Raw genomic sequence first — 113,700 nt, 5'->3', positions numbered from 1 at the left:
AGGCCGAGGCCGCGCGACGCCTGCGTTCGGAGGTGTCAGGCGGCGACGGCGCGAGCGCGGTCTGTGCCTGGAACCACTTCGAGAACATCCCGACGTTCTACAACTGGAACAATCGCCCGCGCTGAGGGGGCCGTGAACAGGGGCCTGTCGAGCGGCCGGAGTGTTTCCGGTCGGGTCAGGCCCCTGATCGTCGGCGACTGCACCTGCACGGGACGTGCGTGAGCACGCGGGGATCACCGCGTGCTCAGCTGCGTCGAGAGGTCAGCGGGTCGGACGGACCCAGGGATCCGGATCGTCGTCCGCGTGATCCTCATCATCGTCGTCGACGAACTCTTTAGAGTCGTCGTCGAAGTGGTGCTCAGACTTACCAGCACCCGCCAGTTCGCGCTGCAAGGCGGTGAGGTCGGTGTTCGGGGAGTGGTACTTCAACTCCCGGGCCACCTTCGTCTGCTTGGCCTTAGCACGGCCGCGCCCCATGGCTCGACCCCCTCGCACAGAATGCGGGGCAGCCCGAAGGCGGGCCCCGATGACGTCAGGCATCTCTCGTGGCTCTTACGGTACATGGGGATGCCACCGTTCGGCACCTCGGGTTACCGTCAGCCGGCTCTGCGCGTCGCGTCGATCCGGCCGTCACCCAGTGTACCGGGTAAGGAGCGGAACGGTTAGCGCCCGTGACACCGGACAAACCGCACCAAAATTCGATCCGGCCTCAGCTTACCCAGCCGCGCCCACACGGGTGGCCCGGAGGCGGATCCCGTCGACCCGCCTCCGGGAAGGCTCAGCGCAGGTGGATCCCGCGGAGCCGGCCGATGTCCGCCATCCGCCGCTCGGCCAGCCGGTCCGCGGCCACCGCGGGCGGCACGCCCTCGGCGTCCGCGAGACGCAGGATCTCGCGGGTGGTGTCGTAGATCCGGGTCGCCCGGAGCTTCGCCCGGTCGAAGTTGAAGCCCTCGATCTCGTCCGCGACCTGGATCACGCCACCGGCGTTGACCACGTAGTCCGGCGTGTAGAGGATGCCCCGGTCGGCCAGCAGCTTCTCGATGCCCGGGTGGGCGAGCTGGTTGTTCGCCGCGCCGGCCACCACCTTGGCGCGCAGCACCGGGACGGTGTCGTCGTTCAGGGCGCCGCCCAGCGCGCACGGCGCGTACACGTCGATGTCCGCAGCGACCAGCGCGCTGGCGTCGTCCACCAGGGTGACCTGCGGGTGGTTGCTGCGCACCCACTCCAGCGCCTTCGGGTTGACGTCGGTGGCCACCACCTCGGCGCCGTCCTCCAGCAGGTGCCCGGTGAGGTACTTGCCGACCTTGCCCAGGCCGGCCACGCCGACCCGGCGGCCACGCAGGCTCGGGGTGCCCCAGACGTGCTCGGCGGCGGCCCGCATGCCCTGGAAGACACCCCAGGCGGTGAGGATCGACGAGTCGCCCGCGCCGCCGTGCTCGACGCTGCGACCGGTCACGTAACGGGTCTCCCGGGCCACGACGTCCATGTCCGCCACGTACGTGCCGACGTCGCAGGCGGTGTAGTAGCGGCCGCCCAGCGACTCCACGAAGCGCCCGTACGCGCGCAGCAGCGCCTCGCTCTTGACCTGCTCCGGGTCACCCCAGATGACGGCCTTGCCGCCACCCAGGTCCAGGCCGGCGAGCGCGTTCTTGTACGCCATCCCACGGGACAGGTCCAGCACGTCGGCGAGGGCGTCCTCCTCGCTGGCGTACGGGTAGAAGCGGGTGCCGCCGAGCGCCGGCCCCAGCGCGGTCGAGTAGATCCCGATGATCGCCTTCAGGCCGCTCTGCTTGTCCTGGCAGAACACGACCTGTTCGTGACCTGTCGATACCGGGTCGTCGGTGCTCGCGAATACGCCCATGATTGGCTCCTGGAGTGGTGTGCGCCCTTGTGGGACGCGGACCTGGTGGACCCCGGCGGGGATGCTGCCGGTGTGATCGAGCCTAGTATCGGCCGCCGTGTGGGTGCTCGACGCGCCGCCGCCGTCCCACGTTGCGGCGCGCGTGGTCCGGCCGCTGACCGCGTACGGCTGTGGTTCGTGGGAGGATCGCGCCGTGCCGTCGCTCTTCGCTTCTTACCTGCGCGTGTACGAACCGTTGACCGCCTTCGACCGGGACCGGCAGAGCTACTGGCGCCGATACGTCTCGGAGGGGCGGGCCATCGCCCCCGTCGAGGGGCCCGGCCGGCAGCGGACGGCGGTGATCGAGGCGCTGGGCGCCGGTTGGACCCGGTTGCCCGACCTGCCGGAGGAGGCGTACGTCCTGGAGACGGACGACAGCCTCCTGGTCTGCCCGTGGAACCTGCGGATCCGGGTCGCTGAGGCGGCGCTCAGCGCTCGGGACGGCGTGCCCTCGGTGCTCGCCGACGCCTTCGTGCCACCGGTGCTCGCCGGGCAGGCCAGGGCGGTCGTCGACGACTGGCGCAGCGGTGCGCGGGTGCTGGAGCACGGCGTACCCCGCGTGCACGAGCAGATCGCCACCTGGGGCGTGCCGCTGCGGTGGTTCGTGCTCTTCGACCCGGCGGAACGGGATCTGGTCACCCAGCCGGGGCGACGTGCGTTGCGCTACCGCACGGAGATCTCGAAGGCCCGCCGTCGGTCCTCCCGTGCGCTGTCGGTGTTGCGCAAGTCGGTGGGTGACGCGCCGATCACCGAGGCGGTGGAGGAGGCGGCTCGCTGGTTGGAGGAGTTCCATCCCCGCTCGGTGGTCGAGTTGGACTATGGCGGCCTGGTGGACCTTCTGTCCGACGAGACGCTCGAAGCCGACGACTCTCCCGAGTTGGTCGCCGCAGGCCTCGCGGGGCTGTCGCGCGGTGAGGCCGACGAGGCGTCGGCCGCGTACGACAAGTTGGTGGCCCGCTGGCGCGCGGTGCAGTTGCTGGAGCGGTGCAACTAGGGGCAAATCGCCGTAGGAGCGCTCCCAAGGTGAGGTGTGCTCGTAGTTGACGCATCACGAACCGTGATCATGAGTCCGAATAAGGTACTTTCTGCCGTGTAAAAGTCGTAAAAATCGGGCATGGTTCATCCGTCCGTCTAGGGACCTTCATCCGTTCGGCCCATGTCGGACATCGGGGACTAGCCGGACCATGGGAGACGCGTCGGCCGGCGGGACCCCGGCCGATGTCTATACATGTGGAGGAGTGACCGATGGCATCGCGAACGCACGAACCAGAGCCGCTACTTACACCGGCCGAGGTGGCGTCGATGTTCCGTGTCGACCCGAAGACGGTGACCCGGTGGGCCAAGGCTGGCAAGCTCAGCGCCATCCGCACCCTGGGTGGCCACCGTCGCTACCGCGAGTCGGAGGTCAGGGCGCTGTTGCAGGGTCAGATCCCGCAGCAGCGACAGGGCGACTGAGTCGGCACCAGTTTCTTTCCGGTCAGGGGCGGTGGATCTCGATCCGCCGCCCCTTTCCACGCCCGCGTCGAGTCGACTCAGCGCCGCGACTCGGCCAGCGTCACCCGGATGCCGACCGTGCCGCCCTCGCCCCGGCGAAGCCGGCTGCCCAGCAGACTGAGCCGACCGATCAGGCGGTACTTGTGCTTGAGCAGGTCACGGACCCGACCGGTGTCGCCGCTCCCATAGATCGTCGCGTGCGCCGGCACCTCCGCGCCGTGTGGCCGACCCCGTACGTCGCACGGAGCCACCGTCACCTCGCCGTTGTGGCGGATCCGCTTGACCTTGCCCGAGTCGGCCCGGGTCCAGACCGCCAACGCGTCACCGTCGCGTACCGACCAGACCGGGGTCGGCACCGCCCGACCGTCCTTGCGGAAGGTCGTGAGCAGGATGTACTTCTCGGCCGACAGCCGGTCCAGCATGGTCACGCCGCCAGGATACGACCGCTGCGGCTACTGAGTGGCCGGATAGCGTGAACGCCGTGATGGTGCAGCCTCAAATCGGTGACGTGGTCGGTGAGCTGCTGCGGGACACTCTCGCGGTGGCCAGCGGGGTGGGCCCCCGGCCACTGGTGGGTGGACGACTGCCCCGGCCGGTCATCGAGATCATCGAACGGGACGACGGGCTGATCAACGGCGCGCCGGCCGCGCACTACCTCGACGGGCCGCAGGACTGGCAGCCGTACGACCACCGCGCGGTGGACCGGGCCCGCGGCGAGACACTGGACATCGGCACCGGCGCCGGCCGGATCGCCCTGCTGCTCCAGGAGCGCGGCGTACCCGTCACCGGCCTGGACACCTCTCCCGGTGCGCTGGCGGTGAGCCGGCGTCGCGGTGTCCGGCGGCTGGTGCACGGCACCGTCGACACGCACGTGGCCGATGGTCAGCGGTACGACACGTTCCTGCTGCTCGGCAACAACCTCGGGCTGTTCGAGGGTCGGGAGCGTGCCCCCGAGTTCCTGGCCGCGCTCGCGGCCCTGGCCCGGCCGGGTGCGCAGATCATCGCGCACGGCACCGACCCGTACGGCACCCGCGACCCGGTGCACACCGGTTACCACGAACGCAACCGCCGCCGGGGTCGGCTCGGCGGTCAGCTCCGGCTCCGGCTTCGTTACCGGGAGCTGGGCACCGAGTGGTTCGACTACCTGGTCTGTTCGGCGGACGAGTTCGCCTCGCTGGTGCACGGCACCGGCTGGCGGCTGACCGATGTGGACGACCGGGACGCGCCCTACTACCTCGCCACCCTGCGCCTGGCAGAGTGAGCGACGGCCCCTGCGCCTCACCTGCGCAGAGGCCGTCGTACAGCTCAGACCTGGACGGTCGGGGGAAGCTGCTCGGGCGGCAGACCGCCGTCGCCGTCGACCACCTCGTCCGGCTGGCCGTCCTCGTCGATGTCGACCATGGTGATGTCCACCTTGCCGTCACCGTCGGTGTCGAACTGGAACAGGTCGGCCTTGCCGTCGCCGTCGGTGTCCACCACCCACACGTCGGTCTTCCCGTCGTTGTTGGTGTCGGCGCGCAGCAGCTCGACCCGCTCGTCGCCCCGGGTCTCCACGATCTCCCCGTCGGTGACGCTCTCCGGTGCCTGGCTCATGTCGATGCGGTCCTTCCCTCGGTTGACGGGCCGTCATTACCCGATCTCGCGCTCCCCCACGCATGGCGAGGATCGGCGTGCTGCATAGGGTCGCACCATGAGCGAGCGGAACGGGCGGGACACCCGGGTCGGCGTGGCGGAGACCCCGCGCGCCGAGGGGTCGGACAGGGAGGCGTGATGAGCGATCGTTTCGTGGTCGTCGGTGCCGGCACGATGGGCCTCGGCATCGCGTACGTGGCGGCCGGAGCCGGGCACGCCGTGGAGTTGGTCGAGGTCGACCCCGCGCGGGGAGCCTCCGCGCTGAACCGGCTCGCCGACCTGTGGGAGCGGGCGGTGCAGCGCGGGAAGCTGAGCGCCGACGAGGCCGCCTCGAACCGGCAACGGATCGCGCTGCGGCCGACGCTCACCGACGTCGCCCCCGCACCCGAAGTGATCGTGGAGGCGGTGCCGGAGCGGCTGGACCTGAAGCGGGCGGTGCTGCGGGAGGCTGCCTCGCTGCGTCCGGCTCTGCTGGGCAGCAACACGTCCAGCATCGCCATCGGTGAGCTGGCCGCCGGGCTGGACGCACCCGAGCGCTTCCTCGGTCTGCACTTCTTCAACCCGGTCTGGGCGATGACGCTCCTGGAGATCGTGGTCGGCCCGGCCACCGCCGAGGAGACCACCGCCGCGGCCGTCGCGCTCGCCGGCCGGTTGGGCAAGGACCCCGTCGTGGTACGCGACATGCCCGGCTTCGCCACGTCGCGACTCGGCGTCACCCTCGGGTTGGAGGCGATCCGGATGGTGGCCGACGAGGTGGCCAGCCCGGCCGACATCGACAAGGCCATGGTGTTGGGCTACCGGCACCCGATCGGCCCGCTGGAACTCACCGACCTGGTCGGTCTGGACGTGCGGCTGGACATCGCCCGCACCCTCCAGGCCGCGTACGGGGACCGCTTCGCGCCGCCGCCCCTGCTCGTGGAGATGGTGGCCGAGGGGCGGCTGGGCAAGAAGTCCGGGCGGGGCTTCTACCGGTGGGAAGGCGGTGTCAAGCAGTGAGCGGTCTGCGGATCGAGGAACGGCCGGACCGGCTGGTGGTCACCCTGGACCGGCCGGAGAAGCGCAACGCCATCGACGCCGACCTGATCGCCGAGCTGCACCAGGTCTGCGCCGAACTGGAGGCGCACCCTCGGCTCCTGCTGCTGACCGGTGGCGCGGCGGGCATCTTCGCCGGTGGCGCCGACATCGGCCAACTGCGCGAACGAGGCCGCACGGACGCCCTCGCCGCGATCAACTCCGCCGCCTTCGCGCGGATCCGGGCACTGCCGATGCCGACCGTGGCCGCCGTCGACGGCCCGGCGCTGGGCGGTGGTGCGGAGCTGGCGTATGCCTGCGATCTGCGGGTGTGCACGGCCCGGGCGGTCTTCGGCCAGCCGGAGGTGCGGTTGGGCATCCTGGCCGGCGCCGGTGCCACCCACCGGCTGCCCGCGTTGGTCGGTGAGGGCCGGGCCAAGGAACTGCTCTTCACCGGACGACGGGTGGACGCCGCGGAGGCGCTGCGGATCGGTCTGGTGAACCGGGTCGTGGACGAGCCCGCCGAACTGCTGACTGTGGCGCACGCCCTGCTGGACGAGATCGCCCTGGGATCGCCGCTGGCGGTGCGGCTGACCAAGCTGGCGGTGGACGCGCCCGTCGCCGCGCACCCGCATCTCGACCTGGTCAGTCAGGCGGTGCTCTTCGAGGACGAGGAGAAGCACCGGCGGATGACCGAGTTCCTGGAGCGCCGCCGGCCGCGGTGATCCCCCGATACGAAACGGCCGCACCGGCGAGAGCGCCGGTGCGGCCGTCGTGGCTCTGTGGTCGTGCTACTGGCGGATCTGCACCCCAGCGTCGGCCAGGCCGCGGATCACCTGGGCGGACTCACCGAAACCGATGATGAGTACGGCGTCCGCGCCGAACTCCTTGATCTCCTTCGCCCCGCTGCCGAAGTCGACAGCCGGCGCCTGGGCGTCGGCCGGCGGCTCGTACGTCATCAGCTTGAGCCGGTCGGCGGCGACGCCGGCCTTCTCCAGCTCGTCGCGGACGGTGTTCTGGAGGCCCTCACCGTAGGAGTCCTTACGCGCGACGATCACGATCTTCTGCGAACCGTCGCGGAGGATCACGTCGGCCAGCGCGCGGCCCTGGAGGCTGTCCGGCGGCGCGGTGCGGAAGTAGAGGCCGTTGTCCTCCGCGTCGGTCAGGCCGGCGTCGGTGTTGGACGGCGAGAAGAGGATCTTCCCGGCCCGCACCACGTCCGGCAGCACGGCCCGGGAGATGCCCGAACCACCCGCGCCGATGATCACGCTGACGCCGTCCGTCACGTGCTTGGCAACCGTCGCCTTGGCCACCGCCGGGTTCGTGCCGTCGTCGCCCTCGACCCAGGTCACCGGCTTGCTCAGCGCGCCACCGGCGGCGTTGATCTCCTTGATCGCCAGCGCGGCGCCGGCGGCCATCGGCGGGTAGGCGATCGCCAGGTCACCGGTCTTCGGCAGCAGACCACCCAACTTCAGCGGTTCCTGGTCGGGGTCACCACCCGCACGCTGCTTCTTCGGCTTCGGCGGCGTCTTGGTGCTCGCCGCCGACTCGATGCCCGCGCCGACGAACTCGGTCTTGCCGTCGTTGATCTGCTGCCCGTCGAAGGTCAGCGTGGCGTAGCTCGCGGTGGCCGGCTCGCCCTTGTCGGTGAAGCCCGCGCGGCTCAGCGACACACCGCGGTACTCGATGTCCTGCCCGTTGCGGGCCAGCGCGAGGCAACTCGCCGGGTCCTCACAGCGCTGCCCGTCGTTGGTCACCGCGACGATCTGCTTCGCGATGGCCGCCGGGTCGGTGCTCCCGGCCAGTTGGGCGGCGAGCACGGCGATCACCACCGCGTCGTACGACTCGGCGGAGTACACGAAGTCCGTCAGCGCCGGATTGACGGTCCGCAGTCGGTTCTTGAAGTCTTCGGGCAGCGGGACGAGTGGCGTGGTGCCCTTCATCCCGTCCACGAGGCTCGCGCGTTCCTTCAACTCCGCAGGATAGGAGTTGAGCATGTTGCCGTCCGTGCCGTAGAGGCGCACCTGTTGGGCGCTGGTCTCCTTGGCCTTGTCATCCCCGCAAGCGCTTGTGGCGAGCAGGATCGTCGCGCAGGCAGCCAGTGTGGCCACCCGCGATCGGCGTGATACGAGCATGGTCGTCCTTCCTCCGGCGAAGGTCCGCTGCGCACATTAGCGTGCCGAGGCCGACGGTGGGACCGTGGAGGTGGCGTAAAGCGCAGGTAGCTCGCATTGAACACGGAGAGTAGCGATTGGTGGGGGTGCTTGACCGCCCGTCCTACTGTGCGCTGGGTGACGGACCTACCACAGCAGACGTTCGACGACGCAGCCGCCGTGCTCCGCTCGGCGCTGACCGGGGATGGAGACGCGGTGGTGGGAGCGTTCGACGCGGTCGTCGACCGGGCCGGCCTGAGCGGCGCGTACGGGGTCGCCTGGTGCCTCGCCGCGACGATGCTCGGTGACACCCCGGCGGCCAGCGGGGCGGCGCTGGACTTCCCGGGAATCGACCAGGCGGAGTACGACACCCGGTGGGTGGCCCGCTTCGTCAGCGCGTACGCCAATCGGGACGAGCCGACCGGCGAGGCGCTCTTCGGGGCTGCGGCAGCCGACGGTCTGCTGCCCGACTGCCTGCTCACCCTCGCCGGCTCCACGATCGCCACCCTGCGCAGCCGCGCCGGGTGACAGCGGTCGCGGCGTCCGTCGGGGGGCGGACGCCGCGACCGCGCGCGGCACTCAGAACGCGTGGTACGCGATCAGCGGCTCGGTCTCGTACCGCAGGTTCTCGAAGCGGACCCGGAAGTTGACCCCGTCCTTGACGTTGGTCGCCACCGTGATCCAACCCGAGTTGGCCGGCAGGTACGTCCAGTAGTTGCAGGCGCTCGTCTTGTCGACGAAGATCACGCACGCCTCGGTGGCGTACACGCTCGCGTTGCGGACGTTGATGTCCCGACAGCGGGTCGTCGTGCGGTACTGGCCGGCGGAGCCGCCGTAGCGGCCGCTCGCGAAGTACGACCGGACCGCCCCGCCGTAACACGTCGCGAGCGGTTCGAAGGCGTTGGTGCCGGGGGCGGCCGGCGTGACCGGCGCGGATGGGGCAGCCTGTGCGGGTGCGCCGGCGATGAGCAGCGCGGTGGCCGTGGCGACGGCGAACAGGCGTGCGGTCGGGGATGGCATGCGGACAAGCCTCCGGAAACAGGTAGCTGACCGTCCGGATTGGACTGATCATCGGACGGTGACGATGATACGTATCGATCGATGCTGTCGTGGCCCCGTTGATGTCCGCCCCGTGTGGTAGCTCTGTAGGCATGTCCGAGGCCATGCTCAGCAAGGTGCGCAAGCTGCTGGCCCAGGCCGAGGACCCGGCCTGCACGCCCGCCGAAGCCGCCGCGTTCACCGCCAAGGCGACCGAGTTGATCGCCCGCTACGGCGTGGACCGAGCGCTGCTGGCCGTCCACGACCCGACCACCGATCCGGTCGGCGACCGGGTGCTGGACGTCGTCGCCCCGTACGCCCGCGACAAGGTCGGTCTGCTCGCCGCCGTCGCCGAGCCGCTGCGCTGTCGCTGCGTACGCCGCCGGCAGGGCAACGGCTTCGCGCTGCACCTCTTCGGCTTCGCCAGTGACCTGGAGCGGGTCGACCTGCTCTTCACCTCACTGCTCGTGCAGGCGGCGCACGGCCTGGCTGCCACCCCGGTGCCGGAGGACGACCATCCCGCGGCCTTCCGCCGCTCCTGGCTGGCCGGTTTCGCGGAGGTGATCGGAGGTCGACTCTGGGCGGCGGAGACGGCGGCGGCCAGTGAGTCGGGCACGCCGTCGGTGGCGCTGGTGCTGGCCGACCGCTCCGACCGGGTGCAGCGACGACTCAGCGAGGAATACCCACGGCTGCGCACCGCCCCACCGCGTCGACTGGGCGGCACCGGATTCGGTTCGGGTGCGGAGGCCGGCCAACGCGCGAACCTGGGTGGCCGAGACCTGGCTGGTCATTCCGCTGCTGACCGGCGACTCGGCCGGTGAGCCGACGCGCTGTTCCCTGCTGATCGGCGCGTCGGTCGGTGGGCCGGTCAGGCGGAGACGCCGGGGTGGCGCGACAGCGTGCCCACATAGCGGGTGAGCAGCTCGTGCCAGCCGGCGGTGAGCGCCTTGCGGTAACCCTCAGCAGCCTCGCCGTGCCTGTCGAAGTGCCGGTGCTCCAGCTCGATCCGTGTGCGCTCCGGCCCTTCCGGTAGGAACAGCACCTCGACCTCGCTGGCCCGGGCCGGATCCGGCACCGGCGCCCGGTCGGGGCCGATCTGCCAGGCGAAAACCAGCCGCCGTGGCGGGTCCCAGGTGAGCACCCGACCCCAGTCGGCGCGGAAGCCGTATGGGCCGATCTCGTAGAGCATGCCGCCGGCCCGTGGCTCCATGCCCAACTCGTCGAGAGCGTCCGGGCCGGACCAGGTGTATTCGGTGACCCACCAGTCAGTCAGCTGGGCCGTGAAGACCGCGAACGCGTGCTCGGCCGAGCTCGGGACGAGGAGACTGCACCGCAGAGAGAACTGGTCGACGTCCTGCCGGATGTCGGCCGGATCAGTCATTTCCTGTCCCATAGGCCCGGACCATACCGGCTGATGCCCGGGTGTGCAGCTTCGAGCGGTGCCCGGTTCCAGACAGAGGGTTGCCGAGCCGTCACGCACGGGATGCCCGGCCGGAAAGCGGGTAACCGCGCCGATGACCGGGACTCTGTGCAGGCGGGGCGGTAAATCATGAGCGAGAACGGGCAGCAACGGGCGGCGGACCGGAGCGTCGACAACGTGGACCCTGATGTCCTGCTCGACATTCCGAAGGTGTCCGTCGACTCGATCCGGCTGGCGGTCGACGGCTTGGACGCCGACCTGTCGCTGCGAGCCCGGGTGGCCAACCTCCTCCAGGTCGACGCCGGCGTACGGGTGCACCTGAGCGGCGTCGAACTGGACGTCAACGGGGTGCACGCCGAGGCGCAGCTACGGGTGCGGTTGGAGCAGCTGACCAGGATCCTGGGGCGGGCGCTGGACACCCTCGACAGCAACCCGCAGATCATCGAATCGCTCGCGCGTACGGCCACCGCCGTCGACGACGTGAACCGCAGCGCGCAGCAGTTGGCGGCGGGTGCGGCGGAGGTCCGGGCGTCGGCGCGGCGCTCGGACGGCGTACTCGACGAACGGACTGCGGTCGCCGACCGAGGGCTACCCGGTGTCGCCCAGCCCGGTCCTGACCGCTCGGGTCCCGAGCGACCGGGTCCTGCGCGACCGGCTCCCGAGCGACCGGGTCCGGTCAGTTCAGACCCGGGGCGGAGTCGTCCGGAACCGGGTCCGGTCGGTTCGGAGCAGATGGCTGCGGGCCCGGGGACGCGCACTGGCGGGCCCGGGCAGGCGCGACCGGCGGAACGGCGTCCGGAGCACGAGGCGCCGCGTCGCCCCGAGAGGGAGCGATCGGGCGGTGGGGAGCGGCCGGAAGGCACAGCGGGGCGACCCGGTGACCAGCCCGACCAGGCAGCCCCGTCCGGTCAGGGTCCGTCTGGTCGTGGCTCGTCTGGTCCTGGTTCGTCTGGGGCGGCCCCGTCTGGTCGTGGCTCGTCTGGTCCTGGTCCGTCTGGGGCGGCCCCGTCTGGTCGTGGCTCGTCTGGTCGTGGCTCGTCTGGTCCTGGTCCGTCTGGTGACGGTGATGGCGGTCTGTCGGCTGCGGCGCAGGCTGCCGCCCAGAACGCGGCGCAGTTCGCCGAGCAGGCCGGGGAGACGTTGCGCCAGGCCGGACGCGGCGTGTGGGAGGCGATCCAGGGTGGCATCGCGCAGCACCGCCCCCAGAGCCACCGCGACGAATGAAGCCCCGACCAGGGCCGGCCACCTCGCCCCCCGGCGATCCGGCGTCCATCTCGCCCCCGCCCCGCCCCGGCGATACGGCCCCGCCCCGGCGATCCGGCCCCGCCCCGGTGCGCCGCCCCGCCCCGGGGTCCCGTCTCCGCCCCCGGGATCCGGCCTCCGCCCCGCCCCGGGGTTCCGTCTCCGCTTGATCCACACGGGTTCGGGGAAATTGCGGTGTCGGAGGTCCTGGGATACCGCGATTTCGGGGAGCTAGTTGCATCTTGTTTGTGCTGTTCAGCGGGTCTTGACGGGTTGGGGTGGGGGTGTCTTGGGGCTGGCCGGAGGTCTTTTGATCTTTGGTGTGATCGTTTGCCGGGTGGGTTCAGCGGGTGATCTCGGTGTGGGTGAGGACGAGGAGGGCCCGCACGAGGGTGGTGGCGTCGCGTCGCCAGTCGTGGCGTAGTCGGTGCAGGATGCGCCAGTTCTTGAGGTGGGCGTGGGCGTGTTCGTTGGCGACGCGTTCGCGGGCGATGAGCGCGTTGGTGTTTCTCTCGGCGGGGGTGAGTGTGTGGTTGCGGCAGGCGCGGCGGCCGACGATGACGCTGGGGTTGGTGTCGGGTTGGTCGTCGAGGCGGGTGTGGAAGCGGTCGCAGATGACGGCGAGGTGGTGGCGGCGTAGCCGTGGCGGTAGGTGCAGGCGTTTGGCGTGGGTGGCTTCGTGAAGTCGGGCTGGTTGCGCTGCGGAGGCCCAGAGCAGTCGGCCGTGGTGGTCGGTCAGGGTGATGACGCGCAGGTGGTGGGCTTTGTGTTTCGGGCACCAGAGCTGTCTCTCGGCCCGCCCGGTCGGGGTGTGCACGGGGATGCAGGTGCCGTCGAGTAGCACGATCGGGTCGTCGGTGCTGGTGAGCGCGCGTTGGCGGGCGGCGAGGACGCGGTCCAGCCGTGGTGCCATCCGGGCGAGAACGGTGACGATTTGCTTGACCCAGCGGCGAACGCTGTGGTGTGACACTCCATAGGCGGCGGCCAGGTCGGCGGGTCGTTCACCGTGACGCAGGACGGCTAGCACGATCAGGGCGGTGCTCAGGTCGGGCAGTTTGCGCCAGCGTGACTTCACCGTCGTGCGGTGGATCCTCAGTGCTTGACCGGCGAGGGTGAGGGTCTGGGTCGACAACGGCAGTCGGACTTGGTAAACCAGTGCGTGGCCCTCGGCGGGCGCATTGATGTGTGTCACGACCTGAGATCCTCGCCGAGGGTCTACTCATGCCCGATGCCGCCACGCCGCACCCACGGCCCTGTCCTGGCAGATGATCACGTCGTAGATCAACAGGCGCGCGGCCAGCGGCCGGACCACCACCACCAACCCCGTCAACACCCACCCACCAGCACAAACAGGATGCAACTAGCTCGGGGAAGTCGTGTTGATCACGCCGAGGGTGGAGGCCGTCGGCGGGAGCGCGGGGCGTACCGGCCCAAACAGCAAGATCCCCACCTGCGTATTCGCTGGTGGGGACCTCTGTAGCCCGGCGAAAGGCTATGTGGCCAGGGGCGGGGTCGAACCGCCGACCTTCCGATTTTCAGTCGGACGCTCGTACCAACTGAGCTACCTGGCCGTGTCGCTCGGCTCATGCTACCCGGCTACCGGACGAACCGGTGGCAGGGCGACCTGCTCCGATACGCAGAACGCCGCGCGGGGCGCGGCGTCAGCGCTGCGGTCCTGACGGGACTTGAACCCGCGACCTCCGCCTTGACAGGGCGGCGAGCACTCCAACTGCTCCACAGGACCTAGCTTGTGTTGCTCCGGCTTGCGCCGGTCGTGCCCCCAACGGGATTCGAACCCGTGCTACCGCCTTGAAAGGGCGGCGTCCTGGGCCGCTAGACGATGAGGGCGGCCCCGCCATCATTGCACACTCGCAACTTCAAGCGGACTTGCTCCCATCCGGCCCCGCCGGAGGCTTCGAAAGCATACGTGATGCCTGGTCGGTCGACAAAATCGGTATCGGCGAGGGCTGGGAATGGGGCATAACAGCAGGTCAAAGGTGGTCTAGCTGAGTTTGGTGATGCCGAAGCGCTTCTTCAGGTCGGCGATCAGGTGAGGGCAGGCGGCGAGGGTCGCGGCCCGGTTGCCACCCCCGTCGTGCAGCAGCACGATGGCGCCGGGGCGGGCGGCGGCGTGGATGCGCTTGCCGATCGTGGCCGCGTTGGGCTTGTCCCAGTCCTGTGGGTCCACCGACCAGTGCAGTGGGCGCATGCCGAGACCCTTCGCGACGGTCAGCACCTCCGAGGTCCACCGGCCGCCCGGCTGCCGGTAGAACGGCACCGTGGCACCGGGAGCCGCCTTCTGGATGGCCTTGTTGGTGCGGGCCAGGTCGGCCTGGATCTCGTCGACCGGCCGCCGGGCCAGGTCGAGGTCGTGTCGCCAGCTGTGGTTGCAGAGCTGGTGCCCCTCGCGGACGATCCGTCGGACCAGGTCCGGGTGGCGCTGCACCTCGCGACCGACGACGCAGAAGGTGGCGGTCACCTTGGCGGCACGCAGTTGGTCGAGCACCTTGGGTGTCCAGGCCGGGCTGGGCCCGTCGTCGAACGTGAGGACCACCGGGCGTTCGCCGGTGTTGCGTCGCAGGCCGGCCGGGAGCTTCGCCGGCAGCGGACGCAGCGGAGGCTTGGGTGGCTTGCTGACCGTCGGATGCGGTGACGGTGATGTGCTCGGCGTCACCGGCTGCGGCGCACTGGCGGGCGCGATGGTGCGTTCCGGCTGCGCACAGCCGGACAGGACCAGCGCCACAGCGAGGACGGACGCCAGAACGGCGCGCGCTTGCATCTGCTTGCTCCCGGGGGGTCGGGGTAGGGCGGACCCGCCCGACGGTAGTTCACGCGGTCAGCGGGCGACAGTGCGATCAGTCACGCGCCGACTGGTCCAGGGAGTCACGGACGGCGGCGGCGAGCGAGACCGCCTCGGCCAGGTCCACCGGCCGTACGACCCCGGCGGGCAGGCTGTCGGCTCGCCAGCCGGGGCCGGCGGCGAGCGCCAGCAGCGGGCGGCGGGGTGCGGCGAGCAACGCGCTGAGCTGGGCCGGGTCGGCGGTGGCGCGGGTGTGGGACCAGAGCACCACGGCAGCCGGTCCGGTCCGGTTGACCGCCTCGACGAGAGCGGTCGCCGGCACCCGGGCGCCGAGCATCCGGTAGCTGACCCCGGCCTCCGCGAGAGCCGCGGCCAACGCCTCCAGCGGCAGGGTGTGCTGCTCCTCGTCGGCGCAGGAGAGCAGGATGCGGGCCGGGCCGGTGGGCACCCGGGCCCGACTGGCCGCCGCGAGGGCCTCCGAGACGCAGCGGGAAACCAGGTGTTCCACCTCGATCAGGCCAGCGGTCGCGGCGTGGCGTTCGCCGATGCCGGCGAGCACCGGACGCAGCAGGCCCTCCCAGGTGGCGACGACCCCGTTCGTGGCCAGGGCGTGCGCGATCGTCTCGCTGATCGCCGCCGCGTCCAACCGCATGGCGGCGCGGGCCAACCCACGGGCTGCGGGGCCGGCGCGGCCCACCGGGATGCTTCCACCGCCGTCGCGGCTGGGTGGCTGGGTACGGCGGAGAGCGACGGTGCCGTTGGGTGGCGAGTCCGGTGCCTGGCGGGCCCAGCGGGCCGCCTCGGCGGGGCTCACCCCCTCGGCGGTGAGCCGTCGCATGATTTCGAGACGGGCCAGATCGGCCGGCGTGTAGCGGCGATGGTGGCCGGGGACGTGTTCACTGGGCCCGAGCCCGTAGCGCTGGTGCCAGGTGCGAAGGGTCGTGACCGCGACCCCCAGCCGGCGTGCGACCGCACCCGCGCTCAGCGCCTCATCGACCACCCGACCGCTCCGCCGTGTCGTCCGCCGGGCCGGGCGGGGTCACGGCCAGGCCGGGCGCGCCGGACGTGGACCCCGAGGGGCGCAACAGCCGGTTCACCACCCCGCCCAGCCAGGGCGCGTACGACCGGGGGTCGCGTTCCAGTTCGGTTTCCAGCGCGGTCGGGTCGGCCCACCGCAGCTCGGCCACCTCGCTGGGGTCCGGCAGCAGCGGAGCGGAGGGAAGGAAGTCACCCCGCAGCACGTGGTCGTACTCGAACTCGACCCGACCGGTCGCCGGATCCTCGGCGTAGTAGACGTAGACGCCGACCTCGGTCAGCTCGACCGGGCCCGCGCCCAACTCCTCGCGGAGCCGACGGTTGGCGGCCTCGGCGAGCGACTCACCCGGTTGCGGGTGGCCGCAGCAGGAGTTGGCCCAGCGCAACGGGAAGCGGGTCTTGACGGCGGCGCGGCGTTGGAGCAGCACCTGACCGTCCGGGTCCACCAGCAGCACCGAGAAGGCCCGGTGGAGCTGCCCCGGCGGCTGGTGCGCGGCGGAGACTGTCGTCTCGCCGTGCGCCTTGCCGGTCTCGTCGACCAGTTCGACGAGGTGCCCCTCGCGACTGCTCATCGGCCTTCCCCGGTGATCCGGCCGGCGGCGAGCTTGCCGGAGATGAGCACCATCGGCACGCCGACCCCGGGCTGTGTTCCGGAGCCGACGAAGACCACGTTCGACAGGTCGCGGTGCAGGTTCGACGGGCGGAACGGGCCGGTCTGGAAGAGGGTGTGGGCGGCGGCGAAGGGCGTGCCCGCGGCCATGCCCTGCTCCTCCCACTCGGCCGGGGTGATCGCCCGCAGCACCTCGACGCCGGCGCCGAAGCCGACGTAGCCGCGCTCCTCCAACGTGCCGATCAGTTGGTCGCTGTAGCGCTGGGTCAGGTCGCCCCGCCACTCGAACGGGGCCCGGTGCAGGTTGGGCACGGGGGCGAGCACGTAGTAGGTGTGCCGGTCCGCGGGGGCCACCGACGGGTCGGTCCGGCTCGGGTTGGTCACCAGCAGCGACGGGTCGGTCATCAACTCACCCCGCCGGATGACCTCATCGAAGGTGCCCTTCCACGCGCGTCCGAAGTGGATGTTGTGATGGGCGATCTTGTCATATGCCTGTCGGGAGCCGACGTGCAGAACGACGCAGGACGGTGAGTAGGTGAGCCGTCGTGCCGGGGCGGCCGGGAGTAGATCCCGGTAGGCGACCGGCAGGTCCGGGTTGAGCACCACGACGTCCGCCCGGATCAGTTCGCCGTCCGCGGTGAGCACACCGGTGGCCCGGCCGTTCGCGGTCTCCACCCGGGTCACGGTGGTGTCGTACCGGATCTGCACGCCGTGCTTCTCGGCCGCGCCGGCCATCGCCCTAGAGACCGCGTGGATGCCGCCGCGCGGGAAGTAGACCCCGGCCACCGAGTCGAGGTACGCGATGACTGTGTAGATGGCCAGCGCGTCGTGCGGCGCGAGGCCGGCGTACATCGCCTGGAAGGAGAAGATCCGCTGGGTACGCGGGTCCCGGAAGAACTGGTTGATCTTTGTTTGGAGACGCCGGAACGCCCCACCGGCGAGCAGCTTGAGCAGGTTGCCGGTGAGGAGGTCGGTCGGCGCGTCCAGGTTGCGCTCGATGAAGTCGGCCCGCTCCAGACGCCACAGCTCCCGCGCGTAGTCGACGAAGCGCAGGTAACCGTCGGCCTCGCGTGGCCCGCAGACCCGGGAGATCTCGGCGGCCATCCGTGTGGTGTCGGTGAGCACGTCGAGGGTCGATCCGTCCGGGTAGTACGCCCGGTAGGCCGGGTCCAGCGGGGTCAGGTCCAGCCAGTCGCGCAGGTCCTCACCGACCGCACCGAGCGCCTCGGCGATCAGGTCGGGCATGGTGAGCACCGTCGGACCGGTGTCGAACTCGTAGCCGTCCACGGAGAGTCGACCGGCGCGCCCACCGGGCACCGGCTCGCGTTCCAGCACTGTCACCTGCCGGCCGCTGCCGGCGAGGTGCAGCGCGCAGGCGAGCCCACCCAGCCCGGCTCCGACGACCACCACCCGGTCCGTCCGTCCTGTCACCGTCCGCACGTGACCACCTCCTCGAGAAAGTCGCTCATCAGGCCCGCCGGTTGGTGGCGGCGGTGGCCAGTCCGGTCAGCGCGGTCCGCGCCGTCCGGTCCACGGGTGCGGCGTCGAGCGCCGCCAGCGCGTCACTCACCCGCTCGGCGATCATCCGCTCGACCCGGGTCACGGCGCCGGTCTCGACGAGCAGCTCGGCGATCCGGTCGACCGGCCCGTCGGCGGCCCGCTCCAGCGCCCGGAGCTGCGCCGGCGTGGCCAGCTCCCGGGCCAGCATGAGCAGTGTGGTCGGCTTGCCGGTGCGGAGGTCGTCACCGGCCGGTTTGCCGGTGGCGGCCGGGTCGCCGTAGACGCCGAGGAGGTCGTCGCGCAGCTGGAACGCCTCGCCGACGGCCAGGCCGTAACGGGTGTACGCGGACACCAGCGGATCGTCGAGGGGTACGCCGGCCAGGCAGGCCCCGAAGAGCAGTGGTCGCTGGACGGTGTAGCTGGCGGTCTTGTAGCGGGCCACCCGCAGCGCCCGGTCGACCGACCAGTTGGCCGGGTCGTTTTCGCCGAGCACGTCGAGGTACTGCCCGGCGACCGTCTCCACCCGCATCTGGTCGTAGCAGCGGCGAACCTCGAACAGCCGGGCCGACGGCACCGTGGCCTGGGCCAGCAGGCGATCGGCCCAGACCATGCAGAGGTCGCCGATGAGCACGGCGACCGCCTCGCCGAACCGGCCGGGATCACCTCGGTGGCCGGCGGCGACGTGCTGCTCGGCGAGCGCGACGTGCGCGGTGGGTCGGCCTCGGCGGGTGGTGGACGCGTCCATCACGTCGTCGTGGACCAGGGCGAAGGTGTGCAGCAGTTCCAGCGCGGCCAGCGCGGGCAGCACGGGGGGCAGTGCCTCGACGCCGCCGACCGCACCGCGCCACCCCCAGTAGGCGAACGTGGACCGGATCCGTTTGCCGCCGACGAGGACGGCGTCCCGCGCGGCTGCGGCGAAGCGGCCCATCGACGTGTCGATCTCGGCGAGGGTGTCGACCTCGGCGGTGAGGAACGTGCTCAGGGTCTCGTGCACCGCCGCGATCAGGTCCTGGGTGTACGCGGCCAGGACGGCGCGGACCGGATCGTCCCCGTCCCCTGGCCCTGTCGGCGCCACGCGGGTCGCGTTGCCCGCAACTGCGTCGTTGGCCATGCGGCTGAGCGTACCCTAGGCTACGAGTTGCGTCGATTGGTGCGTCGATAATTGAGGAGGGCCGGTGGACACTGATCTCACCGCTGCCTATGACCGGTGCCGTGAGCTGCACAAACGCCACGGCCGCACCTACTATCTCGCCACCCGACTGCTCCCCGCTTGGAAACGACGACATGTGCACGCCCTCTACGGGTTCACCCGGTACGCGGACGAGATCGTGGACCGCACCGAGGACCTTCCCCAGGTCGAGCGGGCCGCCCTCCTGGACGACTGGGCCAGCCGTTTCATGTCCGGCCTGCACGGTGCCCCCGTCGACGACCCGTTGCTGCCGGCCGTCCTGCACACGATCGCCGTCTTCGATCTCGACCGGGACGACTTTGCGTCGTTTCTGAAGAGCATGGCGATGGACCTGACAGTCACCGCGTACCCGACGTACGACCACCTGCTCGACTACATGGAGGGTTCGGCGGCGGTGATCGGCACGATGATGCTGCCGATCCTGGGCAGCTCCGACCCGGCGGCGGCACGGGAGCCGGCGCGGCAGCTCGGCTTCGCCTTCCAGCTCACCAACTTCATCCGGGACGTCGCCGAGGACCTCGACCGGGGCCGCACCTACCTGCCGGACGAGGACCTGGCGAAGTTCGGCGTGACCCGCGAGGAGCTGGCCGAGGCCAGAGCCCGGGGCCGCGGCACCCAACGGACCCGTGAGCTGATCGAGTACGAGGTGACCCGCGCCCAGGCGCACTACGCCGCCGCCGCTCCGGGCATCACCATGCTGGCGCCCGCCTCGCAGGCCTGCATGCGCACCGCGTACGCCCTGTACGGCGGCATCCTCGACGAGGTGGCCGCGCAGGGCTACGACGTCTTCGCCCGCCGGGCCCTGGTGCCGCAGCGGCGGCGGATGGCGGTCGCCGCCCGTGCCCTGCTCACCTCGACCGGTACGCCGGTCACCATCCCCGGGCCGACGGTCCAACCGGAGCCCCGGTGACCGCGAGCACCGCGATCGTGCTCCTCACCCGCGACCTGCGGGTGCACGACCACCCGGCGCTGGCCACCACCTGCGCGGCCTTCGACCGGGTGGTACCGCTGTACGTCCTCGACCCGGCGCTGGCCGGCCTGTCGGCCAACCGCACCCGGTTCCTGCACCAGGCGCTCGCCGACCTGCGCGTCGAGCTGCGCGAGCGCGGCGGTGACCTGGTGGTACGGCACGGTGACCCGGTGGCCGAGACGATCCGGTTGGCCGGCGAGGTCGGTGCCACCGCTGTCGCGCTCTCCGCCGACGTCAGCCACTACGCCCGCCGTCGGGAGCGGCGGTTGCGCGCCGACTGCGACCAGCACCGGCTGCACCTGCGACTGTTTCCCGGGCTGACAGTGGTCGAGCCGGGCGCCCTCCAGCCCGGTGGCGGGGGTGACCACTACCGGGTGTTCAGCCCGTACCACAGGTCCTGGGCCGCCCGGCAGTGGCGCGAGGAGTTGGCCGCGCCGGACCGGGTGGAGCTGCCCAGCGGTGTGCGGGTGGGCGGTCTGCCGAAGCCGCCGCCGGGAGACTCGCCGGACGCCGCGGTCGGCGGGGAACGGGTTGCCCGCCAGCGGCTCAGCGACTGGCTGCCCGACCTGCACCGGTACGACGACCAGCACGACGACATGGCCGGCGACGACACGTCCCGGCTCAGCCCGTACCTGCGCTTCGGTTGCGTGTCCCCACTCGCGGTGGCCAACCGTGCCGGCGACCGGTCCGGGCCGTTCGTCCGGCAGCTCTGCTGGCGGGACTTCTACTACCAGGTCACCGCCGCGTTCCCGGACATCTCCACAGCGGCGTACCGGCGGGGCGCCACCGAGCAGTGGCGCTACGACGACGACGCGTTGGCGGCCTGGACCGAGGGGCGGACCGGGATGCCCATCGTCGATGCCGGGATGCGGCAGATGCGTACGCAGGGCTGGATGCACAACCGGGCCCGCCTGATCACCGCCGGCTACCTGACCAAGCACCTCGGGCAGGACTGGCGACCCGGGGTGGCGGTGTTCTTCCGCTGGCTGCTCGACGGGGACGTGGCCAACAACTCCGGCAACTGGCAGTGGGTCGCCGGCACCGGCAACGACACCAAGCCGTACCGGGGGTTCAACCCGGTGCGGCAGGCCGAGCGGTACGACCCGGCCGGTGACTACGTACGCCGGTGGGTGCCGGAGCTGGCGGGGGTGCGGGGCAAGGCCATCCACCAACCGTGGCGACTGCCCGAGGCGCTCCGCCGGACGCTCGACTATCCGCCGCCGCTCTCGGTGCCCGGCAGCGACCCCGTCTGGCTGCGCTGACCCGCGTCAGAGGCAGGAGTGCAACACCTCGACCAACTCGTCCACCCGGTCGTGCTCGGCCAGGTGCGCCGTGGCGTACGCGAAGACGTAACCGCGCTCCGGGTCGGCCCACGCGCTGCTGCCGCCGATTCCACCCATGCCCCAACTGCCGTCCGGCTCCCACTGCATGCCGAGCGTCCACCGGACCTGTCGGTCCAGCAGCAGGTCCGGCCCGTCGTACTGCACCCGGGTCGTCTCCGTCACCAACTCCGGGCTGAACAACCGGACCCCGTCCAGGGTTCCCCCGGCGAGCAGGCCGGCGTAGAGCCGGGCGAGACCGGACGCGGTGGCGTGCAGGTTGACAGCGGGCATCTCGGCGGCTCGCCACAGCGGACTGTTCACCACGGCCAGATCCAGCCCACCGGCCGGGTTTCCCAACGCGCGTGCCCGTAGTGACCCCGGCTCCCCGAGCTTTCGGGCCGGCCACCGCGGGTCGCCGTAGCGCATCTCCGCGCAGCGGCGTTGGTCCGCGTCGGTCAGCCCGAAACCGAGATCGAGCTGCCACCGGTCGGCGATCTCCTCGGCCAGGAACCGGCCCACCGACCGCCCGTCGACCCGCCAGACCAGCTCGCCCACCAGGTGCCCGTACGTCCAGGCGTGCTCCGCGGCCACCGAGCCCGGCGCCCACTCCGGGTCGGCCGCGGCCAGGTCGTCGGTCAGCAACGCCCAGTCGGCGACAGCGGTGGCCGGCCGGGGCACCGGGAACGCCGGGAGCCCGGCGGTGTGCGACAGCACCTGACGCACGGTGGCCGGCGTGCGGAACTCCGGCCAGTGCCGGTCCACTGGCGCGTCGAGATCGACCAGCCCCCGGTCGACGAGCATCAGCAGGCAGAGCGCGGCCACCGGCTTGCCCACCGAGTAGACGTTCGCGAGCGTGTCCGGTCGCCACGGCTCGGCGCCGGTCCGGTGACCCCCGATCAGGTCGACGACGGGCTGCCCGTCGTACCAGATGACCAGGCCGGCACCGGTCTCCCGGCCGGAGCTGAGCAGGTCGCGGAAGCAGTCCCGGACCGGGGCGAAGCGTGCGTGCATGCCGACACGGTAGGCGGCCCGGACCGGTGAGCGCGCCGACTTTTCTCCGAGCCCGGTGGTTCGGGCGGTGTCGCTGGGGGATGCTGTTCCGGTGGCAGATCCGGAGCTGGTGGATGTGGTCGTCGTGGGGCTCGGGGTGGGCGGCGAGGAGGTGGCCGAACGCCTCGCCGAAGCCGGCCTGAGCGTCGTCGGCGTCGAACGGGACCTGGTCGGCGGGGAGTGCCCCTACTGGGGCTGCATCCCGAGCAAGATGATGATCAGGGCGGCCAACGCCCTCGCCGAGGCCCGCCGGGTCGACGGGCTCGCCGGGACGGCGCAGGTCCAGCCCGACTGGGCGCCGGTGGCGAAGCGGATCCGCGAGGAAGCGACCGACACCTGGGACGACACTGTCGCTGCCGAACGGTTCGCCAGCAAGGGCGGCCGGCTCGTGCGGGGCAGTGGCCGTCTCGACGGCCCTCGCCGGGTCCGGGTCGGTGACCAGGTTTTCGAGGCCCGACACGGGGTCGTGCTGAGCACCGGGACCCGCCCCTCGGTGCCGCCGATCGACGGCCTGGCCGACACGCCGTACTGGACCAACCATCAGGCCATCGAGGTCGAGGAACTGCCGAAGTCGTTGCTGGTGCTCGGCGGCGGCGCGATCGGCCTGGAACTGGCGCAGGTCTTCGCCCGCTTCGGGGTCCGGGTGACGGTGGTGGAGGCGCTCGACCGGGTGCTGGCCGTCGAAGAACCTGAGGCGTCCGAGGTCGCCGCCGCCGCGCTGCGCGCCGACGGCGTGGAGATCCACACCGGGGTACGCGCCGAACGGGTCGAACACGACGGCACAGGGTTCACACTGCGGGGCAGCGGCGGGGCGGCGTACACCGCCGACCAACTGCTGGTGGTGACCGGGCGGAAGGCGCACCTGGCCGAACTGGGGTTGGACACGATTGGCCTGGACGCGAGTCAGCGCTACCTGCCGGTCGACGACCGGTTGCACGTCACCGACCACGTCTGGGCGGTCGGCGATCTGACCGGCGAGGGCGCCTTCACGCACATCGCCATGTACCAGGCGGGGATCGTGATCGCCGACATCCTGGCCCGCGCCCGACAGGCGAAGGCCGGGGCGGACGCCAGCGGCACGTCGAGCGTGGTCGGCGGAGCGATGGGCGCGTCCAGCTCGCTGGCCGCCAGCGGTTCGAGCGGTTCGGCCGGCACCATCCCCCGCGCCGACTACCGCGCGCTGCCCCGGGTGACCTTCACCGACCCCGAAGTCGGAGCGGTCGGGCTCACCGAGCGGCAGGCCCGCGATCGCGGCATCAACGTGCAGGTCGGTTTCACCAAGCTGAGCAGCTCCACCCGGGGCTGGATCCACCAGGTCGGCGACGAGGGTTTCATCAAGGTCGTCGCGGATGCCGACCAGGGCGTGCTGATCGGCGCGACCTCCGTCGGCCCGGCCGGCGGCGAGGTGCTGTCCGCGCTGGTGGTGGCGGTGCACGCGGCGGTACCACTGAGCCAGCTCCGACACATGATCTACGCGTACCCGACCTTCCACCGGGCCATCGGAGACGCGCTGCGCAACCTGTCCTGACGACCGCCCCCGCGCGCCGCGCCCCCGCGCGCCGGCCCAAGATCCGCGCAACTTCCCGGATGTTGCTGCCTCCGACGGGCGGGGGACACCAATATCCCTGTTGTTGCGCGGATCTTGGCAGGCAGCGAGCATTCGGCGTCAGCCGGGACGCGTCGCAAAGCACTATGACTCTGAGGCATATTTATGCCTCAGAGTCATACCGCTTGTGGCGGTGCGCGCGGCCGCCGGAGGACGACCCGAGCTGGTGTCGGGCGCTGCGCGGAGTGTGGTGTTGGGCCTGGCGCTGGCGGCGCGGGCGATGTAGGCGGCTCGACCTGGCCGCGCCCACCGCGAAGGCCTACCGCGTGGCCCTGGGGAAGCGCCTATTTGGTGGCCGATGGGAAGAATGCGGCAGCTGGACGGCAAGCGCAGGGCATTTTGCTGTTCATTTCTTTCATGAGGGCGACGTACGATTGCGCCCGTGACCAAGCGGTTGACTGAAGTTGCCAAGAAGGCGGGCGTCAGCGAGGCCACCGTCAGCCGGGTGCTCAACGGCCGGGACGGAGTCTCGGAAGCGACCCGGACGGCGGTGCTGACCGCGCTGGACGTGCTCGGCTACGAGCGACCCACCAAGCTGCGTGGCGAACGCGCCCGGCTGGTCGGGCTGGTGCTGCCCGAGTTGCAGAACCCGATCTTCCCGGCGTTGGCCGAGGTCGTCACCGGGACGCTCGCCCAGCGCGGCTACACCCCGGCTCTCTGCGCCCGGACCATCGGTGGTGTCTCCGAGATGGACTACGTGGAGATGCTCCTCGACCACCAGGTCTCCGGCGTGATCTTCGCCGGTGGTTCGTACGCGCTCGCGGATGCCCGGCACGACCACTACCGTCGGTTGACCGATCGGGGTCTTCCGGTAGTGCTCGTCAACGCGGGTGTGGACGAGTTGGGTTTCCCCCGGGTCTCGACCGACGACGCGGTGGCGGTGGAGCAGGCGTACGGGCACCTGCGCTCGCTCGGGCACGAGCGCATCGGGATGGTGCTCGGCCCGGAGGGGCACGTGCCGTCGCGCCGCAAGCTGGATGCGATGACCCGGGCCGCCGGCTGGGGCGAGGGCGACGCCGAGTGCGTCGAACGTTCCAGCTTCTCGATGGAGGGCGCGCGGGTCGCCGCGACGAAACTGGTCGAGCGTGGCGTCACCGGGATCATCTGCGCCAGCGACGTACTGGCGTTGGGCACGATCCGTGCGGCCCGGCGGCTGGGTCACTCGGTGCCGACCGACATCTCGGTGGTGGGCTTCGACGACTCCGCGTTCATGACCTGCACCGACCCGCCGTTGACCACTGTTCGGCAGCCGATCGAGACGATGGGGCAGGCTGCCGTCGACCTGCTGGTCACCCAGATCGAAGGTGTGGGTGTGCTCCAGGACGAGCTGCTGTTCGAGCCCGAGTTGGTGGTACGCGGCTCGACCGCGCCCGCCCCTGGTCGCTAGGGACCGTCGCTAGGGACCGCACCGAACGAGCCTTCCGGCCGTCGACCGCCCACGCGGTCGACGGCCGTTCTCTGTCTCCACCCCCATGATCGACGGAGCTGGGCAGGGCTTGCCGTATCGACCGGTTCGAATGGGCTGGTATGGCGGGGTAAGGCCTGTTTTGTTGGGGTGCTTTCAACGGTCTGCCAACATCTGACGTAATCACGTCGTGTCCTTTCGTCTCAGGGTCGACACCTTGCTGAAATGAGTCGGCCTCGCTACAGTGACTCCACTCACACCTGGCTCCGACGCAGCTACTGGGCGTCAGGTCGCATCACCGCAGATCAGCGAACGTCATTGGAGACACCCGTTCCCGAAGGGATGGACAGATGTCCGTACCGCAATACCGAAAGGCTGCGGCGGTCGCGCTCGTGGCCGGCCTGGGGCTCGGCCTCACGGCGTGCTCCACGAAGAGCGACGACAAGGGCGCGACCGCCGGCGGCAAGGTCACCATCACTGTCGACTGCCAGCCGGTCGGTGCCCAGAAAGAGCTGCTGAAGAACTGGAACGACGATGTCGCCGAGTTCCAGAAGCAGAACCCGGACATCATCATCAAGAGCGTCAGCGTCGGCGAGCAGTGCAACAACCCGCCGGACTTCACCGCCCGTCTCGCCGGCGGCACCGTGACCGACGTGTTCTACGGGTACATGACCGACGTCCAGCAGGTGCTCGACTCCGGTCAGGCGATGGACATCACGCAGTACGCCAACAAGGACAGCGTTCCGACCTGGGACAGCATCGACCCCGCGCTGAAGGAGGTCTTCACCGACGGCGGCAAGCTCTACGCCGTTCCGGTGAAGAACTACTCGATGGGGCTGATCTACAACAAGGTCCTGTTCCAGCAGGCTGGGCTCGACGTGAACAACCCGCCCAAGACCTGGGCCGACGTTCGGGCCGCCGCCAAGAAGATCTCCGCGCTCGGCAACGGCATCGCCGGCTACTCGGAGTACAGCGCCGGCAACACCGGCGGCTGGCACTTCACCTCCCTGCTCTACTCGCAGGGCGGCCGGGTGCTCAGCGAGGACGGTAAGAAGGCCGACTTCAACAACCCCATGGGCAAGCAGGTCCTGCAGAACCTCAAGGACATGCGGTACGGCGACAACAGCATGGGTGCCCGTCAGCTGCTCCAGTGGGGCGACCTGCTGACGAACGCCGGCGCTGGCAAGGTCGGCATGTTCATCGGAGCGCCGGACGCCACCCAGGCCATCGTCAGCCAGTTCCAGGGCAAGTTCCAGGACTGGGCGATGGCTCCGCTGCCCGGCCAGGACGGCGCGGCGAAGGGGACGCTCGGTGGTGGCGAGGGTTACTTCTTCAAGAAGGACCTCACTCCCGAGCAGGTCAAGGCCGGCCTGAAGTGGATCGCCTACCAGAAGCTCACCCCGGGCAAGGGGCAGTTCGACTACGTCCGGGCCAAGCCGCAGAACTACCCGGTGGGTCTGCCCCAGCCGCTGCTCTTCGCCAACGGAAGTGACGCGCAGAAGCAGGAACTGGAGCTGCGCAAGGCGAACGCCAACGTCGACACCGCCAACTTCGCGATCTTCGAGGCGACCCCGGTGCCGATCAAGGGCGAGCCGCGCAACGCCCAGGCCATCTACGCGGTGCTCGACGCCGCGATGTCCGGTGTGCTGACCAACCCGAACTCGAACATCGACGCACTGCTCAAGACCGCCGAGGAGAAGGTCAACCAGCTCCTCGCCGCGGAGAGCTGACCGAGCGTGTGGGGGCCGGGACGCCGACCCGGCCCCCACACACCACCCGCACCGCGTCGTCGACGTCACCGACTCACCCAGGAGTTGCCTTGGCGATCACCACCGTCCCGGAGACCTCCAGGAAACCGGGCCGCCCGCCGTCGCCGTACTCGGCGAGGCCGCAGCGCACGAGCCTCGGCCGCAAGGTACGGGACAACCTCACCGGTCACGCGTTCCTGATCGGGGCGGTGCTCTGCTTCGTCGTCTTCTCCTGGTACCCGATGATCCGCGGCATCGTCATGAGCTTCCAGCGGACCCGGCGTGGCGAGACCACCTGGGTGGGCTGGGACAACTACTCCCGCATCATCGCCGACCCGAGCTTCTGGACGGCCTGGCAGAACACGTTCTACTTCACGGTGCTCGCGCTCGTCCTCGGCTACGTGGTGCCGTTCTTCGTGGCGATCGTGCTCAACGAGTTCCGCCACGCCAAGGGCTACCTGCGGATCCTGGTCTACCTGCCGGTGATGCTGCCGCCGGCCTCCGCGCTGTTCCTCTTCAAGTTCTACGCGTACGACCCCAGCGAGGCGGGGCTCTTCAACGCGATCCTCAAGGCGCTGCACCTGCCCACCTCGCAGTGGATGCAGTCGCCCGAGATGACGATGCCGGCGATGGTGGTCGCGTCGACCTGGATGAACATGGGCGGGGCGGTGCTGATCTATCTGGCGTCGTTGCAGAACATCCCCGGCGAGCTGTACGAGGCCGCCGAGTTGGACGGCGCCGGGATCTGGCGGCGGATCGTGCACGTCACGATCCCGCAGACCCGGCTGATCCTCGCGCTCCTGGCGATGCTCCAGATCGTCGCCACGATGCAGCTCTTCATCGAGCCACTGATCCTCGCCAACGGCGCGGGCGCGGAGGACTCCGCGACCTCGGTGGCGTACCTCATCTACCAGCACGGGTTCTTCCAGAACGACCTCAACGGCGCCGCCGCGCTGGGCGTGATCATGCTCGTGGTGCTGGCCGGCTTCTCCGCCGTGTACGTGCGGCTGACTGCGAAACAGGACTAGGACGGCGAGGAATGGCACAGGATTCCGGAACCCGGACCCTCATCTCCCAGACCCAGATCAGCCGGGGACGTGGTCGGGTCATCTACTGGACGCTGCTGGTCGTGGTCGTGGCGGGGTTCACGCTCGTCTTCCTCGGACCGCTCTACTGGATGGTCACCGGCGCGCTCAAGTCCGGCCAGGAGATCGCGCAGACCCCACCCTCGCTGTTCCCGAAGGACCCGCAGCCGCAGAACTACATCGACGCGTGGAACAACCTGGCCCTCGCCAAGCTGCTGTTCAACACCTTCTACTACGCGATCGGCGCGGTGCTGTTCCAACTGGTCTTCGACACCGCCGCCGCGTACTCGTTGTCCAAGCTTCGGCCGATCTTCGGCAACGTGATCCTCGCCCTGATGCTGGGGACGCTGATGATCCCGGCGATGGTGCTCATCGTTCCGCAGTACGTGACGGTGATCGACCTGCCGATCCTGCACATCAACCTGCTCGACTCGCCGTTCGCCATCTGGCTGCCCCTGGTCGCCAACGCGTTCAACATCTTCCTGTTGAAGCGGTTCTTCGACTCGATCCCGGAGGAGTTGATGGCCGCCGCCCTGATGGACGGGGCGTCGTCGCTGCGTACGCTCTGGTCGATCATCCTGCCGCTGTCGCGCCCCATCCTCGGCGTCGTCTCGATCTTCGCCGTGACGGCGGTGTGGAAGGACTTCCTCTGGCCGAAGCTGGTCATGCCGTCGCCGGAGACCCGGACGGTGAGCGTCGGCATCTACGCCTTCGCCGGCGGTACACCGATGAACGTGGTGATCGCCGCCTCGGTCATCGCGGCGATCCCGACAGTCATCATCTTCCTGATCTTCCAACGGAACATCATGTCCGGTCTGACCACGGGCAGCATCAAGGGCTAGCCACGACCGCAACACCCCGCGCGGCGAACAACGACAGTTCGTCCGACACACATACAGGTCCGGCGAACCCGCCGACGTACTGACCCAGAAAGCAGGTGCTCGTGTCCACAGCAGACAGCAGTCCGTGGTGGCGTGGAGCGGTGATCTACCAGGTGTATCCCCGGAGCTTCGCCGACGGCAACGGCGACGGCATCGGCGACATCGCCGGCATCCGGTCCCGGCTGGATCACCTGTCCGCGCTCGGCGTCGACGCCATCTGGTTCAGCCCGTGGTACCCCTCGCCGATGGCGGACGCCGGCTACGACGTGTCCGACTACCGCGACATCGACCCGGTCTTCGGCTCCCTCGTCGAGGTGGAGGCGTTGATCGCCGAGGCGCACGCGGTGGGCATCCGGACCATCGTCGACGTGGTGCCGAACCACTGCTCCGACGCGCACCCCTGGTTCCAGGCGGCACTCGCCGGCGGGCCCGGGGCACCCGAGCGGGACCTGTTCTGGTTCCGGCCCGGCCGGGGCCCCAACGGTGACCAGCGGCCCACCGACTGGGTGGGCGAGTTCGGTGGCGAGACCTGGACCCGCACCACCAACCCGGACGGCACCCCCGGCGACTGGTACCTGCACCTCTTCGCCCCGCAGCAGCCGGACTTCAACTGGGACCACCCCCGGGTGCGGGAGGAGTTCGAGGACGTCCTGCGGTTCTGGTTCGACCGGGGCGTGGACGGTATCCGGATCGACTCGGCCGGGTTGCTGGTCAAGGACGGGACGCTGCCCGAGGTCCACCCGGACCAGCCGCACCCGTTCCACGACCTCGACGGGGTGCACGACATCTACCGGGGCTGGCGTCGGGTCGCCGACGAGTACGACGACCGCGCGTTGATCGGTGAGGTGTGGCTGCCGGACCGGCAGCGGTTCGCCAACTACCTGCGCCCGGACGAGCTGCACGCGGCGTTCAACTTCGACTTCCTGGGCTGCGCCTGGGACGCCTCCGCCCTGCGGGAGAGCATCGACGGGACGCTCAGCGCGCACGCGCCGGTCAACGCGCCGGCCACCTGGGTCCTCTCCAACCACGACGTCACCCGCCACGTCACCCGCTACGGTCGGGCCGACACCAGGTTCAGCTTCGCGGCCAAGCGCGAGGGCATTCCCACCGACCTGGAGCTGGGCACTCGCCGAGCCCGGGCCGCCGCGCTGCTCTCGCTGTCGCTGCCTGGCGCCGCCTACGTCTACCAGGGCGAGGAGCTGGGCCTCTACGAGGTCGAGGACATCCCGTACGCGCTGCGTCAGGACCCGATGTGGGAACGGTCCGGTCGGATCGACCCGGGCCGCGACGGCTGCCGCGTACCCCTGCCGTGGGGCGGCGACGAGCCGCCGTTCGAGTTCAGCCCGGCCGGTGCCGCGGCGCCCTGGCTGCCGCAGCCGGCCGACTGGAAGGACCGGACGGCCAGCGCGCAGACCGGCGACTCGGCTTCGATGCTGGAGCTGTACCGGGCCGCGATCCAGACTCGGCGCGCCGAAGCGGCGCTCGGTGACGGGGAGATGACCTGGCTGCCCGCCCCGGACGGGGTGCTGGCATTCAGCCGTGGTGGCGGCTTCGCCTGTGTCGTCAACCTGTCCGCCGCGCCGGTGCCGATGCCAGCTCAGGGGGAGTTGTTGCTGGCCAGTGGACCACTCGACGACGGGTTGCTGCCGTCCGACACCGCGGTTTGGCTGCGTACCGGCACGGCGGCGGACCTGACCTGATCCTGCTCGCCGTGGTGCCGGCGGCCCGTCCCGGCCGCCGGCACCACGCCACCGGAACGGAAGGAGGAACGAGGGGGACGCGCCGCACCGACACGGGGGGATCTGGCCTGCCTGACGAAAGGGAGAGCGCAGCTCATGGCCAACCACACCACCGGCACGCCGCACCACCTTCGACACCCGACCCGGGCAGGGTTGGCCGCCATTGCCGCCGCCCTGCTCGCCGCCACCACGTTGACAGCTCTCGCGGTCACCGGCACGGCAACCCCTGCCTCGGCGGCCGGGCTGTCCCCCTTCGACATCCCCAACCGGGGCGCGACAGTGCCGTTCATCGAGCACGAGGCGGAGAAGGTCACCCACAACGGCACGAAGATCGGCCCGGACCGGCGCTACGGCACGCTGCCGTCCGAGGCGTCCGGCCGGGAGGCGGTCACCCTCGACGCCGTCGGCGAGTACGTCGAGTTCACCCTCACCGCCCCGGCCAACGCTGTCACCTTCCGGTACAGCCTGCCGGACAACTCGGCCGGCACCGGCCGGGACGCCACCATCGACCTGCGGGCCAACGGGTCGCTGCTGAAGTCGGTCCCGGTGACGTCGAAGTACGGCTGGTACTACGGCGGCTACCCGTTCAACAACAACCCGGGTGACACCAACCCGCACCACTTCTACGACGAGACCCGGGCGCTGTTCGGCAGCACCCAGCCGGCCGGCACGAAGATCCGGCTCCAGGTCTCCTCGACCGCTCAGTCGCCCACCTTCACCATCGACCTGGCCGACTTCGAGCTTGTCGCGCCGATCGCCAAGCCCAGCGGTGTCATCGACGTGGTCACCGACTTCGGCGCGGACCCGAGCGGCGCGACCGACTCGACAGCGAAGTTCCAGGCAGCTGTCGACGCCGGTAAGGCCCAGGGCCGGGCGGTCTGGATCCCGACCGGCACCTTCACCCTCTGGGACCACGTGGTGGTCGACGGGGTGACACTGCGTGGCGCCGGTCCCTGGTATTCGGTGCTCGGCGGCCGACACCCCACCGAGCGGAACCGGTCCGTCGGCATCTACGGCAAGTACGTCCCCGGTGGCGGCTACACCGGGCCGGTCCGCGCCCACGAGGCGAACGGGCCGAGCCGCAACGTCACCCTGCGGGACTTCGCGATCATCGGCGACATCCGCGAGCGGGTCGACGACGACCAGGTGAACGCGCTGGGCGGGGCGATGACCAACTCGGTGGTCGACAACCTGTGGTTGGAGAACACCAAGGTCGGGGCGTGGATGGACGGCCCGATGGACAACTTCACCATCCGCAACAGCCGGATCCTGGACCAGACCGCGGACGGCGTGAACTTCCACACCGGCGTGACCAACTCGACGGTCACCAACACGTTCGTCCGCAACACGGGCGACGACGCGTTGGCGATGTGGGCCCAGAGCGTGCCGAACGTCAACAACTCCTTCACCCGCAACACCATCGGTGTGACGCTGCTGGCGAACCACCTGGTCAGCTACGGCGGTCGGGACATCACCATCACCGACAACGTGACCGCCGACTCGCTGACCAACGGCGGCGGCATCCACGTCGCGAACCGTTACCCGGGTGTGCAGGGCGACACCGCGGTGCGGGGCACCTGGACGATCGCCCGGAACACGTTGATCCGCAACGGCAACTCGGACTACAACTGGAACTTCGGCGTCGGGGCGATCTGGTTCTCCGCCCTCAACGAGTCGTTCCAGCAGGCCACCATCAACATCACCGACACCGACATCCTGGACAGCTCGTACGCGGCGCTGCACTGGATCGAGGGCCAGACCAGCGGGATCAACCTCTCCAACGTGCGGATCGACGGCGCCGGCACGTACGCGCTCCAGGTGCAGGCACCCAGCCAGGTGTCCTTCACCAACGTGCGGGCCACCAACATCGCGCAGAGCAACCCGATGCACAACTGCGTGGGCGGGGGCTTCCAGATCACCCAGGGCTCCGGCAACTCCGGCTGGTACACCCCGACCCCGTACTGCGGCCCGTGGCCGAACCCCCAGTGGGGTGGCGGACCCACCTCGCCGCCGCCCACCACGACCCCGACTCCCACCACCCCGCCCCCGACCACACCGCCTCCCACCACACCGCCTCCCACCGGCGGGAACCTGGCGCTGGGCCGGTCGACGACCGCCACCAGCACCAACCAGAGCTACGTGGCGGGCAACGTGGTCGACGGCAACGCGGGCTCCTACTGGGAGAGCGCCAACAACGCGTTCCCGCAGTCGGTCACCATCGACCTGGGCGCGTCCCGGTCCGTCGACCGGGTGGTACTCAAGCTGCCCAGCGGTTGGGAGCAACGCACCCAGACGCTGTCGGTGCTCGGCTCCACCGACGGGTCGTCGTACTCCACGCTGGCGTCGTCCGCCGGTCGGGTCTTCGCCCCCGGCTCTGGCAACACCGTGTCGATCGGGCTGCCCTCCGGTGACCGCCGCTACCTCCGGGTCACCGTCACCGGCAACACCGGCTGGCCGGCGGCGCAACTCTCCGAGGTCGAGGTGTACGGCGGCACGCAGACCACGCCACCGCCGACGACCACCCCGCCACCCACGACCACCCCACCTCCCAGCGGCAACCTGGCCGCCGGACGGTCGGTCACCGAGACCAGCCACTCCGACGTGTACGTCGCCGCCAACACTGTGGACGGCAACGCGAACACCTACTGGGAGAGCGCCAACAACGCGTTCCCGCAGTCGCTGACGGTGGACCTGGGCACCGAGCGTTCGGTGTCCCGGGTCGTGCTGAAACTTCCCCCGTCGTCGGCCTGGCAGACCCGTACGCAGACGCTGTCGGTGCTCGGCTCCACCAACGGCTCGACGTTCACCACTGTGAAGGCGTCAGCCGGCTACACCTTCAACCCGGCCAGCGGCAACACGGCCACCGTGACCTTCACGGCGACCAACCAGCGGTACCTGCGCCTCACCGTCACCGGCAACAGCGGCTGGCCGGCCGGCCAGCTCAGCGAGTTCGAGGTCTATTCCAGCTAGCCCCCACCTGTCGCGGACCGACGGGTGTGCCCCCGCACACCCGTCACCGGGCAACGCACCCCACACCCACCCCCGAAAGAGGTGTAGCGACCCCATGTCCAGCAACGGCACCAGACGAGGCACGCCGCCACCCGGCGCGCCCAATCCCGTCCCCCGCACCGGCCACCGCCGGCTACTGGCCGGCGTGCTCGCCGGGATGCTCCTCGCCACCGCCCCGGTCGCCGTACCCGCGGCGAGCGCGGCTCCGGCCGTCGACGCGTCGGCGGCCGCCGCGCGGGTGGCCATGCTCGCCGGGCTCTCCGCCACCATGACCGCCAGCAGTTACAACCAGAACTACGTGGCTGGCAACGCCAACGACGGCAACGCCTCGACCTACTGGGAGAGCGCCAACAACGCGTTCCCGCAGTGGATCCAGGCGGACCTGGGCGCCACCGTCAACGTGGACCGGGTGGTGTTGAAACTGCCGCCGTCGTCGGACTGGCAGACCCGCACCCAGACGCTGTCGGTGCTGGGCTCGACCAACGGCTCGTCCTTCAGCACCCTGAAGGCGTCCGCCGGCTACACCTTCAACCCGAGCAGCGGCAACACCGCCACTGTCAGCTTCACCGCCACCAGCACCCGCTACGTGCGGGTGCAGGTCACCGGCAACACCGGCTGGCCGGCCGCGCAGTTCTCCGAGGTCGAGGTGTACGGCGCCACCGGCAGCACCGACACCCAGGCCCCGAGCGCCCCGGGCAACCTGGCGTACACCCAGCCGGCCAGCGGGCAGATCCGGCTCACCTGGTCGGCGTCGAGCGACAACGTCGGCGTGACCGGCTACGACATCTACGCCAACGGCGCGCTGCGCGGCAGCGTCAACGGCTCGACGCTGGTGTACACCGACAGCCAGGCGGACAGCGCCACCGTCTCGTACTACGTGCGGGCCAAGGACGCGGCCGGGAACCAGTCGGCGAACAGCAACTCGGTGACCCGTACCGGCACCGGCAACCCGCCGACCGGGACCAACCTGGCGATCGGCAAGCCGATCACCGCCTCCGGGTTCGTGCACACGTTCGTGGCGACCAACGCCAACGACAACAACGTGGCGACCTACTGGGAGGGCAACGGCAACCCGAGCACGCTGACCGTGCAGCTCGGCGCGAACGCCAGCCTCAGCCAGGTCGTGATCAAGCTGAACCCGGACTCGGCCTGGGGCGCGCGTACGCAGAACATCACGGTGCTCGGCCGGGACCAGGGCTCGTCGAGCTTCACGACCCTCGTCGGTGCGGCGAACTACTCCTTCAACCCGGGCAGCGGCAACACGGTGACCATCCCGGTCTCCGGCGCGGCGGCCGACGTCCGGCTCTCGATCGCCTCGAACACCGGCGCACCGGCCGGGCAGGTGGCCGAGTTCCAGGTCTTCGGCACCCCGGCGCCGAACCCGGACCTGACCGTCACCGGCATGTCGTTCAGCCCGTCCGCACCGATCGAGACGAGCACCATCACCCTCTCGGCCACCGTGCGCAACGCCGGCTCAGCGACCTCCGGCGCGACGAACGTCAACTTCTACCTGGGCTCCACCCGGGTCGGCACCGCGTCGGTCGGCAGCCTCGCCGCCGGTGCGTCGACCACTGTCAGCGCCAGCATCGGCACCCGTGACTCGGGCAGCTACCCGCTCAGCGCGAAGGTCGACGAGTCGAACACCGTCGTCGAGCAGGACGACACCAACAACAGCTATACCAACCCCAGCCCGCTGGTGGTCGCCGCGGTCGCCAGTTCCGACCTGGTCGCCTCGTCGGTCGCCTGGTCGCCGGGCAACCCGTCAGCGGGCAACACGGTCACCTTCTCCGTGTCGATCCGCAACGCCGGCAACCAGGCGTCCGCGTCCGGCGCGCACGGCATCACCCTGACCGTGCTCAACGAGTCCGGCACCGTGGTCCGTACCCTGACCGGCTCGTACTCCGGTGTGATCAACGCCGGTGCGACGGTCGGTCCGATCAACCTGGGCACCTGGACCGCCGCGAACGGCAAGTACACCGTCCGGGTGGTGCTCGCCGTGGACGGCAACGAGCTGCCGGTGAAGCAGACCAACAACACGAGTGACCGCCCGCTCTTCGTGGGGCGCGGCGCGAACATGCCGTACGACATGTACGAGGCCGAGGACGGCGCGCTCGGCGGCGGTGCCAGCGTCGTCGGACCGAACCGGGAGATCGGCGACCTGGCCGGCGAGGCGTCCGGCCGGCGGGCGGTGACCCTCAACTCGACCGGCAGCTACGTCGAGTTCACCACCCGGGCCAGCACCAACACGCTGGTCACCCGCTTCTCCATCCCGGATGCACCCGGCGGCGGTGGGATCAACTCGACCCTGAACGTCTACGTCAACGGCACCTTCCACAAGGCCATCGACCTGACGTCCCGGTATGCCTGGCTCTACGGCAACGAGGCCAGCCCGGGCAACTCGCCGAGCGCGGGCGGACCACGGCACATCTACGACGAAGCCAACGTCATGCTCAACTCCACAGTCCCGGCCGGCAGCAAGATCCGCCTTCAGAAGGACCCGGCCAACACCACCACGTACGCGATCGACTTCATCAACACCGAGCAGGTGTCGCCGATCGCCAACCCGGACCCGACCCGTTACACCACGCCGGCCGGCTTCACCCACCAGGATGTGCAGAACGCCCTGGACCGGGTGCGGATGGACACCACCGGCAACCTGGTCGGGGTGTACCTCCCCGCCGGTAACTACTCCACCTCGTCGAAGTTCCAGGTGTACGGCAAGGCCGTCCAGGTGACCGGTGCCGGCCCCTGGTACACCCGGTTCAACGCTCCGTCGGGCCAGGACAACACCGACATCGGCTTCCGGGCCGAGGCTTCGGCGGCGAACTCCTCCTTCAAGAATTTCGCCTACTTCGGCAACTACACCTCCCGGATCGACGGTCCGGGCAAGGTGTTCGACTTCGCCAACGTGTCGAACATCGTGATCGACAACATCTGGAACGAGCACATGGTGTGCCTCTACTGGGGCGCCAACACCGACTACATGACGATCAAGAACTCCCGGATCCGGAACATGTTCGCCGACGGCATCAACATGACCAACGGGAGCACCAACAACCTGGTCAGCAACAACGACGCCCGGGCCACCGGCGACGACAGCTTCGCGCTGTTCTCGGCCATCGACGCGGGCGGCGCCGACATGAAGGACAACATCTACGAGAACCTGACCTCGACCCTGACCTGGCGGGCCGCCGGTGTCGCCGTGTACGGCGGCTACGGCAACACGTTCCGCAACATCTACATCGCGGACACGCTTGTCTACTCCGGCATCACCATCAGCTCGCTCGACTTCGGCTACCCGATGAACGGCTTCGGCGCCAACCCGCCGACGAGGTTCGAGAACATCTCGATCGTGCGCGCCGGTGGTCACTTCTGGGGTGGGCAGACCTTCCCGGCGATCTGGGTCTTCTCCGCCTCGAAGGTGTTCCAGGGCATCCGGGTCAGCGATGTCGACATCATCGATCCCACCTACAGCGGCATCATGTTCCAGACCAACTACGTCGGTGGGCAGCCGCAGAACCCGATCACCGACACGGTCTTCACCAACGTCTCGATCAGCGGTGCCCGGAAGAGCGGGGACGCCTACGACGCGAAGTCCGGCTTCGCCATCTGGGCGAACCCGATGCCGGAGGCGGGGCAGGGGCCGGCCGTCGGGTCGGTCACCTTCAACAACCTCCGGCTGAGCAACAACGCGGTGGACATCCAGAACCCCACCTCGACGTTCACCATCATCCGCAACTGAGTCACCCGGTAGCCGACGCCGTCGGGAGGTCCCACCCTCCCGGCGGCGTCGTGCCGTGTCGGCCCTCGCCCGCGGCGAACCGGGCCGCACCGGCCGCAGCGTCCGCGGCCAGCGAGTCCATCCCGTACGCCAACTCGGTCGCCAGCGCCTCCGCCTCTCCTCGCCCCGCGCCGGTCAGCACCGCCGCCCGGTCGTTGCGGAGGCAGGTCTGCGGGTGCCGGGCGATCGTCGCCGCCAGCTCCTCGGCCGCCGCCCGCGACTGGCCGGGTGGCACCACCCGATTGACCAACCCCATCGTGTACGCCTCGTCCGCCGACACCGGGCGGCCGGTGAGGATCAGGTCCATGGCCCGGCTCTCGCCGATCAACCGGGGCAGCCGGACGGTGCCGCCGTCGATCAGCGGCACTCCCCAGCGGCGGCAGAACACCCCGAGCGTCGCGTCGGACTCGGCGACCCGCAGGTCGCACCAGAGCGCCAGTTCGAGCCCTCCGGCCACCGCGTACCCGGAGATCGCCGCGATCACCGGCTTGCTCAGCGCCATCCGGGTCGGACCCATCGGCCCGTCTCCCTCCGGCTCCACCCGGTTGCCGCTCGGCGTGCCGATCGCCTTCAGGTCCGCCCCGGCGCAGAACGTGCCGTTGGCGCCCCAGAGCACGGCGACCGACGCGTCCGGGTCGGCCTCGAAAGCCCGGAAGGCGTCGGCAAGCGCCCGGGCGGTCGGCCCGTCGACGGCGTTGCGAGCAGCTGCCCGATCCAGCACGACAGTCGTCACCGGCCCGGAACGCTCCACCCGTACACCCATCGGCTCAGCATGCCCGCGTCGCCCGGCGCCCACAATCCCGGTCGATCTTGCGACCTCGGCCGACGTTGCGCCGGTGGTCGCCGAGCCGCAACGGCAAGATCGCACGGAGTGACAGTTTTGTCGTCCACGACCGGTTTGCGACCCCCATCGCCGGGAAGTCGGTACGGGTGCGAGCACTTTTGACGAAAGTTGAGCAGGCATCCAGGCTGGACCGGACGGGTGACCGGTTGCAGCGAGTCGTCCTCAGCACGCTGCGTCCGCGCCGGCTGCGGGACCTGCTGCACGGGGTGACCATCGGGCATCCACTACACCCGGCGATGGTGCAGGTGCCGGTCGGCGCGTGGATCAGCACCGCGGTGCTGGACCTGATGCCCGGGCAACGCCGACCCGCCACCATGCTGGTCGGCCTGGGCACCGTCAGCGCGGTGCCGGCGGCGATCGCCGGGCTGAACGACTGGGCGGCGCTCGCCCGGGACCAGCGCCGCGTCGGCCTGGTGCACGCCGCCGCCAACACCGTCGGCCTGACGCTCTACGCAGGTTCGTTGGCCGCGCGGATGTCCGGCCGGCACGGCGTCGGTCGAGCTCTCGGCTTCCTCGGCCTCTCCACCGTCAGCCTCGGCGCGTACATCGGGGGTCACCTCGCGTACAAGCAGGGCGCGCAGGTCAACCAGAGCATCTCCGAGCTGCGCCGGATGACCGACGGCTGGCACTCGCTCGTCGACATGGCGACGCTGCCGCAGCGCACCCTGATCACCCGGGAGGTGGACGACGACATCTCGGTGATCCTCTACCGGCACGGTGACGAGGTGACCGTGATGTTGGAGCGCTGCCCGCACCAGAGCGGGCCCCTCGGCGAGGGCGAGGTGCAGGAGATCGACGGTCACGCCTGTGTGGTCTGCCCGTGGCACGGCAGCGCGTTCCGCCTCAACGGCGGTGAGGTCGTGCAGGGGCCGTCCGGCAACGACCAGCAGATCCTTCCCACCCGGATCCAGAACGGTGTGCTCCAGACCCGCCTGCCCTGACGGCTGCCTCCACGTCTCGGCGGTCTGCGCCGCTCCGTGACGTGGTGGTGGTGCTCTCGACGCTTATACCTGTGAGTCATATCTATGACTCACAGGTATATCGCTCTCCAGACACCTCGCCCTCAGGGCGTGCTGCGCAGGTCGTCGGGCGACGAAGACACCAGATCGCCGGGGCCGGATTGTCCCGGGCCGGTCCGGGTCAGCTGCGTCGGTGGCGGCCTACCGGTGGCCCGTCCGGTACGGAGTCCAGACCGTGCCCGCCGGGGAACGTCGTGCTGCCGGGGGCGGCCATCCCGCTGCCGCGGGGCGTGGTGTCGTTGTCGCTCGCCGCGGCCGTCCGACCGGTCGGTGGTGTCGGAGCCTCGATTGCTGCGGCTGCTCGGCTGGCGGCCCAGGCCGCCCCGCTCCCCGCCGCTGCGCCGGTGGTCCGTCCGGCGGCGCTCGTGGTCCGGCCCCCGCCGCCGCCGCTGCCGCTGCTCCGCGACGCGCTGCCGCCGCCCGTGCTCCGCGACGTGCTGCCCCGCGGCTTGCGGGAGGACGTCGCCAACCGGGGAGCCGCCCCGGCCGTGGCCGGGCGTCGGCGCAGGCCCAGGACCGCGCCGATCTGCGCGCCGACGATGCTCGCCACGGCCAGTACAGCGGAGACCGCGAGCGGTCGGTTCACCCGGTCGTCCGCACCGGCTCGGGCTGCGCCGACAGTCATCGCGGGTGGTTGGCCCGCTGACTGCGTACCGCTGGGTGGTGTCGTCTCCACCCGCTCCGGTGCGGCCCGTTCGGGCGCCGGCCGGGGCGCGGGCGGCTTCGGGGCTGCCGGCCGGCCGACCAGTCTGCCGCTCGCGTGCTCGCGGGCCCCCTGGTCGGCGGCCTCCGACGGCAGCCGGAGCAGTTGGCCGGGGCGGATCCGATCCGGGTCGTCGAGCTTGTTCAGCTTGGCGAGCTGTCGGTAGTCGCCGAACTCGTCCAGATAACGCTCGGCCACCTCACCGAGGTAGTCGCCCCGGGCGACCCGGTAGACCGGTGCGGCCTCGCCGTTCGCCGCCGATCCGCTCGGTGCGGCCACCTCCGTCCCGGCCAACCCGAGTGGCCCGCTGCGGGCCAGCGGGGCTGCCGTGTCCGGTGTCGCGCCGGCGCGGGTCGGCGCGGCCAGGGTGGCCACCGTCGGCGTGCCCGAGCCCGTGTACGCCGGAGGGCCGTAGATCGCGGCAGCGCTGGCGGCAGCCGGGCTGGCGACGAGGATCAGCGCTACCGAGCCGACCAGCGCGGCGGCGGCCTTCTGCTGACGGCCCATCCCGGGCAACCTCGGCGCAGGACGACGCAGGGTCTGCGCGCCCAGTTCGACGACAACGGAGAAGGCGAAGGTGGCCCAGCCGAACCAACCGGCCACGGCAAGTGCGCGCAGGAAGAGTTGCCCGTCGTCCCGGCTGGTCAGGGCGGTGCCCACCTCGCTGATAGTGGGGAGGTGGTCGGGCAGGGGGTTACCGGCGAAGGCCAGCAACGCGATCGGGGCGCCGACCAGCAGCAACAGGAGCACGGCCAGCGCGCCGACGCCGGTGAGGATCCGTCCGGTCCGTCGTACGACGGACCCACCCGATGCGGGCATGGCTGCCTTCCTTCCTACGGTGCTGCGGCGGTGATGGCACTCGCGGTCGCCTCGCCGGTCACGGCGACCGTCTTGCTACTGACAAACGGTCCGAGCATCGAGCGGTGGTAGGTGATGGTGACTGTCACCCGGATCCGGGTTTCCCCGCCGACCTGCGGGAAGCTCACGGTGTGACCGGCGGTGCCGGCGACGGCCAAATAGTTGGCGACCGCCTTGACCGCCTCTTCCTGGTCGATCCGCTTCGGTCCGCCCTCGATGGCGGTGGCCCGGTCGATGGCCTGGCCGCCGGCCCGCGCCGCCTCGGCGGCCAGGTTCTGGGCGCGTTGCAGGGTGCGGAGCTGCCCGGCGCCGTCGAAAGAGAGGCCGATGATGGCCAGCACTCCGATCATCGTCACCGCGAGGAAGATGCTCACCCGGCCGTGCTCACCCGAGTGCGAGTGGTCGGGTGTGGGCCCGCTGGCGGTCATTGCCGGCTCCGGTACCGGTCCAGCGGCGAGGTGAACGTCGCGGAAACCCTCTTCTCGCCGGGCATCCCGGGCAGGATGCCGAGCAGGATGTCGTCGAACGACACCAGGCAGACGATTTCCACCGTCACTGTGGCGTCCTGACCGACATCGCTGGTGAAAGCGTGGTCGAAGCCGGCGGCTGTCACCGTGCCCACCGAGCTTTCGAACTCGGGATCCAACTCGCCCCTACAGGCCAGACCGTGCCAGTCCAACTGCTTCTGGGCGGCCTCCCGCGCTGCGGTCTCCGCGGCGCTCGACCCCCGGGAGATCGAGGCGGCCCGGGCGGCGTCGTGAGCGGCGGCCTCGACCGCCTCCGCGGCGAGCGCGGTACGCCCCGCCATGCCGGCCAGCACCATCAGCGCGATGAACGCGGGCGCGAGCACCGCCACCTCGATGGAGACCGAGCCGCGCTCGGCGGTGCGGTTCACGGCGGGGTCACCCTCTCCACCGTCCCGTGGGCGGTCTGCCGGACCGCGAAGTCCACGCCCGGTATCACCGACAGGGACCGGCCGCTCACCGTGCAGGTCACCTCGATGTCGGCGATGACCACGCAGCTCGGGCTGGTCGCCTTCCAGCCCACCAGCCAGCCGCCGGCGGCCTCCAGGAACTGGGTGGCGCTCTCCACCCCGACACCGCCCGCCGCCTGATAGGACCGCTGTGCGTTGACGCCGCTCTGCGCGGCGTTCAACGCGGTGGAGCGGGCAAGGAAGACGGCCGCGATCTGGATCGACGCGAAGAGCAGCACCAGGATCAGCGGCATCATCACGGCCAGCTCGACCGGATTGGCCCCTCGCTCCCGGTCGACGCCCGCGAGGCGACGCCGGACGGCGGTGACCGTCCGGCGTGACCTCGGGCGCGCTGCTCCGCTCATGGTGGCTACTTCGGGGCCGTCGGGTTCTCGTGACCCGGGATGTTGGTCATCCAGTCGTTGGCCTTGCTCAAAGCGAGCCCGGTGACGATCGTGGCCACGAAGACGAGCCCGAAGATGATCACAGCGGTGGGGACAGGGCTGTCGCCGCGCTCGCCGTCGCGGCGCAGCTCGGCCAGGCGCGTCGTCAGCACGACGTGCAAATAGCTGAGGATGGACATGACGTGCTCCTTCGGGTGTGGGGTCAGATACGGGCGATGAACGGATAGACGACGAAGCCGAGCAGCACGAAGACGAGAAGCGCGCCCGGGATGTCGAGCTTGCTGGTGACCGCCTCGGCGCGGGCGAGGTTGTCGGTGCGGATCTGGTCGCGCAACGAGTCGGCCCTGCTGCGCAGGGTCTCGTGCACCTGTGCGCCCTCACTACCGGAGGAACGCATGATCGCACCGACGTCGCCCAGCTCCGGGATTCCGATCTTGTCGGCGAGGTCGCGTAGCTCGTCCCAGGGCGCGTGCATCTGCATTTGGGCGATCCGCAGCGACTCCTGGAGCCGGTCGAACACCCAGCCGTCGCAGACCGCCGCGGCCCGTTCCAACGACTGCACCGGCCCGTGCGCCGCCGAGAGCTGCAACGCCACCAGATCCAGGTAGGTGCAGACCGCCTGACGGAACTCGTCGCGGGCGGCGGCGGCCTTGGTCAACACGGCACGGTGGGCCAGCAGGCCGCCGACCATCGCCAGGCCGAGGCTGCCGAGCACCGGTACGACGAGCGGGATCGAGACGCCGACCACCACCAACGCCACCCCGAGCACTGTGGGCATGGCCAGCCCGATCAGCGCGGAGAGCAGCACGGACAGCGCGTACTGCTCAGAGGTCTGGCCGATCAGGGCGAGCTGCCGGTGGGGTGGCCGCAGCCAGCGGGAGAACCCGGTCAACCAGTCCAACCGACGGGAGGTGGGCGCGGCGACCTGGCCGGTGCCCGGCGGCTGGTGCAGCCGGCGCAGCGCCGGCCCGAGCGCCGGAGTCGCCGGTACCAGCTCCCGGATCACCAGGAAAACGCCCAACCCGATGCCGGCCCCGCCACACACCGCGGTGACCAACTGCCAGTTGACCATCATGCGATCACCTCGCTCGGGTCGGGCGCCGGGAGGAACCGGGCCGGCCGCTGCGGCTGGCTCATCGACCGCACCCAGGCCAGCAGGCCGATGAAGGCGGCACCGAGGACAGCCATCACCACCTGACCGACAGGTGTGCCGTACGGCTCGATGTACTCGGTGTTGATCAGCCCGTACGCGAGGGTCGCCAGGGTCATTCCGGTGAGGAAGCGGACCGCGAACCGGGGCTGGGTGCGCTTGGCCTCGATCTCCCGGCGGGTCGCCACCTCCGCCGACGCCGCGCCGGCGATCGAGCCGAGCACGTCACCGAGCCGTTCACCCCGGTCGGAGAGGTGCAGGATCAACGCCGCGACCACCTGGTCGCAGACCGGGTCGGCGATCTCGTCGGCGAACGCCAGCAGCGCGGAGCGGGCCATCCAGCCGGCCTGTAGACGGGCGGCGAGCAGCCGTACCTCGTCCTCGATGCCGGGCGGCACACTGCCGATCGTGCCGATGATCGACTGTTGGAGGCCCTGCCCGGTGCTGGAGACGTCCTTGAGCCGGCGGGTCCACTCGCCGACCGCCTCGATCCGGGCGATCGCCCGCTGTTCGGCCTTGCCCACGCCGAACAGCCACGGGGTGCCGGGCACCGCGACCGCCACCAGGAGACCCACCACGGGCAGCCCGGTCAACAGGAACGCCAACGCGCCCGCGACCAGCGCGGCGACCAGCAGCGCCTGGTAGGACCTCTGCTCGACGGGCGTGCTGCCAGGTCCGCGCCACAGCCGACCGAGGCTGGACCCACCACCCGGCTGCGGCCCGGGGGGTCGACGGGTGCCGACCAACGCCACCACGGCCAGCAGCAGGCCCGCCACACAGGCGGCCCCGGAGATCACCGCGATCAGTTCCAGGCTGCCCATCACGTCACCGCCGGGCCAGTCGGGTCTGCCGGGGTCGCCGCCAGGCACCGGCACCAGCCTCGATCCACCTGGTCAGCAGCCGCACGTCGTACCCCACCCGCAGCAGCTGGTCACGGACCCGCTCCGGCAGGTGCCTCGGGACCGCGCGGCCGTCCGGGCCGGGCCCGAAGACGGTGGTGGTGGTGATCCGACCGGCCTCGCCGGCCCCGATCACCTCCTCGACGTGCGAGACGAACCGGTGTTTGCGTCCGCCGATCGCGGTCTCGTCCTCGACGGTGACGTAGACGATCAGGTCGAGGGCGTTGCCGGCCATCCGGCGGGCCTGGTCGACGGTCATCTCCCGGCCGTGCGCGAGCGCCAATTCGACGATCCGTTCACCCACCCCGGCGGCGGTGCGGGCGTGGATGGTGCACATCGAGCCACGGCTGGTGGTCATCGCCTGGAGCATCGGCACGATCTCCCAAGACCGCACCTCACCCACGATGATGCGCAGCACACCCATCCGCAGCGACAGCGGGATCAGGTCGGCGATGGTCACCTCGCCGGCCGGGCGGCCGTCGAAGCCACGCTCGCCGTGCCCCTCCCGGGCCTCGAAGCTCATCACCGCGCGGTGTCGCTCCCGGCGGCGGGCCGGTAGCAGCTCGCGGCTCTCCTCCAGCAGCACGTACGGCTCGTCCGGCGGTATCTCGTTCATCAGGGCCCGGATGATCGTGGTCTTACCGGCCCCCGCCAGGCCCGCGACCATGATGTTCAGGCCGGCGCGCATCGCCGCGCGGAGGAAGTCGCGCAGCAGCGGGTCGATCATCTCGTCCAGGTCGCCCCGGGCGCCCGCCACGTCGTCCAAGCCCACGTCCAGGGTGTTGTGCTTGCGGATCACCGCGTACGGACGGTGGCTGACCAGGAACACCGCCGCCAGCCGGCTGCCGTCGGGCAGTTGCAGGTCGAGGGTGGGCTTCACGGTGGACAGGGACCGCTCGGTGGCGCCCGCCCGACGGGCCGCCGCCTGGAGGATCTCCACCAACTCGGCGTCGCTGTCCGCGATCGGCTCGGCCCAGTCGACCCCGCCGCCGTGCCGGGTGATGCGTACCTGGTCGCAGCCGAGGATGTGCACTTCCTCGATGGTGTCGTCGACCAGCAGGGTCTGTAGCCGGCCGAGCCCGACCAGCTCGGCGGTCACCTGGTCGAGCAGCAGACGTTCCTCACCGGCGGCCATCGGAGTGCCGGCCCGGCGTACGGAGTCCGCGTACGCGGCGACGACAGTGACGGCGAGTCGGGCCCGCTCGGTGTCCTCCTCGTCGACTGTGAACTCCCGGCCACGCTGCCACACTGTGAGCCGCTCGGTGAGTTCCCGACGCAGTTCCCGGACCACCTGGAAGTCTATCCGGGGTCGGGGTGCCAGTTCCGGTTGCGCGGTGGCGGTGGGCTGCGGCTGCGGCACCGGGCCGTGCTGGTGGTGCCGGCCGTTCGGGCCGGCCAGTGGCGGCGCGGTGGAGGTGACGCCCGGTGGCTGTTGACGGGGGTCGGCGGAGACCGGCTCAAACCGCATCCGGCACCCCCTGCTGCACGGGCCACGCCAACCGGGCGCGCCGTCGCTCCAACAGCGCGCCGATCGGCACCTCCAGCGCGCTGGCCGCGCGCATCAGCGGCCGTCCGGCCCGCACGGTTCCACCCAGGTCCAACACCCCGGCGGTACGCGGGTCGTGCGGCAGCCGTGCGATCACCGGCAGTTTCAGGGCGCGGCTGATCTCGGCTCGTCCGTGGCCGTCACCGACCAGCAGCAGCCGCAGGGTGCCCGGCGGCACCCGGTGCTCGGCGAAGTCCCGTTCGATGGCGGTGACCACCGCGCGGGTGCCGGAGAGGTCCGGCAGGTGCGCCCGGGTCACCAGCAGCACCACCGACGCGGCCCGGAGCACCGGCCAGGGCGGCCCGTTGACGTGCAGCCGACCACAGTCGACCAGGACGTCGTAGCCGGGGGTGCCACTGTCCAGTGCGTCGAAGTAGTCGGCGAAGCGTTGCCAGAGTGGGGTGACACTGCCGCCCTGGGCGGGGTCGACGAGCCCGGGCAGCAGCAGTCGTTCCCGACGGGGTGCGTCCAGGTCGACGAGCTGCGACCAGAACGCGGTCTCCAGGTTGCCGTCGCGGAGCTCCCCGACGGCCAGCTCGCCGAGACCGCGTGGCCCGTCCAGTTGACCACCGAGGTAGCCGGCGAGGATCGAGCCGCCGGCCGGGTCGCACTCGGCGAGGACCAGCCGTCGGTGCCAGGTCAGCGCGCAGGCGAGCGCCGAGGTGGTGACGCCGGGCGAGCCCTTCGCCGACACCAGCGCGATGATCGCCATGCTCAGGCCGTCTCGGTCAGTACGACGGCGAGCCGGTTCTGTGCGGCGAGCGCCACCACCGCCGGCACGTCGCGGGTGACCAGCGCCAGGTACAGGACCTTGTCGTTGTTTGCCGGGCTGACCATGTCGATCACGGTGGCCGAGAACCTCGTGCCGGCGGCTGCTGCCGCGTCCCCGGTGGTGTTGCTGCGGTCCGGGGTGCTCACCAGCAGGACCTTGTCGCCGGGGTGCAGCTCGCGGGCCGGCACCTGGGCGGTCTTCAGGCCGAGCGCGATCTGCTGTTGGCCGGGGCCGAGCAACGGGTCGTCGGTGACCTGGCCCAGCGTGAGCAGGGTGCCCGGAACCAGCGCCACCGCGGCGCGTTTGCCGACCACCTCGTCGAGCCGCCCGGCGGGCACCGGACGCAACCCCTGACCACCGGCGACCTGCACACTGACCAGGTCGGCGGCGCTGATCTCGCGACCCACCTCCACCGGTCGGGCCACCGCCAGGTAGCTGCCGGTGGCCCGGACCGAGGTGACCGCGAACGCCGCACCGAGCCCACCGAGAGCGATCAGGAGTACGGCGAGACCGAGCAGCCCGGGGCGTACCCGCCGCTGCCGGACCACTGTCGGCGGGGTGACCGGCGGGTCGACCGGTGGGGTGCCGTTGCGGGTCGCGAGGCTCATCTGGTGACCACCTGGAGTTCGTTGATCTGGATCTGGACGACGCCGCTGTTCCGGGTCTGCGGGATCACCCGTCTGGTGGGGTCGGTGTTGGTCCACCAGGTCACCGACCAGTGCGTGGCGGCGGTGACCCGGTAGGTGTCGGCCTTCTGGTAGCCCTTGTCGTAGCCGCAGTCGGGCGAGGTGCTACCTGCCCGCTGACCCGTCGACGTGTACTCGGTTCCGGCGTCGTCGCAGGTGACCTTGTCGCCGTTGCCCATGTCCCAGACGATCCGGTCGACCTTCGCCTCGATGTAGACGGTCAAGCCACGGTCGCTTTCGTCGGCGTGTATCGGGCCGAAGTAGTTCGGCCCCGGATCCGCCCACATCCAGACCGGCAGGCCGACCAGGCCGGGGCCGATGTTCTTGCGGGGTGCGACCTTCAGGGGCGCCGGCAGCAACTTGATCGAGGCGAGGGCGCGACGGGCCAGCTCCTCCGGGTTGGGTGGTGCGCCGAAGCCGCCCGGGGGCTCGTCCAGCAACACTGTGGTCTGGTTGCCCACGTCTTCGCCGCCGTTGCAGGTCTGCACGTACCACTGCTGACCCTCGGGTGCCTCGGGCTGCGGCGTGGCCAACTTGTAGTAGCAGCCGTCCCCGCTGTTGAACCAACCCTTGAACTCGTCGTAGCAGGGGATCGTCCGCCCGTTCCACCGGCAGACGCCTCCGCCTCCGCCCCCGCCGCCGTCGTCTCCACCGTCGTCACCGCCCCCGCCCGGGTCCCCCGGGTTGCCGGGCTCGTCGTCCCAGACGTTGCAGTCCGGTTGGTCGGGCGTGCAGCCCGCTCCCGGGTCGGCGCGTTGAGCAGCGGCGGCTGCCGGCGGGGTCGCGCCGACCACCAGCAGGAGGGCGAGGCAGACCCCGGCAAGAACCCGCCGGGATGTGCCAGCGCGGCGTGGCCGTGCTCCGGACGTCAGCACGGCTGGTCCCGGTGCGTCGTGCCGGAGTTGATCAGCCAGCGCCCGTCGGGATACCGGGTCGCGGTGGCGGTGGCGAAGTGTTTGCCGCCTCCGCTGCCGGGGACCACGCGCTTGTCCTTGGCGAAGACCAGCCGGTAGCCGGTCGTGTCCAGGCAGTCCTGGATCTCCACGGTGGCCGGCTTCGCGTCCAGGCTGACCGCGATCACGGTCGGGTCGGACTTCACCGTCCCGGTACGCATAGCGCCGTGCTCCTTAGCGTCGCGAATGGACAATTGGACCCGAGTGAGAAGTGGATCAGCGAGATACCGGGTGAGTTCCGGCGCCCGTGGATCGCTGCGTCCGCTCGCCGTGCGCGAGGCCGCGAGATAACCGGAGTAAGCGTCAAGTGCCGCCTTTTCGGCGGCTTGCCGATCGATCTCGGGATCGGTCCGTTGTTCGTCCGCACGGGGTGCCACCGGTCGTTCGACCGACTCCCGTCCGCTGGCGCAGGCGGTGAGTGGCGCTGCCGCCACGACCGCCAGCAGGCAGATTGCCGCTCGTCTGAGCTGCCGTCCGCGCACCGTCGAGCCTCCTCGTGGTCGCCCGGAACGGTGAGGGGTCACCGCCGTCGGGCATGCGGAAACGCGCCCGGATCAGCACATCCGGAGCCGTTCATTGCGCTTCTGCATTCACCGTTACGGATCTTCTACAAATGCAGGGTCCTATGTCTTCCGGTTGTCGAGGTGAGGCTTGCATCACACCCAAGGGGCGAGCATAGGCTGACGCTCGCCGATGCAACAGAGGCAATTCAAGCGAACACTCTGAGTGATGACAGGTGGTGGTGGTGGGTGTCCGCACCGTGCACCGGGCGATTGCCGGGCGAGGGGCCGTCGGAGATCGGACGTCGCCGGGGCGGGCACTGTCGCCGATGCCCCGCCGTCGTCCCCAGGAGTGGGACATCGCGGCCTGATCCCGGCATCCCAACGGCACCGCCGGCCTGCCGGGGGTCTGGCTCGGGCGACGAGCTGGCCGGCCCGTACCAGGCCGACGGTGCCCTTCGACGACCGGGCGGCACTGTCGCTTTCTGCGCCATCCGCCACACCGTGACGATCGTCCAGTCACGATCCGTGTTCACCTTCATGGGGGAGTGCGCCGGCGTACCGGAGGCGACATGGCGCTGACCGGCCCCCCCGCGGCTGTCCCGGGGCGGGAGAACCCACCCGATCGGAGCCCGGCGAACCCGCCGACCGGCGGCGCGACGGAACCCGCTCGCCGGGCGTCGGATCAGGGCCGCACGACGGACCACGTTCCGGCGGCGGCCCGCATGCGGCTGTCGACGGTGCTCGCGATCCTCGCGGTCGGCCCGCTGATACGCATGGCCGCGCTGCGCTACGCCGTACCCCCGGGCATGCCCAGCCGGACCGGCTGCGACGCCTGCGGCGCGCCGATCGACCTGACCCGGTCCTGGCCGGCGCTCGGGCCGACGGCCCGGTGCGGTCGCTGCCGGGCGCGGGTCGGCCCGCCTCCCGGCGCGGTCGAGGTGGCAGTGCTCGCCGCGGTGGCGCTGCTGCTCGCTCTGGCCGGCGCCTCGGGCGGGGCGCTGCCGGCGCTGGCCTGGTGGTTGGGCTGGACGATCCCGGCGGTCCTCGTCGACCTCGCCGTGCACCGCCTGCCGGATCGGCTCACCCTGCCGGCGGCTGCCGGGACCTGGCTCCTGCTCGGCGTCGCCGCTCTCGACGCCGAGCCCGGGCACTGGCTGCGGGCGGTCCTCGCCGGGGCCGGTCTGGCGTTGTTCTTCGCCAGCACCACGTTGCTGCTCGGGCGTCGTGGCTTCGGGCTGGGCGACGCCAAGTTGGCGCTCAGCGTGGGAGCCCTGCTCGGCTGGTACGGCTGGCCCGTGCTGGTACTCGGGATGCTGCTCGCCTTCGGGCTGTCCGCACTGCTGAGCGTGGGTCTGCTCGCCGCCCGCCGGGCACGCTGGAGCACACATCTGCCCTTCGGCCCGTTCCTCCTGCTCGGCACGGTGGGGGCACTCCTGCTGTCACTCTGACCCCGGCCAGTGGATGGCGGGTCAGGGGTGGGGGCGGCCGGCCAGCTTCGGGATCGGGGTCCGGGATCGGCGACGCAGCAACTCGGTGGTGGGTCGGGCCAGCAGCGGGGTTGCCACCACGGCGACCAGAGCGCCGAACAGCACGCCTGCGATGACGTCGTGCGGGTAGTGCACACCCACGAAGACCCGGGAGAAGGCGCCGAGCGCGGCCAGCGGCAGCGCGACCAGTCCGAGCCGGCGGGAGAGCAGCAGCGTGGTGACCGCCAGCGCGCCGGCCACCGTGGCGTGGTTGCTGGGAAACGACCAGTCACCCGGGGGTGGGCAAACGCCAGCGATGATTGCCCGGCCGACCGTCCGGCAGGGGCGATCCTCGTCCACCACGGTCTTGAACCATTCGCTGCCCACGTACGCCAGGAGGGCCGGCAGCGGCGAGATCAGCGCGAGTGCCCGGTCGCGCGGGCCGCCGGAGCGGCGGCCCAGCGCGGCGATCAGCAGTAGCGCGCCGAGCAGCAGGATCACCCCCTCGGTCGCGTGCCCGACGAACCACTGCACCGGCTCTGGGCTGGCGGCGGCGGCGTCGACGACGTCGCGGTACCACTCGGCGCTGATCTCCGGAACGTCAATGCTGCCGTTGTCGGCCATGCCTCACCTCACTCCATGTTCATACCCCGTTCATCTTGGAGACACCCTAGGAACGCGGCAGAGGGCACCGCCGCTGTCGAAGGTCGGTCCGCCGGCACGACCTTCGTCCAGCATTCGTACAGCCGGCTCTGCTTGGCTGGTCAGGGACGTCGGCATCCACAGGAGGCTTCGTGCACAGCAGTTCGGCCACCGATCAACCGCCGCCCGCTGCCTTGACGGGAGACGACGAGACGTGGCGAATCCGGCGTACGGCGGCTGATCTGGACCGGCTCGGCGAGACCGAGTCAATCTTCGCGCTGGGCAACGGGTGGGTCGGTTGGCGCGGTGTCCTGGACGAGGGCGCGCCGTGCGGGATGCCGGGCAGCTACGTCAACGGCCTGCACGAGCGTCGCGAGCTGAGCTACCCCGAGCAGGGGTACGCGTTCCCGCAGGAGAGCGACGCGGTCATCAGCGCGCCGAACGCCGCGCTGATCCGGCTCTGGGTCGGCGACGAGCCGCTGGACATCCGGACCGGGACGCTGCGCAGCCACGAACGGGTGCTCGACCTGCGTACCGGTGTGCTGCGTCGGGACACCGAGTGGATTTCCCCTGCCGGAAAGGGGGTGCGGATCCGCAGCACCAGGCTGGTGTCCCTGCCGCGCCGTCCGGTGGCTGCAATCCGGTACGAGGTCGAGGCGCTGGACAGCCCCGTCGAGCTGCGGGTCTGCTCCGACCTGCTGGCCAACGAGAAGGTGCCGGAGCGCTCGGACGACCCCCGGGCGGCCTCGGTGCCCACCGACCCGCTGACCGCCGAGTCGTACGACGCGAACGGCCTCGACGGGGTGCTGGTGCACCGTACGGAGCGCAGCGGCCAGCGCGTGGCGGTCGCGGTCAGTCACCTCGTGGACGGGCCGGACACGATCACCACCACCGGCGACTGCACCCCGGACCGGGTACGGCTGACCGTGACGGGTCGCCTGCATCCGGGGGAGCGGCTGCGGCTGACGAAGTTCGCCGCGTACGAGTGGGCGGCTGTCGACGGCGTACCCGCCGACGAGTTGGCGGCCCTGGTCTCCGCCGAGGCGGACGCGGCCCGCGCCGACGGTTTCGACGCTCTCCTCACCGACCAACGGGCCGCCCTGGACGCGGCCTGGCAGGTCGCCGACGTGCAGCTCGACGGCGACCACGAGCTTCAGCAGGCAGTTCGGTTCGCGATGTTCCACCTGATCCAGGCCGGTCGGCCGGACTCGGACCGGACCATCTCGGCCAAGGGGTTGACCGGCAACGGCTACGACGGGCACGTCCTCTGGGACACCGAGAGCTACGTCCTGCCGGTGCTCACCTACCTGGCCCCGGCGGTGGTCCGTTCGGCGCTGACCTGGCGGCACGCGCACCTGCCGGAGGCCCGGGAGCGGGCCCGCGAACTGCGGCTGACCGGCGCCACCTTCCCGTGGCGCACCATCGGCGGCCGGGAGTGCTCCGGCTACTGGCCGGCCGGCACGGCCGCGCTGCACGTCAACGCCGACATCGCCGACGCGGTGCTGCGCTATCTGGCGGCCACCGACGACCAGCGCTTCCTCGCCGACGCGGGGCTGGAATTGCTGGTGGAGACGGCCCGGCTCTGGCACGGCTTCGGCCACTGGTCGGGCGACGGCGGCTTCCACCTGCACGGGGTGACCGGCCCGGACGAGTACGCCGCGCTGGTCGACGACAACGTCTTCACGAACCTGATGGCCAAGCGCAACCTGCGGGGCGCGGCGGACGCCGCCGAGCGTCACCCCGATCTGGCCGGTCGGTTCGGCGTGGACCACGACGAGGTGGTCGGTTGGCGGGCCGCCGCAGACGCGATGGCCATCCCGTACGACCACGAGCGCGGGGTGCACCAGCAGGCTGCCGGCTTCACCGAGCAGCCCGAGTGGGACTTCGCGAACACCGGCGAGGACGACTACCCGCTGCTGCTGCACTTCCCGTACCTGGAGCTGTACCGCAAGCAGGTGGTGAAGCAGGCCGACCTGGTGCTCGCCATGCAGCTCTGCCCCGGTGAGTTCACCGCCGCGGAGAAGGCCCGCAACCTGACCTACTACGAGGCCCGCACGGTCCGCGACTCGTCGCTGTCGGCCGCGCCGCAGGCCGTCCTGGCCGCCGAGGTCGGGCACCTGGACCTGGCGTACGACCTGTTCGCCGAGTCGGTCCTTCAAGACCTGGCCGACCTGGGCGACAAGACCGCCGACGGGCTGCACCTGGCCTCGCTGGCCGGCGCGTGGCTGGCACTCGTGCAGGGCTTCGGCGGGCTGCGCGACGACCGCGGGGTGCTCTCGTTCGACCCGCGGCTGCCGCGTCGGATCGACCGGTTGGCGTTCAGCCTGCGGTGGCGCGGCCACCGGCTGCGGGTCACGCTGACTCCCACCGAGGCCCGCTACGAACTGCCCGACGCCGCCTCCGACACCGAGATCGAGGTGTGGCACCACGGCGAGTCGGTACGGATCACCGGTGCCGAGGCGGTCACCGTGCCGATGCCGCAGGTGCCCGACCCCGGGCCGGAACCGGCCTCCCCGCCCGGCCGCCGCCCCACGCGTCGCTCGGCCGACTGAGCCACGCGTCGCTCGGCGACTGAGCCACGCGTCGCTCGGCGACTGAGCCACGCGTCGCTCGGCCGACTGAGCCACCCGTCGCTCGGCCGACCGACCCACCCCGGCTCAGGCCGGCACGGGACCGCCGGCCATCCGCTCGCGGACGGCCTCCAACGCCTCGAAGGCGTACGCCCAGTTGTGGCACTTGAAGCTGCGCAGGCCGTCGATCGCGGTGTGGCAGTCGGAGCAGCGCACGCCGGCGATGGCATCGGGGATCTCGGTGTTGACGTACTTGCGCTCGCCGAGGATGACCGTGGCGATCATGGCCTTGTCGTGCAGCCCGGAGAGCGCCGACGAGACGATGTCGTACCAGGTGACCCGTCGCCCGCACTTCGGGCAGTCCGGTTCGTCGCCGCTGACCCAGAGCGGCGCCCCGATGCTGCGCGCGGGCATGCCGAGCAGCTTCTCCAACCGCCGGACGTCCGACTCCGGGGTGGTCCAGCGGTGTCGGCCGGGCAGTGACGCGGGCGAGTCGTACACGGCGCGGAACAGGTCGTTGTCGACCTGCACGGTCTCGCGCTGAGCGGTCATCGGCTTACCTCCTCGTTGAGTCGGTGCCCCCACCGTGGTCAGCGACGACCATGGGCGCTGCCGGATCAACGACACGAGGGGGCGGCGGGTCGTCACCCAGCCGTTTTCGTCTCGTCGACCGGCTTCCAGTGGTACGACGGAGGCAGGGCGGGTGTGCCTCCGGGGGGAGCGCCGATGGCGAGCCGAGCTGACCGGCTGCTGCGGGGCAGCGACTCGCCACTGAGCGCCTCGTTCCTGGAGCTCTTCTTCGACCTGGCGTTCGTGCTCGCTCTCAGCCAGTTGGCCGAGCACCTGCTGCACGACCTCACCGTGGCCGGCGCGCTGCGGACCGCCCTGCTGTTGACCGGGATCTGGTGGATCTGGGTGCCCACGACCTGGTTCGCCGACTGGTACGACCCGGAGAGCCCCGCGGTGCGGTGGTTGCTGGTCGCGTCAGCGCTGGGCGCCCTGCTGGTCGGGGTGGCGATACCGCAGGCGTTGGACGGGAGGGGTCTGCTCTTCGCCGGTGCGTACGTCTCGGTGCACATCGCCCGAGGTGTGGTCACGACCTTCGCGTTACGCGGTCATCCGAGGCAGACTCGAACGCTGCGGATCCTCTGCTGGTTCAGCGTCTCCGCCGTACCGTGGCTGGCTGGCGGGCTCCTGCCGGACTGGCGGGTGCCGCTCTGGCTGCTCGCCCTCGCCCTGGATCTCACCGGGCCTCGACTGGGCTGGCCCACCCCGCTGATGGGCCGGACCCGCCAACAGGAGTTGCACCTCGCCGGTGGGCACTTCGCCGAGCGGTACCAACAGATCATGATCATCGCGCTCGGTGAACTGGTACTGGTCGCCGGCCTCTCGTACGCCGGCACCGACCTCCACCTCCGGCAGACCGCCGCCTTTCTGCTGGTCTTCGCCACCGCTGTGTTGATCGGTCTGCTCTACGTCACACCCGCTGGCCAACGCCTCGGCCCGGCCATCGAACACGCCGACCCGTCCCGGCTCGGCGTCGTCACCGGCTACGTGCACCTGGTGATGATCGCCGGGCTGGTCGTCACCTCCGTCGGCGCCGAACTGAGCATCGCCCACCCCGCGCGGACCGGCGACCTGACAGCTGTCGTCGTCATCCTCAGCGGCCCGACGCTGTTCCTCATCGGGCGGATCCTCTTCTCGGTGGCGATCCACCGACGGCTCTCCTGGCCGCGGGTCGCAGCCCTGTTCGTGTTGGCGGCCGCGGCGGGGCTCCTGCGGATGCCGCTGCTCGCGGTCAGCGCGGTCGCCACGGTGGTGGTGCTCGTGGTGGTCGTCCTGGATCACGCCGGGCTCTTGTCGTACCGCCGACGGGCCGGCGCGTAGGTGCCGCACCGCGGTCTCGGGTGGCGGCGGAACGCGCTGCCGTCACGGCCGGGCCCCGGACCGACACGGCCACGATGCGCGAAACGGCCGGCGGCCCGGCCCAGTGGGCCGGGCCGGATCGGGACGTCAGTCGGGCACCACGGTCAGGACCAGCGGACCGTTCGGAATCGGGGTGCCGGCGTTGTTCGGATAACCCCAAGCGCTGTCGTTTCCGGCCTCGTCGGTCAGCGAGAAACCGATCGTGTACTGCCCCGGCTCCATCCGGCCGGTGGACACCGCGAGACGGAAGACGCCGGTGCCGTCGTCGTGCTGACCGCCGTACATTCCGCCCTTGGGCTCCCCGTTGCTGTCGTAGATCGTCGCGCTGGACTGTTGGATCTTGGCGAACTCGTCCACCTCGACAGTGACGTCGAAGCCGAGCCCCCAGGCGTCCTCGGTCTCCTGCTGCGTCCACGTCGCCTTGGGTAGCGTCGCCGAGAGCACGACCGGTGCCTTCTCGTCCTTCACTCGGGTGACGGTGAGGCCGAGGTCGGGAGCACCGTACGTTGTGCCGTAGAGGGCGACGTTGCCCGCCCCGTCGGTCAGCCTGACTCCGTTGACCGAGCAGGAGCCCATCCAGGAGGAGTGGAGGACGATCTCTACCGAGGCTGATCCGTCGTCACCGACCACCGGGGTGTGTGACGGTTGGGAGCACCACGACAATTCGACGTCGACCGAGGTCAGGCCACCAACCATGCCCTGCGGCCGGAAGGTGAGTGCCGTCGAGGCCGGACCACGCCAGTTGTTCACCTCCGCCTTCGTCAGGGCGAAGTTCGACGCGCTGAGCACCTCGTTGCGGCTCACCTGGACCGGAGCCGCTCCTTCCGGTGACGTGTCGGTCCGGGTGTTGCCCCAAGTGTCGGTCAGGTCGAGCCGGGAGACCCGCCAGGTGCCGGACGGTGAGCCGGCCGGCACGGTGACTGGGACGGAGCACGACGCCCACGTCGGGTCCCAGGCGACCTGGCCGTTGCAGGACCACTGCGACCCGTCCTGGGCGAGCTGGAACGTGCCGCTGATTCGCGTGCCGTTCGGGCCGGTGAGGGTGAGCTTTCCCTTCTTGAAGCCGGAGTTGTCGACGACGTACACCGCGTAGCGCAGCGTCACCCCGGAACCGTCGTCGTAGAAGCTGCGAGGTTGGTCGAAGTCGAAGTACAACTGCTCGGCGACCGGCCCTTCGGCGTCGACGATCTGGGTGACGGTGAGCGCGGCCGGGCCCGGGTCGCGCACCGTGCGGGCGTGCGCGACATCGTCGGCGATGGTCACCTTGGTGACCCGCCAGGCCGTCTGCGCCACGGGCGCGTAGCGCGGGACCGTGAACTGGTAGGTGTAGGTGGACTCCTGGGCTGTCCCCGAACCCCCGACCTGTGCCCGGCCCCAGTCCAGGTTGTAACTGACCGTGCGGGGTTGGCCGATCTGCTCGTTGCCGGCGAACTGCCGTAGTTCTACAACGCCGCTGATCCCCCGGGCCTTGGTGGCGCGGTTGGTGATCGTCCAGAGGAGATTGACTGTCGCGTAGGTCTCGGTGACGTCAACCTGCGTGGTGTCGAAGGCGATGGACGCGACGTCGAGCACCGGACTGGTCGCGGGTGCCGCTACCGCCGGACCGGTGATCGACACGGCAACCGCGGCAACCGCCATGGTTGCGACGAGCGAGCGTAGGTGCCAAGGCTTCATCTGCTCTCCCCGTGAGTCAGTGAATCCTGAATGGATGCGCGCTGAGAGTAGCCGCAGCCGACAAACGAATTCGTGCGCCATCGGGCCGTTTTATTAGGCTTGCGATCCGTTTGAATGTCTTATCTGCACGCGCTGGACTGTCGGGTTTTGTCGGCGCGCGGCGGTTTCTGAAACCCGTCGAGCCCTGCGACGAAAAACGATCTTGCGGACGGGCGCGGTTCCGAGCAGGCTGCGCTTGTCGGGTCGAGAACAGGATCCGGCGCCGGAACCAAGGAGATGCCCGTGCGCAAGCTCGTCTACTACGTCGCCGTCACGCTTGACGGATTCATCGCCGGCCCCGACCCCACCGGCCCGGACGGCTTCTGGCCCATCCCGGACGATTACCTGCACCACCTCGTCGCCGAGTACCCGGAGACCCTGCCAGGTCCGGCCCGACAGGCGTTCGGCATCACCGACGCGGGCAGCCGGTTCGACACCGTCCTGGAAGGCCGTCACTCCTACGAGGTGGGGCTGAAGGCCGGTGTCACCGACGCCTACCCGCACCTGCGCCACCTGGTGTTCTCCCGCACGCTGGGCGAAAGCCCGGACCCGGCCGTCGAGGTCACCGCCGAGGACCCCATTGCCACGGTACGAGAGCTGAAGCGCCACGACGGCAAGGACATCTGGGTGATCGGCGGTGGTGCCCTGGCCGGGGCCCTCTACCCGGAGATCGACCAGTTGATCGTCAAGCTCGCTCCGCTGACGGTCGGCGCCGGCATTCCGCTGTTCGGCCGCGAAGCCGTCTTCGCACCCCGCACCTGGCGCCTGACCGAGCACACGGTCCTGGAGAGCGGCTCCCTCTTCCTCACCTACACCCGGGCGCAGGCCGGAACCGAGACCACGTGAGCGCACCGTGTTCAGGGCGGCCGCACGCCCCGGCACCTGGTCCCCTCCCGGCGAGGTGAAGGTGCGCGACGACTCGGGCCCCGACGCTTACCGGAGCCGTCGTGGGGACGGTCCGTTGCCGGGCCGCTGGTGCGCGATCGGCACCAGCGGCCCGTCGGCTCACCCCTTCACCGCGCCTGCCGTGAGACCTTCGGTCAGGAAGCGCTGCCCGAGGGCGTACATGATCACCACCGGGATGCTGACGAGCAGCGACGCCGCGGCGAGTTGTCCCTGTGGGACGACGTCTCCGGCGATCATCGACTGCATCCCGACGGGGAGCGTCTTGTACTCGTCCTTCGTGATGAACACGAAGGCGAACAGGAACTCGTTCCACGCGTTGGTCAGGGTGAAGAGCGCGACCGCCAGCAGTCCCGGCTTGGCCAGCGGCAGCACCACCCGGCCGAACGCCTGGAGGCGGGTGCAGCCGTCGACGAGCGCGGCCTCCTCCAACTCGATGGGGATCGACGAGAAGTAACCGACCAGCAGCCAGGTGGCGAACGGCAGTGTGAAGGTCGGATACGTCACCACCAGGGACCACAACGAGTCGGTGAGCCGCGCGCCGATGAGCATCTGGTACAGCGGGATGAACAGCAGCGCGCCCGGCATCACGTAGGTGAGCAGGACGGTGACGGTGAAGCCCTGCGCCCCGCGGAACCGCAGCCGGGCCAGCGCGTAGCCCGCCAGGGCGGCACAGATCAGCGCCACGGCGGTGGAGGCCGCGGACACCAGCAGGGTGTTGAGATACCAGCGGCCGAACGGCTGGTTGTCGAACAGGGCACCGAACTGTTCCAGGGTCCACGGCGTCGGCCACAGGTCGTCGGTGCGCATGACGACCTGGCCCTCGGACTTGAAGGCCGTGACGGCGATCCAGTACAGCGGGCCCAGCACGAAGAAGAGCAACCCGGCCAGCGCCACCCAGGACCCCAGACCCGACACCGCCGACGACGACCGTCGACCGCCCCGGGACTGGAGGGTCGAGACCACCCGGCCGACCGCCACCGCGATCAGCAGAATCACCCCGAGGACCACCGCCGCCTTCCAGAAGATCTCCGGCGACGCCCAGAAGAGCAGACCGGTGACCACAGCGGTGACAACCCACGGCAGCGCCTTCCGCACCGTTCCGGCCCACCGCCGCGCGCCGATCCGCCACGCCGCCTGGCGTTGCCGGGGCAGCCTGATGTTGGTGTCCTGGCGCAACAACCTGACCAGGACGAACACCAGCCCGCCGATGATCGGCAGCATGACGAGCGTGACCGCCGCGCCGGCACCGTACTGCAGTTGCAGGATCGCCTTCGAGTAGGCGATGAGCACGTACGGCGCTGTCACGTCGCCGGGGCCGCCCTGCGTCAGCAGCCAGACGAGGTCGAAGTTGTTGAACGTCCAGATCGACGACAGGGTCACCGTCACGGTGAGCACGTGACGCAACCCGGGCAGCGTCACGTTCATGAACCGCTGCACCGACGAGGCGCCGTCGATGGTCGCCGCCTCGTACAGGTCCGCGGGGATGGCCTTCAACCCCGCGAGGAAACACACGGTGAAGAACGGCACCCCCTTCCAGACGTTGACGAGGATCACCGACGGCATGGCCAGCTCCGGGTCGGACAGCCAACCCGCCGGCCAGCTGTCGACCAGGTGCGCGCTGGCCAGCAGCGGCCCGATTCCGGTCGCGGTGAGCAGCGTGTTCACGCTGCCGAAGATCGGGTCCAGCAGGGAGCGCCAGCTGAACGCCGTCACCACCGTCGGCACCACCCACGGGACCAGCAGCAGCCCGGTCAGCAGGGCCCGCCCGCGACGGCGATGATGCAGCAGCAGGGCCGCGGACAGACCCAGCACGACCTTGAAGATCTCGGCGTACGCGGTGAAGACGAACGAGTTCACCACGCCGGTGTGGAACTGGTCGTCGCCGACGAGCGCCAGGTAGTTGTCCAGGCCGACGAACACGGTGTCCTGCCCGTGCCGTTCGGTGGTGCTGGTGAGGATCGACCTGCCGATCGGCACGAGCACGAGAACGCCGACCAGCAGGGCCATCGGTGCCAGGAACAGTGTCGCCAGCCGCCAGTCCCGACCCAGCCGCCGCTGGGTCACGGTGAGCGATCCGGGTCCCGACGGCGAGGCTTTCGCACTCTTTGCCGCCGGGACCCGCGCAGGACGGACCGAGCTCACTGCGGCAGCCCCTGCTGGTTGAAGATCTGCACCATCTTCGCGTGGGCGGTCGTCACTGCCTGCGCCGGCGCGGTGCCCTGCACGACCTGCTGCATCATGTCGGTGAGGACGTAGGCCGAGCCGACGGCCTGCTGGCCGGCGCTGGCCTTCTGCGGGAAGGCGAGGCCGTTCTTCGTGTTCAGCGGCAGCTTCAGTTCAGTGATCTTGCGCAGCATCGGGAAGGCCGGGTCGCCGCTGGTGAAGAACGGGTCGGCGTCCCAGACCTTCTCCCAGGCGGGCATGACCAGGCCGGGCGCCTCCTTCGCGACGCCGAGCAGCGCGGGCGCGCTGACCAGGTACTGCGCCAGGAGCTTGGCGAGCGTGGGGTTCTTGGCGCCCTTGAAGACGACGAAGCCCTGCGACTGGCCGAGCAGCAGGGGGTTGTTGGTGGCCGGTCCGATGCAGTCGGAGAACACGTGGGTGTTCGCGTGCACCGGGTTCTTCTTGGTCCGGGAGTCCGCGTAGACGCTGAACTGGTTGCGGGTGTAACCGAGGATCCCGGCGAGCCAGTTCTCGTTGTTGCTGGTGTCGGTCCAGCTCGCGATCCCCGGCGGCAGCATCCGCTTGTACTTCTCGTTGGTGTAGATGTCGCCCAGGAAGGTGACGGCCTGCACCGTCTCGGGGGAGTTGAAGGTGACCTTGCGGCCGTCGTTGGAGGCGATCGACCCGCCGTACGCGTTGATCAAGGCCTCGATCATGCCGTTGCCGTCACCGGACCGGTTCACCGTCATGCCCCAGCCGAACCGACGCTTGGCCGGATCCGAGATCTCCAGGCAGACGTCCCGCAGTTCCTCCCAGCTGTAGATGTCCTTCGGGGTGATGCCCTTGTCCTGCATCCAGTCCTTGCGCAGGAACGACCCGATCCCGATGAAGTGGTACGGGATGGCGAACCACTTGCCGTCGAAGACGCAGAAGTTCTTGGCCTCGGCGCAGGGCTCCCCGTACTTGGCAGTCAGTGCCTGGACGACGTCCGTCACGTCCTCCAGGTCACCCAACGCCTGGAACTGGGCGACGAAGCGTGAGTCGGTCATGAACGCGAGGTCACGAGCGACGCCACCCTCGACCTCGGCGTGGATCTTGGCTACGACGTCACCGGCGTCGGCCTGGACCAGGCTGTTCTCGATCTTCGTCCCGGTGGTGTCGGCGAACTTCTTGATCGAGCTGTCGAGTGCTTCGTTCGCCGCCGTCGAATACAGCTTTTGCGACAGCATCCCCATCGAGGAGCCCTTCACCGCCGCCGCGGCGTCGATCAGCTCCTGCGGAACCTCCGGCTGCACCTTGGGGGGCGAGTCGGACTCGCCTCCACACGCGGCGAGACCGGCCGCGCCGAGCACCCCCACTCCCATCCCCAGAAAGCCGCGTCGTGACCAGGCTGGGTTGTATCCCATGGACATTCGCCTCCCTCAAGTCCCCGCAGCACGGCACGCCGAGGGCGTAGCCCGTGCAACAGGTGTGTCTTCATGACGGCGACCACGGATGCGCGTCGCCCGCATCGGTCAGTGCGTTGTGGCGATCGGCGACCAGGCCGAGAAGGGGGCGCTGATGTTCCAGTTCGGTCGGGCCACGGAACCACCGCCGTTCGAAATTTCGAACTCAGTTCGAAATACCGCATCAAGTGGACGCGACGCTAGAACAGCTCTGAGAAGAATGTCAATGTTTCGATGATGTTTCGAACCGAAAACGGGAGGCTGGCTATCGAGGCAAAGCCCGGTAGCCCATCCGGGTGGACAAGGTGGCCGCGCCCTCGCGAACCAGCTCGGTCCACTCCCGGTACGCCTGGGCCGTCCAGCGGATGATCGGCGCGGACAGACTCATCGCGGCGATGGTCGCACCCGAGTGGTCTCGGATCGCCGCGGCGACGCAGCGCATGGCCGTGTCGGACTCCCCGATGTCCACAGCGACACTGTCCGCCCGCACCCGCGCGAGATGCGCGCGTAGGCGCTCAGGGTCGGTGATGCTGGCCGGCGTCATCCCGGGCAGGGCGCCGTTGGTCAGGACGGCGTCCAGGCCGGCCGGATCGAGGTCGGACAGCAGGATCTTGCCGACCGCCGTGCAGTGGGCCGGTAGCCGCCGCCCGACCGCGGAGACCATCCGAACCGGGTGGGTGCTGTCGAACTTGACCAGGTAGATGACATCCGCGCCGTCGAGCACTGCCACGTGGACCGCCTCGTCGCACGCTGCGGCCACGTCCCGAGCGACGCACTGCGCCTCACGGACCAGATCAAGCCGGCCGGCGAACGCCGCACCGAGTTGGAACAGCGGCATGCCGAGCCGATAACGCACCGGCTGCCCCGGTACGGAGATCAGGTACGAGCGAGCCTCAAGCGTGACGAGCAGCTCGTGGACGGTGGTGCGGGGCAGGTCGAGCCGCTCCATCACCTGGCGGGCCGACAGTTCAGGGCAGTCCACGAACAGTTCGAGGACGTCGAGTGCGCGGTTGACCGCCGGTACCACACGGGGCATGTCGATAGTCCCTTCGCAGTGCCGCCACCGCGTCAACGATCTCCACGGGCCGGCACTTGAAGAGGATAACTGCGTCGGCCCTGGGCGCCAGGCTCCGAAGCAGGCGAACGTTCGGGGCGCGGAGCACCACCCGGGCCCTCAGCCTGCGGTGCCCGGCCACCCGGTACGACATGATTCCGTCCGTGACACTCGTCCTGCCACCGCGTCTGACCGCATCCGCTCTGACGTTGCGCGACACCGCGGAGCGGCGAGGGCTTCACACCGTGCAGCTACCCACCCTCGACGTGCCCGCTGGTCTGCGAGCCGACCACCTGCATGCCGGCCCGACCTTCGCCGACGTCGTCGCCCCACTACTCGGAATCGCCCCGCTGGAGGCTCCCCACGACTGGCTGGCCCGACTGCCCCGGGAGCTCACACGCCGAGAGATTACCCTGGTCACGCTCGGGGAAGCCTACGAACTCCGTCGACCGGCGTTCGTCAAGTCGCCGAACGACAAGGACATCAAGGCCATGATCTACACGGACGGGTCCCGCCTGCCCGGCCCCGACGCGATTGACCGCCGGACACCCGTACTCGTCAGCGACATCGTCGACTTCACCGCCGAGTACCGGCTGCACCTGCTCGACGGCGCGGTTCAGGTCGGCAGCCAGTACGCCGAGCGGGGAAGGCTGCGCCTCGGACCTCCGTCCGCCGACGCACTCGCCTTCGGAGCAGACCTGCTGGCCGGTGTCGGTCACACACTGCCCACCGCCATCGTGGTGGACGTGGGGATCATCGACGGTCGCTGGGCCGTGATCGAGTCGAACGCAGCCTGGGCCAGCGGAGCCTACGTAGCGGACCCCGATCTGGCGCTCGATGTCGTCCTGCGCGCAGCCGGACCGGTGGACCGCCTCAGCAGCCACGATCGCCGGTTCGTCAGGCCGTCGCACTCCCGCCTCGGCAGTCGCGAACCCACTGGTGCCTGACCGCACGCGTCTGGCACCCTGCTGGACGTGCCCGAGACGGATTCCCTGCCGTACGACCTGCCCGCACTGCAGGCGTTGGTCGCCGATGGCGGGCGTCCCAGGTACCTGTTCTTCTGGGGCCACCAGCCCCAATCCGACGGCAGCATCGGCTCGGGGTGCCTGAGCCAGTGGTGGCCGGCAGCGTTCACTGTGGACGGCTTCCACTATCCGACGGCCGAGCACTACATGATGGTCGGCAAGGCTCGTCTGTTCGGTGACGACGCGATCGCCGCGCGGATGGCGACGGCGTCGCACCCGAACGCGGTCAAGGCCCTGGGTCGTCAGGTACGCGACTTCGACCAGGCCGTCTGGGACGCGCACCGCTTCGACCTGGTCGTCGCCGGCAACGTGGCGAAGTTCAGCCAGCATCCCGACCTCGGGCTGTACCTGTCCCGCACGGCCAACCGGATACTTGTCGAAGCCAGCCCGCTGGATCGCGTCTGGGGCATCGGACTGGCGGCCACGGATCCGCGTGCCGAGGACCCGGCCCGGTGGCGCGGCCCGAACCTTCTCGGATTCGCGCTGATGCGCGCCCGCGCGCAACTCGACACCCGATGACCTCAAGGTCGCGACCACCCGTCCTGAGGAAGAGGGTGCCGGAAACCGGCAGTGCGGCCCGTCGCGGCTGCTCCCAGAGGGGGTCTGTGGTGGGCCGCCAGGGACTCGAACCCTGAACCTATGGATTAAAAGTCCACAGCTCTGCCATTGAGCTAGCGGCCCGCGCGCTCAGGTTACCTGACCGTGAGCGATGCCGGCTCTCGGCTTCCGGCCGGGCGTCGATGCCTGTCGTCAGGCGATCCTGATCATCACGAAGTCGGCGATCTGGCGGTGTCCGGGGCGGGGGAAACCGCCAGGTCGGGGATATGAGTGGATCAGGTACTTTCTGGGCGGCTGCGCATGGTCGGGGGCGTCTGGGGAATCGGCTGGGCATGAGACGGAGCGGCAGCCCGGCTGTGGCGGCGTCCGGCGAGGAGGTCGGGCCGGACGGTGTACGCCAGCCGGGTGGCGAGGTGCACGCCTGGCAGCCCGGTCAGAACCAGACGGTCTGCGGCCTGGCCCTCAGTCGGACTCGGCTGCGTCGCTTCCCGCATGTGCGCTTCGACTACTCGGGCACCGACGTGCTCACCGACGCGGACGCGGTTGGTTGGATCTGCCCACGTTGCCTGGTCGCGACCACCGGCCGACGGGGGACGGAGAAGCACGGCTGGGTCCGGCACTCCCCTCGACCCTGATCGACTCGGGTTTCCGGAAGTCGGGCTGTCATCCCCACCCGGATACCGCGACTTTCAGAAACGCGAGTGGATCAAAGCCTCCGGGCGCACGGACCGGGCTGGGCGGGCGGACCGGGCTGGGCGGGCGGACCGGGCCGGGCGGACAGGCCGCGCCGGGCGCACGGACCGGGTCGGGCGTGGGGACCGGGTCGGGCGTGGGGACCGGGTCGGGCGGGTAGGCCGCGCCCGCCGGGCAGGCCGCGCCCGCCGGGCAGGCCGGGCGGGGCGGACCCGCCGCGCCGGGGCGAGCGTCGGGCCGAGCCGCGGGGTCGGTGGTTGAGCTGCTGCTGGGCGGGTACGGGGTCGGGCATGCGGATCGTGGTGGTGGGGGCCAGCGGCAACGTCGGAACGGCCTTGCTGCGGCGGCTGCGTCGGGAGCGGGGCGTGGAGTTGGCCGGGGTGGTCCGGCGGTTGCCCGGCCCGGATGCCGGTGAGCCGTACGACCAGGTGGAGTGGCACTCCTGCGACATCGGCGCGCCGAGCGCGGTGGGGCAGCTTTCCGAGGTGTTCGCGGGTGCGGACGCGGTGGTGCACCTGGCCTGGCAGATCCAGCCGAGCCATGACCAGCGGGTGCTGCGCCGGACCAACGTCGACGGCAGCCGGGCGGTGATCGACGCGGTGGTCCGGGCCGGGGTGCCGGCCCTGGTGTACGCCTCGTCGGTGGGCACCTACGCGCCCGGTCCGAAGGACCACCCGATCAGCGAGCGGTGGCCGGCCACGGGTGTGCCCGGTTCGTCGTACAGCGAGCACAAGGCGGAGGTGGAGGCGCTGCTGGACGAGGTCGAGCGGGAGCACCCGACGCTGCGGGTGGTGCGCATGCGACCCGGGTTGATTTTCCAGCGGGCCGCCGGGGTGGAGATCACCCGCTACTTCCTGGGTCCGCTGGCGCCGGTGCGGCTGTTGCGCTTCGGTCGGATTCCGCTGGTGCCGACGAATCGCCGGTTGCGGATGCAGGCGGTGCACGCCGACGACGTCGCTGATGCGTACACCCGGGCGGTGGTGGGTGATGCGCGCGGCGCTTTCAACGTCGCTGCGGACCCGGTGCTGACTCCGGAGCTGGTGGCCCGGCACTTCCACGGTTGGACGGTGCCGGTCGCCGCGCCGGTGCTGCGTGCGGCGGCGGCGCTGAGCTGGCGGGCGCGGCTGCAACCGGTCGACGCGGGCTGGGTGGAGTTGGGGCTGAACGCCCCGCTGATGTCCAGCGAACGTGCCGAGACCGAGTTGGGCTGGCAGCCCAGGATTGACGCGTTGGCGGCCCTCAAGGAACTCTTCGCCGGGATGGCCGAGGGCGACCACACGGGGAGCCCACCGCTGTCCGGCATCCGCGACCTGCCCGGCCGCCCCACCGCCCTCCTGAAAGCCCGCCCCCCGGGCCAGGGCAACCCCTACTGACCACGGTGATCAAGGGGTTTCGGTCAGAGAAGGCGCCTCCGGTGACCGAAACCTCTTGATCAACGAAGAGAAGTGGGGCGTCAGGACAGCTTGGAGCCCGTCACCGTGGGGTTCTTTGCGCCCAGGAAGAAGATGCCGGGGAAGCCCCGGGTCTCGAACTGGGCGCTGGGGTTGCGGCGCAGGGTCGAGCCTTCGATCCGCATCGTGCCGGTGCGGTTGTTGCTCACGAAGAAGATCGCGCCGCCGCCCTCGTTGGCCTTGTTGTTCTCGATGATCGTGCCGGCGATCCGCACTGTGAACTCGTTGCCGTCGCAGTAGATCGCGCCGCCGCTGCCGCCGCCCGGCGTGCCGGACTTGGCCGGGTTGGCCCCGTTGCCGATCGCCTCGTTGTTCTTGAGCAGGCTGTTCAGCACCACCCAGGACACGCCGATGCTGCTCAGCGCCCCTCCGTTCGAGCAGGAACCGCCGTCGAAGGTGCTCCCCACCACGTACACCGGCTTGTTCTCGTGCTGGCTCAGCACCCGGATGGCCGCGCCTCCGAGGTCGGGGCCGGTGCGGTCGCAGCGGTTGCGGACGAAACGTGAGTTGACCACCTTGAACCGACCGCCCCGTACGAAGATCGCCCCACCGCCGCCGCCCTCGGCCTTCTCTCCGGTGGAGTTGCCGTCGGCGAACGTCAGGTTCTGCACGGTGAGCTGCGGGTGATCCTGGTTCTGGCAGTGCGAGGTGGTGAAACCCTGAGCCTCGTCGCAGGTGTTCATGTAGAGGATGCGGCGCTGGCCCTGGCCGCTCAGCGTGACAGTGCCGCCGCCGTCCAGCACGACCTTCGGCCCGTTGGCGTTGCGCACCTTCGCGGTGGCGGCCATCTTGATCGTCACCGGTGCGGGGCCGCAGTTGAACGTGATGACACCGCCCGCCGCGACGGCCTTCACGACCGCCGCGGAGGTGCAGCTGGCCGGGGTGCCGGTGCCGATGGTCCGGGTCGGCTTCGAGGTGTCCACCGCCCGCCCCTCGGCCGGCACGCTGGCCTTGCCGTTCGGGTTTCCGGCCGCGAGGACCTTCTCGGCGGGCTTGGGGCTGGCGCTGGCACCCGGACCACCGAGGCCGTCACGGGCCTCCGGCGAGGCGCTCTGGTCGCCGGTCGCCACTGCCGTCGGCGCGGCGGAGGAGCCGGACTGGAAAGCGGGCGCCGGGTCGTCGGCCGCGCAGGCGGGCAGGGTCGCGGTGGCGACACCGAGGACGAGCAGGGCGGCAAGCGACGTCATGCGCACCAGGTGATGCTAGGAGCCCCGACCGTGCGGCGACGAATCCGCCGGGCCGGTTTAATGCGCTGCTAAGGCGACATCATCAGGCGTGGGACAGGGCGAACGCGGTCAGGAAACCGGCGACCGTGATCAGGCCGACCAGCAGGTGGGCGTCCTCGAACGCCTCGGGAACCATGGTGTCGGTGATCATCGCGAGGATCGCGCCGGCGGCCAAGGCCGTGATCCCGGCCAGCACCTCCGGCGGGGCACCGCCCAGCAGCGTGTTGCCGAGCAGCGCCGCGATTCCGCTGATCAGGGCGATCCCGGTCCAGAGCAGAAAGACGTACCGCCGGGTTCGGCCGGCCTGGCGCATGCCGGCCGCGCTGGACAGCCCCTCCGGGACGTTGCTGAGGAAGACTGCCGCCACCGTGACCAGGCTGACCGCACCGCCGCTGAGCAGGCTCGCACCGATCACCACCGATTCCGGTACGCCGTCGAGCAGGGCACCCACGGCGATCGCCGACCCGGAGCCGGGCTTTTCGTTCTCGGAGGGCTGCTGGTCACCGGACCGCTTCCGGTGCCGTGCGCCGTGCCGAGCGAGCGCCAGGTTGGCCGCTGTGTAGACGACCGCGCCGGCGGCAGCGCCGAGCGCGGTGGGCAGCAGCCCACCCTGCGCGTGCGCCTCGGCGATCAACTCGAACGACACGGCGGAGAGCAGCACCCCCGCGCCGAACGCCATGATCGACGCGATGAGGCGCTGTGGCACCCGCGCGAACCAGCCGATCGCCGCTCCGACCAGCAGAGCCGATCCGGCCAGCAGCCCCCACCCACCCGCCTGTAACCACTCCGGCATTCGCGGGAGACTACCCACGGCCGTCGGGCCGACAAACCCGGTGGTGAGGAAGACTCAGAAGTCGGCGAAGAGGTACGGCACCCGACGGGGGAAGATGCCGCGCAGCTCGGCGGCGGCGTCCGCCGGCACCTCACCAAGGCCCCGCAACGGCAGCTCGGCCGGGTCCAGCACCCCGTACGCGAGGGCGGAGAGCCCGGCCGCGGTGAGGGTGGCGGTGGGCGTACGACCGGTGGTGTCGTCGACCAGCTCCAACACGCCGGTGGTGCCGTCCAGCAGGTGGGTGCCGGCCAGCCAACGGTCACCGGTCAGCTCGACGCGTACCCGACCGGGCCCGGCGGGCAGCCCGCGTAACGCGTCCATCGCCAGCAGACGGGCCATCGGGGCCGACGAAGCCGGTACGGCCGTCCGTGCCTCGACGTGGACGTCCAGGTCGGTCAGCCACAGCTCCGGCAACTCGTCGGGCGGGACCTGGACGCTGACCCGCTCGATCTGGTCGACGTGCCGGGCGAAGAACTGCAACAGCAACGTCCGGGCGAGCGGGTCGACGCACAGCATCTCGTTGCCGTGCAGTGTGCCGCCGTGCCCGTCGATCCGGTACGTCACCGCGCCGGTGACCTCCCCGCCCACCCGGGCGGTCACCAGCCAGTACTCGTCCCGGTCGCGCATCCCGACCGCCCGGTAGTCCGGGAAGATCGAGAAGCCGTGCCGTTCCTGGAGGTTGCGCTCGGTGAACGCCCGCCAGGCCGGATAGCCGGCCGCGATGCGCTCCCAGCTCACCTCGCCGGGCAGGTCCACACGGAGCAGCGAGCCCAGGTTGGCCGGGGCGAAGGTGACCCGCCGCGGCTTGGGCAACCCGATGTAGCCGAAGCGGGCGTAGAAGCTGGGCCGGAACGGATAGAGCGCGCTGAGCGGATGCCCCTCGTCGCGTACCTCGTCGAGGAGTTGGTGCAGCAACGTCCGGACGTGCCCCTGCCGACGGGCCAGCGGATGGGTAGCCACCCCGGCGACGCCGGCCATCGGCAGCACCGCACCGCGCAGGTTCTGCCGCATCGGAATGGACGAGACGGCGGCCAGGGTGGCACCGCCCTCCTCGGCGATCAACGTCCGGTTGCCCTCCTGGTAGGGCAGGTAGTCGCGGAACTCGTCGATCCGTGTCGCACCGAGCGGCGAGGACTCGAAGGCGTACGCGGCCAGCGGGAAGCTGGTGGTGAGACGGTCATCGGCGGTCACCCGGCGGATGGTCATTCGCCCATCTCAGCCTGCCGTGCAGGTGACAGCAACCGGATTGGCCCGATCCGCGCCGTCGACAGGCACCCCGCCGTCGAACGAGTGCTGCGGTCAGCCGACCGGCAGATGCCGCAGGTGCCGGCGGCGGCGCAGGCGGATGCTGGCCACGGTCGCCACGCCGACGACCAACAGGGCGGTGACGGCGAGCCCGTGCAGCAGCCCCCGGGAGAGGTAGCCCTGGTCGGTGTGGTCGACCGCCCAGGTGGCGATCTCCCGGGTCGACCAGAAGGGGGTCAGCTTCGCCCCGGACCCGGCGGGGTCGATCAACATCTGCACCGTGACCACTGTGAGCAGCAGCAGGGTGCCCTCCATCTCCCTGGGCAGCAACGTGCCGATCAGCATCCCGAACGGCGCCGCCACCGCGACGGAACAGAGCAGCGCGGCGGCCAGGCCGCCGTACCGCAGCTCCGCACCGTCGATCATCGGGAGCAGGAAGAACGGCACGGAGATGATCAGCCCCACCGCCCACAGACCGAGCACCCGACCGAGGTAGAGGTGATGTGGGCGGTAACCGGCCAGCCGTAGCCTCGGCTCCACCTCACGAGCCGCGGTCGTGGCGAACAGTGCGGCGGTGCTCACCGCCCAGCCCACGCCGAGGAGCAGCGACCGGACCGACTGCCCGAGGTAGGCGTCCCGCCGGATCAGGTAGAAGGTCAACGGCATCAACAACAACAGCAGGAGTACGCCCCGACGCCGCAGCAACTCCCGCACTGTCATCTCGGCGACGGTGACGAGCCGGTTCACTGGTGACCTCCCTGGACGCCGGGCGCGTGCCACTCGGTCTCACGTGCCGGGGTCAGGTCGAGCACGATGTCCACCCGGTCGAGTTGGTTGAGCAGATGGGTCACCACGACGATCGCCGTGCCGGCGTCGCGCAGCCTGCTGAGCTGGTCCCAGAAGTTGACGTAGGTGCCCTGGTCGAAGCCCTGGTACGGCTCGTCGAGCAGCAGGACGTCGGGGGCGCTGAGCGTGGACATGGTCAGGTTGAGCTTCTGCCGGGTGCCGCCGGACAGGTGGCGGGCCTGCACGTCCCCTCCCGCCTCCCACCCGAGTTGACGTGCCGCCGCCCGACCGGCCCGGCGGGCCGGGCCGCGAGCCACCCCCTGACCGGCGCCGACCAGCACGAAGTGCTCGTCGGCGAGCAGGAAGTCGGCGGTGCCGCCGGACTGTGGGCAGTAGCCGAGCCGCCCCGACACTGTCACCTCGCCGGCGTCCGGCGACATGAGCCCGGCGCAGATGCGCAGGAAGGTGCTCTTGCCGCAGCCGTTCGCGCCGATGACAGCGGCGATCTGTCCGGCCCGGACGGTCAGCGTGGCGTCCCGCAAAACTGTTCGCCGCCCGTACCGCTTGGTGATGCCCGTCGCGTGCAGCCGGACCGGTCCGGGGCGTGGTCCGGGCGCGGTGCCGATGCTCTCCACGACCGCGCCCGCGTACTGCTGGGGTGGACCGAAGACGACCCAGGGGTCACCGCCGCCGTCACGCAGGTGTGTGGCGGCCTCGGCGACCACGTGTCGGGCGGCGTCCGGCGCTACCCGGCGCTGGTGCAACTCGGCTGTGAGCGTCCGCAGCCAATCGTCGGCGTTCACCGGGTGACCCCCTTCGTGACGATGTCGTTCACCGGCTGGACGAAGGCGAGCCAGGCGCTGCCGCCAGCGCGGAGCGCCGCGTACCCGTTGTCGGTGAGCCGGTAGTACTTGCGGGCCGGCCCGGCGCTGCCCTCCCGCCACTGCGCGGTGACCAGGCCGGTCTTCTGGAGGCGCAGCAGCACGGGGTAGAGCGTGCCGCCCTGGATGGGCCCCACACCTGAGGCGTCGAGCGCCTGGGCGAGCTGGTAGCCGTAGGACTCGCGGTCGGCCAGCAGGGCCAGCACGCAGATGTCGAGCACCCCACGCAGCCACTGCCCGCGCCGGTCGGAATCCACGCGTCGGACAGTAGCGGTGCAAGCTAGATGGCACAACTACCTACTTGGGCGGCCGGACCCGATCCGGCGGGTTCTGTGAACCGCGGAGTACGCCCTACCGGTCAGCGGGCGACGACGTCGGAGACCACGACTGTCACGTTGTCCGGAGCGCCGGCGTGGTGGGCCAGCTTCACCAACTGCTCGCCGCACTGCTGGCGGTCGGCGTACATGCCCAGTGCCGCCGCGATGGCGTCGTCCTCGACGTAGTCGGAGAGCCCGTCACTGCACAGCAGCAGCCGGTCACCGGGCACCACGGTCAGGACTCCGACCGCCGGCGGGGTGTCGGCACCCTGCACGGCCCGGGTCACCAGCGATCGCTGCGGGTGGTGACGGGCCTGGTCGGGGGAGAGCGTGCCCTGGTCGACGAGCGCCTGCACGAACGTGTCGTCCCGGGTGAGCTGGGTCAGCTCCCCGTCGCGCAGCAGGTAGCACCGGGAGTCACCGACCTGGGCCAGCACCAGCGTCTCCCCGGCCAACAGCGCCGCGGTGAGCGTCGTGCCCATCCCCTCCCGGGTCGGGTCGACGGTGATGGCGGCGTGGATGCGCTGGTTGGCGGTGCTGACCACGGCGCGCAGGGCGTCGGCGGCGCCGTCGGGGTCGGTGGGCGGGGCCAGCTCGTCCAGGATCCGGATCACGATCTCGCTCGCCACCTCGCCCGCGGGCAGCCCGCCCATGCCGTCGGCGACGGCGATCAGGCGGTCACCGGCGAGGGCGGAGTCCTCGTTGTTGGTGCGAACCAGGCCGATGTCGTTGAGGATGGCCGAGCGGAGGATCAGCGTCATGGGGTCAAGCTTGCCAAGAAGACCCTGCCTTCGTCTCTACGCACTACTGCGTGGGGCGAAAATGATTGAGATATGGGCGCCCGGAGCGGGTCTCAGTGGCGCGGGTAGCGCAGCAGCAGGCTGGCGGCGACCTCCTCGTCACCCACCGCCGCGTACGTGTGCGGCACGTCGGACACCCAGCGGAGGTGGCCGCCGGCCGGGGCGGTCAGCGGCGCGTCGGCCGGCCCGGCGCGCAGCACTCCGGCGAAGACGGTGATGTGCTCGGTCACGCCTGGCTGGTGGGCGGGGGAGGTCTGCACGACGCCCGGCGCGACGCGCATCCGGTACAGCTCGTAGGTCGCGTCGGTGTCGGTGAACACCTCCAGCAGGGTGGCGGTGACGGCGGTGCCGTGCACGATCGGCTCGGCCGCCGGTTCGGCCAACAGGGCGGTGAACGGCACGCCGAGCTGCGCGGTGACCGCCCAGAGCGTCTCCAGGGTGGGGTTGCGGGTGCCGTGTTCCAGGCCGGAGAGGGTGGCCTTTCCGACACCGGCGAGCCGGGCCAGTGTGGACAGCGAGATGCCCCGCTCCTCGCGTAGGGCACGGACCCGGCGGCCGACGACGACGGGATCCACGTCGAGGCCCGGTCGGCGGGCTGGTGGTGGCTGCGGCACCCGACTATGGTGCTACACGCTGTCGTTCCGTAAACGGAACAGTCGGGGGAGTCGGATGGCCGGACGTGTGCAACCACTGCTGGCGGGTGTGGTGACCGCGCTTGTCGGCTTCGCCAGCTCGTTCACCGTCGTGCTGGCCGGGCTCCGCGCGGCCGGCGCGTCGGACGCGCAGGCCGCCTCCGGGCTGCTCGCCCTCTGCGTGGCGTGCGGGCTCGCCGCCGCGTGGCTGGGCTGGCGGCACCGGATACCGATGAGCGTCGCCTGGTCCACACCGGGTGCGGCGCTACTGGTCGCAACCGGGCCGCCCCCGGGCGGATGGCCGGTCGCGGTGGGTGCCTTCCTCGTCTCCGGGGTGCTGATCGTCGCGGCCGGGCTGTTCCCGCCCCTCGGCCGCGCGGTGGCCGCCATCCCCAAGCCGGTGGCCGGCGCGATGCTCGCCGGGGTCCTGCTGCCACTGTGTACGGCCCCGGTCCGCGCACTGGTCGAGCTGCCCCTGGTGGCCGGCCCGGTGGTGGTGGCCTGGCTGCTGCTGCACCGGTTCGCCCGCCGCTGGGCGGTGCCCGGCGCGCTGGTGGTAGCGGTGGCGGCGATCGCGCTGACCGCGTCGCCGGCCGGCCTGACCGGTGCCGCGTTGGTCCCGTCGGTCACGCTGACCACGCCGGCCTGGAACGCGTCCGCGCTGGTCGGGCTGGCCCTTCCGCTGTTCCTGGTCACGATGGCGGCGCAGAACGTACCCGGCATGGCGGTGCTGGTCGGCTACGGCTACCGGCCGCCGTTCGGTGCCGCCCTGCGGGCCACCGGCCTGGCCAGCCTGCTCGCCGCCCCGGCCGGTGGGCATGCGGTGAACCTGGCGGCGATCACCGCCGCGCTCGCCGCCAGCCCTGACGCGCACCCGGACCCGGACCGTCGGTGGATCGCCTCGGTCACCGCCGGCCTCGGGCTGGCCCTGCTCGGGCTGGGCGCCGGAGCGGCCACCGCGCTGGTCGCGGTCGCCCCACCGATCCTCATCGAGGCCGTCGCCGGGCTGGCCCTGCTGGGCGCCCTCGCGACCGCGCTCGCCTCGGCGGTGGCCGACCCGGCGACCCGGGAGGCAGCGGTGGTCACCTTCGTGGTGACCGCCTCCGGGGTGACGCTGATCGGCGTGGGCGGTGCGTTCTGGGGCCTGGTCGCGGGCTGCCTGATGCTGCTGCTCTTCCGCCGCCGCCCGCATGATCCACGCCAGATCGCCGAAGTGGCGGTGTATCCGAGTTCGAATACCGCCACGTCGGCGACCTGGAGTCGATGATCAGGCTGGTCGAGGCGTCGGGCCTGGCGGGCTACTCCTCGGGGGGTAGGTCGGCCACGCCGACGGCCAGGAGGACCCGACCGTCGGCCACCGACCCGATCCGGTCGGCCGGTACGTAGACCGCGCCGGTGCGGGTCAACTCCGTCGACACCTTCAGGTAGCCGCTGTGCAGCAGCCGCGCGGCCAGATCGGCCGGGACGTCCGGCTCCTCGACCGCTGTCGCCTCGATCAGCTCGTCCAGACTGCTGCCCGGGTCGGCGGTCGAGGTCTGGACGGTCACCGCGTTCGGGTCGCCCCGCTGGACGAGGTCCACGGTTCCGACCTCGGTGCCGGCTGAGTCGATCACCGGCATCCCGGTGGTGATCCGCGAAATGGTCGCCTGCTGCGCGTCCTGCTGGTCCATCACACCGCGGTTCCCGGGTCGGCGCGCCACTAAACGCCGTACCCCGCCAGCAGGCCGGGCGCTCAGCCAAACCCCGCAGTCCGGTCCGCTCCGGTCCGACGCCGTGTGGGCTGGCGACACGGCGTGCTGACGACTCAGGCGGATGGGGTGGACGGCCAGGAGGGTGGCTGCTCTGGAGAGCGATATGACTCTGAGTCATAAAAATGCCTCAGAGTCATATCGTTGAAGAGTGCTGCCGGCCCGACCCGGCCCGGCCCCGGCGCGGGACGGCGACGGCAGGGGCGCGCCGCAGCCGACGGCATGGCCAGGCCTGGAGCGTGAGCCCGTTCAGCTGTTCGGGAGGGTCCAGCTGCCCGGCGGGCGGGGGGACAACTCCCGCCAGGTGTCCGGACCGTCGAGCAGAGCCCGGACGGTGTCCTCGGCCTCGTCCGCACTGCCGTACTCGTAGAACCGGGAGATGCCCTCGGCTCCGCCGGCGCGCTGCTCGACGTGCCACCGGTCGGCGTCCACCCGCAGGAAGACATCCCGCCGGGCCAGCCGCCCCCACTTCCCGTTCCACCAGTGCTTCCGCTGCTCCATGGCGGGACTCTATCGAACACACGTACGAGAAGGTGCGGCCCCTGCGGGATTCCCACAGGGGCCGATGTGCTTCCGGTCGAGTCAGCGCTGCGTCGGCGGTTCCGTCCGGCGGCCCAGCACGTTGTCCAGCGCTCCGCGCTGCTGACCCGGGGTGGTGTGGCCGGCGGAGACCAGCGCGTCCCGGATCTCGGTGAGCAGCTTGACCTCCTCGCTCGGCGCCGCCGGCGGCGGCTCCTCGCCGCGCTTGCGCCGCTCGGCCAGCTTGTTCATCGGGAACACCACGAGGAAGTAGAGGACCGCGGCCGTGAGCAGGAAGGTGATCAGGGCGTTGATGAAGCCCGCCCAGTCCATCAGGTTGCCCTTGCTGATCTCCCACTGGCCGGCGAACTGGTCGTCCCCGCCGCCGACCAGCTTGATGATCGGCTTGAGGAAGGAGTTCGTGAAGGCGGTGACGACGCCGGTGAACGCCGCGCCGATGACGACACCGACCGCCAGGTCGACGACATTGCCGCGCATGATGAAGTCTTTGAAGCCCTTGAGCATTCGCACTCCCGAGGTGTCCGCTTTTCTGTCGGGGACAACCTATGCCCGTTCGGCGGGCTCCAGAAAAGCGCCGGCCTCGAGCGCCGCTCGGCCCGGGTCGCCGGCCCGGATCGCCTCGACCAGTCGGCTGTGGTCGACGTAGCGCTCCGGAGTGAGCGCGTCACCCATCGCCTGGGCGACGGTGCTGCGCAGGGCACTGCCGACCGAGGCGTACAGCTCGGCGAGCATGGCATTGTGCGCGGCGGCGACCACCACCGTGTGCAGCGCCGCGTCGGCCTCGACGAACGCGTCCACCCGGCCGTCGTGCCACGCGGCCTCGCGCTCCGCCAGCGCGCCGTCGAGCGCCGCCAGATCCTCCGGCGTACGCCTCAGCGCGGCGAGACGGGCGGCCTCCACCTCGAAGGCGCGGCGCACCTCGATCACCTCGGTCATCCGGTCGTCGCCGAGGCGGCGGGCCACCACCGGGGCCAGCTCGTCGGTGGAGACCACGTACGTGCCAGAGCCCTGCCGGCACTCCAACACCCCGGCGTGCACCAGGGCTCGGACCGCCTCGCGGACCGTGTTGCGCCCGACGCCCAGCGCGGCGACCAACTGCGGCTCGGTGGGGATGCGCCCGCCGATCGGCCACTCACCACCGAGGATCCGGGCCCGGAGCTGCTCGATGGTCTGCCGGACGCGGTGGCCGCGTGGCGGCACGGCGGGCTGGCCGTGTGGGGGCGCGGAGGAGGAATCGACCGACGGTGGCACTGGTTACATCACCGGTCCCAAATTCATCCCATGATTGTAGGTTAGAGGTCATGACCCCGCCACCCACCGCCGCTCCGGCGCTGCCCGCCCCCGCCGCCGTCGACACCCGCCTGGCCGGCGACCCCGGTGCGGCCCGACGGACGCACCCGGCGACCGGTGGCGCGCTCGTGCTGGTCGGGATGCTGCTGGTCGCGGTCAACCTTCGTGCCGTGGTGACGAGCCTCGGCGCGCTGCTCGACGAGGTCCGCGACGGACTGGGCCTCTCCGGCGCCACCGCCGGTCTGGTCACCACCCTGCCGACCATCGCGTTCGCCGGTCTCGGCGCGCTCACCCCGTGGTTGGTGCGCCGGGTGGCGCCGGCCCGGGTGCTGGTGGTCGCCATGTTCGCCCTGGCCGTCGGTCAGGTGCTCCGGGTCGTCACCGACTCGATCTGGATCTTCGTGCTCACCAGCGCGCTGGCGCTGTCCGGCATCGCGGTCGCCAACATCCTGCTGCCGATGCTCGTCAAGCAGCACTTCCCGCACCGCACCGGCCTGGTCACCGGGGCGTACACGATGGCGTTGACGGTGGGCACGACGGTGGCCGCCGCCACCGCGGTGCCGATCGCGCACGCCTTCGGGTCGTGGCGGGCCGGGCTTGGCATCTGGGCCGCGATGGCCGCGGTGGCCGTACTCCCGTGGGTGCCGCTGGCGCTGCGGACCCGGGCCGGCGCGCGGCGGGCGACCCCGACGGCGGTCGTCGCCACCCCGGCGCGGATCCGGCCGGCCCGCACCCGGCTCGGCTGGGCGATGGCCGTGTACTTCGGGGCGCAGTCGCTCAGCGGGTACGCGATCATGGGTTGGCTGGCCCAGCTGTTCCGCGACGCCGGCTACCAGCCGGAGTCCGCCGGGCTGCTGCTCGCCGGGGTGACCGCGCTCGGCGTGCCGATCGCGCTGCTGATGCCCACCCTGGCCGGTCGGCTGGGCAGTCTGCGTCCGCTGGTGCTGGGGCTGACTACCGCGTCGGCGCTGGCCTACCTGGGGTTGGCGCTGGCCCCGCACGGTGCCGCGCTGCTCTGGGTCGCTCTCCTGGCCATCGGTCAGGGCGCGTTTCCGATGATCCTGACCGCCATCGGCCTGCGCGCCCGCACCGCCGAGGGCACCGTGGCGCTCTCCGCGTTCGCGCAGAGCACCGGCTACGTGATCGCCGCCCTCGGCCCGCTGCTGGTCGGCATCCTCTACGAGGCCACCGGCGGTTGGACCGCCCCGATCGGGTTCCTGCTGGGCGCTCTCGCCGTGCAGACCACGGCGGGCATGGCGATCGCCCGTCCCCGCTACGTCGAGGACGAGTGAGGAACAGCAGCGGTCAGGAGGAAGCCGGCGTCGACTCGCCGGCGACTGCCTCGTCCACCGTCGGGTAGGTGTGCAGCACCTCGACCAGCCCGCTCACCTCGAGGATGCGCAGCACCCCGCGCTGCGGTGCGGCCAGCCGGACCACGCCGCCAGCCTCGTCGCAGCTGTTCTTGGCGCGGACGAAGACCGACAAACCGGTCGAGTCGCAGAACGAGACGTCCGCCAGGTCGAACACCAACCGGCTGCGCCCCTTGTCGAGCAGGTCGGTGATCTGGTCCTGGAGCTGCGGTGCGGTGGCCATGTCGAGCTCGCCCGCGACCGACACGACGACCATGTCGCCGCGTTGTTCCGTGTGCACCGTCAAGGACATTCGCCAGACCTCCTGTTATCGGGGGAACGGTATCCCACGACGGGGGGCGAACGCAGAACGGGAGCCGGTATCCGGTGGCCGTCGTCATTCCGTTGCTACGGGGCAAGTAGTTGATCAGCCCCCGGTGATAGAGTCCGCCCGGTCCAGGTCAAGGGGGTTCGAAATGGCGTTGAGCACCGAAGAAAGTGGTCGGCTCGCCGCGCTGCTGAGCGAGCAGGCCGACCGGGTCACGACTCGGTGGACCGAGATCGTCACCAGTTCGTTGCGAGGCCGGCTGAGTCAGGCCGAACTGCGCCGGCAGGTCCAGGACCTGCACCGCGCCATCCTCGCCACCGGCGAGCAGGGCGAGATCGACGTGTCCGCCGACAATGCCACCGAGCTGCGTGCCGCGCTCTCCGAACTCTCCCGTGGTCGCGCCCGGCAGGGCTTCTCCGCCACCGAGACCACGATCAGCGTGTTCGCCCTCAAGGATGTGCTCGCCGAACTGTTGCAGGAGGCCGGCGGCAGCAACGCGCTGAGCGACTTCGTCGCCTTCGCCAAGCTGGTCGACGACATGGGCCTCTACACGTTCGAGAGCTTCGTCCGCACCCGGGAGAGCCTGATCGCCGATCAGGCCGAGCAGCTGCTCGAACTCTCCACGCCGGTGGTCAAGCTCTGGGAGGGCGTGGTCGCCGTCCCGCTGGTCGGCACCCTGGACTCGGCCCGCGCCCAGGTCGTGATGGAGCGGCTGCTGCAGACCCTGGTCGACACCGGCTCCCCGTACGCGATCATCGACATCACCGGTGTCCCGGCGGTGGACACCCAGGTCGCCCAGCACATCCTGAAGACCGTGGTGGCGGCCCGGCTGATGGGCGCCGACTGCATCATCTCCGGCATCCGTCCGCAGATCGCGCAGACCATCGTGGCGCTCGGCATCGAGTTCGGCGACATCGCCACCAAGGCGAGCCTCGCCGACGCGCTGCGCCACGTGCTGCGGCTGACCGGGGTGGAGACGGCCCGTCGCCAACCGCGTCGGGGCAACTGATGGAACGCGTACCGATCCTCAAGATCGGCGACATCCTGCTCGTCTCCATCCAGGTGGACATGTCCGACCAGACGGCGGTCGCGCTCCAGGAGGACCTCGCCGAGCGGATCGTGGACACCGGCTGCCACGGCGTCATCATCGACATCACCGCGCTGGACATCGTCGACTCCTTCGTCGGCCGGATGCTCTCCACCATCGCGTCGATCTCCAAGGTGCTCGACGCGGAGACGGTGGTGGTCGGAATGCGCCCCGCCGTGGCCATCACCCTCGTCGAACTGGGGCTGTCGCTGAACGGCATCCGTACCGCGCTGAACGTCGAGCGCGGCATGGAGCTCATCGCGGCGGCGCACGACGACGGGTTCGACGACGAGCTTGAGGACGAGCCGGACGCCGAGACGGCCACGCCGTGACCGCGGGCATCGACCTGGGCCACCCGCAGGCGCAGTCGGTCCGCAGCGACGAGGACGTGGTACGCGTCCGGCAGTTGGTCCGGTCCGTGGCGGTCGCCGTCAAGCTGTCCCTCGTCGACCAGACCAAGGTGGTCACCGCGGCCAGCGAACTGGCCCGCAACACCCTCGTGTACGGGGGCGGTGGCTCGGTCGAGGTGGCGACAGTGGACAACGGCCGGCGCAAGGGCATCCGGATCGTCTTCGCCGACTCCGGGCCCGGCATCGCCGACCTGGATCTGGCCCTGACCGACGGCTACACCACCGGCGGTGGCCTCGGCCTCGGCCTCAGCGGGTCCCGTCGCCTCGTCGACGAGTTCGAGATCGAGACCTCACCGGAGACCGGCACGCGCATCACTGTCACCAAGTGGTCGCGGTGAACGCCGAGGCGGTCACCGACAGTGGCATCTGGTTCCGGGTGGAGGCCAGCAGCGCGGCGAGTGCCGTCCGGCGGGCCGCCGAGCGCCTCGGTGCGCAGGTCGGGATCGGTGAGACCCGTATCGCCGACCTGGCCATCGTCGCCGCCGAGCTGACCAGCAACCTGGTCAAGCACGCCGACGAAGGGATGCTGCTGCTCCGGCCGGTGCGCCGGGGCGGGCAGGCGGGCGTGGAGCTGGTGGCGATCGACTCCGGGCCGGGGATGGCCGACCTGACCGTCTCGTCCCAGGACGGGCACTCCACCACCGGAACGCTGGGCATCGGTTTGGGCGCCATCGTGCGGCAGGCGAGCTGGTTCGACGGATACTCGCTGCCCGGCCGGGGGACGGTGTTCGCCGTACAGGTCTGGCCGGCGGAGCCCGCGCGCCCGTCCTGGGCCGGTGCCCTGACCCGGCCGATCACCGGCGAGACGGTCAGCGGCGACGGGTACGCCGTCCGGGTCGCCGACGGGCGACACCAGGTGCTGGTCAGCGACGGGCTGGGGCACGGTCCGTTGGCCGCCGCCGCCACCGACGCGGCGCTCGCCGCGTTCCGCAACGCCCCGGCCGGCCCACCGGCGACGGTGGTCGCTCACCTGCACCGGAGCATGTCGCACACCCGAGGTGCCGCGCTCGCGGTCGCCGAACTCGCGCCGGAGGCAGGCGTGCTGCACTACGCCGGCCTCGGCAACATCGCCGGTGTGATCGTCGAAGAGGACGACCGCCGTCGCGGGCTGGTGTCGCTTCCCGGCATCGCCGGCCACCAACGGCCGGCCATCCGGGAGTACGACTACCCGCTCGGTCCGGGCTCCCGCCTGGTGATGCACAGCGACGGGGTGGCCGACCGGTGGCGGTTGGAGGACTACCCGGGTCTGGCGGAGCGCTCTCCGCTCGTCGTGGCGGCAACCCTCCTGCGCGACGCGGGTGTGCGACGCGACGACGCCTGCGTGCTCGTGGCAAGGTCCTGGGCATGACCGGCGAGTCGGCCGCGCAGCCGCTGCTCCAGATGGCGCTGCGGGTGGAGCAGGACATCTTCGTGATCCGTCAGCGGGGCCGCGAGGTGGCCGCCGTGGTGGGCCTCGAACGCCAGGACCAGGTTCGGATCGCCACCGCACTGAGCGAGGTGGCCCGGGACCTGCTGGGGACGGTCGGCGGCGCGGACGTCACCTTCCACATCGAGGCGGGTGCCGACGGCCGATACCACCTGCGCGCCGACCTCGCCCCGGTGACCCCGTTGCCCGACGGTCACTACCAGCCGCAGTCCGGTGCGGTGTCCCGGCTGGTCGACACGTTGAGCGTGGCGACCGTCGAGGGGGTTACGGTCGTGAGGATGTCCAGACGAGTCCCGGCCAACGCGCCGATCCCGACACCGGAGCGGTTGGCCGAGTTCCGCAGCGAACTCGGCCGTATCGCCCCGGCCAGCGCGCTGGACGAGTTGACGGTGCAGAACGGGCAGCTCATCGCGGCACTCGACGAGGTGCGCAGCCAACGTGACGAGCTGGCCGTGCTCAACGAGGAACTGGCCGAGACCAACCGTGGTGTGCTGGCGCTCTACAACCAGCTCACCGAGGAGCTGGAGGAAACCAACAGAGGGGTCGTCGCCCTCTACGCCGAGCTGGACGAGAAGTCGGCCCAACTGCGGGCGGCGAGTGAGTCGAAGAGCCGGTTCCTCGCCAACGTGAGCCACGAGCTACGCGCCCCGGTCACCGCGATCATCGGGTTGGGGCGGCTGCTCACCGACTCCGCCTCCGACCCGCTCACCGACGAGCAGGGCCGCCAGGTCGAGCTGATCCGCTCGTCGGCGGCCGACCTGCTCAATCTGGTCAACGAGCTGCTGGACCTGGCGAAGGCGGAGTCCGGCCGGATCGAGCTGGACCTGTCCGACGTCGACCTGCGCCCGGTCTTCGGTCAGCTGCGCGGCACACTGCGCGCGCTGGCCACCCGTCCGGAGGTGGAGCTGGTGGTGGAGGAGCCCAGCGCGCCGGCTCTGCTGCGCACCGACGAGGTGCTGCTCGGCCAGGTGCTACGCAATCTGCTGCACAACGGGTTGAAGTTCACCGAGCGCGGCGAGGTGCGACTGCGTGCCCACCAGCAGGGCGACAGGTGGACGTTCGAGGTCAGCGACACCGGGCTGGGCATCGCCCCCGAGCTGCACGACCGGATCTTCGAGGAGTTCTACCAGGTGCCGGGCGCGACCCGGGTCGGCGGCACCGGCCTCGGCCTGCCGTACGCCCGGCGGTTGGTGACGCTGCTCGGCGGGACACTGGAGCTGACCAGCGAGCCGGGCCGGGGCAGCACATTCCACGTCTCCCTACCCGTTGGCGGAGCGTGACGGCGTGGACGGCATGCCGACGACCGTCCTGGTGGTCGATGACAGTCGTACCAAGCGCTATCTGCTGGTCAGTTGGCTGACCCGGGCTGGCTTCACGGTGCTCGAGGCCGAGAACGGCGCCGAGGCGTTGGCCCGGGTCGAGGTGGACCGGATCGACCTCGTCGTCCTCGACGTCCGGCTGCCCGACCTCAGCGGCTACGAGGTCTGCGAACAGATCAAGGCCCGTCACCCGGCGATGCCGGTGATCCACGTGTCGGCGCACGCCGTGGACGTGGCCGACCGGGCCCAGGGGCTGACCCGGGGCGCGGACGCGTACCTGACCGAGCCGATCGAGCCGGAAGAGTTGATCGCCACCACGCGGGCGGTCCTGCGCTACTACCAGGCCCGGCAACGCGCCGAACTGCTCGCCGAGCGGCTGCTCGGCCTGGCCGACACGACAGTGTCGGTGCACGCCGCCCCGACCTTCGCGCGCCTGCTGGAGGCCGCCGCGGAAGGCGCCGCACAGATCTTCAAGAGCCCGGCGGCGGTGATCGCCGAGACGTTCGACGGGGACTGTCTCGCGGGGATCTGCGCCGGCCCCGGCGCACCGGCCTCCGTGGTGCCGTGGGTGGTCGACGACACCGGTGTGCCGACCGGCGCCACTGTCCGGGTGCAGGCCCCGGAGAGCTGGGCACTGGTCGAGTGGCCGACGGACGACACGGTGACAATCGCCGCCGCCCGGCTGCGCGAGGACCGAGCCCCGCTGTACGTGGTGGTCCCGACCGCCACCCAGACCGCTCGGACCCCCGTGCTCAAGCAGCTCGCTCAGGCGGTGGCGGCGGCCGTGGAGGGGCAGCGTTCGTTCGACGAGGAGCACCGGATCGCGGTCACCCTCCAACGCAGCCTGCTCCCGCGCGGGCTGCCCACCGTCGCCGGACTGGACCTCGCGGTGCGCTACGAGCCGGCCAGCGCCCAGACCGAGGTGGGCGGCGACTTCTACGAACTGGTGATGCTCGACGGCCACCTGCTGCTGGCGATCGGGGACGTGGCCGGCCACTCGCTGCACGCGGCGACAGTGATGGCGGAGCTGCGGCACGCGGTGCGGGCGTACGCGGTCGAGGGGCACCAGCCCGGCGAGATCCTGCACCGGGTCAACGAGCTGATGCGGACACTGCTGCCGAACGAGTTGGCCACGCTCTGCGTACTGCTGCTGCACCCGCCGACCGGTCGGGTCCGGCTGGCCAGCGCCGGGCACCTTCCGCCGGTGCTCAGCATGGACGGCAAGGTCGAGTTCGTGCAGCACTCCGCACCGCTGCTCGGCGTCCGGGCACCTCGCCCGCCCGACCTGGAGTTCGTGCTGCCGGCCGGGGCCACGCTGGTGTTCTACACCGACGGGCTGATCGAGCGACGAGACGCGACGATCGACGAGGGGCTGGCCGCCCTCGCCGGGGTCTCCACCACTGTCGACGAGGATCTGGACCGCTTCTGCGCCCGGTTGCTGGTGGAGCTGGCCCCACCGGAGATCCAGGACGACGTCGCAGTGGTCGTCCTGCGTCGCCGCTGAGCCCTGGTGGTCAGCGCACCGACCGGGCGTACGCGGCGGGAGACACCCCGGCCACCGCGGTGAAGTCGCGCACCAGGTGGGCCTGGTCGCTGTAACCGAGGTCGGCGGCAAGGTCCGCCCAGCTGAGAGGGCCGCCGGCGGCCTGTTCGACGGCCTCCTGAAGTCGGTAGCGGCGGATCACCCACTTCGGCCCGACGCCCACGTACTCCAGGAACAGCCGCTGCAACCGGCGGACCGGGACGTCGTGCCGCGCGGCGAAGTCGCCGACCCGCAGCACCGTCCGGTCGGTGCGGATCGCCTCGGCCAGCCGGGTGGCCTCCTCGGCCATCGGATCGGGGGTGGGCTCCCAGGCGCTGAGCAGGGCGTCCAGGGCTTCGCAACGCTCCTCGTCGGTGCCCGCGCACATGCCGATCCCGGGGGATGCCAGGTGGCCCGTGGGCAGCGGCACCCGCCGGCCGGTCAGCTCACTCACCGGACGCTGCCAGAACGGGTGGAAGCCGCCGGGGCGGAACTGCACCCCGCAGACGCGGCCGGTGCCGGTCAGGGTGATCCGGAACAGGTCACGACCCACACCCGCCACCTCGCCGGACGCGGCCCCGCTGCCGCTGCCGTCGCCGCTGCCGTAGCCGTCGCCGTCGCCGTCCCGCCGGAACACCACGTTCACCGCCGGGTGCGGCACGACCCGTTGCTCGAACGGTGTGTGCAACGCCCAGTCGATCAGCCAGTAGTGCTCGACCCAGGGGCGTAGCGGCACCGCCGGCAGGTGTCGTCGGAAGCGCACCTCGCGCAGCATGCGCCCGGGGTCGAGAATTCCCCGGCTGTCGCCACGCGGTCGCTGTCGCATTTGTTCAAGACCGCCCTCATACGCTGGCCCTATGACCACTCAGACTAGCGATCTGCTGGCGGCTGCGGCGCCGCGAACCGTCGACGTGGTGCGGGGCATCAGCGACGACCAGCTCGACCTGCCCACGCCCTGCCGCGACTACGTGGTGCGTGACCTGCTCAACCACCTCTTCGAAGTGGTGGTCAACTTCCAGGGGCTGGCCGCGAAGCGGCCGGTGGAATGGGCCGAGAAGCCCGACCACCTCGGTGAAGGCTGGCGGGACCGGTTCGAGGTGGAGACCGACCGGTTGGTCGCGGCGTGGTCACATCCGTCCACACTGGAGGGTGTGTCGCCGGGTATGGGCCTGCCGCAGACCGTCGTGGGCGGGATGGCTCTGCTGGACCTGACCGTGCACGGCTGGGACCTCGCCGTCGCCACCGACCAGCCGTACCAGCCGGCCCCGGAGGCGGTGGCCGAGCTGCACGGGGTGGTCGAACAGTTGGGCCCCACCGCCCGCAAGATGGGCGTCTTCGCCGACCCGGTCACCCACCCCACCACCCCGACCGACCGCCCCGACCTGGCCCACCTCCTGATCCAGACCGGCCGCATCCCCACCTGGCCCACCCCAACCCCCTGACCTCGAACCCCCACCCCCACCCCCACCCCGGCCCCCACCCCGGCCCCCACCCCGGCCCCCACCCCCACCCCCACCCCGGCCCCCTCGCCCGGTGATCAAGAGGTTTGCGTCAGATCGCGGCGCGTTCGTGACGCAAAGCTCTTGATCACCGGGGCGGAGGGGCGGAGGGGCGGGGAGGGGAGGGGTGGGGGCGGTGCGCGGGGTGTGGGGTGGGGGCGGGGTGGGTGGTTGACTTGGGTATTCGCTGGGTGAATAGTGGGCGGTGTGTCCACGCCGCATGTTCTGCTCGGGTTGTTGGCTGCTGGCAGCCGGCACGGTTACGAGCTGAAGCGTGCGCACGACGAGCGGCTGCCGAGGGCGCGGCCGTTGGCCTTCGGGCAGGTCTACGCCACTCTCGGTCGCCTCGAACGCGACGGCCTGGTGGCCGCCGCCGGGCAGGATCGCGCGGGAGGGCCGGACCGCACGGCCTACGCGCTGACCGACCACGGGCGGACCACACTGGACCAGTGGCTCTCCACTGTGGAACCACCCATGCCGTACGTGGCGAGCACGCTCTTCGCCAAGGTCGTGGTGGCGCTCCTGGTCGCCGACGTCGACCGGGCCCGGTCCTACCTGATCGCCCAGCGCGCCGCGCACACCGCGCGCCTGCGTGAGCTGACCACCGTCAAGGCCGACCCGACCGCCACCCTCAGCGACGTGGTCGCGGCAGACTTCGCGATCTCCCATCTCGACGCGGACCTGCGGTGGTTGCACACCACCCTGGGCCGGGTCGCCGACTGGCACCGGGAGGTGCATCCGTGACGCAACTCCAGGCTCGCGGCGTGGTTCGGGCGTACGGCCCGACACCCGCGTTGCGCGGCGTGACGCTCGACGTGGCCGAGGGTGAGATCGTCGCCATCACCGGCCCGAGCGGCTGCGGCAAGTCGACCCTGCTGCACTGCCTGGCCGGGATCCTCCGCCCGGACGCCGGCGAGGTCGCCTGGCATGGCCAGCGCATCGACACCTGGTCGGAGGCGGCCCGGTCCCGGCTGCGGCGCACCGAGTTCGGGGTGCTGTTCCAGTTCGGCCAGCTGGTGGCCGAGTTGACCGCGGCGGAGAACGTCGCCCTTCCTCTGCTCCTCGCCGGCACGGGGCGGCGAGAGGCACGGACGGCGGCGCTCACCTGGCTGGACCGGTTCGGGGTGGCCGAGGTGGCCGACGTGCGACCGGGTGAGATGTCCGGCGGTCAACAGCAACGCTGCGCCACGGCACGGGCGCTGGTGACCGAGCCGCGGGTGCTCTTCGCCGACGAGCCGACCGGCGCGCTGGACACGCTCACCGGTGAGCAGGTCCTCACCCAACTGGTTCGGCTCGCCCGCGAGCAGCGGACCGCAGTCGTGCTGGTGACGCACGAGCCGAGGATCGCCGCGTACGCCGATCGGGAAATTGTGCTGCGTGACGGCGTGGTGGACCACACGGGCCTGGGGCTCGACGTGTCGATGGTCGGCGGCACCCGGTGAGAGCGGCGACGCTGGTGCGCCTCGCGCTCGCCGGGAGTCGCACCGACGTCGCCCGGGTGGTGCTCACCGCACTCAGCGCCCTGCTGGCGACCCTGGCCGGGCTCTCGGCGCTGACCGTGCTGGCCATCCGCACGCCGGCGGCGACGCCCGAGAACCCGGACAGGTTGTCCGAGCAGTACCACAACGCGCTGTTGAGCGAACCGGGACTGCGCGGCGGCACGACGTTCGCGCTGCTCATGCTGATGGTTCCGGTGCTGGCGCTGGCCGGTCAGTGTGCCCGGCTCGGAGCGCCGGCACGGGACCGTCGGTTGGCCGCGATCCGGCTGGCCGGTGCCACCCCCGGCCAGGTCACCAGGCTGGCCGTGTTGGAGACCGGTCTGGCCGCCCTGCTCGGCACGGTCGCCGGGCTGGGCGTCTACCTGGTCGGTCGCGAGGTGCTGCACCGGCCGGACGCGGTCGGCCTACTGGCCCTGCCCACCGATGTGCTGCCGTCGTCCGGGGCGGTGACCGCCGTGGTGCTCGGTCTGCCGGTCGTCGCCGCGCTGGTCACCGCACTGATGCTGCGTACGGTCACGACCAGCCCGCTCGGCGTGAGCCGCAAGGCCGCCCACGAGCGCGGCCCGAGGCCGTGGGCGGGTTATCTGATCGGGCTCGGCGTGGTGACGTTCGCGGCGATCCGCCCGATGTACGAGCGGTTCGGCGACAACGCCGCGGTGCTTGGCCGGCTGCTCCCGGTGTTGTTCGCGGTGAGTGCCCTCGCGGCGATGATCGGTGTGGTGATCGGCACCGGCTGGATCTCGTACCACTGCGGGAAGCTGATGCGGCGATACGCTCGCCGGCCCCCGGCCCTGCTCGCGGCGGGCCGGCTGATGGCCGACCCGTGGGCGGGCAGCCGTACGTTCGCGGCGCTGCTCGCTGCCCTGATCTTCGGCGGTGGTGCGGCCGTGCAGCGCGCCTACTTCGCCACGAAGGACCAGCTCGACCGGGAGCAGAGCCGGCTCGCCGGTGCGGCCGAGCTCCCCGACTCGTTCTACCTGTCCACAATGGATCTCGTCGACGTGGCGGTGGCGGTGGCCATCCTGATCGCAGCCGGCGGCCTGATCGTGGCGCTGGTCGAGGGGATCGTCGCCCGCCGGCGGGCGTACGCCGCGTTGGTCGCCACCGGGGTGCCCCGAGCCGCGCTGAGCCGTTCGGTGGCCTGGCAGGCGTTCGCCCCGGCGGTGCCGGCGATCCTGCTCGCGCTCACCGTGGGCACCCTGCTCGGCCGAGGGCTCGTCACGGAGGTGTCAGCGGGAGGTGGGTCGACCACGGTCTGTGAGGCCACTGCGGCGCTCTGCGCCGACCCTGCCACCAGCGGTCAGTACACCCGGATCGTGCACTTCCCGGCAGTGCACCGAGCCGTTCCCGTGCCGCTGGAGCACCTGGCCTGGCTCGGTGCCGGCGGGGTGGTCGCGGTGCTGGTGACGGTCGGCGTCGGCCTGCTCTTCCTCCGCGTCAGCACCGCGCTGGACGAGCTGCGCACGACCTGAGTCGATGTAACACCCCTGCTGGCGGCACCGCTGTCTGCACCGGAGGCTCGGCCCATCGGGTCTTCGGTGCCATGACCGGACGGTCACGGTGCGTGGTCGGCAGGACGGCCCACTGTGGGCGCTGCCGTTGCAGCAACTGGTCTACCGGCAGCTGATGTACCTGGTGGTGGTGCAGTCGGTGGTCACCGCGTTGATCGGCAACCGGCTGCGCTGGCAGCGGATGGTGCGCACCGGCGAGGCAGCCGCGCTGGTGGGTGCCGGTCGCGTATGACGCCTTGCCACGCCGAGCGCGCCGCTCAGGTCGGAACGTGGAAGAGACCGGCGGACCAGGAGATCAGCAGCCCGACGGCGGCCGAGCAGCAACAGACGAGCAGTGCGACGGCGACGACGGCGAGGATCATCCAACCGGACATGCGCCGGGCCGCGCCCGGGGTGCCCGCATCGCCGCCCCCCTCGCCTGCCTCGTCGCTCACGTCCCCGAAGTCTAGGCGGAGCAGATCGACTCCGGGTCGGGATGTCACGGCAACCCGACCCGGAGGAGACCACCACCCACGGTCAGGCGCGGCCGATCCGGTCCAGGATCCAGGCGTTGATGAACGCCTCCTCGCGCCAGGCGTCGTAGCGACCACTCGGACCGCCGTGCCCCGCACCCATCTCGGTCTTGAGCAGGTAGTCACCGCCCGGGGAGACCGCCCGCAGTCGGGCGATCCACTTCGCCGGCTCCGAGTAGAGCACCCGCGTGTCGTTGAGGCTGGTGACCGCGAGGATCGCCGGATAGTCGACGGCGGTGACGTTCTCGTACGGCGTGTAGGACTTCATGTACGCGTACACCTCGGGGTCCTCCAGCGGGTTGCCCCACTCCTCCCACTCGGTGACGGTCAGCGGCAGCGACGGGTCGAGGATCGACGTGAGGGCGTCCACGAACGGCACCTGCGCCACCACCCCGGTGAACGCGTCCGGCGCGATGTTGGCGACGGCGCCCATCAGCAGGCCGCCCGCCGAGGCACCCCGGGCGATCAACCTGTCGCTGGCCGTCCAGCCGGCCTTGACCAGGTGTCGGGCGCAGGCGACGAAGTCGGTGAAGGTGTTCTTCTTGGCCAGCAGCTTGCCCTGGTCGTACCAGCGCCTGCCCAGCTCACCGCCGCCCCGGGTGTGTGCCACGGCGAAGACCACGCCCCGGTCCAGCAGGGACAGTCGGGCCACCGAGAACCACGGGTCCATGCTGGCCTCGTACGAGCCGTAGCCGTACAGCTCGCAGGGAGCCGAGCCGTCCCGGGGCGTACCGACGCGGCAGACCAGGGAGATCGGCACGCGGGTGCCGTCGTCGGCGAGCGCCCAGTCGCGGTGCTGCTCGTACTCGGCGGGGTCGTACGGCCGGCCGTCCGGCCCGGGCAGCACCGGCTTCTGCTTACGCAGCACCATCTGCCGGGTGACCAGGTCGTAGTCGTACACCGAGTCGGGGGTGACGAGGGAGGAGTAGCGCAGGCGGACCTGCCCGGTGCGGTACTCCGGGTTGGCGTCCAGCCCGACGCTGTAGAGCGGCTCCGGGAAGTCGATGTCGTACGAGTCGTCGCTGCCGACCGGCAGCACCCGCAGCCCGGTGAGTCCCTCGGTGCGCAGCGACACCACCAGGTGGTTGGCGAAGGCGTCCACGGCTTCCAGCCGGGTGCCGGGGGTGTGCTCGATCACCGGCACCCAGTCGCCCGGCGCGTCCGCCGAGGTGAAGGCCAGCGCGAAGTCCTCCGCGCCGTCGTTGTGCAGGATCAGGAAACGGTGCCCGTGGTGCTCCACCGCGTACTCGACGCCCTGGCGTCGGGGGGCGATCGCGGCCGGCGCGCCGGTCGGGTTGCCGGCGGGGATCACCAGCACCTCGCTGGTCACCTTGCTGTGGATGTCGATCAGGATGAACTTCTCCGAGCGGGTCAGCTCCACGCCGACCCAGAACCGCTCGTCGTCCTCCTGGTGGACCACCACGTCGTCGGCGGCGGCCGAACCGACGCTGTGCCGCCACACCCGGTTCGGCCGCCAGGCGTCGTCCACCGTCACGTAGAACAGCACCGAGGCGTCGGACGACCAGGCCGTGCCGTAGAAGGTGTCGGGCACCTCGTCGGGCAGCAACTCGCCGGTGGTCAGGTCCTTCACCCGCAGGGTGAACCGCTCGTCGCCGGAGAAGTCGGTGGAGTAGGCCAGCCAACGACCGTCCGGGCTGACGTCGAACGCGCCCAGCGAGAAGAAGTCGTGCCCCTCGGCCAGCAGGTTGCCGTCGAGCAGCACCTCCTCGCCGTCCAGGGGGGCGCCGTCGGCGCTGACCGGCGGGTCGATCTCACCGTCGCGGACCGCGCGGCGGCAGTGCACCCCGTACTGCTGCCCCTCGACCGTCCGGGTGTAGTACCAGTGCCCGCCCTTGCGGGTCGGCACGGACAGGTCGGTTTCCCGGGTGCGTTGACGGGTCTCCTCGAACAGCGCGGCGCGTAGTTCGGCCAGGTGTGCCGTGCGCGCGTCGGTGTACGCGTTCTCGGCGGTCAGATAAGCGATCGTCTCCGGATCGTCCTTGGCGGCGAGCCAGGCGTACTCGTCGATGACGGTGTCGCCGTGGTGGGTGCGCTCGCTGGGCACCCGCTTCGCCGCGGGCGGGGCAGTCTCGGTGGTCACGGCGGCCACGTTACCGGCAGCCACCCGTCCTGCGCCGGACCAGCGGCATCCCGATAGCCCTCACCACGTCTTTCGAACACATGTACGATAGCCGCCATGGCGGCAGCAGCGAGTTCCCTCGGCCGGTCCGGAGCCCTCGACATCACCCGACGATTGGCGGCCATCTGTGGCCCACCGTTCTCCCGTTTGGGTGGGCCGGCCGACGAGGTCGCCGGGCGGCCGGCGCGGTGGGTGGCGGTGCCGGGTGGTCCGCACGCCGCGGCCGAGGTGCTGCGGCTGGCTGCCGCGCACGACCTGGCGGTGGTGCCCAGGGGCGCCGGCACCAAGATCGACTGGGGTGCCACGCCGGTGCAGGTGGACATCATGCTCGACACCGGCCGGCTGGCCGGCATCGGTCACGAGCCGGTCGGCGCGCTGGTCGCCGAGGTGGGCGCCGGCACACCACTGCGGGCCGTGCAGGCCACCCTGGAGCGCACCGGGCAGCGGCTGGCGATGGACGCCCCCTCGCCCGGTGCGACAGTCGGTGGGGTGCTCGCCGCGGGCGAGGCGGGCCCGCTCAGTCACCGTCACGGCAGCCCGTGCGACCAACTGCTCGGTGTCCGTTACCTCGCCGCCGACGGTGAGCTGGTGAGCGCCGGAGGTGGCGCGCCCGGGCTCGACCTGGCCCGGCTGCTCTGCGGCTCCCAGGGTGCGCTCGGTGTGCTGGTCTCGGCGACACTGCGGGTGCAGCCGGTTCCGGCGAGCCGGCTGTGGGTGTCCCGTCCGGTGTGGACACCGTTGGAGGTGCACGACCTGGTCCGGACGATCCTCGCCGCCCGACTGGAGCCCGCGGCCATCGAACTGGACCTGCCCGGAGGCATGCCTCGGCCTCGTCATCCGTACCCGCCGGGCCATCCGGCCGCCACCGCTCGGGAGCGTCACCCGTCGATGTCCGGCCGGGCCGGTGCGCCGTCGCGGGCGGGCAGCCTGGTGGTGCTGTTGGAGGGCGGGCCCGCCGACGTCACCGAACGCGCCGAGCGTCTGGTCGGTCTGCTGCACGGGGAGGCGACGATCGCCCACTCCGCGCCGACGTGGTGGCGTCGGTACCCGTTCGCCCCGGGCGACACCGCGCTACGACTTGAGGTGCCGATCGGCGACCTGCACGCCGCCGTCTACGCGTTGCGCGACGCGGCCGGTGCGCCGGTGCCGGTGCGCGGGTCCGCCGGGTTGGGCGTGGTGCACGCGGCACTGCCCGGAGCGCTGGCCCCCGACCGGGTGGCGTCCATCCTGGCCGCCGTCCGAAGTGTGCTGCTGGCCCGGCAGGGCCGCTGCGTGGTGGTCTCCGCCCCGACGGCGGTGCGGCGTGCCGTCGACCTCTGGGGCGAGCTGGCCGGCCTGACCCGACTGCGGGCGGCCAAGGAGCACCTCGATCCGGAGCACCGGCTCGCGCCCGGGCGTCTCCCGGGCGGTCTGTGACCGGTCAGTCCATCCACCAGCTGTGCATGTCGAGCAGCGGTGGGGTGAAGCGGGCCACCAGCACCAGCAGGCCGCCGACCGCCCCGGTCAGCAGCAGCGCCCGCGGCACCCGGGGCAGGGCTTCGCGCTCCCGGGCGACCACCGCCACCGCGGCGATGGCCAACGGCAGGCCTAGCACCGCGCCGGCCAGGTAGAGCATCCCGACCACGGCGTAGAGCCAGAGGAACGGGTTCACCCCGTCCATCCCGAACGGAACCATGTCCTTCGGGTCGTAGGCCCCGGTCAGCATCTCGGCCGGGCCGACACCGGCGGTCGCCATTCGACCCAGGTAGAGCAGCAGCACGGCGAGGAACGCGCCGATGGTCGCCAGCTGCGCGGTGACCAGGGCCCGAACCGCCCGCCGGGGGTACGGCGTGGCCTGCGCGGCGATGGACATGAGCGTCAATCTACCGAGCGGCCCCGAACTTCGTGGGCCTCGCACGGCGAGCCAGGCGGCGTGCGACGGGCCAGGCGGCGTGCGACGGGGCCAGGCGGCGTGCGACGGGCCGAGCTGCCTGCGGCGGGCTCAGGCCGACTGCGACGGGTCACGTGGCGTCGTTGCGCAGCACCAGGACGGCGATGTCGTCCCGGGGCGGCTCGGCCGAGAAGTTGATCGCGGCGGAGCGCAGCCGGGCGGCCACCACGTCGGCCGAATAACCGGCCAGAGGCGCTGCGGCATCCCGCAGACGGTCGGTGCCGAACAGCTCCCGGCCCCGTCGCCGCTCGGTGACGCCGTCGGTGTAGAAGATCAGCGAGTCGCCGGGCGAGAGCGCGATCTGCGCTGTCGGTGACGTGATCGTGTCGAGCAGGCCGAGCGCGGTGCCGCCGGTGCCGAAGAACCCCGCACCGCCCGCCGCCGACAGCAGCACCGGACGGTCATGCCCGGCCAGGTGCAGTGACACGTCGAGTGTGTCGCCCTCGCCAGGCCCCACCGCCGCCAGCGCCAACGTGCAGTATCGCCCGCCGCCCCGCTCGACGAGCGTCTCGTTGAGCCGCGCCAACACCTCCGGCAACGGTTTACCGTCACCGACCAGCACCCGGATCACATCCCGGACCAACCCGGTCACCGCGGCGGCCTGGACACCCTTGCCCGAGACGTCACCGATCACCACCAGCCACCGCCCGTCGGGTAGCGGCACCACGTCGTAGAAGTCGCCCCCCACCTCGGCGTCGTCGCCGGTCGGCACGTACTCGGCGGCGAAACCGATCCCGTCCACGACGGGAAGCACCGGCGGCAGCAGGGACTGCTGAAGCGTCTGCGCCACACGGCGGCGCTCGGCGTGGATCCGTGCGTTCTCGATGGCCAACGCGGCCCGCCGGGCCACGTCCTCCAACACGGCCACCTCGTCCGGGTCGTGCCGGTGCCGTTGGTGCCGCCCCACCGCCAGGGTGCCGAGCCGCTGGCCACGGGCGATCAGCGGGACCGCGAAGCCCTCCATCGGCCCGCCCAGGGGGATCTGCGCCGCGCTGCGCGACGCCTCGCGCAGGCGAGCCTGGATCGAATCCGGCCCGGTCTCCGCCAACACCTTGTGCAGTTGCGGGAGCGTCGACTCGTCGGCGTGGCTGGCCGCCGCCAACCGCAGCCGGCCCCACTCGTCGGTGGTGTGCACCGCGCACCACTGGCCGAGCCGAGGCACCACCAACTGCGGTACCAGCGCCATGGTCAGGTCGACGTCCAACGACTGGGCGAGCAGCTCACTCGCCTCGGCCAGGAACGTCAGCCACACCTGCCGGCGGACGTCGGCCCGGCGCAGTCTGTCGTTCTCCAGGTGCAGCGACAGACGCTCGGCGGTCAGCACCGCCAACGGCCGGGCGTACGCCGACGGCGCGGCGTCCAACTCCAGCTCACCGGCGTACGGGCGGTGCACGGTCAGCGGCACCCGCAGCAGCTCACTGCCGGGGCGGGGCGGTCGACCGAAGCGGGCCAACACCTGCCGACCCTGCCCGTCGCCCCGGTCCAGGCGGATCGTGCCGCCGGCCGCGCCCACCATCTCGGCGACCCGGCTGAGGAGGCTGGTGGCGAAGTCGGGCAGGGGGTCGTCCGCGTACAGGTCGGGCGCGGTCTGCATGAGTTCGCTCATCGCGCTGGCGCTCGGCGCGGACTTGTCCGCTGTCGTGCCTGGGCCGGCGCTGGTCGGTGCCGACGCGCCGACGGCGAGGGCCTCGGCCGACGTCTCGGCGCCGGGGCGGTCCAGCCGGAACCAGACGCCCTTCCCGGTGGGCAGGTACGTCGTGCCCCAGCGGCTGGCGAAGTGGTCGACCAGCAGGAGGCCACGGCCCCGCTCGGAGACCTCGTTGATCTCGGTGGAGTCGTTGCGGGCGCCGACGGTGAGCTCGTCGCCGGAGCCGGGCGCGAAGTCGGAGACGGTGACGGTCAGCCCGATCTCGTCGGCGACGACCTCGATGTCCAGCTCGGTGCGGGCGTGCTCCACGGCGTTCGTGGTCAGCTCGGTGGTGAGCAGTAGTGCCTCGTTGACCAGCTCGTCCAGGTGTGACTCGGTCAACACCGAGCGGACCACGGCGCGGGCGGCGGCCGGCGTACGGCGATCTGCGGGCAGCCGGACACGCCGGACCGCCCCGTCCCGGGCCCCGGTCGTCGCCGTCCCCGTCTCGGCTGACACCCTCGTATCCTCCACCGTCCCCCTGCCGGGTGCCAAGCCGATCACGCTCGCGAGCCTTCCGCCGGGCGGAGCGAGCAATTGGGCCCTGTCCGGACTCCGCCTCGCCGTGAGCACCCGCACGGAACAGGCATTCCGGGCCTGTTGGTCACGCCTGCGAGGTCTGCGGCGGGCCGTGCCCGATCCAGCGTCATCGAGACGGTCCCGGTGGGGATCCCGGCCACCTGGCGGGTCGCGCACCCTGGCACGACGGCTCGCGCGGGCACAATATGGGGTGCCGGTGTGTCGCACGGACCGGTGCCCCCGAGTTGAGCGAGGAATGATGACCACGGCGAAGCAGTCGGTGGCGGATCCGTCCGCGCCCGACCACGAGGCGCTCCTCGGTGAGTTGACCGAGGCACTGCGGCGGATCGGTCGCGGCGACCTGAAGGTCCGGCTTCCCCGCCGCGCCGGCGCGGCCGGTGAGGTGGCGGACGCCTTCAACGAGGTGGTCTCGCTCCAGGAGCGGCAGTACCTGGACCTGCGGCGGATCAGCCGGATCGTCGGCCGGGACGGCCGGCTCACCGAGCGGCTGGACGACGAGGGGCTGGACGGCTCCTGGGCGGAGGGGCAGCGGGCGATCAACTCGCTGATCGACGACCTGGGTCGACCGACCACCGAGATCGCCCGCGTCATCGTGGCGGTCGCGGACGGGGACCTCTCGCAGCACATGGCGTTGGAGATCGACGGTCGGCCGCTGCGCGGTGAGTACCTGCGCATCGGGCGCACCGTGAACACGATGGTGGACCAGCTGTCCTCGTTCTCCAACGAGGTGACCCGGGTGGCCCGTGAGGTGGGCACCGAGGGCAAGCTGGGCGGCCAGGCGGACGTCCGTGGTGTCGCCGGCACCTGGAAGGACCTCACCGACTCGGTGAACACCATGGCGTCGAACCTGACCGGCCAGGTGCGGTCGATCTCGCAGGTGGCGACGGCGGTGGCCAAGGGCGACCTGTCGCAGAAGATCACGGTCGGCGCGCGCGGCGAGGTGGCCGAGCTGGCCGCCACGATGAACTACCTCACCGACACGCTGCGGCTCTTCGCCGAGCAGGTGACCCGGGTGGCCCGCGAGGTGGGCACCGAGGGCAAGCTCGGTGGTCAGGCCGAGGTGCCGAACGTGGCCGGCACCTGGAAGGACCTGACCGACAGCGTCAACTCGATGGCGTCGAACCTGACCGCCCAGGTCCGCAACATCGCGCAGGTCTCGACGGCGGTGGCGCGCGGCGACCTGTCGCAGAAGATCACGGTGGCCGCGCAGGGCGAGATCCTGGAGCTGAAGGACACCGTCAACACGATGGTGGATCAGTTGTCGTCGTTTGCCGACGAGGTGACCCGGGTTGCCCGTGAGGTGGGCATCGAGGGCAAGCTCGGTGGTCAGGCCCAGGTGCGCGGCGTGTCCGGCACCTGGCGTGACCTCACCGAGAACGTCAACCAGCTCGCCGGCAACCTGACCAGCCAGGTCCGCAACATCTCCCAGGTCTCCACCGCCGTCGCGAAGGGTGACCTGTCGCAGAAGATCACCGTGGACGCGCAGGGCGAGATCCTGGAGCTGAAGAACACCGTCAACACGATGGTGGATCAGTTGTCGTCGTTCGCCGACGAGGTGACCCGCGTCGCTCGCGAGGTGGGCACAGAGGGCAACCTGGGCGGTCAGGCGCAGGTGAAGGGCGTGTCCGGCACGTGGCGTGACCTGACCGACAACGTGAACTCGATGGCGTCGAACCTGACCAGCCAGGTCCGCAACATCGCCTCGGTGACCACTGCGGTGGCGAAGGGTGACCTGTCGCAGAAGATCACGGTGGACGCGCGCGGCGAGATCCTGGAGTTGAAGTCGACTGTCAACACGATGGTGGATCAGTTGTCGTCGTTCGCCGACGAGGTGACCCGGGTGGCTCGTGAGGTGGGCACCGAGGGCAAGCTCGGCGGCCAGGCCCAGGTACGCGGCGTCGCCGGCACGTGGCGTGACCTGACCGACAACGTGAACTCGATGGCGTCGAACCTGACCGCCCAGGTCCGCAACATCGCGCAGGTCTCCACTGCGGTGGCGAAGGGTGACCTGTCGCAAAAGATCACGGTGGACGCACGGGGCGAGATCCTGGAGTTGAAGTCGACTGTCAACACGATGGTGGATCAGTTGTCGTCGTTCGCCGACGAGGTGACCCGGGTGGCCCGTGAGGTGGGCACCGAGGGCAAGCTCGGTGGTCAGGCCCAGGTGAAGGGCGTGTCCGGCACGTGGCGTGACCTGACCGACAACGTGAACTCGATGGCGTCGAACCTGACCAGCCAGGTCCGCAACATCGCCTCGGTGACCACGGCCGTGGCGAAGGGTGACCTGAGCCAGAAGATCACGGTGGACGCCCAGGGCGAGATCCTGGAGTTGAAGTCGACTGTCAACACGATGGTGGACCAGTTGTCGTCGTTCGCCGACGAGGTGACCCGGGTGGCCCGCGAGGTGGGCATCGAGGGCAAGCTCGGTGGTCAGGCCCAGGTGAAGGGCGTGTCCGGCACCTGGCGGGACCTCACCGAGAACGTCAACCAGCTCGCCTCGACGTTGACCACGCAGCTGCGGGCCATCGCCCAGGTGTCCACCTCGGTGACCAGGGGCGACCTGACCCAGCGGATCGCGGTCAAGGCGCAGGGCGAGGTCGCCGAGCTGAAGGACAACATCAACCAGATGATCGTCACCCTCCGGGAGACGACGAAGAAGAACGCCGAGCAGGGTTGGCTGGACTCCAACCTGGCCCGGATCGGTGGCCTGTTGCAGGGCCAGCGCGACCTCGGCGAGGTCTGCCGCATGATCATGACGGAGGTGACGCCGCTGGTCGACGCCCAGCTCGGCGCCTTCTTCCTCGCCGACGACACCGACGGCAGCATGCGACTGCGGCTGACCTCCTCCTACGGGTACGTGGCGCGGGGCACCGACGTCACCTTCGGACCGGGTGAGGGGTTGGTCGGGCAGACCGCGTTGTCCCGTCGCACGATCCGGGTCAGCGCCTCGCCGAACAGCAGGCTCACCCTTCGTTCCGGTCTGGCCGAGACACCCCCGTCCGACCTGGTGGTGCTCCCCGTCCTGTTCGAGGGCGAGCTGCTCGGGGTGATCGAGTTCGCCAGCGTGTCGGCGTTCTCCGAGCTGCACCTCGCGTTCCTGGAGCGGTTGGTGCTCACCATCGGCATCGCGGTCAACACCATCCAGGCCAACCGGCGTACGGAGGAGTTGCTGGCCCAGTCGCAGCGCCTGGCGCACGAGATGCAGGAGCAGTCGGCGGAGTTGCAGCGCACCAACGCCGAGTTGGAGGAGAAGGCCACGCTGCTCTCCGAGCAGAAGGGCAACATCGAGACGAAGAACCGGGAGATCGAGCTTGCTCGGCTGGGCCTGGAGGAGAAGGCGCAGCAGTTGACCCGGGCGTCGGCCTACAAGTCCGAGTTCCTGGCCAATATGAGCCACGAGCTGCGTACGCCGCTGAACTCGTTGCTGCTGCTGGCCCGCCTGCTGGCGGAGAACTCGGAGCAGAACCTCAGCCCGAAGCAGATCGAGTTCGCCCGGACCATCCACGGGTCCGGCTCCGACCTGCTGCGTCTGATCGACGACATCCTCGACCTGTCCAAGATCGAGGCGGGTCGGATGGACGTCGAGCCGACCGAGATCCGCTTCACCGAGCTGCGCGGCTTCGTCGAGCAGGCGTTCGCGCCGCAGGCGGAGGAGAAGAACCTGGACTTCCAGGTGCGGGTGAGCAAGGATCTGCCGCCGGCGCTGGTGACCGACGCGCAGCGGTTGCAGCAGATCCTGCGCAACCTGCTCTCCAACGCGGTGAAGTTCACCGACAACGGTGCGGTGACGCTGCGGATCGCCCCGGCGGCGGAGAACGCGGTGTTCGACGTGCCGGCGCTGACCAACGCCCAGCAGGTGATCGCCTTCACCGTGATCGACACCGGGATCGGCATCTCGGACGACAAGTTGTCGATCATCTTCGAGGCGTTCCAGCAGGCGGACGGCACGACCAGCCGCCGCTACGGCGGCACCGGCCTGGGTCTGTCGATCAGCCGTGACCTGGCCCGGTTGATCGGCGGCACCATCACCGTGTCGTCGGCGCCCGGCCAGGGTTCGACGTTCACGCTGTTCGTGCCGCAGGTGCTGGCTCCGGACGCGGTGGTCGCGCCCCAGCCGCCGTCTCCGCAGCGGGCCGGCCTGCCGTCGTCGCTGCTCATGCCGCCGCTGGAGCTGCTGCCGGAGCGGCCGGAGGCGCCGGCCACCCGGCAACTGGACGGCGCCACAGTGTTGATCGTGGACGACGACGTCCGGAACGTCTTCGCCTTGACCAGCGCGTTGGAGCTGCACGGGATGACCGTGCTGTACTCGGACAACGGGGCGGACGGTGTCCGCCTGCTGGCCGAGCATCCGGAGGTGGACATCGTGCTGATGGACGCCATGATGCCCGACCAGGACGGTTACGAGACCACGCGCCAGATTCGCCGCAACCACCGCTTCGCCGACCTGCCGGTGGTCTTCCTGACCGCCAAGGCCATGCCTGGTGATCGTGAGTCGGCGCTCGCTGCCGGGGGCAGCGACTACATCACCAAGCCGGTCGACCTGGACGATCTGATCGAGTTGATGTCGTCCTGGATCAACGGCAGCCGCACCGAGGAGACTTCGTGACCCAGATGGCCAAGGCGCTGCTCGTGGACGACCGGCGGCAGAACCTGACGGCCCTGGAGGCCATCCTCCAGGGCCTGCCGGTCCAGTCCGTCGCGGTGGAGAGTGGCGAGGCGGCGCTCAAGCAACTCCTGGTGGACGACTTCGCGGTGATCCTGCTGGACGCGCAGATGCCGGACATGGACGGTTTCGAGACGGCGAGTCACATCAAGCGCCGCGAGCGGACCCGGCACGTGCCGATCATCTTCCTGACGGCGGCCGACCGGGACGCCCAGCTCGCGCTCCGGGGTTACCAGGTAGGCGCTGTGGACTACCTGACCAAGCCGTTCGACCCGTGGGTGCTGCGGGCCAAGGTGTCGGTCTTCGTCGAGCTGTGGGTGAAGACCCGGCAGCTGGCCGCCCAGTCGGACCTGGTCCGGGAGCGCGACACGCAGTGGCGGAGGCTCACCGACGCGGTCGACGAGGCGACGACAGTGCTGCGCTCCGACGACGGGGAGGCCCGGGAGCGGGCGGTACGAATGCTGGAGCAGGCCCGTTGGGGCAACACCGCCTGACGCGGCGGGCCGGTCAGCCGGTGGGCTGGTCGTTGCGGATCATCAGGGCGCTGCGGAGGCCGGTGATGTCCAGGACCCGGATGAGGAAGTCGCCGACGTGGGTCAGCATCAGCAGGCTCTGTGCGTGGCTGGCCTTGCGGCTGAGTACGACGAGGGTGCCCAGGCCCTGCGAGTCGCAGAAGGTGACGCCGCCGAGGTCGAGGACGATCTTCGGCGGCGGGTCGGCCAGCACCTCGTTGACCACGGTCGAGAGCTGCGCAGCCGTGAGCATGTCGATCTCACCGGCCAGGCGAAGCACAGCTTCGTCGCCCGTCCGGTGTAGCGTGATGGACAGTTCGGCACGATCCACCCGGTCAGCCTAGCGCGATCCGGCCGGTCCGGCCTGTCGAGGCCGTGAGCCGTCGAGGTGCCGGCCGTAGGCGGTCGCCGCCCAGGTAGTGACCCGTCGCCGCCCACACCGTGAGCCCTCCTGTCGGCGCAGTCGGCGGGCACCGGCCGGGGGTGAGCCTGGTAACCCGACTGCGGGGTGGCTGCTGGTGGGCCGTTCGCCGCTGACACAATGGCGGCATCGTGACCGACATCTTTTCCGCCGGATCCGGCCGCTACCCGGCCGAAGCGCCGGCCTCCGAGGCCCTGTTCGACCGTGCCCGCGCCATCGTGCCGGGCGGGGTCAACTCTCCCGTGCGCGCCTTCCAGGCGGTCGGCGGCGCCCCACGTTTCATGGTCCGTGGCGAGGGCGCGTGGCTGTACGACGCCGACGACCGCCGCTACGTCGACCTGGTCTGCTCCTGGGGTCCGCTGATCCTCGGGCACGCCCACCCGGAGGTGGTGGACGCCGTGCAGGCCGCCGCCGCCCGGGGCACCAGCTTCGGCACTCCCACCCCGGGCGAGGTGGAGTTGGCCGCCGAGCTGGTCGACCGGACCCCGATGGAGCAGGTCCGCCTGGTCAACTCGGGCACCGAGGCCACCATGTCGGCGATCCGGCTGGCCCGCGGCTACACCGGCCGCTCGAAGATCGTCAAGTTCGCCGGCTGCTACCACGGGCACGTCGACGCGCTGCTCGCCGCCGCCGGGTCCGGCGTGGCCACTCTGGGCCTGCCCGACTCACCGGGCGTGACCGGCGCGGCGGCCAGCGAGACGATCGTGCTGCCGTACAACGACATCCGGGCCGTCGAGGAGGCGTTCGCCGCCGAGGGCCCGCACATCGCGGCGGTGATCACCGAGGCGGCCGCCGGCAACATGGGTGTGGTCGCCCCTCGCGACGGCTTCAACCAGCAACTCGCCCGGATCGCCCACGCCCACGGCGCCCTGCTCGTGGTGGACGAGGTGATGACCGGGTTCCGGGTGTCCCGCGCCGGGTGGCACGGCCTCGACGCCTCCGACGCCGACCTGTGGACGTACGGCAAGGTCATGGGTGGTGGCCTGCCCGCCGCGGCCTTCGGCGGGCGGGCGGACATCATGGCGCGACTCGCCCCGGCCGGCCCGGTCTACCAGGCCGGCACGCTCTCCGGTAACCCGCTGGCCTGCGCCGCCGGGCTCGCGACCCTGCGACTCGCCGACGACGCGCTGTACCAGCGCCTCGACCAGACGGCCGCCACAGTGGGCAAGCTGGCCTCCGACGCGCTGGCCGCCGCCGGGGTCCCGCACCGTCTGTCGTACGCGGGCAGCATGTTCTCGATCTTCTTCACCGACGCCGACGTGGTCGACTACGACAGCGCGCGCACCCAGCAGGTGCCGGCGTTCAAGGCGTTCTTCCACGCGATGCTCGCCGCCGGCGTCTACCTGCCGCCGAGCGCGTTTGAGTCGTGGTTCGTGTCGGCGGCGCTGGACGACGCCGCTCTGGAACACATCGCCGACGCGCTGCCGACGGCGGCGAACGCGGCGGCGGCGGCCGGTCACGGGGGGTAGCGAACAGTGGCGAAGACGGTGGTCCACGTGCTGCGGCACGGCGAGGTGCACAACCCGGATCAGATTCTCTACGGTCGGTTGCCCGGTTTCCGCCTCTCCGAGCTGGGTGTGCAGATGGCCAAGGCCGCCGCGCAGGGCCTGGCCGAGCGGGAGATCGTGCACGTGGTGGCCAGCCCGCTGGAACGCGCCCAGCAGACCGCCGAACCGATCGCCGCCCAGTTCGGGCTGCCGGTCGGGGTGGACGAGCGGCTGATCGAGAGCGCGAACTGGTTCGAGGGCAAGAAGGTGTCCCCGGGCGACGGGTCGTTCCGTGACCCGCGCAACTGGTGGGTGCTGCGCGACCCGGTGACCCCGTCCTGGGGTGAGGCGTACCGGGTGATCGCCGAGCGGATGTTCGCCGCCGTGCAGGCCGCCCGGGTCGCCGCCGAGGGGCGCGAGGCGGTGCTGGTGTCGCACCAGCTCCCGATCTGGACGCTGCGTCGCCACGTCGAGCGCAAGCGGCTCTGGCACGACCCGCGCAAGCGGCAGTGCGGGCTGGCGAGTCTCACCTCGTTCCACTTCGACGGCGCGAAGGTGGTGGGCATCGGCTACAGCGAGCCGGCCGCGCACCTGATCGCCCTCTCCGCGACAGCCCGGACGGCCAAGGGGGCCTGATGAACGCCCGGAGGTGGACCGCCGGCCTGCTCGCCACCGTCGCCGCGGTGGCGTTGGTCGGCTGCACGTCGTCGAAGGGGCAGGAGAAGACCTGCACGACCACCACCGACGGGATCTTCGAGTGCGCACCGGACCAGCGCTCGGCTCCTCCCAAACTCGCCGGGGAACTGCTCCTCGGCGGCACCTATGACGTCACCCAGGCCCGGGGCCAGGTCGTCGTGGTCAACTTCTGGGGCTCCTGGTGCGCGCCGTGCCGCGCCGAGGCGGACGACCTGGAAGCCGTCTACCAGGCCACCAAGGGTTCCGGGGTGACCTTCCTCGGCATCAACGTGCAGGATTCGCGGGACAAGGCCAAGGCGTTCGAGCAGGGCCGGGTCACCTATCCGAGCCTGTTCGACCCGGCCAGCCGGCTGGCGCTCGACCTGGACATCCCGCCGAACACCGTCCCCGCGACGGTGGTGCTCGACCGGGAGGGGCGGATCGCCTCGGTGATCCGGGCCGCCGTCAAGCAGGAGGGCCTGCAACCGATCGTCGAGCGGATCGCGGCCGAGAAGCCGGCGCCGAACTGATGGGCGAGACATTCCGGAACCTGGCCCTGAACGGGCCGCTGCTGCTCGCCATCGGCGCGGCGGCGCTCGCCGGTCTGGTCAGCTTCCTCTCCCCGTGCGTCCTTCCGCTCGTCCCGGGTTACCTGTCGTACGTCACCGGCCTCGCCGGGGCGGACCTCGAAGGCCGTCGGGCTCCGGCGGACCCGGCACCCGACGGCGACGGCGGGGTGGCGGTCCGCGAACGGGCCGCCACGGTGGCCGTCAAGGGCCGGGTGCTCGCGGGCACGCTGCTCTTCATCGCCGGCTTCACCGTCGTCTTCGTCGCGACCGCCATCCTGTTCGCCGGTATCGGCCGGGTCTTCTTCGAGTACGAGCGGCAGCTCGAAATCGTCGTCGGCGTGCTGATCATCGTGCTCGGGTTCGGCTACCTCGGGATGATCCCCGCCCTGCAACGGGAGTTCCGGATCTCCCGGCTGCCGTCGGCCGGGCTGCTCGGCGCACCGGTCTTCGGGGCGGTCTTCGCGCTCAGTTGGGTGCCCTGCACCGGCCCGACGCTCGGCGCGGTGATGGGGATGGCCACCGCCTCCGGCCAGAGCGACCGCGCCGTGGTGCTCGCCGTGGCGTACTGCCTCGGGTTGGGGATACCGTTCGTGGTCTTCGGGCTGGGCTTCGAACGCCTGCTCGGGGTCTTCCGCGCCGTCCGGCGCAACAGCCGCTGGGTCACCCGGGTCGGCGGCGCCCTGCTCATCCTGATCGGCCTGGCGCTGGTCACCGGCGGATGGCAGAGCTTCGTGATCTGGCTGCAGACCACCGTCGGGGTGGGCGAGGTGAGCATCTGATGACGGTCGTCGACGACCGGCCGGAGACCGTGGCGCCGGCGCCACGCCGCCGGCCGAACCGGCTGCTGGCCCTGCTGCGCAACTCCTGGCGGCAGCTGACCAGCATGCGTACCGCCCTGATCCTGCTCTTCCTGCTCGCTGTCGCCGCCATCCCCGGTTCGGTGCTGCCCCAGCGCGGGATCAGCCCGGAGAAGGTCAACGAATACTTCGTCGACCACCCGGACTGGGCCCCCCGACTGGACCGGATCGGCGCGTTCGAGGTCTTCGGGTCGGTCTGGTTCTCCGCGATCTACCTGCTGCTGTTCACCTCCCTGATCGGCTGCATCACGCCCCGACTGCGCGACCACGTCCGGGCGTTGCGGTCCCGGCCGCCGGCCGCGCCGAAGCGGATGGCCCGGCTCCCGCAGCACACTGTGGTGCCCGCCCCGGCCGGTGGCGTGGCGGCGATCGCCGACGTGCTGCGCAAGCGCCGCTGGCGGGTGGAGGTGCGCGGCGACGAGGTCTCCGCCGAGAAGGGCTACCTCAAGGAGACCGGCAACCTGCTGTTCCACACGTCGCTCATCGCGGTGCTGATCGGTGTCGCGCTCGGTTCGTGGTATGGCTGGAGCGGCAACCGACTGCTGGTGGCGGGCGCGGACAACGCGTTCTGCAACACCCGCCAGCAGTACGCGGAGGCGAAGCTCGGCCCGCGGGTGGACAGCGCCGACCTGCCCCGCTTCTGCCTGCGGCTGGACGACTTCGAGGCCCGGTTCCTGCCGTCCGGTCAGCCGGAGTTCTTCAACGCCACCGTCACCGTGGACGGCCCGGACGAGCCGACCCGCAGCGCCGACTTCTCGGTGAACTCGCCGCTGCGCCTGGCCGACGCGAACGTCTACCTACTTGGCCACGGGTACGCCCCGGTGATCCGTTACACCGACCGGTTCGGCAACAGCCAGGTCAGCGACGAGCCGTTCCTGACGACCGGCGACATGGGCCTGACCAGTGAGGGCCTGGCCGCGTTCCCGGACGCGAACGTCGACCCGGCCACCGGCCAGCGCAGCCCGGACGGGCAGATGGCGTTCACCGGCATCTACCTGCCCACCGCGCCCGAGCAGCCGCCGTTCGTCCGCTCGCAGTACCCGACCGAGCGCAACCCGGTGTTGAACCTGGTCGCCTACCAGGGCAACCTCGGAATGGACGCCGGCATCCCCGGCTCGGTCTACCAGCTCGACCAGCGGCAGGTGCGTGCCGGCAAGGTCAAGGAGGTCGGCACCAAGCTGCTCAAGAAGGGCGAGACCTGGACGTTGGCCGACGGCACCACAGTCGAGTTCCTGGGCACCGAGCGGTACGTCACCCTCTCCGTCCGACACGACCCCGGTGCGACGCCGCTGCTGATCAGCTGCGGTGTCCTGCTGGTCGGGCTGATGGGTTCGCTGTTCGGGCGGCGTCGTCGGGTGTTCTTCCGGGTGGTGCCGGCCGACCCCGGGGAAGGATCTCCGACGAGCGGTAGTAGCTTGATGGAGGTCGGCGGGTTGCCGCGTACCGACTATCCGGGGTTCGCCGACGAGTTCACCCAGCTCATCGCTGCGGTCAAGGGTGATGCTGACCCAGTGGCCGAACGGGCCGGCGTGCGAGAAGGAGCCGAGTGATGTCCGCACTCTCCGACAATCTGGTCACTTTCGCGATCCTGGCGTACCTGATCGCGATGATCGGCCACGCCGTCGAGTACGCGCTGGGCAACGCCCGTACCCGGGTCGCCACGGCGGCTCCGGTCCGCGAACTGGTCGGTGCCGGCGGTGGCGTGGTCAAGGAGCCGCACGCGCCGGTCCCCGCGCCGCCCGTGGATCGTTCCGCGCGGCGTGCCCGCCTCGCCGGCCTGTTCGGGGTGGGCGCCACCGCTGTGGCCGCCCTGCTGCACCTGGCGGCCCTGGTCACCCGTGGCCTCGCGGCCGACCGGATGCCCTGGGGCAACATGTACGAGTTCGTGCTCACCGTGACGTTCATCGGAGTTGCCGCCTGGCTGGTGGTGCTCTGGAAGCGACCGTCGCTGCGCAAGCTCGGGCTGTTCCTCACGCTGGTGATGGTGCTGCTCGTGGCCACCGCCGAGCTGGTCCTGTACGTGCCGATCGTGCCGCTGGTGCCGGCACTGAACTCGTACTGGTTCATCATCCACGTCTCGACCATCGTGTTCGCGTCCGGCATCTTCCTGCTCGGTGCGGTGCCGGCGGTCGGCTTCCTGATGCGCAACGGGTACGAGAAGGGCAAGCGGAGCTTCCCGTACACCCTGGCCAAGCGGCTGCCCGGCGCGACCAGCCTGGAGCGACTGACCTTCGCGCTGCACGCGTTCGCGTTCCCGATCTTCACGTTCGCGGTGATCGCCGGCGCCATCTGGGCCGAGGCGGCGTGGGGCCGGCCGTGGGGCTGGGACCCGAAGGAGACCTGGGCGTTCATCTCCTGGGTGGTGTACGCCGGTTACCTGCACGCCCGGGCCACGCCGAGTGTGCGTCGCAACGTGGCGACCTGGCTCGCGGTGCTCGGCTTCCTCACCATGCTGATGAACCTGTTCGGCGTGAACATCTTCTTCACCGGCCTCCACTCGTACGGTGGGCTGGACTGACCTGGACGTGGAGCGCGGGCCGGTCACGGATTCGTCAGTGACCGGCCCGCACTGTCCTGTCGGGTGCGGTCAGCCCACCGTCACCGGGGCGACGTCGTTGCCCGGGTTGTCGTCCACCCGCGGGTAACGCTGCGACGGCTGGACCTCGCCCGGCGCACCGGAGAGACTGTCGATGCGCAGGTCGAACGCGATGGTGTGGGTGAGACCAGCCGGGAACACGGATCCCGGCCCGTTGCAGTACCAGGTCGGCGGGGCGTCCCCGGCGGACTCCTCGTCCCCGTTGAGCCAACAGCCCGACGGGTTGCCGACCACAGTGGTGCCGGTCGGCGGCACGAAGAGGAAGCCGCCGACGCCGTCACCGGAGTTGGTGCCATCCGGGACACCCGGGCCCTCGTTCCGCAGACCCACGGTGACCCGCACGGTGTCACCGACGGCCCCGGTGACGGTTGCGCCCTGTGCGACGACGTCGAAGGCTCCCCGCACCGAGCGCAGGTAGGTCTGGCCTCCGGCGCCGGTCACCCCGGCCGGGATCACGTCGAGCGGGTTGCCCACCGGCCGCAGCCGCAGCCCCTGCTCGGCCTCGCGGTGCGTGAGCTTCACGCCGCTCGGAAGTGGCCCCGCGCTGGCCAGTGGCTCCACGAACTGGGTGATCCGCTTGCTGCCCAGGGTGGCCGGGCCGACAGTGGTGCTCAGCTTCTGCCGCAACTCGTGCCGCTGACCGGTGGCGAACGTGCCCCGTACGGTGCAGACCACCACGGTGGCGAGTGACGTGTTGGTGCCGTACCGGCAGTTGCGGAAGCTCGTCGGCGTGAGACCGACCGGGAAGCTCATGGTGAGCCGGAGGTCCACGACCGGTTGGTCACCCGCATTCACCACCATCACCGGCACGGCCACGCGGTCACCGACCGCGACGCCGTCAACGGATTCGTCGACCAGGTCGAGCAGGTCGGGCCCGGACCGCACGGTGATCGCCGCCTGCTGGGTGGACGGCTCGGTCTGCTCGCCGAGCGCGGTGTAGGCGAGGGAGCCGGTCGCGCCGTCGGCCGCGCCCGGCGCGGCCCGGAACACCACCGGCACCGTGCCGGTGAGCGTGCCGAAATCGTCGACGGCCGTCGACGGCATCGGGCAGGTCACCGAGGTGCCCTCGGTGACACAGAAGTCGGGAAAGGTGGCGGTGGCCACGCCGGCCAGGCCGGTCAGGTCGACTGTCACCCGGGGCTGGGTGGCACCGGCGCTGGTCAGGGTCAGTGACACCGTGCGGCCGGGAGCGGCCGGACCGCTGACCGTGACGTCGTCCAGCCAGGCGCTGACCCAGCCCGGGTCGTCCTGCGCCATTGCCGGACCGGCCGCCACGCCGACCGTCGCGGTGCCCACGACCAGTGCGGTGAGGCCGCGCAGGAGCCTGCCACGCGTAACGTGCACAGATCTCATCGATCTCCTTGGTGAGGGATGAGCCGATCGGAAGAAGCCAGGGATCGATGCCCACGGCCCCGACCGGCACCAGTGATCCTAGAGATCACCTGTGACAGTTTTCGATGGGCCGACCGTGCGGCGATCGTCCTACGCGAGGGCCTCGCCCGGTGACTGTGGTCCAGGCCGCCAGGCGCGCAGTGCCCGCTCGACCTGGATCGTGACCTGGTAGGACACCTCCGGAAGATCGGCCAGCTCGATCCGCTCACCGCGTAGCGCCACCTGTGCGTGCAGCTCGCGGGCGACCGCGTCGCGTACCGCGATCAGCAGGGGCGACAACCCGTCCGGGTCGCCGACGACGTAGGCATCCGACATCCCACCAGCCTGCGCCCAACCCCACCGCCACGCCACGACAGGTGAGATGTGCCCGGAGACCTTGACTGACGCCGCAGGGTGATCCACTCCAGGTCGGCGATGTGGTGGCTTCCGGCGCAGAGGATGGTGCCACTTCGGCGATCTGGTGTCGATCATGCCCAGGTTGTCGGCTGCGCCGTCGGTGTCGGCCATGCCGTCGGGGTCATGCCCGGGTATCGGCCATGCCAGCGGCGTCGGTCGGGCCTGGGTGCTGGTCGTTCTGGCTGCTCAGCCGCCGAACCAGCCCGGCATGTCCAGGCGGAACCAGTTGGTGGAGGCCATCGTGCGAAGGTCGTCCTCGATGGCGTCGACGCGGTCCTCGCCGAGGCGCTCGGTCCACTGTCGACGCAGCTCGTCGAAGGTCTCCGCCGAACGGCGTAGCCCGTCGGCACCGCGCGGCGTGACCCGGACCAGTCGGCGGCGGGCGTCCCGAGGGTCGTCCATCCGTTCCAGGTAGCCGACCTCGACCAGTCGGTCGACAGTCTTGCCGGCGGCCTGCTTCGAGATGCCGAGGCGTTGCCCCAGCTCGGTGGCCGTGGTGCCGTCCATTCCGACGGCCTGGAGAACGAAGCCGTGCAGCGGCCGTAGCTCCGGATGCCCCTGCCGCGCCAGCTCGGCGTGCAGGTCGTCGATGAGCGTTCGGAACCCGGCCAGCAGCAGGAGCGGCAGCTGGAAGCCGGGCCGGGGCGGGTCAGCAGTTGCCATGTTCGACAACCACGTTTACTATTTCGTCAACCACGTTGACTACCCTACGGGACGCGGCACCGGTCCCGGCGACCTCCCGCCTCGCCGACCTCGCGGTCTCGTGCCGACCTTTCGAAAGCAGGTGAACCGTGTCCGTCTTCATCGAACACACCGCCGAAACCGCACCCGTCGCCGCCCATCGGGCCATCGAGGGTGTGCGGAAACGGTTCGGCTGGCTGCCGAGCGCGGTGGCGCTGATGGCCGACTCGCCGCAGTTGCTCACCGGCTTCCTCACCGCCAGCGCGGGCTTCGAGCAGACCGACCTCGCCCCGCTGGAGCGGGAGGTGGTCATCCTGGCGGTCTCCACCAGTCACGAGTGCCACTTCTGCGTCGCCCTGCACACCGGCAAGCTCACCCAGCTCGGCGCGAGTGCCGAGCTGATCACCGCACTGCGTGCGCGCTCACCGCTGCCCGATCCGCGGCTGGAGGCACTGCGCCGGTTCACGCTGGCCGTGCTCGACCACCGCGGCGCGGTGCCCGACGGCGAACTCGACGACTTCCTCGCCGCGGGCTACCTGCCCCGACACGCTCTGGACGTGGTGCTCGGCGTCGGTGCGTACACGATGTCCACCTTCGCCAACCGCCTCACCCGAGCCCCGCTGGACCCACCGCTGGCCGTCCACGCCTGGGCGCCCGCCGCCTGATGGCGCGCCTGGCACAGCCAGACCGGCGGCACCGCAGTGGACGACATCAACGAGGTGGCGACCCTGCTCGGAAGGTGGGAGAGTCGGCGCGGTGACGCGCTGCCCCGGCAGCAGTCCATCGACCTGCTTCGAGGAGATCGTGAAGCCATGGATCTGACCGGAGCCCGCTGGCACAAGTCCACCCGGAGTGGCAACAACAGTGGCGCCTGTGTCGAGGTCGCCGACAATCTGCCTGACCGGGTGCACGTCCGTGATTCCAAGGACCGCGACGGCGGCCTGCTGACGTTCACCCCGGCCGCGTGGCGGGCCTTCGTCGACCTGGCCCGCACCCACTGACTCCGGACGCGTGCAGGTCGCCGCACCAAGCGGCTGTTCAGGGCGCCCCGAGGAAGTCGCGCAGCAGGGCGAGCATCTCGTCCGGGCGCTCCTCGTACAGCCAGTGGCCGCAGTCCTCGATCACCTCACCGCGGACCGCGTCGGCGTACTGACGAACCTGCTCGGCGACCTGCCCGCCGAGGCTCGCCGCCGCGCCGACGGCCAGCACCGGCATCGTCAGCTTCGTGGTCCGGTACGTCGCGTTGTCGGCGATGTCCCGATCGAACGCCCGGAAGTAGGCGAAGCTCGCCCGCAGATGCGCCGGGTCGCGCAGGTGGCTGGCGAACTCCTCGACGTCCGGCGCGGCGATGCTTCCCTTGCGCACCATCAGTGCGTCGGTGAACTTGTCCACCCAGAGCGACTCCCGCCCGTCGACCAGCTCCTCCGGAAGACCGTTGCCGATGGAGAAGTAGCCGAAGTTCCACACCCCGGGGCCGGCCGGGGTGAGCGCGGGAAACGTGTAGAGGCTCTCGTCGGGGATCGGCGCCTCGGTGAGCACCAGCCGGCTCACCCGCTGCGGATGGGCGGCGGCGTACGCGTACGCCACCATGGTCCCCAGGTCGTGCCCGACCAGCCGGAGGTCACCGGCCAGGCCGAGCTGGTCGAGTAGGCCGTGCAGGTCGGCGGCGACGGTCTTCTTGTCGTACCCGTCGGCCGGGGCGTCGCTGCCCCCGAACCCACGCAGGTCGGGCGCGACCACCTCGAAGGAACGCCCCAACCCGGGCAGCAGGTGCCGCCACATGTACCAGCACTGCGGATATCCGTGCAGCAGCACCAGCGGCGGGCCGCTGCCGCCACGGACGTAGTTCATGGTGATCTGGCCGACCCGTGCTCGTTGCTCGGTGAACCCTGCCGGTACCCGATCCTCACCCATTCGCCGCCTCCGTCCGCGTGCTGCCCGGCTACCCGCTCGACCGAGGGCCATGCCTGCGGAACCTGCGCTCGACCATTGATCGACTCGGTCTTCAGGAAGTCGGGCCGTCCCAGGTCGCTGGACCCCCCGACTTCCGGAAACCCGAGTGGATCAAGACCAGGCACGCCGGGCGCACCGGGGGTGGCGGGCATGGCGGGTGCGCGGTTGCGCACGGGGTCGTCGCCGGTGTCACAGCACCCGGCTTGGGCCACACCGCACCCCGTGCGGGAGACTGGCGGGTATGGCGGCTCGTGGCTTCCCGTACACCGATCTCAAGGACTTTCTCGCGGCTTTGGAGCGCGCGGGGGAGTTGCGCCGGGTCGACGTCCCGGTCGACCCCACCCTGGAGATCAGCGAGGTGGTCACCCGCACGGTGCGGGCCGGCGGGCCGGCGCTGCTCTTCGAGCGCCCCACCCGGGGCGAGATGCCGGTGGCGATCAACCTGTTCGGCACCGAGAAGCGCATGGCGATGGCCCTCGGCGTCGACTCGCTGGACGAGATCGGTGCCCGGATCGGCTCGCTGATCAAGCCGGAGCTGCCGGTCGGCTGGTCGGGCATCCGGGAGGGCCTCGGCAAGGTCATGCAGCTCAAGTCGGTGCCACCGCGCAAGGTGAAGACCGCGCCCTGCCAGGAGGTCGTCTACCGGGGTGAGGACGTCGACCTCAACCGGCTGCCGGGCTTGCAGGTGTGGCCCGGCGACGGCGGGATCTTCCACAACTACGGGCTGACCCACACCAAGCACCCGGAGACCGGCAAGCGCAACCTCGGCCTGTACCGGCTCCAGCAGCACGGCCGCAACACCCTGGGCATGCACTGGCAGATCCACAAGGACTCCACCGCCCACCACGCGGTCGCCGAGCGGCTCGGGCAGCGCCTGCCGGTCGCCATCGCTATCGGTTGCGACCCGGTCGTCTCGTACGCGGCCAGCGCGCCGCTGCCCGGCGACATCGACGAGTACCTGTTCGCGGGTTTCCTGCGCGGCGAGCGGGTGGAGATGGTCGACTGCCTCACCGTCCCGTTGCAGGTGCCGGCGCACGCGCAGATCGTGCTGGAGGGCTACCTGGAGCCGGGTGAGCGGCTGCCCGAAGGGCCGTTCGGCGACCACACCGGCTTCTACACCCCGGTCGAGCCGTTCCCGGTGCTGCACGTCGAGGCGATGACGATGCAGCGCAAGCCGGTCTACCACTCGATCGTCACCTCCAAGCCGCCGCAGGAGGACCACGGCCTCGGCAAGGCCACCGAGCGGATCTTCCAACCGCTGCTCAAGCTGATGATCCCGGACATCGTCGACTACGACCTGCCGGCCGCCGGGGTGTTCCACAACTGCGCGATCGTGTCGATCCGCAAGCGGTACCCGAAGCACGCGCAGAAGGTGATGAACGCGATCTGGGGTGCGCACCTGATGTCGTTGACCAAGCTCATCGTGATCGTCGACGAGGACTGCGACGTGCACGACTACAACGAGGTCGCCTTCCGCGCCTTCGGCAACGTCGACTACGCGCGCGACCTGCTGCTCACCGAGGGCCCGGTGGACCACCTCGACCACTCGTCGTACCAGCAGTTCTGGGGTGGCAAGGCGGGTGTCGACGCGACCCGCAAACTCCCGACCGAGGGCTACACCCGCGGTTGGCCGGAGGAGATGAGCATGAGCCCGGAGGTCTCGGCCCTGGTCGACAAGCGCTGGAAGGAGTACGGGATCTGATGGCCGTCCTCGAAGCTCCCGCCGAGAAGCCGGGCCGGGTGAAGTCCTTCCTCAAGCTCGTCGCCATCGAGCACTCGGTGTTCGCGCTGCCCTTCGCGTACCTGTCGGCGTTGAGCGCCATGCAGGTCAACGGTGGGCGGGTGCGCTGGCTCGACCTGCTGCTGATCACCGTGGCGATGGTCGGGGCACGGACGTTCG

Annotated in this window: 109 protein-coding genes, 4 tRNA genes and 1 pseudogene (2 of these 114 cut by a window edge); 54 read left to right on the top strand and 60 right to left on the bottom strand. The window is 70.8% G+C overall.

Annotation, left to right across the window (positions count from 1 at the left end):
- A protein-coding gene (gene amcA, locus O3438_RS21595; RefSeq protein ID WP_269681628.1) for a multiple cyclophane-containing RiPP AmcA crosses the window boundary here: on the top strand, positions 1–125 show its 3' portion. 103 nt of this gene lie to the left of the window's left edge; only the last 125 of its 228 coding nucleotides appear in the window; the start codon falls outside the window, past its left edge; it ends in the stop codon at positions 123–125.
- Positions 126–261: 136 nt separating this feature from the next.
- On the opposite strand, the gene O3438_RS21590 is transcribed toward amcA, so the two are convergent.
- On the bottom strand, positions 262–477 hold the full coding sequence (locus tag O3438_RS21590) for a DUF3073 domain-containing protein (protein ID WP_030332207.1): 216 nt from the start codon (positions 475–477) through the stop codon (positions 262–264).
- A gap of 301 nt (positions 478–778) precedes the next feature.
- Positions 779–1,861, bottom strand: a complete 1,083-nt coding sequence (locus O3438_RS21585) for a Glu/Leu/Phe/Val family dehydrogenase (protein WP_269681627.1) — start codon at positions 1,859–1,861, stop codon at positions 779–781.
- Positions 1,862–2,054: 193 nt separating this feature from the next.
- Between O3438_RS21585 and O3438_RS21580 the strand changes: the two genes are divergently transcribed.
- Both O3438_RS21580 and O3438_RS21575 read left to right on the top strand, forming a co-directional pair.
- Complete coding sequence (locus O3438_RS21580; protein WP_269683712.1) at positions 2,055–2,894, top strand: hypothetical protein; 840 nt, start codon at positions 2,055–2,057, stop codon at positions 2,892–2,894.
- A 251-nt stretch (positions 2,895–3,145) separates the two neighbouring features.
- A complete protein-coding gene (locus O3438_RS21575; protein ID WP_007073996.1) occupies positions 3,146–3,355 on the top strand; it encodes a BldC family transcriptional regulator in 210 nt (69 codons plus the stop codon).
- Between the two features lie 77 nt (positions 3,356–3,432).
- On the opposite strand, the gene O3438_RS21570 is transcribed toward O3438_RS21575, so the two are convergent.
- Positions 3,433–3,822, bottom strand: coding sequence for a PPOX class F420-dependent oxidoreductase (locus O3438_RS21570; protein ID WP_088986885.1), 390 nt, complete (start codon positions 3,820–3,822; stop codon positions 3,433–3,435).
- Between the two features lie 56 nt (positions 3,823–3,878).
- Between O3438_RS21570 and O3438_RS21565 the strand changes: the two genes are divergently transcribed.
- Positions 3,879–4,655: a class I SAM-dependent methyltransferase gene (locus tag O3438_RS21565; RefSeq protein WP_442929635.1), complete on the top strand. Its 777-nt coding sequence runs from the start codon at positions 3,879–3,881 to the stop codon at positions 4,653–4,655.
- A 44-nt stretch (positions 4,656–4,699) separates the two neighbouring features.
- Here O3438_RS21565 and O3438_RS21560 read toward each other — a convergent pair whose 3' ends face one another.
- Positions 4,700–4,987 carry a hypothetical protein gene (locus O3438_RS21560; protein ID WP_091396025.1) on the bottom strand — a complete coding sequence of 96 codons (288 nt, stop codon included), beginning with the start codon at positions 4,985–4,987 and terminating at the stop codon, positions 4,700–4,702.
- 177 nt (positions 4,988–5,164) lie between these two features.
- Between O3438_RS21560 and O3438_RS21555 the strand changes: the two genes are divergently transcribed.
- A complete protein-coding gene (locus O3438_RS21555; protein WP_269681625.1) occupies positions 5,165–6,022 on the top strand; it encodes a 3-hydroxyacyl-CoA dehydrogenase family protein in 858 nt (285 codons plus the stop codon).
- A complete protein-coding gene (locus tag O3438_RS21550) occupies positions 6,019–6,762 on the top strand; it encodes an enoyl-CoA hydratase/isomerase family protein (RefSeq protein ID WP_269681624.1) in 744 nt (247 codons plus the stop codon). Before O3438_RS21555 ends, O3438_RS21550 begins: the two co-directional genes overlap by 4 nt.
- A 66-nt stretch (positions 6,763–6,828) precedes the next feature.
- Here the strand turns inward: O3438_RS21550 and O3438_RS21545 are convergent, their stop codons facing one another.
- Positions 6,829–8,172, bottom strand: a complete 1,344-nt coding sequence (locus tag O3438_RS21545; protein ID WP_269681623.1) for an ABC transporter substrate-binding protein — start codon at positions 8,170–8,172, stop codon at positions 6,829–6,831.
- A gap of 156 nt (positions 8,173–8,328) precedes the next feature.
- On the opposite strand from O3438_RS21545, the gene O3438_RS21540 reads away from it, so the two are divergent.
- Complete coding sequence (locus tag O3438_RS21540; protein ID WP_145778165.1) at positions 8,329–8,718, top strand: hypothetical protein; 390 nt, start codon at positions 8,329–8,331, stop codon at positions 8,716–8,718.
- A 51-nt stretch (positions 8,719–8,769) separates the two neighbouring features.
- Here O3438_RS21540 and O3438_RS21535 read toward each other — a convergent pair whose 3' ends face one another.
- Complete coding sequence (locus tag O3438_RS21535; RefSeq protein ID WP_269681622.1) at positions 8,770–9,210, bottom strand: hypothetical protein; 441 nt, start codon at positions 9,208–9,210, stop codon at positions 8,770–8,772.
- A 131-nt stretch (positions 9,211–9,341) separates the two neighbouring features.
- Here O3438_RS21535 and O3438_RS21530 point away from each other — a divergent pair, with 131 nt between their 5' ends.
- Positions 9,342–10,049, top strand: a complete 708-nt coding sequence (locus O3438_RS21530; protein WP_269681621.1) for a DUF2786 domain-containing protein — start codon at positions 9,342–9,344, stop codon at positions 10,047–10,049.
- A 47-nt stretch (positions 10,050–10,096) separates the two neighbouring features.
- Here the strand turns inward: O3438_RS21530 and O3438_RS21525 are convergent, their stop codons facing one another.
- Complete coding sequence (locus tag O3438_RS21525) at positions 10,097–10,621, bottom strand: SRPBCC family protein (protein WP_269681620.1); 525 nt, start codon at positions 10,619–10,621, stop codon at positions 10,097–10,099.
- 156 nt (positions 10,622–10,777) lie between these two features.
- On the opposite strand from O3438_RS21525, the gene O3438_RS21520 reads away from it, so the two are divergent.
- The gene (locus tag O3438_RS21520) at positions 10,778–11,872 is read left to right on the top strand and encodes a hypothetical protein (RefSeq protein WP_269681619.1); all 1,095 of its coding nucleotides are present in this window, start codon (positions 10,778–10,780) and stop codon (positions 11,870–11,872) included.
- Positions 11,873–12,233: 361 nt separating this feature from the next.
- Here the strand turns inward: O3438_RS21520 and O3438_RS21515 are convergent, their stop codons facing one another.
- From O3438_RS21515 to O3438_RS21475, 9 genes are all read right to left on the bottom strand, one after another.
- Positions 12,234–13,082 carry a transposase family protein gene (locus O3438_RS21515; protein WP_269681618.1) on the bottom strand — a complete coding sequence of 283 codons (849 nt, stop codon included), beginning with the start codon at positions 13,080–13,082 and terminating at the stop codon, positions 12,234–12,236.
- Positions 13,083–13,387: 305 nt separating this feature from the next.
- A tRNA-Phe gene (locus O3438_RS21510) sits at positions 13,388–13,461 on the bottom strand.
- Positions 13,462–13,560: 99 nt separating this feature from the next.
- A tRNA-Asp gene (locus tag O3438_RS21505) sits at positions 13,561–13,634 on the bottom strand.
- Positions 13,635–13,665: 31 nt separating this feature from the next.
- Positions 13,666–13,738 (bottom strand) — tRNA-Glu (locus O3438_RS21500).
- 154 nt (positions 13,739–13,892) lie between these two features.
- Positions 13,893–14,669 carry a polysaccharide deacetylase family protein gene (locus tag O3438_RS21495; protein WP_269681617.1) on the bottom strand — a complete coding sequence of 259 codons (777 nt, stop codon included), beginning with the start codon at positions 14,667–14,669 and terminating at the stop codon, positions 13,893–13,895.
- A gap of 76 nt (positions 14,670–14,745) precedes the next feature.
- The gene (locus tag O3438_RS21490; protein WP_269681616.1) at positions 14,746–15,690 is read right to left on the bottom strand and encodes a MerR family transcriptional regulator; all 945 of its coding nucleotides are present in this window, start codon (positions 15,688–15,690) and stop codon (positions 14,746–14,748) included.
- Positions 15,680–16,297, bottom strand: coding sequence for an isopentenyl-diphosphate Delta-isomerase (gene idi / locus O3438_RS21485; RefSeq protein ID WP_269681615.1), 618 nt, complete (start codon positions 16,295–16,297; stop codon positions 15,680–15,682). Before idi ends, O3438_RS21490 begins: the two co-directional genes overlap by 11 nt.
- Entirely contained in the window at positions 16,294–17,775 is a 1,482-nt protein-coding gene (crtI, locus tag O3438_RS21480) for a phytoene desaturase family protein (RefSeq protein ID WP_269681614.1), read from the bottom strand. Before crtI ends, idi begins: the two co-directional genes overlap by 4 nt.
- 28 nt (positions 17,776–17,803) lie before the next feature.
- A complete protein-coding gene (locus O3438_RS21475; protein ID WP_269681613.1) occupies positions 17,804–18,946 on the bottom strand; it encodes a polyprenyl synthetase family protein in 1,143 nt (380 codons plus the stop codon).
- Between the two features lie 64 nt (positions 18,947–19,010).
- Between O3438_RS21475 and O3438_RS21470 the strand changes: the two genes are divergently transcribed.
- A complete protein-coding gene (locus O3438_RS21470; protein WP_269681612.1) occupies positions 19,011–19,934 on the top strand; it encodes a phytoene/squalene synthase family protein in 924 nt (307 codons plus the stop codon).
- A complete protein-coding gene (locus O3438_RS21465; protein WP_269681611.1) occupies positions 19,931–21,256 on the top strand; it encodes a cryptochrome/photolyase family protein in 1,326 nt (441 codons plus the stop codon). The genes O3438_RS21470 and O3438_RS21465 overlap by 4 nt, the downstream gene beginning before the upstream one ends.
- Positions 21,257–21,262: 6 nt before the next feature.
- On the opposite strand, the gene O3438_RS21460 is transcribed toward O3438_RS21465, so the two are convergent.
- Positions 21,263–22,327 (bottom strand): serine hydrolase domain-containing protein, encoded by a 1,065-nt coding sequence (locus O3438_RS21460; RefSeq protein WP_269681610.1) that lies wholly within the window; start codon positions 22,325–22,327, stop codon positions 21,263–21,265.
- Positions 22,328–22,418: 91 nt separating this feature from the next.
- Between O3438_RS21460 and O3438_RS21455 the strand changes: the two genes are divergently transcribed.
- From O3438_RS21455 to O3438_RS21420, 8 genes are all read left to right on the top strand, one after another.
- The gene (locus O3438_RS21455; protein WP_269681609.1) at positions 22,419–23,894 is read left to right on the top strand and encodes a dihydrolipoyl dehydrogenase family protein; all 1,476 of its coding nucleotides are present in this window, start codon (positions 22,419–22,421) and stop codon (positions 23,892–23,894) included.
- A 460-nt stretch (positions 23,895–24,354) separates the two neighbouring features.
- The gene (locus O3438_RS21450; RefSeq protein ID WP_269681608.1) at positions 24,355–25,359 is read left to right on the top strand and encodes a LacI family DNA-binding transcriptional regulator; all 1,005 of its coding nucleotides are present in this window, start codon (positions 24,355–24,357) and stop codon (positions 25,357–25,359) included.
- 368 nt (positions 25,360–25,727) lie between these two features.
- The gene (locus O3438_RS21445) at positions 25,728–27,107 is read left to right on the top strand and encodes an ABC transporter substrate-binding protein (RefSeq protein ID WP_269681607.1); all 1,380 of its coding nucleotides are present in this window, start codon (positions 25,728–25,730) and stop codon (positions 27,105–27,107) included.
- Positions 27,108–27,196: 89 nt separating this feature from the next.
- Positions 27,197–28,153 carry a carbohydrate ABC transporter permease gene (locus O3438_RS21440; RefSeq protein WP_269681606.1) on the top strand — a complete coding sequence of 319 codons (957 nt, stop codon included), beginning with the start codon at positions 27,197–27,199 and terminating at the stop codon, positions 28,151–28,153.
- Positions 28,154–28,164: 11 nt separating this feature from the next.
- Complete coding sequence (locus O3438_RS21435) at positions 28,165–29,052, top strand: carbohydrate ABC transporter permease (RefSeq protein WP_269681605.1); 888 nt, start codon at positions 28,165–28,167, stop codon at positions 29,050–29,052.
- A 101-nt stretch (positions 29,053–29,153) separates the two neighbouring features.
- Positions 29,154–30,791 carry a glycoside hydrolase family 13 protein gene (locus O3438_RS21430; protein WP_269681604.1) on the top strand — a complete coding sequence of 546 codons (1,638 nt, stop codon included), beginning with the start codon at positions 29,154–29,156 and terminating at the stop codon, positions 30,789–30,791.
- 135 nt (positions 30,792–30,926) lie between these two features.
- Positions 30,927–33,800, top strand: coding sequence for a galactose-binding domain-containing protein (locus tag O3438_RS21425; RefSeq protein WP_269681603.1), 2,874 nt, complete (start codon positions 30,927–30,929; stop codon positions 33,798–33,800).
- Positions 33,801–33,894: 94 nt separating this feature from the next.
- Positions 33,895–37,581 carry a discoidin domain-containing protein gene (locus tag O3438_RS21420; RefSeq protein WP_269681602.1) on the top strand — a complete coding sequence of 1,229 codons (3,687 nt, stop codon included), beginning with the start codon at positions 33,895–33,897 and terminating at the stop codon, positions 37,579–37,581.
- A gap of 1 nt (position 37,582) precedes the next feature.
- Here O3438_RS21420 and O3438_RS21415 read toward each other — a convergent pair whose 3' ends face one another.
- A complete protein-coding gene (locus O3438_RS21415; RefSeq protein WP_269681601.1) occupies positions 37,583–38,383 on the bottom strand; it encodes a crotonase/enoyl-CoA hydratase family protein in 801 nt (266 codons plus the stop codon).
- Between the two features lie 167 nt (positions 38,384–38,550).
- On the opposite strand from O3438_RS21415, the gene O3438_RS21410 reads away from it, so the two are divergent.
- Complete coding sequence (locus O3438_RS21410; RefSeq protein ID WP_269681600.1) at positions 38,551–39,405, top strand: DUF2231 domain-containing protein; 855 nt, start codon at positions 38,551–38,553, stop codon at positions 39,403–39,405.
- Between the two features lie 520 nt (positions 39,406–39,925).
- Here O3438_RS21410 and O3438_RS21405 read toward each other — a convergent pair.
- The 12 genes and pseudogenes from O3438_RS21405 to O3438_RS21350 form a co-directional block, all read right to left on the bottom strand.
- Positions 39,926–41,005, bottom strand: a pseudogene (locus O3438_RS21405) (LysM peptidoglycan-binding domain-containing protein); the annotation flags it as partial.
- A gap of 14 nt (positions 41,006–41,019) precedes the next feature.
- Entirely contained in the window at positions 41,020–41,472 is a 453-nt protein-coding gene (locus tag O3438_RS21400) for a Tad domain-containing protein (RefSeq protein WP_269681599.1), read from the bottom strand.
- Positions 41,469–41,939 (bottom strand): TadE/TadG family type IV pilus assembly protein, encoded by a 471-nt coding sequence (locus O3438_RS21395; RefSeq protein WP_269681598.1) that lies wholly within the window; start codon positions 41,937–41,939, stop codon positions 41,469–41,471. The genes O3438_RS21400 and O3438_RS21395 overlap by 4 nt, the downstream gene beginning before the upstream one ends.
- Positions 41,936–42,382, bottom strand: coding sequence for a TadE family protein (locus tag O3438_RS21390; RefSeq protein WP_269681597.1), 447 nt, complete (start codon positions 42,380–42,382; stop codon positions 41,936–41,938). Before O3438_RS21390 ends, O3438_RS21395 begins: the two co-directional genes overlap by 4 nt.
- A gap of 5 nt (positions 42,383–42,387) precedes the next feature.
- Entirely contained in the window at positions 42,388–42,600 is a 213-nt protein-coding gene (locus O3438_RS21385; RefSeq protein WP_269681596.1) for a hypothetical protein, read from the bottom strand.
- Between the two features lie 23 nt (positions 42,601–42,623).
- Positions 42,624–43,493, bottom strand: coding sequence for a type II secretion system F family protein (locus O3438_RS21380; protein ID WP_269683711.1), 870 nt, complete (start codon positions 43,491–43,493; stop codon positions 42,624–42,626).
- Positions 43,493–44,392, bottom strand: coding sequence for a type II secretion system F family protein (locus tag O3438_RS21375; protein WP_269681595.1), 900 nt, complete (start codon positions 44,390–44,392; stop codon positions 43,493–43,495). Before O3438_RS21375 ends, O3438_RS21380 begins: the two co-directional genes overlap by 1 nt.
- 4 nt (positions 44,393–44,396) lie before the next feature.
- On the bottom strand, positions 44,397–45,938 hold the full coding sequence (locus O3438_RS21370) for a CpaF family protein (RefSeq protein WP_269681594.1): 1,542 nt from the start codon (positions 45,936–45,938) through the stop codon (positions 44,397–44,399).
- Positions 45,928–46,728, bottom strand: coding sequence for a ParA family protein (locus O3438_RS21365; RefSeq protein WP_269681593.1), 801 nt, complete (start codon positions 46,726–46,728; stop codon positions 45,928–45,930). Before O3438_RS21365 ends, O3438_RS21370 begins: the two co-directional genes overlap by 11 nt.
- A gap of 2 nt (positions 46,729–46,730) precedes the next feature.
- Positions 46,731–47,396, bottom strand: coding sequence for an SAF domain-containing protein (locus tag O3438_RS21360; RefSeq protein ID WP_269681592.1), 666 nt, complete (start codon positions 47,394–47,396; stop codon positions 46,731–46,733).
- Positions 47,393–48,349, bottom strand: coding sequence for a hypothetical protein (locus tag O3438_RS21355; protein WP_442929634.1), 957 nt, complete (start codon positions 48,347–48,349; stop codon positions 47,393–47,395). The genes O3438_RS21360 and O3438_RS21355 overlap by 4 nt, the downstream gene beginning before the upstream one ends.
- Positions 48,343–48,909 (bottom strand): hypothetical protein, encoded by a 567-nt coding sequence (locus O3438_RS21350; protein WP_442929633.1) that lies wholly within the window; start codon positions 48,907–48,909, stop codon positions 48,343–48,345. Before O3438_RS21350 ends, O3438_RS21355 begins: the two co-directional genes overlap by 7 nt.
- A gap of 743 nt (positions 48,910–49,652) precedes the next feature.
- On the opposite strand from O3438_RS21350, the gene O3438_RS21345 reads away from it, so the two are divergent.
- Positions 49,653–50,378, top strand: coding sequence for a prepilin peptidase (locus tag O3438_RS21345; protein WP_269681590.1), 726 nt, complete (start codon positions 49,653–49,655; stop codon positions 50,376–50,378).
- Positions 50,379–50,399: 21 nt separating this feature from the next.
- On the opposite strand, the gene O3438_RS21340 is transcribed toward O3438_RS21345, so the two are convergent.
- Entirely contained in the window at positions 50,400–51,020 is a 621-nt protein-coding gene (locus tag O3438_RS21340) for a phosphatase PAP2 family protein (protein WP_269681589.1), read from the bottom strand.
- 170 nt (positions 51,021–51,190) lie between these two features.
- Here O3438_RS21340 and O3438_RS21335 point away from each other — a divergent pair, with 170 nt between their 5' ends.
- A complete protein-coding gene (locus tag O3438_RS21335; RefSeq protein ID WP_269681588.1) occupies positions 51,191–53,590 on the top strand; it encodes a glycoside hydrolase family 65 protein in 2,400 nt (799 codons plus the stop codon).
- Positions 53,591–53,695: 105 nt separating this feature from the next.
- Here the strand turns inward: O3438_RS21335 and O3438_RS21330 are convergent, their stop codons facing one another.
- Positions 53,696–54,160, bottom strand: coding sequence for a hypothetical protein (locus O3438_RS21330; protein ID WP_269681587.1), 465 nt, complete (start codon positions 54,158–54,160; stop codon positions 53,696–53,698).
- A 174-nt stretch (positions 54,161–54,334) separates the two neighbouring features.
- On the opposite strand from O3438_RS21330, the gene O3438_RS21325 reads away from it, so the two are divergent.
- Positions 54,335–55,495 (top strand): low temperature requirement protein A, encoded by a 1,161-nt coding sequence (locus tag O3438_RS21325; RefSeq protein WP_269681586.1) that lies wholly within the window; start codon positions 54,335–54,337, stop codon positions 55,493–55,495.
- A gap of 126 nt (positions 55,496–55,621) precedes the next feature.
- Here the strand turns inward: O3438_RS21325 and O3438_RS21320 are convergent, their stop codons facing one another.
- Positions 55,622–57,208, bottom strand: coding sequence for a hypothetical protein (locus O3438_RS21320; RefSeq protein WP_269681585.1), 1,587 nt, complete (start codon positions 57,206–57,208; stop codon positions 55,622–55,624).
- Between the two features lie 282 nt (positions 57,209–57,490).
- Between O3438_RS21320 and O3438_RS21315 the strand changes: the two genes are divergently transcribed.
- A complete protein-coding gene (locus tag O3438_RS21315) occupies positions 57,491–58,093 on the top strand; it encodes a dihydrofolate reductase family protein (RefSeq protein ID WP_269681584.1) in 603 nt (200 codons plus the stop codon).
- Between the two features lie 159 nt (positions 58,094–58,252).
- Here O3438_RS21315 and O3438_RS21310 read toward each other — a convergent pair whose 3' ends face one another.
- The 3 genes from O3438_RS21310 to O3438_RS21300 all read right to left on the bottom strand — a co-directional run bounded on the left by O3438_RS21310 (position 58,253) and on the right by O3438_RS21300 (position 62,797).
- On the bottom strand, positions 58,253–60,217 hold the full coding sequence (locus O3438_RS21310) for an ABC transporter permease (protein WP_269681583.1): 1,965 nt from the start codon (positions 60,215–60,217) through the stop codon (positions 58,253–58,255).
- Positions 60,218–60,291: 74 nt separating this feature from the next.
- Positions 60,292–61,722 (bottom strand): extracellular solute-binding protein, encoded by a 1,431-nt coding sequence (locus tag O3438_RS21305; RefSeq protein WP_269681582.1) that lies wholly within the window; start codon positions 61,720–61,722, stop codon positions 60,292–60,294.
- A 304-nt stretch (positions 61,723–62,026) separates the two neighbouring features.
- Positions 62,027–62,797: an IclR family transcriptional regulator gene (locus tag O3438_RS21300; protein WP_145778123.1), complete on the bottom strand. Its 771-nt coding sequence runs from the start codon at positions 62,795–62,797 to the stop codon at positions 62,027–62,029.
- A 182-nt stretch (positions 62,798–62,979) separates the two neighbouring features.
- Between O3438_RS21300 and O3438_RS21295 the strand changes: the two genes are divergently transcribed.
- Entirely contained in the window at positions 62,980–63,762 is a 783-nt protein-coding gene (locus O3438_RS21295; RefSeq protein ID WP_269681581.1) for an ATP-grasp domain-containing protein, read from the top strand.
- 27 nt (positions 63,763–63,789) lie between these two features.
- The gene (locus O3438_RS21290) at positions 63,790–64,359 is read left to right on the top strand and encodes an NADAR family protein (protein WP_269681580.1); all 570 of its coding nucleotides are present in this window, start codon (positions 63,790–63,792) and stop codon (positions 64,357–64,359) included.
- A gap of 87 nt (positions 64,360–64,446) precedes the next feature.
- Here the strand turns inward: O3438_RS21290 and O3438_RS21285 are convergent.
- Positions 64,447–64,521: transfer RNA gene (locus tag O3438_RS21285), tRNA-Lys, on the bottom strand.
- 209 nt (positions 64,522–64,730) lie between these two features.
- On the opposite strand from O3438_RS21285, the gene O3438_RS21280 reads away from it, so the two are divergent.
- Positions 64,731–65,033: a hypothetical protein gene (locus tag O3438_RS21280; protein ID WP_269681579.1), complete on the top strand. Its 303-nt coding sequence runs from the start codon at positions 64,731–64,733 to the stop codon at positions 65,031–65,033.
- 348 nt (positions 65,034–65,381) lie between these two features.
- Positions 65,382–66,464, top strand: a complete 1,083-nt coding sequence (locus O3438_RS21275) for an NAD-dependent epimerase/dehydratase family protein (protein ID WP_269681578.1) — start codon at positions 65,382–65,384, stop codon at positions 66,462–66,464.
- An 80-nt stretch (positions 66,465–66,544) separates the two neighbouring features.
- On the opposite strand, the gene O3438_RS21270 is transcribed toward O3438_RS21275, so the two are convergent.
- The 8 genes from O3438_RS21270 to O3438_RS21235 all read right to left on the bottom strand — a co-directional run bounded on the left by O3438_RS21270 (position 66,545) and on the right by O3438_RS21235 (position 73,243).
- Positions 66,545–67,729, bottom strand: coding sequence for a hypothetical protein (locus O3438_RS21270; RefSeq protein ID WP_269683709.1), 1,185 nt, complete (start codon positions 67,727–67,729; stop codon positions 66,545–66,547).
- Between the two features lie 82 nt (positions 67,730–67,811).
- Entirely contained in the window at positions 67,812–68,561 is a 750-nt protein-coding gene (locus O3438_RS21265) for a ZIP family metal transporter (RefSeq protein ID WP_269681577.1), read from the bottom strand.
- Between the two features lie 54 nt (positions 68,562–68,615).
- On the bottom strand, positions 68,616–69,791 hold the full coding sequence (locus tag O3438_RS21260; RefSeq protein WP_269681576.1) for a GNAT family N-acetyltransferase: 1,176 nt from the start codon (positions 69,789–69,791) through the stop codon (positions 68,616–68,618).
- 108 nt (positions 69,792–69,899) lie between these two features.
- Positions 69,900–70,592 carry an ABC transporter permease gene (locus O3438_RS21255; RefSeq protein ID WP_269681575.1) on the bottom strand — a complete coding sequence of 231 codons (693 nt, stop codon included), beginning with the start codon at positions 70,590–70,592 and terminating at the stop codon, positions 69,900–69,902.
- Positions 70,589–71,434 carry an ATP-binding cassette domain-containing protein gene (locus O3438_RS21250; protein ID WP_269681574.1) on the bottom strand — a complete coding sequence of 282 codons (846 nt, stop codon included), beginning with the start codon at positions 71,432–71,434 and terminating at the stop codon, positions 70,589–70,591. The genes O3438_RS21255 and O3438_RS21250 overlap by 4 nt, the downstream gene beginning before the upstream one ends.
- Positions 71,431–71,769, bottom strand: a complete 339-nt coding sequence (locus O3438_RS21245; protein WP_269681573.1) for a PadR family transcriptional regulator — start codon at positions 71,767–71,769, stop codon at positions 71,431–71,433. Before O3438_RS21245 ends, O3438_RS21250 begins: the two co-directional genes overlap by 4 nt.
- Positions 71,770–71,870: 101 nt before the next feature.
- Positions 71,871–72,590 carry a PP2C family protein-serine/threonine phosphatase gene (locus tag O3438_RS21240; RefSeq protein WP_269681572.1) on the bottom strand — a complete coding sequence of 240 codons (720 nt, stop codon included), beginning with the start codon at positions 72,588–72,590 and terminating at the stop codon, positions 71,871–71,873.
- A gap of 92 nt (positions 72,591–72,682) precedes the next feature.
- A complete protein-coding gene (locus O3438_RS21235; protein WP_269681571.1) occupies positions 72,683–73,243 on the bottom strand; it encodes a helix-turn-helix domain-containing protein in 561 nt (186 codons plus the stop codon).
- A 55-nt stretch (positions 73,244–73,298) separates the two neighbouring features.
- Between O3438_RS21235 and O3438_RS21230 the strand changes: the two genes are divergently transcribed.
- Positions 73,299–74,528, top strand: coding sequence for a benzoate/H(+) symporter BenE family transporter (locus tag O3438_RS21230; RefSeq protein ID WP_269681570.1), 1,230 nt, complete (start codon positions 73,299–73,301; stop codon positions 74,526–74,528).
- Positions 74,529–74,559: 31 nt separating this feature from the next.
- Here O3438_RS21230 and O3438_RS21225 read toward each other — a convergent pair whose 3' ends face one another.
- The 4 genes from O3438_RS21225 to O3438_RS21210 all read right to left on the bottom strand — a co-directional run bounded on the left by O3438_RS21225 (position 74,560) and on the right by O3438_RS21210 (position 76,800).
- Entirely contained in the window at positions 74,560–74,931 is a 372-nt protein-coding gene (locus O3438_RS21225; RefSeq protein WP_269681569.1) for a hypothetical protein, read from the bottom strand.
- A 327-nt stretch (positions 74,932–75,258) separates the two neighbouring features.
- Positions 75,259–75,510, bottom strand: a complete 252-nt coding sequence (locus tag O3438_RS21220) for a hypothetical protein (protein ID WP_088951051.1) — start codon at positions 75,508–75,510, stop codon at positions 75,259–75,261.
- A gap of 81 nt (positions 75,511–75,591) precedes the next feature.
- On the bottom strand, positions 75,592–76,053 hold the full coding sequence (gene mscL / locus O3438_RS21215; RefSeq protein ID WP_269681568.1) for a large conductance mechanosensitive channel protein MscL: 462 nt from the start codon (positions 76,051–76,053) through the stop codon (positions 75,592–75,594).
- Positions 76,054–76,092: 39 nt separating this feature from the next.
- A complete protein-coding gene (locus tag O3438_RS21210; RefSeq protein ID WP_269681567.1) occupies positions 76,093–76,800 on the bottom strand; it encodes a FadR/GntR family transcriptional regulator in 708 nt (235 codons plus the stop codon).
- 50 nt (positions 76,801–76,850) lie between these two features.
- Here O3438_RS21210 and O3438_RS21205 point away from each other — a divergent pair, with 50 nt between their 5' ends.
- Entirely contained in the window at positions 76,851–78,131 is a 1,281-nt protein-coding gene (locus O3438_RS21205) for an MFS transporter (RefSeq protein WP_269681566.1), read from the top strand.
- 13 nt (positions 78,132–78,144) lie between these two features.
- On the opposite strand, the gene O3438_RS21200 is transcribed toward O3438_RS21205, so the two are convergent.
- The gene (locus O3438_RS21200; RefSeq protein WP_088986826.1) at positions 78,145–78,501 is read right to left on the bottom strand and encodes an STAS domain-containing protein; all 357 of its coding nucleotides are present in this window, start codon (positions 78,499–78,501) and stop codon (positions 78,145–78,147) included.
- Positions 78,502–78,664: 163 nt separating this feature from the next.
- Here O3438_RS21200 and O3438_RS21195 point away from each other — a divergent pair, with 163 nt between their 5' ends.
- From O3438_RS21195 to O3438_RS21170, 6 genes are read left to right on the top strand one after another with little or no spacing between them, the layout of a single operon-like run.
- Positions 78,665–79,525 carry an STAS domain-containing protein gene (locus O3438_RS21195; protein ID WP_269681565.1) on the top strand — a complete coding sequence of 287 codons (861 nt, stop codon included), beginning with the start codon at positions 78,665–78,667 and terminating at the stop codon, positions 79,523–79,525.
- Positions 79,525–79,935, top strand: coding sequence for an STAS domain-containing protein (locus O3438_RS21190; protein ID WP_088986824.1), 411 nt, complete (start codon positions 79,525–79,527; stop codon positions 79,933–79,935). Before O3438_RS21195 ends, O3438_RS21190 begins: the two co-directional genes overlap by 1 nt.
- Entirely contained in the window at positions 79,932–80,351 is a 420-nt protein-coding gene (locus O3438_RS21185; RefSeq protein ID WP_088986823.1) for an anti-sigma regulatory factor, read from the top strand. Before O3438_RS21190 ends, O3438_RS21185 begins: the two co-directional genes overlap by 4 nt.
- On the top strand, positions 80,348–81,361 hold the full coding sequence (locus tag O3438_RS21180; RefSeq protein ID WP_269683708.1) for a SpoIIE family protein phosphatase: 1,014 nt from the start codon (positions 80,348–80,350) through the stop codon (positions 81,359–81,361). Before O3438_RS21185 ends, O3438_RS21180 begins: the two co-directional genes overlap by 4 nt.
- On the top strand, positions 81,358–82,719 hold the full coding sequence (locus O3438_RS21175) for a sensor histidine kinase (RefSeq protein ID WP_269681564.1): 1,362 nt from the start codon (positions 81,358–81,360) through the stop codon (positions 82,717–82,719). Before O3438_RS21180 ends, O3438_RS21175 begins: the two co-directional genes overlap by 4 nt.
- A gap of 13 nt (positions 82,720–82,732) precedes the next feature.
- Positions 82,733–84,262 (top strand): SpoIIE family protein phosphatase, encoded by a 1,530-nt coding sequence (locus O3438_RS21170; RefSeq protein ID WP_269683707.1) that lies wholly within the window; start codon positions 82,733–82,735, stop codon positions 84,260–84,262.
- Positions 84,263–84,272: 10 nt separating this feature from the next.
- Here the strand turns inward: O3438_RS21170 and O3438_RS21165 are convergent, their stop codons facing one another.
- Complete coding sequence (locus O3438_RS21165) at positions 84,273–85,106, bottom strand: helix-turn-helix domain-containing protein (protein WP_269681563.1); 834 nt, start codon at positions 85,104–85,106, stop codon at positions 84,273–84,275.
- A 31-nt stretch (positions 85,107–85,137) separates the two neighbouring features.
- Between O3438_RS21165 and O3438_RS21160 the strand changes: the two genes are divergently transcribed.
- The 5 genes from O3438_RS21160 (at position 85,138) to O3438_RS21140 (ending at position 89,021) form a co-directional block, all read left to right on the top strand.
- Positions 85,138–85,722 carry a TIGR03086 family metal-binding protein gene (locus O3438_RS21160; RefSeq protein WP_269681562.1) on the top strand — a complete coding sequence of 195 codons (585 nt, stop codon included), beginning with the start codon at positions 85,138–85,140 and terminating at the stop codon, positions 85,720–85,722.
- A 264-nt stretch (positions 85,723–85,986) separates the two neighbouring features.
- On the top strand, positions 85,987–86,523 hold the full coding sequence (locus O3438_RS21155) for a PadR family transcriptional regulator (RefSeq protein WP_269681561.1): 537 nt from the start codon (positions 85,987–85,989) through the stop codon (positions 86,521–86,523).
- Positions 86,520–87,221, top strand: coding sequence for an ABC transporter ATP-binding protein (locus O3438_RS21150; protein WP_269681560.1), 702 nt, complete (start codon positions 86,520–86,522; stop codon positions 87,219–87,221). The genes O3438_RS21155 and O3438_RS21150 overlap by 4 nt, the downstream gene beginning before the upstream one ends.
- Positions 87,218–88,750 carry an FtsX-like permease family protein gene (locus tag O3438_RS21145; RefSeq protein ID WP_269681559.1) on the top strand — a complete coding sequence of 511 codons (1,533 nt, stop codon included), beginning with the start codon at positions 87,218–87,220 and terminating at the stop codon, positions 88,748–88,750. The genes O3438_RS21150 and O3438_RS21145 overlap by 4 nt, the downstream gene beginning before the upstream one ends.
- 88 nt (positions 88,751–88,838) lie before the next feature.
- Positions 88,839–89,021, top strand: coding sequence for a hypothetical protein (locus O3438_RS21140; protein WP_269683856.1), 183 nt, complete (start codon positions 88,839–88,841; stop codon positions 89,019–89,021).
- Between the two features lie 25 nt (positions 89,022–89,046).
- On the opposite strand, the gene O3438_RS21135 is transcribed toward O3438_RS21140, so the two are convergent.
- Positions 89,047–89,223, bottom strand: a complete 177-nt coding sequence (locus O3438_RS21135; RefSeq protein WP_269681558.1) for a hypothetical protein — start codon at positions 89,221–89,223, stop codon at positions 89,047–89,049.
- Between the two features lie 82 nt (positions 89,224–89,305).
- Entirely contained in the window at positions 89,306–91,402 is a 2,097-nt protein-coding gene (locus O3438_RS21130; protein WP_269681557.1) for a S9 family peptidase, read from the bottom strand.
- 96 nt (positions 91,403–91,498) lie between these two features.
- Between O3438_RS21130 and O3438_RS21125 the strand changes: the two genes are divergently transcribed.
- Entirely contained in the window at positions 91,499–92,857 is a 1,359-nt protein-coding gene (locus O3438_RS21125) for an FAD-binding oxidoreductase (protein ID WP_269681556.1), read from the top strand.
- Between the two features lie 4 nt (positions 92,858–92,861).
- Here the strand turns inward: O3438_RS21125 and O3438_RS21120 are convergent, their stop codons facing one another.
- Both O3438_RS21120 and O3438_RS21115 read right to left on the bottom strand, forming a co-directional pair.
- Positions 92,862–93,293: a hypothetical protein gene (locus O3438_RS21120; RefSeq protein WP_269681555.1), complete on the bottom strand. Its 432-nt coding sequence runs from the start codon at positions 93,291–93,293 to the stop codon at positions 92,862–92,864.
- A 148-nt stretch (positions 93,294–93,441) separates the two neighbouring features.
- Entirely contained in the window at positions 93,442–95,517 is a 2,076-nt protein-coding gene (locus O3438_RS21115; RefSeq protein WP_269681554.1) for a SpoIIE family protein phosphatase, read from the bottom strand.
- 319 nt (positions 95,518–95,836) lie between these two features.
- Between O3438_RS21115 and O3438_RS21110 the strand changes: the two genes are divergently transcribed.
- Both O3438_RS21110 and O3438_RS21105 read left to right on the top strand, forming a co-directional pair.
- A complete protein-coding gene (locus tag O3438_RS21110; protein ID WP_088991270.1) occupies positions 95,837–100,204 on the top strand; it encodes a HAMP domain-containing protein in 4,368 nt (1,455 codons plus the stop codon).
- The gene (locus O3438_RS21105; RefSeq protein ID WP_088986812.1) at positions 100,201–100,755 is read left to right on the top strand and encodes a response regulator; all 555 of its coding nucleotides are present in this window, start codon (positions 100,201–100,203) and stop codon (positions 100,753–100,755) included. Before O3438_RS21110 ends, O3438_RS21105 begins: the two co-directional genes overlap by 4 nt.
- A 13-nt stretch (positions 100,756–100,768) precedes the next feature.
- Here the strand turns inward: O3438_RS21105 and O3438_RS21100 are convergent, their stop codons facing one another.
- Positions 100,769–101,104 (bottom strand): STAS domain-containing protein, encoded by a 336-nt coding sequence (locus tag O3438_RS21100; protein WP_088951070.1) that lies wholly within the window; start codon positions 101,102–101,104, stop codon positions 100,769–100,771.
- A gap of 221 nt (positions 101,105–101,325) precedes the next feature.
- Here O3438_RS21100 and hemL point away from each other — a divergent pair, with 221 nt between their 5' ends.
- From hemL to ccsB, 6 genes are read left to right on the top strand one after another with little or no spacing between them, the layout of a single operon-like run.
- Positions 101,326–102,663, top strand: a complete 1,338-nt coding sequence (gene hemL, locus O3438_RS21095) for a glutamate-1-semialdehyde 2,1-aminomutase (RefSeq protein ID WP_269681553.1) — start codon at positions 101,326–101,328, stop codon at positions 102,661–102,663.
- 6 nt (positions 102,664–102,669) lie between these two features.
- Positions 102,670–103,317, top strand: a complete 648-nt coding sequence (locus O3438_RS21090; protein WP_269681552.1) for a histidine phosphatase family protein — start codon at positions 102,670–102,672, stop codon at positions 103,315–103,317.
- On the top strand, positions 103,317–103,886 hold the full coding sequence (locus tag O3438_RS21085) for a TlpA family protein disulfide reductase (RefSeq protein ID WP_269681551.1): 570 nt from the start codon (positions 103,317–103,319) through the stop codon (positions 103,884–103,886). The genes O3438_RS21090 and O3438_RS21085 overlap by 1 nt, the downstream gene beginning before the upstream one ends.
- Positions 103,886–104,704 carry a cytochrome c biogenesis CcdA family protein gene (locus O3438_RS21080; RefSeq protein WP_269681550.1) on the top strand — a complete coding sequence of 273 codons (819 nt, stop codon included), beginning with the start codon at positions 103,886–103,888 and terminating at the stop codon, positions 104,702–104,704. The genes O3438_RS21085 and O3438_RS21080 overlap by 1 nt, the downstream gene beginning before the upstream one ends.
- Positions 104,704–106,332 carry a cytochrome c biogenesis protein ResB gene (gene resB, locus O3438_RS21075; RefSeq protein ID WP_269681549.1) on the top strand — a complete coding sequence of 543 codons (1,629 nt, stop codon included), beginning with the start codon at positions 104,704–104,706 and terminating at the stop codon, positions 106,330–106,332. Before O3438_RS21080 ends, resB begins: the two co-directional genes overlap by 1 nt.
- On the top strand, positions 106,332–107,300 hold the full coding sequence (gene ccsB, locus O3438_RS21070) for a c-type cytochrome biogenesis protein CcsB (RefSeq protein WP_269681548.1): 969 nt from the start codon (positions 106,332–106,334) through the stop codon (positions 107,298–107,300). The genes resB and ccsB overlap by 1 nt, the downstream gene beginning before the upstream one ends.
- 69 nt (positions 107,301–107,369) lie before the next feature.
- Here ccsB and O3438_RS21065 read toward each other — a convergent pair whose 3' ends face one another.
- From O3438_RS21065 to O3438_RS21055, 3 genes are all read right to left on the bottom strand, one after another.
- The gene (locus O3438_RS21065; RefSeq protein ID WP_269681547.1) at positions 107,370–108,731 is read right to left on the bottom strand and encodes a hypothetical protein; all 1,362 of its coding nucleotides are present in this window, start codon (positions 108,729–108,731) and stop codon (positions 107,370–107,372) included.
- A 129-nt stretch (positions 108,732–108,860) separates the two neighbouring features.
- Entirely contained in the window at positions 108,861–109,085 is a 225-nt protein-coding gene (locus tag O3438_RS21060; RefSeq protein ID WP_269681546.1) for a hypothetical protein, read from the bottom strand.
- Between the two features lie 267 nt (positions 109,086–109,352).
- Positions 109,353–109,829 carry a MarR family winged helix-turn-helix transcriptional regulator gene (locus O3438_RS21055; RefSeq protein WP_269681545.1) on the bottom strand — a complete coding sequence of 159 codons (477 nt, stop codon included), beginning with the start codon at positions 109,827–109,829 and terminating at the stop codon, positions 109,353–109,355.
- 128 nt (positions 109,830–109,957) lie between these two features.
- On the opposite strand from O3438_RS21055, the gene O3438_RS21050 reads away from it, so the two are divergent.
- Positions 109,958–110,512, top strand: coding sequence for a carboxymuconolactone decarboxylase family protein (locus O3438_RS21050; RefSeq protein WP_269681544.1), 555 nt, complete (start codon positions 109,958–109,960; stop codon positions 110,510–110,512).
- Between the two features lie 153 nt (positions 110,513–110,665).
- Complete coding sequence (locus O3438_RS21045; protein ID WP_269683706.1) at positions 110,666–110,848, top strand: DUF397 domain-containing protein; 183 nt, start codon at positions 110,666–110,668, stop codon at positions 110,846–110,848.
- 37 nt (positions 110,849–110,885) lie between these two features.
- Here O3438_RS21045 and O3438_RS21040 read toward each other — a convergent pair whose 3' ends face one another.
- Positions 110,886–111,761: an alpha/beta fold hydrolase gene (locus O3438_RS21040; RefSeq protein WP_269681543.1), complete on the bottom strand. Its 876-nt coding sequence runs from the start codon at positions 111,759–111,761 to the stop codon at positions 110,886–110,888.
- 280 nt (positions 111,762–112,041) lie between these two features.
- Here O3438_RS21040 and O3438_RS21035 point away from each other — a divergent pair, with 280 nt between their 5' ends.
- Complete coding sequence (locus tag O3438_RS21035) at positions 112,042–113,502, top strand: menaquinone biosynthesis decarboxylase (protein ID WP_145785880.1); 1,461 nt, start codon at positions 112,042–112,044, stop codon at positions 113,500–113,502.
- Positions 113,502–113,700: the start of a menaquinone biosynthesis prenyltransferase MqnP gene (mqnP, locus tag O3438_RS21030; protein WP_145785881.1), read on the top strand. Its footprint extends 713 nt past the window's final position; the window shows 199 of its 912 coding nt (coding positions 1–199); it begins with the start codon at positions 113,502–113,504; its stop codon lies beyond the right edge, outside the window. Before O3438_RS21035 ends, mqnP begins: the two co-directional genes overlap by 1 nt.

Origin of the sequence: Micromonospora sp. WMMC250, assembly GCF_027460215.1 — a bacterium.
GTDB classification, from domain to species: domain Bacteria; phylum Actinomycetota; class Actinomycetes; order Mycobacteriales; family Micromonosporaceae; genus Micromonospora; species Micromonospora taraxaci.
This window is presented reverse-complemented; position numbering and strand designations above follow the sequence as displayed.

Bases quoted from the DNA above. Each gene is read 5' to 3' on its own strand.
- O3438_RS21590 (WP_030332207.1), bottom strand. From the start codon at position 477: ATGGGGCGCGGCCGTGCTAAGGCCAAGCAGACGAAGGTGGCCCGGGAG.
- O3438_RS21585 (WP_269681627.1), bottom strand. From the start codon at position 1,861: ATGGGCGTATTCGCGAGCACCGACGACCCGGTATCGACAGGTCACGAA.
- O3438_RS21575 (WP_007073996.1), top strand. From the start codon at position 3,146: ATGGCATCGCGAACGCACGAACCAGAGCCGCTACTTACACCGGCCGAG.
- O3438_RS21565 (WP_442929635.1), top strand. From the start codon at position 3,879: ATGGTGCAGCCTCAAATCGGTGACGTGGTCGGTGAGCTGCTGCGGGAC.
- O3438_RS21560 (WP_091396025.1), bottom strand. From the start codon at position 4,987: ATGAGCCAGGCACCGGAGAGCGTCACCGACGGGGAGATCGTGGAGACC.
- O3438_RS21555 (WP_269681625.1), top strand. From the start codon at position 5,165: ATGAGCGATCGTTTCGTGGTCGTCGGTGCCGGCACGATGGGCCTCGGC.
- O3438_RS21545 (WP_269681623.1), bottom strand. From the start codon at position 8,172: ATGCTCGTATCACGCCGATCGCGGGTGGCCACACTGGCTGCCTGCGCG.
- O3438_RS21535 (WP_269681622.1), bottom strand. From the start codon at position 9,210: ATGCCATCCCCGACCGCACGCCTGTTCGCCGTCGCCACGGCCACCGCG.
- O3438_RS21530 (WP_269681621.1), top strand. From the start codon at position 9,342: ATGTCCGAGGCCATGCTCAGCAAGGTGCGCAAGCTGCTGGCCCAGGCC.
- O3438_RS21525 (WP_269681620.1), bottom strand. From the start codon at position 10,621: ATGGGACAGGAAATGACTGATCCGGCCGACATCCGGCAGGACGTCGAC.
- O3438_RS21520 (WP_269681619.1), top strand. From the start codon at position 10,778: ATGAGCGAGAACGGGCAGCAACGGGCGGCGGACCGGAGCGTCGACAAC.
- O3438_RS21495 (WP_269681617.1), bottom strand. From the start codon at position 14,669: ATGCAAGCGCGCGCCGTTCTGGCGTCCGTCCTCGCTGTGGCGCTGGTC.
- idi (WP_269681615.1), bottom strand. From the start codon at position 16,297: ATGAGCAGTCGCGAGGGGCACCTCGTCGAACTGGTCGACGAGACCGGC.
- O3438_RS21475 (WP_269681613.1), bottom strand. From the start codon at position 18,946: ATGGCCAACGACGCAGTTGCGGGCAACGCGACCCGCGTGGCGCCGACA.
- O3438_RS21460 (WP_269681610.1), bottom strand. From the start codon at position 22,327: ATGCACGCACGCTTCGCCCCGGTCCGGGACTGCTTCCGCGACCTGCTC.
- O3438_RS21445 (WP_269681607.1), top strand. From the start codon at position 25,728: ATGTCCGTACCGCAATACCGAAAGGCTGCGGCGGTCGCGCTCGTGGCC.
- O3438_RS21435 (WP_269681605.1), top strand. From the start codon at position 28,165: ATGGCACAGGATTCCGGAACCCGGACCCTCATCTCCCAGACCCAGATC.
- O3438_RS21425 (WP_269681603.1), top strand. From the start codon at position 30,927: ATGGCCAACCACACCACCGGCACGCCGCACCACCTTCGACACCCGACC.
- O3438_RS21420 (WP_269681602.1), top strand. From the start codon at position 33,895: ATGTCCAGCAACGGCACCAGACGAGGCACGCCGCCACCCGGCGCGCCC.
- O3438_RS21415 (WP_269681601.1), bottom strand. From the start codon at position 38,383: ATGGGTGTACGGGTGGAGCGTTCCGGGCCGGTGACGACTGTCGTGCTG.
- O3438_RS21400 (WP_269681599.1), bottom strand. From the start codon at position 41,472: ATGACCGCCAGCGGGCCCACACCCGACCACTCGCACTCGGGTGAGCAC.
- O3438_RS21390 (WP_269681597.1), bottom strand. From the start codon at position 42,382: ATGAGCGGAGCAGCGCGCCCGAGGTCACGCCGGACGGTCACCGCCGTC.
- O3438_RS21385 (WP_269681596.1), bottom strand. From the start codon at position 42,600: ATGTCCATCCTCAGCTATTTGCACGTCGTGCTGACGACGCGCCTGGCC.
- O3438_RS21380 (WP_269683711.1), bottom strand. From the start codon at position 43,493: ATGGTCAACTGGCAGTTGGTCACCGCGGTGTGTGGCGGGGCCGGCATC.
- O3438_RS21375 (WP_269681595.1), bottom strand. From the start codon at position 44,392: ATGGGCAGCCTGGAACTGATCGCGGTGATCTCCGGGGCCGCCTGTGTG.
- O3438_RS21370 (WP_269681594.1), bottom strand. From the start codon at position 45,938: ATGCGGTTTGAGCCGGTCTCCGCCGACCCCCGTCAACAGCCACCGGGC.
- O3438_RS21365 (WP_269681593.1), bottom strand. From the start codon at position 46,728: ATGGCGATCATCGCGCTGGTGTCGGCGAAGGGCTCGCCCGGCGTCACC.
- O3438_RS21360 (WP_269681592.1), bottom strand. From the start codon at position 47,396: ATGAGCCTCGCGACCCGCAACGGCACCCCACCGGTCGACCCGCCGGTC.
- O3438_RS21345 (WP_269681590.1), top strand. From the start codon at position 49,653: ATGCGGCTGTCGACGGTGCTCGCGATCCTCGCGGTCGGCCCGCTGATA.
- O3438_RS21340 (WP_269681589.1), bottom strand. From the start codon at position 51,020: ATGGCCGACAACGGCAGCATTGACGTTCCGGAGATCAGCGCCGAGTGG.
- O3438_RS21330 (WP_269681587.1), bottom strand. From the start codon at position 54,160: ATGACCGCTCAGCGCGAGACCGTGCAGGTCGACAACGACCTGTTCCGC.
- O3438_RS21325 (WP_269681586.1), top strand. From the start codon at position 54,335: ATGGCGAGCCGAGCTGACCGGCTGCTGCGGGGCAGCGACTCGCCACTG.
- O3438_RS21320 (WP_269681585.1), bottom strand. From the start codon at position 57,208: ATGAAGCCTTGGCACCTACGCTCGCTCGTCGCAACCATGGCGGTTGCC.
- O3438_RS21305 (WP_269681582.1), bottom strand. From the start codon at position 61,722: ATGGGATACAACCCAGCCTGGTCACGACGCGGCTTTCTGGGGATGGGA.
- O3438_RS21300 (WP_145778123.1), bottom strand. From the start codon at position 62,797: ATGCCCCGTGTGGTACCGGCGGTCAACCGCGCACTCGACGTCCTCGAA.
- O3438_RS21280 (WP_269681579.1), top strand. From the start codon at position 64,731: ATGAGACGGAGCGGCAGCCCGGCTGTGGCGGCGTCCGGCGAGGAGGTC.
- O3438_RS21275 (WP_269681578.1), top strand. From the start codon at position 65,382: ATGCGGATCGTGGTGGTGGGGGCCAGCGGCAACGTCGGAACGGCCTTG.
- O3438_RS21270 (WP_269683709.1), bottom strand. From the start codon at position 67,729: ATGACGTCGCTTGCCGCCCTGCTCGTCCTCGGTGTCGCCACCGCGACC.
- O3438_RS21265 (WP_269681577.1), bottom strand. From the start codon at position 68,561: ATGCCGGAGTGGTTACAGGCGGGTGGGTGGGGGCTGCTGGCCGGATCG.
- O3438_RS21240 (WP_269681572.1), bottom strand. From the start codon at position 72,590: ATGACGCTGATCCTCCGCTCGGCCATCCTCAACGACATCGGCCTGGTT.
- O3438_RS21230 (WP_269681570.1), top strand. From the start codon at position 73,299: ATGGCCGGACGTGTGCAACCACTGCTGGCGGGTGTGGTGACCGCGCTT.
- O3438_RS21225 (WP_269681569.1), bottom strand. From the start codon at position 74,931: ATGGACCAGCAGGACGCGCAGCAGGCGACCATTTCGCGGATCACCACC.
- O3438_RS21220 (WP_088951051.1), bottom strand. From the start codon at position 75,510: ATGGAGCAGCGGAAGCACTGGTGGAACGGGAAGTGGGGGCGGCTGGCC.
- mscL (WP_269681568.1), bottom strand. From the start codon at position 76,053: ATGCTCAAGGGCTTCAAAGACTTCATCATGCGCGGCAATGTCGTCGAC.
- O3438_RS21205 (WP_269681566.1), top strand. From the start codon at position 76,851: ATGACCCCGCCACCCACCGCCGCTCCGGCGCTGCCCGCCCCCGCCGCC.
- O3438_RS21200 (WP_088986826.1), bottom strand. From the start codon at position 78,501: ATGTCCTTGACGGTGCACACGGAACAACGCGGCGACATGGTCGTCGTG.
- O3438_RS21195 (WP_269681565.1), top strand. From the start codon at position 78,665: ATGGCGTTGAGCACCGAAGAAAGTGGTCGGCTCGCCGCGCTGCTGAGC.
- O3438_RS21190 (WP_088986824.1), top strand. From the start codon at position 79,525: ATGGAACGCGTACCGATCCTCAAGATCGGCGACATCCTGCTCGTCTCC.
- O3438_RS21175 (WP_269681564.1), top strand. From the start codon at position 81,358: ATGACCGGCGAGTCGGCCGCGCAGCCGCTGCTCCAGATGGCGCTGCGG.
- O3438_RS21170 (WP_269683707.1), top strand. From the start codon at position 82,733: ATGCCGACGACCGTCCTGGTGGTCGATGACAGTCGTACCAAGCGCTAT.
- O3438_RS21165 (WP_269681563.1), bottom strand. From the start codon at position 85,106: ATGCGACAGCGACCGCGTGGCGACAGCCGGGGAATTCTCGACCCCGGG.
- O3438_RS21160 (WP_269681562.1), top strand. From the start codon at position 85,138: ATGACCACTCAGACTAGCGATCTGCTGGCGGCTGCGGCGCCGCGAACC.
- O3438_RS21125 (WP_269681556.1), top strand. From the start codon at position 91,499: ATGGCGGCAGCAGCGAGTTCCCTCGGCCGGTCCGGAGCCCTCGACATC.
- O3438_RS21120 (WP_269681555.1), bottom strand. From the start codon at position 93,293: ATGTCCATCGCCGCGCAGGCCACGCCGTACCCCCGGCGGGCGGTTCGG.
- O3438_RS21110 (WP_088991270.1), top strand. From the start codon at position 95,837: ATGACCACGGCGAAGCAGTCGGTGGCGGATCCGTCCGCGCCCGACCAC.
- O3438_RS21085 (WP_269681551.1), top strand. From the start codon at position 103,317: ATGAACGCCCGGAGGTGGACCGCCGGCCTGCTCGCCACCGTCGCCGCG.
- O3438_RS21080 (WP_269681550.1), top strand. From the start codon at position 103,886: ATGGGCGAGACATTCCGGAACCTGGCCCTGAACGGGCCGCTGCTGCTC.
- resB (WP_269681549.1), top strand. From the start codon at position 104,704: ATGACGGTCGTCGACGACCGGCCGGAGACCGTGGCGCCGGCGCCACGC.
- ccsB (WP_269681548.1), top strand. From the start codon at position 106,332: ATGTCCGCACTCTCCGACAATCTGGTCACTTTCGCGATCCTGGCGTAC.
- O3438_RS21065 (WP_269681547.1), bottom strand. From the start codon at position 108,731: ATGAGATCTGTGCACGTTACGCGTGGCAGGCTCCTGCGCGGCCTCACC.
- O3438_RS21060 (WP_269681546.1), bottom strand. From the start codon at position 109,085: ATGTCGGATGCCTACGTCGTCGGCGACCCGGACGGGTTGTCGCCCCTG.
- O3438_RS21055 (WP_269681545.1), bottom strand. From the start codon at position 109,829: ATGGCAACTGCTGACCCGCCCCGGCCCGGCTTCCAGCTGCCGCTCCTG.
- O3438_RS21040 (WP_269681543.1), bottom strand. From the start codon at position 111,761: ATGGGTGAGGATCGGGTACCGGCAGGGTTCACCGAGCAACGAGCACGG.
- O3438_RS21035 (WP_145785880.1), top strand. From the start codon at position 112,042: ATGGCGGCTCGTGGCTTCCCGTACACCGATCTCAAGGACTTTCTCGCG.